A 114,261-nucleotide genomic window follows, 5' to 3' on the forward strand; every position below is an offset into this window, starting at 1 on the left:
CCAGCGTCGCGCCGGCCTCGGCCCGGCCCTATTACGGCGGTGGCTATGGCGGCGGTTATCATCGCGGTGGTGGGGACGCCACCGGCGCCGCGATCGTCGGCGGGATCGTCGGCATCGCCATCGGCGCGCTGATCGCCTCGAGCGCCAACAGCAACAAGCACGACCGCTACCGCGATCGCGGCTGGACTTGGCGCGACGGATACTACTGGGACCGTGACGGTCGTCGCTATGACCAGAACGGCCGGCCCTGCGATGACGAGGGCTATTACGCCCGCCGCGGGTACAACAACCAGGGTTACAACAACGGCTACGGCGGCGACTACCGGGACGGCTATCGCGGCGATCCGCGTGGCTATCCCTACGGCAACTGATCCGGGGGGACGGGACGGGGGCGACCCCGTCCCGTTTTGCGACGGATCGTGCCCTGATAACGCCGTGTGACGGGATTTTTCAGGCTCCGTTCAGCGCGAGCCGGGCAGATGAAAAGGCAACAGTCCGTGCCAGGGACCGACACGGCGGATGAGGAGAACAGTCGTGAACCATCTCAAGAAAGGCATCGTTGCGATGACGCTGGCGGCCACCGCGCTGGCGGCCGCGGCTCCGGCGCAGGCACGCCCCTACTACGGCGGCCCCTATTACGGCCATCGTGGTGGCGACAGCACGGGCGCGGCGATCGCGGGCGGCATCGTCGGCCTGGCGGTCGGCGCGGCCATCGCGTCGAACCACCGCGACCGCTACTATGATCGCGGCTATTATGCCGACTACCCGGCGTATCCGGCCTATCCGGCGCCGGTCTATCCCGCCTATCCGGTCTATCCGCGCAGCTACTATTACGCGCCGCCGCCCCCGCCGCCCGTGGTGGTCTATCGCGGCGGCTGGGGCTGGCACGGCGGCTGGCACCACGGATACCGCCGCGGCTGGTAAAGGCACCGCGGTTTGCCTCGGCCGCTACCTTTCGTGTACTCGCCAAGCACGAAAGGGGCGGCTAAGGGGACGCGATGGTCGACTCCACCGATACTGGGTCCTTGCCCGCCACGACCCAAGGGCTGCGCGTGGCGCTGTTCAGCGGCAACTACAACTATGTCCGCGATGGCGCCAACCAGGCGCTGAACCGGCTGGTCGGCTATCTCCAGCGCCAGGGCGCGCAAGTGCGCGTCTATGCGCCCAAGGTGGCCAACCCCGCGTTCCCGTCCAAGGGTAAGCTGGTCGGGGTGCCTTCCATCGCCATTCCCGGCCGCGCGGAATACCGCCTGCCAATCGCGCTCAGCCCGCGTGTGCGGCGCGATCTGGCCACGTTCGCGCCGCATGTGGTCCACGTTTCCTCGCCCGACATCGCCGGCCACCGCGCGGTGAGCTGGGCGCGCCGGCAGCGCCTGCCGATCCTCGCCTCGGTCCACACCCGGTTCGAGACCTACCCCCGCTATTACAACATGGCGTTCCTGGAACCGGTGCTCGAGGCCGTGCTGCGCCGTTTCTATCGCCGGTGCGATGCGCTGGTCGCGCCGTCCGAATCGATGGCGCAAGTGCTGCGCGCGCAGCGCATGAACTACGACATCGACATCTGGTCGCGCGGGGTGGACCGCGATGTCTTCCATCCCGGCCGCCGCGATACCGCCTGGCGGCAAAGCCTGGGCATCGCCGATGACGAGGTGGTGATCGGCTTCCTCGGCCGCCTGGTCATGGAAAAGGGGCTGGACGTCTTTTCGGATTCGATCGACCAGCTTGCCCGGCGCGGCGTGGCGCACCGGGTGATGGTGGTGGGAGAAGGGCCGGCGCACGACTGGTTCACCGAACGGTTGCCGCAAGCGGTGTTCACCGGCTTCCAGGGCGGCGCGGACCTTGGCCGCGCGGTCGCCAGCATGGACGTGCTGTTCAACCCGTCCATCACCGAGACATTCGGCAACGTCACGCTGGAGGCGATGGCCTGCGGCGTGCCGGTGGTCGCTGCGGCGGCCACGGGCAGCCAGAGCCTGGTCGACGACGGCGTTTCCGGCCGGCTGATCGCCCCCGGCGCGGTGCGCCAGTTCGCCGAGGCGCTGCGCGCCTATGTCGAGGACGCCGACCTGCGCGCGCGCCACGGCGCGGCGGGCGAGGCGCGCAGCCTGGAATTCAGCTGGGACCGCATCAACCAGGCGGTGGCCGACACCTACCTGCGGCTGATCCGGCAGAAGGGCAAGGCGAAGCGGCGGTAGAGGTATTGGGGGAGGGACGCGGTTCGCGAGCAATCCCCCATGTCCGCTCGTCCTGAGCCTGTCGAAGGACGCGCGCCCTGCTGACCGCGCGCGGTAAACCGCCTCAAGATCAACCGTAGCGCGGGTCCTTCGACGGGCTCAGGACGAACGGGGGTTTTGCGTGCCCAAACTCCGCAACCTCGTCGCGTCCGCACCGGCAGCCTGCCAGGCGTTTACCGGTGGCTGCCCAGCATGTTGGCGTGGGTGATTGCCACGGCGAGCGCGTCCGCCGCGTCCTCGCCGGCCAGTTTCACGCCGGGGAGCAGCACTTTCAGCATCGCCTGAACCTGCAGCTTTTCCGCGCCGCCGGTGCCGACCAGCGCTTTCTTGATGACCTTGGTGGGGTATTCCGCCACCGGAATGCCCGCGCGCGCCACCGAAAGCATGGCGACGCCGCGTGCTTGCCCCAGCTTCAGCGTCGACTGCGGGTTCACGTTGACGAAGACTTCCTCGACCGCGCCGGTATCGGGGCGGTGGGCCAGGATCACGTCGGTCAGCGCGGCGTCCAGCTCCACCAGCCGTTCGGCCATGCTGGCCTTGGCGTCGGTGCGGATCTGGCCGTTGGCGATGTGGCTCAGCCGGCTGCCCGCCTTGGCCACCACGCCCCAGCCGGTGCAGGTGAGGCCGGGATCGATGCCGAGGATGATCATTCCTGCCCCTTCCGCAGACGGGAGGCCAATGGGTGGGAAGGTCCGGCGCCGCGCCCCGCAACGCCCACCCCCGACCCCTCCCGCAGGCGGGAGGGGAGATGCATCAGGCCAGCTTTTCCATCACCCAAGCTTTTCCATTACTTCGTCGGGGATTTCGTAGTTGCCCCACACGGTCTGTACGTCGTCGTCGTCGTCCAGCACGTCGATCAGCTTCAGCAGCGTGGCGGCGTCGTCGGCGGAAACCTCGGTCTTGAGGTTGGGCCGCCATGCCAGCTTCACGCCTTCGGCTTCGCCCAGCGTCTTTTCCAGCTCGCGCGCCACTTCGTGGAGGTTTTCCACCGCCACCCAGATCGAATGCGATTCCTCGTCGCTCTCGACATCGTCGGCGCCGGCCTCGATCGCGGCTTCGAGCACCTTTTCCTCGTCACCGGCCTTGCCGGGGTATTCGATCAGGCCCAGCCGCTCGAAGCCGTGGCTGACCGCGCCGCTGGCGCCCAGGTTGCCGCCGTTCTTGGCGAAGGCGGTGCGGACGTTGGTGGCGGTGCGGTTGCGGTTGTCGGTCAGCGCCTCGACGATCAGCGCGACGCCGCCGGGGCCGTAGCCCTCATAGCGGATTTCCTCGTAGTTCTCCGCATCGCCCTTGCTGGCCTTGTCGATCGCGCGCTGGATGTTGTCCTTGGGCATCGACTGCGCCTTGGCGGCGTTGACCGCGGCGCGCAGGCGCGGGTTCATGTCCGGATCGGGCATGCCCATCTTGGCCGCGACGGTGATTTCGCGGCTGAGCTTGGAGAACTGGGCAGAGCGCTTCTTGTCCTGCGCGCCCTTGCGGTGCATGATGTTCTTGAATTTGGAATGGCCAGCCATGGGAACCTTCGGAAGTCTGCGAGTTGCGGAGCTTCCGGCATCCTCGGCGCCCCGGTTGCGCGCGCCTTACACCGCGCGGGGGGGCGATAGCAACCGCCCCCGGAATTCCCGCTGTTGTCGGTGTTTGCGCGCGCGGTGGTTCCGCGTCGGTTCGGGGTCAGCCCAGGCCCAGCGCGGTCTTGTAGGTTTCGAGAACCATTTCCATCTCGCGGCGGTCGTCGGGCTTCATCTTCCGCAGGCGGACGATCTGGCGCATGATCTTGGCGTCGTAACCCACGGCCTTGGCTTCGTTGTAGACATCCTTGATGTCGTCGCCGATGCCCTTCTTTTCTTCTTCAAGGCGTTCGATGCGCTCGATCAGGAGGCGCAGGCGATCATCGGCGGCTTCGGCCATCGGGAAACTCCGCAAGGGTTATGGTGAATCGGTCGGCCGCGCTGATAGCGGGCGCGCCGGTTCGCGCAAAGCGGCGGCTGTGGAAATCCTCTCCGCTGGCGGCGGAACTATCGGCGGATCGTCAGTGTCCGGCGTTCTTCTTCATGCTTTCCTCCATGCGCGCCAGCTGTTCGGGCGTCGCCGCGGTCTGGAAGCGGGCCTTCCATTCGGCGGCGGGCAGGCCGTGGATCGCTTCGCGCGCGGCGGTCTTGTCCAGCCCGGCGCCGGCTTCGTTGATCCAGTCGGCCAGGCAGTTGCGGCAGAAGCCCGCCAGGCCCATCAGATCGATGTTCTGCGCATCGTGGCGGTGGCGCAGATGGCGCACCAGGCGGCGGAACGCGGCGGCGGCCACCGCATCGGGCAGGGTATCGAGCGCGTCGGCGGGGGTATCGCCGGCACCGGGTGTCGCATTCGTATCCATGGCAATCATTCCCTTGGGTTTTCCCGTCGCATAGGCCATAGGCCGGGGCCGTTGAAGAGGCGCTTTCCGTAAGGGCCGCAAAAACTAGGGAGCCACGCGTGGCGAAACATGATCCCCGGGGCCGCAAGGTGAAGATTCTGGCGACGGTAGGCCCGGCCAGCCGCGCGCCCGAGATGCTCGAAAAGCTGTTCCGTGCCGGCGCCGACGCCTTCCGCGTCAACATGAGCCATGGCGATCACGCCACCCACGCCGAAACGATCGCCTCGATCCGCGCGCTGGAAAAGAAGGTCAACCGGCCGATCACGATCCTGTGCGACCTGCAGGGGCCGAAGCTGCGCGTGGGCACGTTCCGCGAAGGCCGCGCGGTGATCCGCCATTCGGGCCACTTCACGCTGGACCGCAATCCCGAACCGGGCGACGAGACGCGCGTCTGCCTGCCGCATCCCGAACTGTTCGGCATCCTCGAAAAAGGCCAGCGCCTGCTGATCGACGACGGCAAGCTGAGGTTGCGCGTGATCCGCGCGGACAAGGACGCGATCCTGTGTTCGGCCGAGGTCGGCGGGGTGATTTCCGACCGCAAGGGCGTGAACGTACCCGATGCGGTGGTGCCGGTGCCGGCGCTGACCGACAAGGACCGCCGCGATCTGGCCTTCGCGGTGGAGCATGGCGCGGACTGGATCGCGCTGTCGTTCGTGCAGCGGCCCGAGGACGTGGCCGAGGCGCGCCGCCTGATGGGCGGATACGGTTCGCTGATGGCCAAGATCGAGAAGCCGGCGGCGATTTCGCGGCTGGAGGAGATCATCGAGCTTTCCGACGGCATCATGGTGGCGCGCGGCGATCTGGGCGTGGAGCTGAACCCCGAGGAAGTGCCGCCGCTGCAGAAGCGCATCGTCGAATTCGCGCGGCGGCAGGGCAAGCCGGTGGTTGTCGCCACGCAGATGCTCGAATCGATGATCGAAACCCGACGCCGACGCGCGCCGAAGTTTCCGACGTGGCCAACGCGGTTTATGACGGCGCGGACGCGGTGATGCTCTCGGCCGAAACCGCCGCCGGCGCCTGGCCGGAGGAGGCGGTGACGATCATGCACCGCATCGCCGCGCAAGTGGAAGCCGATCGCGGCTATGCCGCGCGCGTCCATTTCATCGAGACCCTGCCCGATCCGACGACGGCAGACGCCCTGTCGCAAGCCTGCGCCAGCATTGCCGATACGCTGCCGATCTCGGGCATCATCGTGTTCACCGGATCGGGATCCACCGCGCGCCGCGTCGCGCGCGAGCGGCCGGCGGTGCCGATGCTGGTGCTGACGCCGTCGGTGAAGACCGCGCGCAAGCTGGGCCTGCTGTGGGGCGCGCACGCCGTGACCACGCGCGACATCGGCAGCTTTGAGGAGATGATCGCCAAGGGCAAGCGCATGGCGCTGCGCCACGGCTTCGGCACGGCCGGTGCCAGGCTGGTGACGCTGGCCGGCGTTCCCTTCGGCACGCCGGGCGCGACCAACCTGCTGCACGTGGTCACGCTGGCGGGCGACGAACTGACGCGGCACGGCGAGCAGCCCGACACCTGACCGGTGACGATGGGGGCTCCGCGCGGCGGGGGCGCTGTAACATTGAAACAAAAGTGTCATGTGGCGCGCCTACGGCAAGTCTGAGCAAGAATGCTCAGGGCCACAGATTCGGGTTTCATGAACGCATCGATTACCATGTCCGGCGCCGCTTCCGGCGTCGGCGGTTCCAAGCCGGCCGGGCGGCCCGATCTTGACCGCGGCCTGGGCCGGGTGGGGATGATCGCCTTCGTCGGCGCGATCGCTGCGGCCGTCGTCTATGTCGCCTGGAGCATCTATTCCGACGCCGCGGCCTCGGGCGTGCAGCCGACGACCTACCTGCCGTTCGTGCTGCTGTTCGTGGCCCTGCTGATCGCGCTGGGCTTCGAATTCGTGAACGGCTTCCACGATACCGCGAACGCGGTGGCGACGGTGATCTACACCAACGCCATGCCCGCGCACGCGGCGGTGGTGTGGTCTGGCTTCTTCAATTTCCTGGGCGTGCTGCTGTCTTCCGGCGCGGTCGCCTTCGGCATCGTTTCGCTCCTGCCGGTGGAACTGATCCTCAAGGTGGGGTCCAACGCCGGTTTCGCGATGGTGTTCGCGCTGCTGATCGCGGCGATCGTGTGGAACCTCGCGACGTGGTGGTTCGGCCTGCCTTCGTCCAGCTCGCACACGCTGATCGGTTCGATCATCGGCGTCGGCGTCGCCAATGCGCTGCTGCATGGCAAGAGCGGCACCTCGGGCGTGGATTGGGGCAAGGCGACCGAGATCGGTCAGGCGCTGCTGCTGTCTCCGCTGATCGGCTTCGGCGTGGCCGCGCTGCTGCTGCTGGCGATGAAAGTGCTGGTGCGCAACCGCGCGCTCTATGCCGAACCGAAGGACGGCGTGCCGCCGCCGTGGTGGATTCGCGGGCTGCTGATCTTCACCTGCACCGGCGTCAGTTTCGCGCACGGGTCGAACGACGGGCAGAAGGGCATGGGCCTGATCATGCTGATCCTGATCGGCACGGTGCCCACCGCCTATGCGCTGAACCGCGCCGTGCCCGATCGCTACATGGCGGAGTTCCATGCCAATACCGCGGCCGCCGCCGGCGTGCTGGGTGCGCCCGCCGCTTCCGGCACCACGCCCGCACAGGCCCGCGAGGCCATCACGCGTTACATCGCCGACCGCAAGTTCACGCCCGCCACGCTGCCGGCGCTGGGCGTGCTGATCCGCGATGTCGACACGCAGGTCAGCGAATACGGTTCGCTGGCCAAGGTGCCGGCCGCCGCCGTGGGCAACATCCGCAACGACATGTACCTCGCTTCGGAGGCGATCCGCTGGCTGGGCAAGGACAAGAAGGCCGCCCTGCCCGAAGCGAGCGCCAAGGCGCTGTCCGCCTACAAGGGCTCGCTCGACGCTGGCACCCGCTTCATCCCGACCTGGGTGAAAGTGGCTGTCGCCGTGGCGCTGGGGCTGGGCACCATGGTCGGCTGGAAGCGCATCGTGGTGACGGTGGGCGAAAAGATCGGCAAATCGCACCTGACCTATGCGCAGGGCGCTTCGGCCGAACTCGTGGCCATGGGCACGATCGCCGGCGCGGACATGCTGGGCCTGCCGGTTTCGACCACGCACGTCCTCTCCTCCGGCGTGGCGGGCACGATGGCGGCCAACCGGTCGGGCCTGCAGATGGGCACGATCCGCAACCTGCTGATGGCCTGGGTACTGACGCTGCCAGCCTCGATCCTGCTCTCGGGCGGGCTTTACCTGCTGTTCCACGCGCTCGTCGGATAGCGCGGCGGCGCGGGAGAGAAGCCCCGCGCCACCTTTGGCTTCAGAACCGCTCGCCGACCATTTCCTCGCTCTTCGCCCAGAGCGCGCGGGCATTGTCCGGATCGAGCGCGTAGGAACGCACGCCTTCGGACACCGGGCTGATGAGTCCGTCGGTCACTTCGGAAACGTGGCAGTTCTCGCAATAGCGCCCGCCGACCTCGTCCGCACTGGCGACCACGCCGGCCCAGACCGAGGTCGCCGCGCCCTGCGGAATGGTCTTCCAGGCGAACGGCGGCTTTCCTTCCGTCGCCAGATCGGCGTTGATCTGTTCCACCAGCGCATCGAGCGCGTCCTGGCCCATATGGCGGCCCAGTTCGGTGTTGATGCCGCCCGGATGCAGCGCGGTGGCGCGCACGCCGCGATCCCGGTGGCGGCGGTCGAATTCCACCGCGAACAGCACGTTCGCGGTCTTCGAGCGGCCATAGGCTTCGAAGGGCGTATACGGCGTGCGATCGAAGTTGGGATCGTCCAGATCGACGTCGGAGAAGCGGTGGCCCGACGAGGCGACGGCGACGAACCGGCCACCCGGCGCGATCAGCCCGGCGATGCGGTTGACGAAGACGAAATGGCCAAGGTGGTTGGTGCCGAACTGGGTCTCGAAGCCATCTGCCGTCTTGCCCAACGGCGTGGCCATGACGCCGGCGTTGGCGATGACGAGGTCGAACGGCCGTCCATCGGCGACGAGCGCGTCGGCCGCGGCGCGGACGCTGGCGAGCGAGGCCAGATCGAGCTCGATCAGGTCGAGCCCGCCACCGTTGGCGGCCTGTTCGCGCACCACGGCGGTCGCGGCTTCGGCCTTGGCGAGATCGCGCGCGGCGCCCACCACCTGAGCGCCATGCGCGGCCAGCGCGCGCGCGGTTTCGACGCCGAGGCCGGCGGAAACGCCGGTGACCAGCACGCGCTTGCCGGAAAGATCGATGCCGGCCAGCACGTCGTCGGTGGTGGATGTGGCTCCGAAGGTCTGGGACATGAAAGGGACTCCTGTCTGGGGCGCACCGCTCCCGCCGCCAGAAGGCCCATTGCCTGCCGCCGGTTGAGGGTATATGAAAGGGAGGGTTCCTCCGCTTTAATACGGAGGCATCCTCCGTTTATCAAGGGGCGTCGTGTGGCGACGGTCGAAAAAGTTTCCGGTGCCGAAGCCGGCCGGCGGCCGCGTGCCGATGCGGCCCGCAATCGCGCGCGGTTGCTGGATGCGGCCAAGGCGGTCTTCGCGGCGAAGGGCGCCGACGCGAGCCTGGAGGCCATCGCCCGCACGGCGGGGGTGGGAATCGGCACGCTCTATCGCCATTTCCCCACCCGCGATGCGTTGATCGAGGCGGTCTATCGCAACGAGACCGACCAGCTTGGCGAAGCGGCGCGGCGCTTGGCCGCCGAACTGCCACCGCTGCCGGCGCTGCGCGCGTGGATGCTGGCCTTCGTGGACTACATGGCGACCAAGCAAGGCATGACCGACCTGCTCAACGCGATGCCGGCCGGCCCAGGCCAGCTCTATGCGGCATCGGGCGCCGTGATGCGCGAGGCGATGTTCGCGCTGATCGGCCGGGCGGTGAACGCGGGCGAGATGCGGTTCGATGGCGATCCGTTCGATCTGCTGCGCGCGCTGGGCGGGGTCGCCAGCCTCGGCCGCGATGACGACTGCGATAATGAGGGCGATAACGGTGGCGGGGCGGCGGCACGCGCTATGGTTGATATCCTGATCGCGGGCCTGCGCGCGCCGCGCGCCTGAGGCTCAGCCGAGCGGAACGGTCTGCTCCGCCAGTGCGGCCATCGCCGGGCGGTGGCTGACGAGGATCAGGCCGCTGCCGCTCGTATCGAGCCAGTCGCGCAGGCGCACGACGAGCAGCGCCTCGGTTTCCGCATCCAGTCCCTCGCTCGGTTCGTCGAGCACCAGCCAGGGCCGGCCGGCCAGCAGCGCGCGGGCGAGCGCGATGCGGCGGCGCTGGCCGCCCGAAAGCCGCGCGCCATCGCCGCCCAGCCACTGGTCCAGCCCTTCGGGCAGCGCGCGCACCACGTCGTCGGCACAGGCGACGCGCAGCGCGTCCCACATGCGCGCTTCGTCGAGGCCCGGCGCGGCAAGGCGCAGATTGTCGGCAATGGAGCCGGCGATCAGCGGCGCGTCCTGCGCGGCGAGCGCGAACAGCGGGCGGCGGCTTTCGGGGGCGATGGCGGTCAACGGTATGCCGTCGATTGCCATGGTCTGCGGGGCATCGTCGCGCAGGCCGGCGAGCGTTTCGACCAGCCGCGTCTTGCCCGCGCCCGATCGTCCGGCGATGCGCAGCCGCGCGCCGCTCGCGCAGGCCGCACCGGCGATGGTCAGCGCTTTCCCCTTGATGTCCGGGCCGGTCGGCGCGGGTCCGTGTTGGGCCAGGCTGGCGAGGCGGTGACGCGCGAGATCGACGCGCGGGGCTTGCATGTCGGTCTGCGCCAGCGCGGTCCAGCCTTCCAGCCCGCCCAGCGCGGCGAGCGCACCCAATGCGAGCAGCGGCGCGCCGGCCGGGCTGAGCGCGATCATGGCCGCCACGGTCACGGTGGCGATCAGGGCCTGCACCGCGCCGATGCGCGCTTCGGCGCGAACGGTGGCGAGCCGCGCCGCGTCGTAACCGGCGGCGGCATCGGCGGTCAGCGTGGCGATGCGCGGGGCCAGGCCATAGATGGCGATGTCGGCGCAAGGGGTGGCGCGGTCGGCATAGTCGCGCTTCATCCGCGCGAGCGCTTCCGCGCTGGCGGCGAGCGGTTCTGCCAACAGGCGCGCGGCCATGCGCCGGGCGGCGAGCCGCATCGCCACCATGCCCAGCACCAGCGCCAGCGCGGACGGCCGCCCCATCGCCAGCGCGGCCACCAGCGCGACCGTAGCCGAAGCCAGCGCGGCGGGCAGGGTGGTGCGGCGGATCACGCTGTCTTCCAGCGCATCGACATCGTTGCCGAGCCGCGCCGCGAGATCGCCGGTGCTGGTCTCCAGCGCTTCAGCGGGGCGGGCGGCGGCGAGCCGGGCGAACAGGCGCGGGCGCAGGCCGGCAAGGGTGAGCAGCGCGGCCTTGTGGCCCAGCAGCCGCTCGCCATAGCGCGTGGCGGTGCGGGTGATCGCCAAGCCCCGAATTGCCGCGCTGGGCAGCAGGTAGTTGAACGCCTGCACCGCCGCGATGCCACCCAGCCCGGCGATCGCCGCGCCCGCCAGGAACCAGCCCGACAGCGCCAGCAGTGTTACGCCGGCAGCCGCGGCCAGCACGGCGCAAAGCATGGCCAGGCGCAGCGTGGCGCGCTGGGGCCGGGCGGCTTCGGCCAGCAAGGTGTCGATCAGGAGAGGCGGCATGTGGACCCCGCAATGGCGATGAGGTCGGCGTCGTGCGTGGCGGCGATGACAAGGCGGCGCGCGGCCTGATCGGCCAGGATCGCGCGGATCGCGCGCGCGGTGTCGGCATCGAGATCGGCGGTCGGTTCGTCCAGCAGCAGGATGGGGCGGCCGCTGAGGATGGCACGGGCGAGCCCCATGCGGCGGCGTTCCCCGCCCGAAAGCCCGCTGCCGCGATGATCGAGCGGCGCGTCCAGCCCGCCGCGCGATCCAATCATCGTGCCGAGCCCCAGCCGCCCCAGCAGGATCAGCGTGGCGGCTTCGTCGAGCGGCGTGTCGGTCATCACCAGATTGTCGCGCAGGGTGCCGGGCACGAGCGCGACGCTTTGCCCCGCCCAGCCGATGGCCGGATTGAGCGCGCCGGGCACGAAGGGCGTTCCGTCGCGCGTGAGGGTACCTTGTTCGACCGGGACATGGCCGATCAGCGCCAGCAGCAGCGAGGACTTGCCCGCGCCGGTGGGGCCGGTGATCGCGTGGAAGCCGGGGCCGCGCCAGTCCGCGTCGGGCACCGTGATGGCCGCGCCTTCGGGATGACGCAGCACCAGCCCGCGCGTGGCCAGCACGGTCCCTGCGGAGGGGATGGCCTGCGTCGCCACCGGGGCCGGCATCCGCGCGCGCTCTGCGGCGATCGCGGCCAGCGCGGCTTCGCCGGTCTGCTTGTCGTGATAGGCGGCGGCAAGGCGGCGCATCCCCAGGTAGAACTCGGGTGCGAGCGCGAGGACGAAGAAGGCGCGCGTCAGCGTGAGGTGTTCGGGCGCGGGAAAGGGCAGCAGGCCCAGCAGCGAAAAGCCGCAATAGACCGCCACCAGCGCGACCGAGAGCGCCGCGAAGAATTCCAGCACCGCGCTCGACAGGAAAGCGATGCGCAGCACGGCCAGCGTGCGCCGCGCGACATCGGCGGACGCCGTGCCCAAGTGCGCGGCCACGCGCGCCTCCGCCCCGAACGCCAGAATCGCCGGCAGCGTGCGGACGCGGTCGACGAACAGGCCCGAAAGCCGGGACAGCGCCTGGTGCTGGGCATCGGCGGCGCGGCGCGCGGCCGATCCGGCGAGCGCCATGGCCAGGCCGAACGGCGCCAGTGTTATCAGCATGATGCCGGCGGCGATCATGCTTGCAGGCGCGGCCGCAAGCGCGATAAGAAAGGGCGAAATGGCTGCCGCCAGACGCAAGGGGGAGAAGCGCGCGGTGAGACCTTCTGTCACATCGACCGCGTCCACGGCGAGGTGTAGGTCCTCGCCGGCAAGGCGTGCGCGTTGCAGCCTTGTCGGAAGGAGCGCGCGGTGGAGATCCTGTCGCACCATTCGTTTTTCCGCATTGGCGGCGATTTGCCCGCTGATGCGGGCGCGGGCGACTGCGAAGGCGCGCAACGCTCCACCCGCCAGCAGGAGCAAGACCCATACCAAAGCATGATGTCCTTCCGCCCGCCGGCCCACGATGATGGCCAGCGCAAGGGCAACGGCCACTGCGCCCGCGCTGTCCAGAAGCCACCAGGCGCCGGCGCGGCCCGCGCCGCGGCGTTTTCTTTCAGGCATTTGGGAAATTGCGCTGCTTGACATATTCGTAAAGTCTTATATTAGTAAATATTGTAATTGATCAAGGGTTTGAGTCAAACCTCCGGCGCCGGCCCAGTGGCACCAACCATGCCGCCCCGCAATCTGCCGGCCAATTAACGGGGAACATGCCAGATGGATATGGCAGTCGTAGAGCTTTCCCGCCTTCAGTTCGCGCTGACGGCCATGTACCACTTCCTTTTCGTGCCGCTTACGCTTGGCCTTTCGTTCATGCTCGTCATCATGGAGAGCATCTACGTGATGACCGGGCGGGAGATCTGGCGCGTTGTCACGCGCTTCTGGGGCAAGCTGTTCGGAATCAATTTCGTGCTGGGTGTGGCCACGGGCCTTACCATGGAATTCGAGTTCGGCACGAACTGGTCGTACTATTCCCACTACGTTGGAGACATCTTCGGCGCGCCGCTGGCGATCGAGGGGCTGATGGCCTTCTTCCTCGAAGCGACGTTCGTGGGCCTGATGTTCTTCGGCTGGGACCGGCTGTCGAAGATCGGGCACCTGCTGGTGACCTTCCTGACCGCGCTGGGCACCAACCTTTCCGCGCTGTGGATCCTGATCGCCAACGGCTGGATGCAGAACCCGGTGGGCGCGACGTTCAATCCCGACACGATGCGCATGGAAGTGACCGACTTCTATACGGTGCTGTTCAATCCGGTGGCGCAGGCCAAGTTCGTCCACACCGTCAGCGCGGGCTATGTCTGCGCCTCGGTCTTCGTGATGGGCATTTCGGCGTGGTACCTGCTCAAGGGCAAGTGGACCAACGTCGCCCGCCGGTCGATGATGGTGGCGGCCGCGTTCGGCCTTGCCTCGTCGCTGTCGGTCGTGGTGCTGGGCGACGAATCGGGTTACGCCCTTACCGACAACCAGAAGATGAAGCTCGCCGCGATCGAATCGATGTGGCACACCGAACCGGCGCCGGCCGGGCTCTCGCTGTTCGGCATCCCTGACATGCAGGCGCAGGAAACGCGGTTCGACATCAAGGTCCCCTATGTCCTCGGCCTGATCTCCACGCGCAGCCTCACGGGCGAGGTGACCGGCATCAACGAACTGGTGCTGCGCGCCGACCAGCGCATCCACAGCGGGTTGATCGCCTATGACGCGGTGGAGAAGCTGAAGGCCGACCGGAACGACATCGCCGCGCGCGCAACGTTCGAGAATCACAAGGCTGATCTCGGCTATGCCCTGCTGCTCAAGCGGCATCTGGCCGATCCGCGCCAGGCGAGTGACGCGCAGATCCTCAAGGCCGCGTGGGACACCGTGCCCAACGTGCCGGTGATGTTCTGGCTGTTCCGCTTCATGGCGGGGCTGGGCTTCTTCTTCATCGCCTTCTTCGCGGCGGCCTTCTGGTGCGCATCGGTCTGCCAGTTCAACCGCACATGGTTCCTGCGCGTGGCGGTGGCGATCATTCCGCTGCCGTGGCTGGCGATCGAGTTCGGCTGGGTGCTGGCGGAAATCGGCCGTCAGCCGTGGGCGGTGGACGGCGTGCTGCCGACCTTCCTTGGCGCATCCTCGCTGACGGTCGCGCAGGTCTGGGCGACGATCGCCGGCTTCACGCTGCTCTACGGCACGCTGGCGGTGATCGAGGTGCGGCTGATGCTGGCGTCGATCCGCAAGGGACCGGTCGAACATCACGCGCCGGCTGCGCAGCACGGCATGAACGGCGGCTTCGCGCCGCTGCCGGCGGAATAAGGAGACAGGCGCATGGGTATCCCGCTCGACTATGAAACGCTGCGCCTGATCTGGTGGGTGCTGCTGGGCACGCTGCTGATCGGCTTCGCGCTGACCGACGGTTACGACCTTGGCGTGGCGGCGCTGCTGCCGTTCGTCGGCAAGGACGACGAGGAGCGCCGGCTGGTCATCAACGCGGTGGCGCCGCACTGGGAAGGCCATCAGGTATGGCTGATCCTGGGCGGTGGCGCGATCTTCGCCGCCTGGCCGTTCGTCTACGCCGTGAGCTTCTCCGGCTTATACCTCGCCATGTTCCTGGTGCTGGCGTCGCTGATCCTGCGACCGGTGGCGTTCAAGTACCGCTCCAAGAAGCCCGATGCGGGCTGGCGCGCGCGGTGGGACTGGGCGCTGTTCATCGGCGGCTTCGTGCCCGCGCTGGTATTCGGCGTGGCCGTTGGCAACGTCCTGGCCGGCGCGCCGTTTCGGCTGGATAGCGACTTGCGCGTAACCTACGAAGGCACGTTGCTGGGCCTGTTCACGCCCTTCACGCTGCTCACCGGCCTGCTGTCGGTGACGATGGTCGTGCTCCACGGCGCGGGTTGGCTGGCGGTGAAGATCGAGGACGGCCCGGTGATGGAACGCGCGCGGCGGATCGGCACCTGGGCGGCAATCGGCTCGATCGTGTTGTTCGCGGCGGGTGGGTTGATCGTGGCCAAGGGCGGACTGGGTTTCCGCCTGGACGGGTTGATCGACGCCGCCGGGCCTTCCAATCCGCGCTTTTCCAGCGCGGCGGCGGCGCCCGGCGCATGGCTGGCCAATTACGGTGCGCATCCCTGGATGCTGGTCGCGCCGCTGCTGGGCCTTGGTGGTCCGGCGATCGCGCTGGCGGGCATCCGCGGGCGCAGTTCCGTGCTGAACCTGATCGGGTCCGCGCTGGCGACGGTGGGCATCATCGCCACCGTCGGCCTGTCGATGTTCCCGTTCATCCTGCCCAGTTCGATCGATCCGCGATCGAGCCTGACGGTGTGGAACGCCTCGTCGAGCCACCTCACGCTGTTCGTCATGCTGCTGGTGACGGTGATTCTCCTGCCGATCGTGCTGGCCTATACAAGCTGGGTCATGAGCGTGCTGTTCGGCCGCGTGACGATCGAGGATGTCCGCACCAACCCCGATTTCTACTGAGGATACGGACCGATGTGGTATTTTTCGTGGATTCTCGGCCTGGGCCTGGCGCTGGCCTTTGGCATCATCAACGGCATGTGGCACGAATTCAACTCGCCGATCGACGACGATCCCGCGATCTGACGCGATCAACCGATCCGGACCCTGCCGGGACTGTCATGGTCCTGCGCGCTGGGGGCGGGGGGCCTGTGCGGCTTCCCGCCCCTTCTTTTGACCGATCAGGCGGATTTTGGTGTGTTTGTGCCGATGGCGGGGCTTGTGTGGCGTCGCGAAACACTTACGTCACGGAAGTCATGAAGCCAGCAGACCTCTCCGACCTGAAGGCCAACGCCAACCGCATGGCCCAGCGGCTCAAGATCATGAGCCATCCCGAACGGCTGCTCATGCTGTGCCGGATGGACGAGGGCGAGGTATCGGTGAACGAGCTGGTCGCGCTGACCGGCCTGTCGCAATCGGCCGTGTCGCAGCATCTCGCCATGCTGCGCGAGGAAGGCGTGGTGGCAATCCGTGGCGAGGCGCAGACCCGGTTTTACAGCCTGAAGGACCCGGTGGTCCGCGCGATCATCCATGCCTTGTGCATCATCTGCGATCAGCAGGGCGACAGCGGGCGGGATGCGGGGCAGGCGGCGGCCTGAACCTTCAGCTTTCCAGTTCAACGTCCCAGTACAGCCAGTCGCGCCAGCTCGCGTGCAGGTAGTTGGGCGGGAACGCCCGGCCCTTTTCCTGCAATTGCCAGGTGGTGGGCCGGATCGGTTCCTCCATCAGCCGCATGTGGGCCTGCTTCGGCGTCCGCCCGCCCTTGCGCAGATTGCACGGCGCACAGGCGGTCGACACGTTTTCCCAGGTGGTGCGGCCGCCCAGGCGGCGGGGTACCACGTGATCGAACGTCAGCTGGTCCGGGCTGCCGCAATACTGGCACACGAACCGGTCGCGCAGGAACAGGTTGAAGCGGGTGAAGGCCGGAAACTCGCTGGGCCGCACGTACTGGCGCAGCGCGATCACGGAAGGGATCTTCATGTCCAGCGAAGGGCTGTGCACCTCGCGGTCATACGTGGCGATGATGTCCACCCGCTCCAGGAACACGGCCTTGATCGCGGTCTGCCATGGCCACAGGCTGAGCGGATAGTAGCTCAAGGGGGTGTAATCGGCATTGAGGACAAGCGCGGGGCAACCCGACAGGTTCCGCGCGGCATCGCCGCTATGGGGCCTGGCCGCAGCCGCCCGCTCTATCAACGCGGTATGAAGCATGCTCCGGCGCGTCTCCCGCAAACCTGCCTTGCCGGCGCCGGTTCGGCGAACCAGGGCCTGCCAGAGCGGGCAGCGGCAGCAGGAGGAATGCCCGCCTGCGTGGCTATGTGGTAAATCTGCGTGACCGCTTCGTGACGCATGCCAGCCAAGGAACACGGCAGGGCGGGATGCGTCAAGAGCCTTGTCCCCGCGCTATCCACAGCTTGTCCTGCAGGTAGGGCGCCGGGCAGCGTCGGGTCGCGCTGCCTTCAGCCGGCATAGGCCTTGATCAGATCGAACAGGAAATCGCGGCCGACGAACAGCGAGCGCACCTCGATCCTTTCGTTCAAGCCATGGGCGCCGTTGCCGTCGGGATCACCCCACATGCCGGGAACGCCATAGGTCGGGATGCCCACGGCGCCCAGGAATGTGGAATCGGTATAGCCGTTGGCCATCACCGGCACGAGCGGGACGCCGGGGAAATACTTCGCCACCAGCTTGCGCGCCGGATCGATCACCTTGGGCGATAAGGGCGGCGGGGGTGGCGAGGGGCGCAGCGGCGCCAGCGCGGTGACGGTCACGCCCGGATCGCCGATGATCGCGGCCAGTTCGCCCCGGATCGCTTCGACCGAATGGCCGGGAAAGATACGGCAGTTGATGTTGGCGCCGGCGCGCTGGGGCAGCGCGTTGCGGGCATGGCCGCCATCCAGCATCGTGGCGACGCAGGTCGTGCGCAGGTTCGAATGCAGGAACGGGTCGGTATTGACCACCGCTTCCGCCGCCTTGTCCGCCGGGTTGGCCGCGAGCGCGACCATCGCCTTGCCGATGGCATCGTTGCGCGCCGTGCCCGCCGCGCGGAAATAGGCGCGGGTGGTATCGGTGAATTCCACCGGAAATTCATGCGCTTCCACCCGGTCGAGCGCGTGGGCGAGCTGGTAGATCGCGTTGTCCGGCCGGGGCACCGAACTGTGGCCGCCGGGATTGCGCGTTTCCAGCCGGTAGTTGCCGAAGGTCTTTTCGCCGACCTGGATGGTCTGCTCCACCACCTTGCCCCCGGCGGCCACGGCGCGTCCGTCGGTGGTGCCACCGCCGCCCTCGTTCAGCGCGAATTCGGCATCGATCAGGTCCCGCCGGTTGGCGGCGAGCCATTCCGCGCCGTTGAACGCGCCGTTGGTCTCCTCGCCGCAGGTGAGCGCGATCTTGACCGTGCGGGCGGGCTTGTAGCCGCTTTCCCGGAAGCGGATCAGCGTATCGACCAGCATCGCCGCCATCGATTTCACATCGCCCGTGCCGCGCCCGTAGAAGTAGCCGTCTTCCTCGACCAGCTTGAACGGATCGCGCTCCCAGTCCTCGCGCTTGGCCTCCACCACGTCGATATGGGCGATCGCGAGCAGCGGCTTCAGCGTCTTCGACGTGCCGGGATAGACCGCGACGAGACCGCCGTCCTTGGGGTGTTCGGGCGTGCTGAACAGCGTGATCTGGCTTTCGGGCAGCCCGGCCGCGCGCAAGTGGGCGGCCATGCGCTCGGCCGCGAGCGTGCAGCTGCCCGCCGAAAGCGTGGTATTGGTTTCGATCAATTCGCGGAACAGGTCGCGGAACTGGGCCTGGTCCGGCCGCAGCGGCGCTTCCGCCGCCTGCGCGCCGGTCGATGCCATCAGCAGCCCCGCCAGGGCCAGCCCGGCCACCCTGGAGCGCCATCCGGATCGCTTCGTCATCGTTCCTCCCCCTGCTTGCCCGCTCATGTCCGCGTCGCCCTCAGCCGGCGTAGGCCTTGACCAGATCGGTCAGGAAATCGCGGCCGGTATAGACGGCCTTGGCGCGCATCCGCTCGTTGAGGCCGTGCGCGCCGTTGCCGTCGGGATCGCCATAGAGGCCCGGCGGGCCATAGGATGGAATCCCCACCGCTTCGAGGTAGATGCCGTCGGTGGCGCCGGTGGACATCACCGGGACCAGCGGTACGCCCGGATAGTACTTCGCCACCAGCTTCTCGGCCGGACCCAGGATCTGCGGAGTCAGCGGCGGCGCCTTGGGCAGCGGGCCGCGATCGTCGATCTTGGTCACCGTCATCCGCGGATCGGCGATCACGTCGGTCAGCGTCTTCTGCACGGCTTCGAACGAGACGCCGGGGAAGATGCGGCAGTTGACCGTGGCCGCCGCGCGCTGCGGCAGCGCGTTGTTGGCGTGGCCCCCTTCGAGCAGCGTGGCGACGCAGGTCGTGCGCAGCATCGAATGGAACGAGCGGTCGGTGTTGAGCGTGGCTTCGGCCTGCTTGTCGGCCGGGTTGGCCACGATCGCCAGCATGGCCTTGCCGATCGCGTCGTTCCGCGTGGCGCCCAGCTTCGCGAAATAGCCGCGCGTGGTGTCGTTCAGCATCAGCGGGAATTCGTAGTCGCGCAGCTTCACCAGTGCGTCCGACAGTTCGTAGATCGCGTTGTCGCGGATCGGGATCGAACTGTGGCCGCCGGGATTGGTCGCCTCGATCTTGAAGTTGGCGACGACCTTTTCGCCGACGTGCAGGTTCTGCTGGATCACCTTGCCTTCCGGCGATCCGTCGGTGCGGCCGCCGCCGCCTTCGTTCAGCGCGAATTCGGCGTCGATCAGGTCGCGCCGGTTCTCCGCCAGCCAGCGCACCCCGTTGAACGCCCAGCTCGTCTCCTCGCCGCAGGTCAGCGCCAGCTTGAGCGTGCGCTTGGGGCGATAGCCTTCGGACTTGAAGCGCATCAGCATGTCGACCCAGATGGCGTCCATCGCCTTCATGTCGGCCACGCCGCGGCCATAGAAATAGCCGCTTTCCTCGATGAACTGGTAGGGATCGCGGGTCCAGTCCTCGCGCTTGGCGACGACGACGTCGAGATGGCCAAGCAGGAGGATGGGCTTCAGCGTCTTCGAACTGCCCGGCAGCACCACGACCAGCCCGCCTTCCTTGGGATGATCGGGCACGGCGAAGCGGGTGATCTGCGTGTCGGCGAAGCCGGCGGCCTTGAGATGGCCTTCGATCTTGTCGGCCAACGCGGTGCAGCTGCCGGTGGTGATCGACGTGTCGGTCTCCACGAACTCCTTGTAGAGTTCGCGGAACTTCGCCTGATCGGCGCGCAGCGGTGCGGGCGCGTCGGCGGCGTGGGCGGCTGGTGTCATGAGTGTGGCGGCAAGCAGGCTGGCGGCCAGGGCGCCAAAGCGGAACGAACGCATTCCTATCCCCTGAAAAAGCGTTTCCATGGCGCCCGTTTCAGCATCATTCCCGGCCCTTGGGAAGCGGCCCGGCAATGCCTTTTTCGCGCGCGCGCGGCCGATCGCGGCAAACCGTGCGGATTTGTGACCATTCCTTGTGGAAAATCCCCCGCATCAGGGCTCTTTCGCTTGGGCTTGGGCGCGGCTCTGCCTATATGCTCGGTATGGCCAGCTCTTCAGAAAACACCCCGAACACCAATTCCTACGGCGCGGATTCGATCAAGGTCCTCAAGGGTCTTGACGCGGTCCGCAAGCGGCCGGGGATGTACATCGGCGATACCGACGACGGGTCGGGCCTGCACCACATGGTGTTCGAGGTTTCCGACAACGCGATCGACGAGGCGCTGGCCGGGCATTGCGACCTGGTGCTGATCGAGCTGAACCCGGACGGATCGGTTTCGGTCGAGGACAACGGGCGCGGCATCCCCACCGGCATTCACGCCGAAGAGGGCGTGTCGGCGGCCGAGGTCATCATGACCCAGCTGCACGCCGGCGGAAAGTTCGAGAACACCAGCGACGACAACGCCTACAAGGTTTCGGGCGGCCTCCATGGCGTCGGCGTCTCGGTGGTCAACGCGCTGTCGGAATGGCTGGAACTCACCATCTGGCGCGACGGCGAGGAACACTGGATGAAGTTCGCGCATGGCGATGCGGTCGCGCCGCTGGCGGTGCGCGGGCCGGCGCCCGAAGGCAAAAAGGGCACGCGCGTGACCTTCCTCGCCTCGGACGAGACGTTCAAGAACGTCACCGTCTATGATTTCGAAAAGCTCGAACACCGCTACCGCGAACTGGCGTTCCTCAATTCGGGCGTGCGCATCCTGCTGCGCGACAAGCGCGGCGAGGAGGTCAAGGAGCACGACCTTTTCTACGAGGGCGGCATCGCGGCCTTCGTGCGCTATCTCGATCGCAACAAGGTGGCCCTGCTTCCCGATCCGATCGCGATCTCCGCGCAGCGCGACGGCATCGGCATCGACGTCGCGCTCGAATGGAACGACAGCTACTACGAAAACGTGCTGTGCTTCACCAACAACATCCCGCAGCGCGATGGCGGCACGCACCTGGCGGCGTTCCGCGCGGCGCTGACGCGCACGCTCAACGGCTATGCCGAAAAATCGGGCATGCTGAAGAAGGAAAAGGTCAGCCTGACCGGCGACGACATGCGCGAAGGGCTGACGGCGATCGTGTCGGTCAAGCTGCCCGACCCCAAGTTTTCCTCGCAGACCAAGGACAAGCTGGTCAGCTCGGAAGTGCGCCAGCCGCTCGAAAGCCTGATGGGCGACAAGATGAGCGAGTGGCTGGAGGAAAACCCGGCCCACGCCAAGGCGGTGATCCAGAAGATCATCGACGCCGCCGCCGCGCGCGAAGCGGCCAAGCGCGCCCGCGAACTGACGCGGCGCAAGGGCGCGATGGACATCGCCAGCCTGCCCGGCAAGCTCGCCGACTGTCAGGAGCGCGATCCCAGCAAGTGCGAACTGTTCCTGGTCGAGGGTGACTCGGCAGGCGGAAGCGCCAAGCAGGGCCGCGACCGCCATTACCAGGCGATCCTGCCGCTGAAGGGCAAGATCCTGAACGTGGAGCGCGCGCGGTTCGACCGGATCATCTCGTCCAAGGAAGTCGGCACCCTGATCCAGGCGATGGGCACCGGCATCCGCGACGAGTTCAATCTCGAAAAGCTGCGCTACCACAAGATCGTCATCATGACCGACGCCGACGTCGACGGTGCCCATATCCGCACGCTATTGCTGACGTTCTTCCACCGGCAGATGCCCGACATCATCCGCGCCGGGCACCTCTTCATCGCCCAGCCGCCGCTCTACAAGGTCGCCAAGGGCCGGTCGGAAGTCTATCTCAAGGACAATGCCGCGCTCGATCGCTACCTGATCGAGGCGGGCCTTGCCGGGCGCGTGCTGGAAACGGCCGGCGGCGCGCGGGGCGGCGTGGAACTCGATGCACTGGTCGAACACGCGTTGCGGATGCGCAACCTGATGGCCTTCGTGCCGCGCCGCTACGATCCGGCGATCATCGAGGCGCTGGCGCTGGCCGGAGCGCTCGATCCCGATTTGTCTGCCGATGCTCGCGTCGAAGCGCTGGCGCGCACGGCCCGCTGGCTGGACCGGGGCGATACCGAAGCACGCTGGAGCGCGGGGCTTTCCGAAGAGGGCGGTTATCACATCCAGCGCCAGTGGCGCGGGGTGACCGACCACCACATCATCGAGCCGGGCTTCCTGACCAGCGCCGAAGCGCGCAAGCTGGCGCGGCTGACGGCCGAAACCGCCGAGGTCTATTCCGCCACCGCGCGGCTGGTGCGCGCCTCCGCCGCCGCGGTTGAACCCGAACCGGCCGTCACCGCCGACGAGAGCGAGCAGGAAGTGGCCAAGCCGCGCGCCGAGCCGAAGGACGCGATCACGCGCCCGTCCGAACTGCTCGATGCGGTGCTGGCCGGCGGCCGCAAGGGCCTGTCGATCCAGCGCTACAAGGGGCTGGGCGAAATGAACGCCGAGCAGCTCTGGGAAACCACGCTCGATCCGGACAACCGCTCGCTGCTGCAGGTCAAGGTGGAAGACGCCGACGTGACCGACGAGATATTCACCCGCCTGATGGGCGACATCGTCGAGCCGCGCCGCGATTTCATCCAGGAAAACGCGCTCAACGTCGCCAATCTGGACGTCTGATCCGATGCTGACAGCCAGCATTCCGTGGGATCAGGCGGCCACGATGATCGATCTGGAAGGGCGCGCGCCGATCATCGGCACGATCCGCGACTGCGCGATGCACTACACGCTCTACAAGCCCCATGCCCGCACCCAGGCGCGCGTGCTGCTAACCGTGCCGGTGCACCGCGAAGGCCGCGCCACGCGGACCTGGGTGCTCGATCCGGACGAGATCGCGCAGCTGGCGGACTGGCTGGCGGCGGAACAGTAATCCTGCGGCGGTCGCGCCGTCGTTTTCCCATGGCGGGCGGCCGCGCGCAGGTTCCCTGCGGCCCCTTCCTCTGCCATAGCGGCGGGCGTGACCTTGCCTGACGAACCCTATACCTATTCCTACTACGCCGAAGAGGACGAGCGGGACTTCACCGACCCCGGCCTGTTCTTTCCCGAAGCCGCGTCCGCTGCGTCAGCCCCGCCTGCCCCCGCCTGGACCGATCCGGCCGAGGCGCTGCACGCGGTGTTCGGGTTTTCGGCGTTCCGGGGCGTGCAGGAACAGGTTGTGGCGCGCGTGCTGGCGGGGCAATCGACGCTGGCGGTGATGCCCACCGGCGCGGGCAAGTCGCTGACCTACCAGTTGCCGGCCGTGATGATGGCGGGCACGTGCGTTGTCGTGTCGCCGCTGATCGCGCTGATGCACGATCAGTTGCGCTCGGCCACGGCCAACGGCATCCGCGCGGCGGCGTTGACCAGCGTCGATACCGACCGGGGGCAGACCATCGACCGCTTCCTCTCGGGCGATCTCGATCTGCTCTACGTGGCGCCTGAACGCGCCAGCCAGCCGCATTTCCGCGAATTGCTGACCCAGGGCCGCGTGGCGTTGTTCGCCATCGACGAGGCGCATTGCGTATCCGAATGGGGGCACGATTTCCGCCCCGATTATCGGCTGCTGCGGCCGATGATGGACATGTTCCCGGCAGTGCCGCGCCTGGCGCTGACCGCCACGGCCGACCGGCACACGCGCGCCGACATCCTCGAACAGCTCGGCATCGCCGAAGACGGGCTGATCGTGGCGGGGTTCGACCGGCCGAACATCCGCTATGCCATTACCCCGCGCGAAAATCCGCTGCGCCAGCTTACCCGCCTGATGGCGGAGCAGCCGGGGCCGGGCATCGTCTATGCCCCCACCCGCGCCGGGGTGGAGCGGCTGGCGGAACAGCTTTCGGGGCAGGGGCGGCCGGTGCTGCCCTATCACGCCGGCCTGCCGCCCGAAGTGCGCGCCGCCAACCAGGCCGCCTTCGTCGCCAGCGAGGACATGGTGATGGTGGCGACAGTGGCCTTCGGCATGGGCATCGACAAGCCGGACGTGCGCTTCGTGGCCCATGCCGCCCTGCCCAAGTCGATCGAGGGCTATTACCAGGAGACCGGCCGCGCCGGGCGCGATGGCGATCCGTCGGTGGCGCTGCTGCTGTGGGGCGCCGACGATTTCCTGCGCGCGCGCCAGCGCATCGGCGAGGTCGAGGAACATCGCCGCGCCAGCGAACGCCAGCGGCTGGATGCCATGGCCGGGCTGGTCGAGGCCGGCGGGTGCCGCCGCGCGGTGCTGCTGCGCCACTTCGGCGAGGACCCGCCGCCGACCTGCGGCAATTGCGACAACTGCCTGTCTCCGCCCGCGCAGACCGATGCCACCGAGCTGGCGCGCAAGTTCCTGTCCGCCGTCTATCGCACGGGGCAGAGCTTCGGCTTTGGTCATATCGAGAAAGTGCTGACCGGCCGCGCCGATGAACGCGTGACGGCGCGGGGGCACGATCAGCTGTCGGTCTTCGGCATCGTGCCGGCGGAGGACGCGCCGCTGCTGCGTGTGCTGTCGCGGGCCTTGCAGGCGCGCGGCAGCCTTGTCGCCACCGAGCATGGCGGGCTGGCGCTGGGCGGCGATGCGCGCGAAATCCTGAAGGGCGATGTGCGCGTCGACCTGATCCTGCCGCCGCGTCAGGAAGGCGGCGGCAGGCGGCGCAAGGGGGCGGCCGGTGCCGCGCTCAACCCGGTGGGCGATCCGCTGTTCGACGCGCTGCGCGCGCTGCGCCGCGATCTGGCGCAGGAACAGGGCGTGCCGCCCTATGTGATTTTCCACGATTCGGTGCTGCGCGAGATGGCGGCAACCCGCCCCGCCAACCGCGCCGAACTGGGCGGGATCGGCGGGGTGGGCGCGCGCAAGCTCGACGCCTATGGCGAGCAGTTCCTCGAGGTCATTCGGCAGCATTGAGCGCAGGTTGCGCGCTGCGCGTCTTCCAAAGCGAATAGAGGACGCCCGCCGCGATCAGGCCGAAGGTCACGCCCAGGCTGGCCAGCGGCGGAAACTTCGCGCCGCCCAGCAGGAAGTCGGACACGAAGATCTTGGCGCCGATGAACACCAGCACCGCCGCCAGCGAGACCTTGAGGTACTGGAAGCGGTCGACCATCGCCGAAAGCGCGAAATAGAGCGCGCGTAGGCCCAGCACCGCCATGATGTTCGAGGTATAGACGATGAAGGGGTCGGTGGTGATCGCGAAGATCGCCGGCACGCTGTCCACCGCGAACACCAGATCGGCGACGTTGATGACCACCAGCGCCAGGAACAGCGGCGTCGCGGCCAGCACCAGCCGGCCGGTGCGGCGATCGGGCACGCGCACGAAGAAGCGCTGGCCGTGGAGCGCGGGTGTCACGCGCATGTGGCGGCTGATCCAGCGCACGGCGGGGTTGTTGGCCACGTCGGGTTCGTGATCGCCGCCCAGCAGCATCTTCACGCCGGTGAAGATCAGGAAGGCGGCGAAAAGATAGAGCACCCAATAGGCTTCGGAGACCAGCGCCGCCCCTGCCGCGATCATCGCGCCGCGCAGCACGATCACGCCGATGATGCCCCACAGCAGCGCGCGGTACTGGTACTTCGCCGGAATCGCGAAGGTGCCGAAGATCAGGCCGATGACGAAGACATTGTCGATCGACAGCGCCTTTTCGATGAAGAACCCGGTGTACCAGGCCATGCCGGAATCGGCGCCCTTTTCGGCCCAGACCCAGGCGCCGAAGAGCAGGGCGATGGTGATGTAGAAGGCGGTCAGCCGCAGCGATTCGCCGATGCCCATGGCCCGGTCGTCCTTGTGCAGCACGCCAAGGTCGAAAGCGGTGAGCGCGACGACCAGGCCGACGAAGACCAGCCACAACCAGGCCGGAGTGCCCAGCCAGTCCGCGAACAGAATTTCCATGGTCGCTCTCCGCCTTAGCCGTGCAGGGCGATGCGGCGGCGCATCAGGCGGCCAAGGCGCTGGCGCAGCGCCAGCTTGGCGCGCGTCAGGCGCAGGATTGCCAGCGGATCGGGCCAGCGGCGGCGGCGCTCGGCGCGCAGCGCCTCGTCGATCTGCTGGTGGCGCTCCATCAGGCGGAAGGTAATGTCGGACATCGTTTGCTCCTCGATCGAAACGGTTGGTTCGATCGGGCGCACCGAAGCCCTGCGGTCCATGGGCGGGAAATGGGAAGGAACCCGGACCGGCAGGCATCGGTGTCACCCGATGCGGTCCGACATCGCAAGGCGCCTGCCCGAATGGGCCAGCGCGCCAAGCCAGAGGGGCCCGGTCCCGCGATCCCTTTGTGGACCGAATCGCTCCGAATTTCAAGTCCCCGGCCGGGCAAGGGTGAGGGCGGGGCGCCGAAACCGGCCCGCGCGCTTGCCGTTCGCGCGCCCAATCCCTACGTTGGCCGGGTGCTGAGCCGGCTTCCTTCACGGCTGGCGGCGCGGTTCTGGGCCGCGCTGCTGGTCCTGACCGTGGCGTTCCACGCAGTCACGCCTTTCGAGGCGCCGCTTGTGGTGCGCAGCGGGTCGGCGTTCAGCGCGGCCACGGCGGAAGTCGCCATCGCGCCCGCGCGCAAGACCGCGGTCGAGCGTTACGTCGTGCAGATGGCGCCGGTGCTGCCGACGGTGTCGGCCGTCGTCTTGCCGACGATGCCGCTGGTTGCGGCGATTCCCCATGCCTGGCCCGACCAGACCGGCCCGCCGCTTCCCGCGCCGCTGGCGCGCAAGATCGCGCCACGAGGTCCGCCCACCCCCTGATGTGCCACCGCGCCCCACGTTCGGGCGCAGACTTCACGCATATCAGGAATACCGACATGACCATTCAGGAAAGCAGCCCCGCTGCTCTCGCCCGTAGCGCGCATATCGAGGCGCTGCTGGCGGCCTACCCCGACGTATCCACCGAGGAGCACGGCGTGCTCGTCAATTACTTCCGGCGCGAGGCCAACGCGCTCGACATCGGCATGATCGCCAGCAATCCCGCCATCGCCAGCGGCTATGCCCGGTTCCGCGGCGATCATATCGACCGGTTCACGCTGAAGGACGTGATGAAGGGCGTTGCCGGCGCGGCCGTGCTGGTGCTGTGCGTCGGCCTGATCATGTTCCGGGCGCTGTAGAGCCGGACGGCGGCGCCTTTATTCGTCATTGCGAGGGGCGAAGCCCCGCGGCAATCCAGGGCGTGGCGCGCGGGGCTCTGGATTGCTTCGCGGGTCGCTCGCAATGACGAAGCGGGGACGAAGCGGGCGATGCACCGCCTGCCTTACCGCAGCAGGTGGCCGGTGCGGTCGCGCTTGGTGGCGAGGTAGCGTTCGTTGTGCGGGTTGGCGGGCAACTGGTGCGCCACGCGCTCCTCCACGTCCACGCCCAGTTCCTGCAGCGCGGCCACCTTGCCGGGATTGTTGGTCATCAGCCGGATCGTGGTGACGCCCAGCAGATCGAGCATCCGCGCCGCCACGGGAAAGTCGCGCGCCTCGCTGGGCAGGCCAAGCCGCTCGTTGGCGTCCACGGTGTCGAAGCCCTGGTCCTGCAGTTCGTAGGCGCGCAGCTTGTTGATCAGGCCGATGCCGCGCCCTTCCTGGCGCAGATAGAGCAGCACGCCCCAGCCGCCGGCGTTGGCTTCCTCCGCCATGCGCGCCAGCGCGGCGTCAAGCTGTGGGCCGCAATCGCACTTCAGGCTGCCCAGCACGTCGCCGGTCAGGCATTCGCTGTGCAGGCGGACCAGCGGCACGCGCTCGCCGCTCTGCGTGCCGAGAATCAGCGCGACGTGTTCGCGCAGGTCGTCGCGCGCGCGGAACGCCACGATCTCGGCGTGTTCGCAGGCGTGAACCGGCAGGCGTGCGCGCGCCTGGATGGTCAGGTTGAGCGGGTCCTTGAACGCCGCGAGGTCGGCGGCGGAGACCGTGACCGCCGGTTCCACTCCCGTCGCCACCAGAAAGGCGGGGAGGATGCCGGCCAGCCGCGCCAGTTCCATCGCGGTGACGGCGGCTTCGTGTGCCGCGATCGGCAGGGCGCGGAACGGGCCGCGCAGCGGGCGGTCCAGATCGAGCGAGGGATCGGCCAGCTCGCGCGCACTGAGCTGGGTGAACGGGTCGGCGCCGTGGATCAGCACCGGCGCCTCGGGCACGGCCGCCTCGCGCTGATTGGCGAGCTTCAGCGTGGCCGCGCGGGCGGCGGATATCAGCAGGTTCGCGGCATAGACGCCGGGCTGGGCAAAGCCGGTTTCCGCCGGAAGCAGGTCCAGCGCGCCATCATCGGCGGTGACGCGCACGGCCCAGCCATGGCGCAGCGCGTCCAGCGCGCGCGCAACCGTGCGCGTATCGCTCACAGGTCGAACCCGGTCACCAGCGGAATGTGGTCCGAAGGCTGGTCCCACTTGCGCGTTTCCTCGACGAAGCGGTGGCTCGTCGATTGCGCGGCAAGATCGGGCGAGGCCCACATATGGTCGAGCCGCCGGCCCTGGTCCTTGTTGCGCCAGTATGAGCGATAGCTCCACCAGCTGTAGTTCCGCTCTGGCGCGGGGATATGCTTGCGGCCCAGGTCGATCCAGCCGTGCGCGTCGCGGAAGCGGCCCAGCGTTTCGACCTCGATCGGCGTGTGGCTGACCACCTTGAGCAGCGCCTTGTGGCTGTAGACGTCCGATTCGAGCGGGGCGATGTTGAAATCGCCGACGATCAGCGTGGGCCGGTCCACCTTGTCCGCCCAGCGCGTCATCCGTTCGAGGAAATCGAGCTTCTGCCCGAACTTGGGGTTGAGTTCACGGTCGGGAATGTCACCGCCCGCCGGGATATAGACGTTTTCCAGCAACATCCCCTGGCCGGGGCCGAGCAGTTCCACGCCCACATGGCGCGCCTCGCCATTGTCCTGCCAATCGTGCCGGCCGATCTCGCGGAAGGGAACGCGGCTGACCGTGGCGACGCCGTGGTAGCCCTTCTGCCCATGCACCGCGCGGTGGGTATAGCCCAGCCGTTCGAACATTTCGTGCGGGAACAGTTCCTCGGCGGTCTTGATTTCCTGGAGGCACAGGACGTCGGGCGCCTGTTCGGCCAGGAAGCGCTCGACCTGATCGATGCGCAGGCGGACGGAATTGATGTTCCAGGTAGCGATAGAGACCATGGCCAAGGCTTTAGGTGCAGGCCGGTAGCCGGTGCAAGCCCGAAGCGCTGTCTCGTGATCGCTGCCTGAACGGGCAAGGAAAAACCCTCGCCCCGGGGGCATTGGGGGCGAGGGTTCCATCTGCGTTCGTCACGCTTAGACGCGGCGGCTTTTCGAAGGCCGGGCAACAGGGGGGAAACCCGCCTCGACCGCCTCGTCTGAACCCGTTCTAGGACCGCCGCGCTTGCTGGCGGATGAACGGAAACGACAAGTTTGTCGCAGCTTGTCGCGTGCCGCGCACAGGTTGTTGCCGAAGCGTCGCGTGCCGGCGACGAACGGCCGGAAGGCCCGTCCGGTAAAGAACGGGTCGCCGGGATCGCGGGCAGACCGCGTCAGTGCTTGGGCGAGTTGGGACGCGGATCGTTCCAGCGGAACGTGTTTTCTGGCACATCGATGCCGTATTGCTGGCCCGACAGGCGCACGGTGGTTCGCTTGTTCTGCGAATCGAGCGCAACCCAGCTGTCGAGTTCGAGTCCGCCCGGCGCGGAAGCCTTGCGAATGAAGATCAGCGTGATCGTGCCGTATTCGGGGTGGCGCGTGTCGCGCACCTCGATGCTGACCACGCTGGAATGGTTGGTCGGTATCAGCCGCGCAAAGCGGGCGACGTCCTTGCTGGGATCAAGCAACGCGCCCAGCGGGCTGTTGCGGATCGGCCAGCGCTGGACCTGCCGCACCTCGTAGTCGATCAGCGTCAGCGCGCGCCCGTCCGAGACGATCAGCAACGGTACGCCACGTTCATACTGGAAGCGGATCTTGCCCGGGCGCTTCATCGTCATCACGCCGGACAGCGATTGGCCGGACCGGTCGGTCTGGACGAAGTTGGCGCGCATCGTGGTGATCGCGCGCAGCGCATCCACCGCGCGGTCGACGTCGTTGGCGGGAGCCGGCGCGGGCGCGTTCTGCGCCGCGAGCGGGGCCGGGGACATCACGGCGCCAAGGCCAGCGGACGCCATCGCGGAAACCGCGACGGCGTGCATCAGGCGGGATCGGCCGGGAAGGCGGAAGAGATCAAGTATCATGTTCATCGCCGTTTGTTGCAGGACCGGCGTTGAACTCGCCGTGAACCGGGAAGGTTCCGGCGAACGGTAGGCGGAACGCCTTACTTGATCTTGGCTTCCTTGAATTCGACGTGCTTGCGCGCCACCGGATCGTACTTGCGGAAGCTGAACTTCTCGGTGCTGTTGCGGGGATTCTTCTTGGTGACATAGAAGAAGCCGGTGTCGGCGGTCGAGACCAGACGAATCTTGACGGTGGTGGGCTTTGCCATGGCTCTAACAATCCTGAACTAGCTTGCGCGCGCGTGCTGAAAACTATTGCGGCGGCGCGTTGCCACGCCGCCTTCGCAGGGCGCGGGCGTTGGGGGAGAATCACGCGAAAGTCAAGCCTTGGGATAAGGGTGCAGCGGTTCCACCAGACCGAAGCGTTCCTTGAGCGGCTTGTCCTTCAGCGGCGGCAGATCGAGCGGTGGCACATCCACGCGGGTATCGGGCATGCGGTCCAGCAGGTTGCGGATCACGGTCAGCCGGCCCCGGCGCTGGTCGTTGAAGTCCACAAGCGTCCACGGCGATTCGGGCGTGTGGGTGGCGGCCAGCATCGCCTCGCGCGCTTCGGTGTAGGCCGCGTACTTGCCGCGCGCCTCCAGATCGACCGGGGAGAGCTTCCAGCGTTTCATCGGATCGTCGCGGCGCTCGGCAAAGCGGCGTTCCTGTTCCTCCTGATCGCAGGTCAGCCAGTATTTGAACAGCAGCAGGCCGTCCGTCACCAGCAGCTTCTCGAACGTGGGCGCCTGCGCCAGGAAGGCGCGGACCTGATCCTCGCTGGCATAGCCCATCACGCGCTCCACACCGGCACGGTTATACCAGCTGCGGTCGAACAGCACGATCTCCCCGGCGGCGGGGAGGTTGGCGATATAGCGCTGGAAGTACCACTGGCCCTGTTCGCGCTCGGTTGGCTTGGGCAGCGCCACGGCGCGACACTGGCGGGGGTTGAGCCGCTGGAGGATGGCGTGGATCACGCCGGTCTTGCCCGCGGTGTCGCGCCCTTCGAAGATCACCAGCACGCGCGCGCCGGTCTTTGCTACCCAGCGCGCCATGCAGGTCAGTTCCTCCTGCATGGGTTCCAGCAGGTCTTCGTAGTCCTTCTTCTTCAGTTCACCCATGGAGCCCCGTGCCTGTGCGATTCGAACGGAGGGTGAGCGTGCACGAAAAAGGGGCATACAAGAAAGGGGCAGCCCGCGAGTGGCCGCCCCTTTCCCTCGGGATTCCAATTCGTGCGATCAGCGAACCGAACCGCGCCGCACCAGATTGACGATCGCCAGCAGGATCACCGCGCCGAGGAACGACACGATAAGGCTGCCTGCCGAAATGCCCTGGGTGATGCTGCCGCCGCCGATGAAGGGCGTGAGCAGAAACCCGCCGAGCATCGCGCCGACGATGCCGACCACGATATTGAGGAAGATACCCTGCTGTGCGTCGGTGCGCATCACGATGCTGGCCAGCCAGCCCAGAATGCCACCCACGATGAGAAGGACGATGATACCCATTTTCCGGACATCCCCATTGTTGCCTTGATGCCTTTCACAATCCGGCGGCGGGGATTTGGTTCCGGAAACCCCGCCGTTATGGCGCGATTGATCGGCGGCTGGGAGAATCGGTGGGGCGGGGACCGGTGGGGCGGTCAGGTGCGCAGTAGCCAGAACATCGCCGCCGCGCCCGCCACGATGCGGTACCAGGCGAACGGCGTGAAGCCGTGCCGGCTGACATAGGCGACGAAGAAGCGGATCACCGCCAGCGCCACCACGAACGAGACGAAGAAGCCCACCGCGATCTCCGCCCAGCCCACGCCCAGCGTGCCGGCGGCCAGTTCGTGCCGCTTGTCGAGCAGTTCCAGCGTGGTCGCCCCCAGCATCGTCGGGATGGCCAGGAAGAAGCTGAATTCGGCGGCGGTGCGGCGCTCGATGCCCATGGCCAGCGCGCCCATGATGGTCGCGCCCGAACGGCTGACGCCAGGGATCATGGCCAGGCACTGCACGAAGCCCACGCCCACGGCCTGTCGCAGCGGCAACTGGCCGATCCCGGTCGGTTCACCGCCCTTGGCGAAGCGTTCCACCACGAGAATGCCGATGCCGCCCACGATCAGCGCCCAGCACACCACCAGCGGGCTGCCGAGCAGACCCTCGATCTGGTGCTTGAGCAGCAGGCCGATGACCGCGGCGGGCATGAACGCGGCCAGCAGGTTGCGCAGGAAGCGCAGCGACAGCGGCTCCAGCCGGAGCAGGCCCATGCCGACGGCCCAGAACGTGCGCCAGTATTGCACGACCACCGCCAGGATCGCGCCCAGCTGGATGACCACGTTGAACATGGCCCATTGCGCGGCGTCATAGCCGAACAGTTCGGTGGCAAGGATGAGGTGCCCTGTCGAGGAGACCGGAAGGAACTCGGTGAGGCCCTCGACGATGCCGAGCAGTACGGCGGTAACGATCGTGCTGTCCATGCGCAGGGCGTTGCCGCAGCGCAGCACGGTGTCAAGGGCGGTCGGCGTTCGGCAACCTTAAATTTCGGCAATGCCTTGCGGCGCACACGCGATCAGGCGGCGGCGTCCTGGAATTGCAACCGCGCAAGCCGCGCGTAGAGCCCGTTGGCGGCGGTCAGGCTGGCGTGGTTGCCCTGTTCGACGATCTTGCCGCCATCCATCACGATGATCCGGTCGGCCGCGCGGATCGTCGCCAGCCGGTGCGCGATGACCAGCGTGGTGCGGTCCTTCATCAGCCGGTCGAGCGCGGCCTGCACCAGCTGTTCGCTTTCGGCGTCCAGCGCGCTGGTCGCTTCGTCAAGCAGCAGGATCGGGGCGTTGCGCAGCACCGCGCGGGCGATGGCGATGCGCTGGCGCTGACCACCGGAAAGGCGTGCGCCGTCCTCGCCCAGGAAGGTATCGAGCCCTTCGGGCAGCGCGCGCAGGAAGCTTTCGGCGTTGGCGGCGCGCGCCGCTTCCCAGATGTCCTCGTCGCTGGCGGCCCAGTTGCCATAGCGCAGATTGTCGCGCGCGCTGGCGGCGAACAGCGTGCCGTCCTGCGGCACCAGCGCCATCCTCGCGCGAATCTCGGCCGGATCGGCCGACGGCAGCGGCACGCCGTCGATGCGCACGGTGCCTGCCTGCGGATCGTAGAACCGCTGCGCCAGCAGGAACAGCGTGGACTTGCCCGCGCCGGAAGGCCCGACGATCGCCACCGTCTCGCCCGGTTCGACGGTCAGCGAGAAGTCCTCCAGCGCCGCCACTTCCGGGCGGCTGGGATAGCGGAAGCCGACGTTCTGGAACGCCAGCTGGCCGCGCGGCGGCACGGGCAGCGCGGTCGGCCGCGCGGGCGGGGCGATGTCGGGCTGTTCCAGCAGCAGTTCGTTGAGGCGGCTGGCCGCGCCGGCGCCGCGCAACAGGTCGCCATAGACTTCGGTCAGCGCACCCAGCGCGCCGGCGACGAGGCCCGCCGTCACCACGATCGCGAAGATCGTGCCACCGCTGATAGTGCCTTCGGCCACACCCACCGCGCCTTCCCACACGAGCAGGACGATGCCGCCAAACACCAGCAGAATGACGATCGCCGTCATCACCGCGCGCAGGATGATGCGGCGGCGGGCCACGTCAAACGTGCGTTCGACGCGCTCGCCGAACCGCTCCAGCTCGCGCTCTTCCTGCCCGAAGGCCTGGACGATCTTCATCGCGCCCAGCGTTTCCGACACGATCACGCCGATCGCGGCGACGCGGTCCTGGCTCGACCGCGAAACGGAGCGCACGCGCCGGCCGAACCACACGATCGGCAGGACCACGAGCGGGATGCCGATGATCACCGCGCCGGTCAGCTTCGGCGCCAGCACGAACAGGTAGATCATGCCGCCCAGCGCCATGATCGCGTTGCGCAGCGCCACCGAAACCGTGGTACCGACCACCTGTTCGATGATCGCCGTGTCGGAGGTCATGCGCGAGGAGATTTCCCGGGGGCTGTTGGTTTCGAAGAAGCTGGGCGGCAGGCGCAGCAGGTTGGCCTGCACTTTCAGGCGGATGTCGGCGACCACGCGCTCGCCCAGCCACGACACGAAATAGAACCGGCAGGCGGTGCCGACGGCCAGCACCAGCACGACCAGCAGCAGATAGCGGAACCAGCGGCCGATCTCGGTGATGTCCGCCCCTTGCGAGAAGCCCTTGTCGACGATCAGCTTGAGGCCGGAGGGGATCGCCAGCGTGGCGCTGGCGGTGACGAGCAGCGCGGCAGCGGCGGCGGCGACCCGTCCCGGATAGTCGAGCGCCTGGCGCCATACCATGCGCAAGGGGGTCAGGGTGCGCGCGGGGCGCGGGGCTTCGACAGGCTGGGTTCCCTCGTCCATTCCGCTCGCCTAGCCGAAGCGCGCCCGCGCAGGAAGGGGGCGCATGCCGGTAAGGCGTGGCAATGCTTTTTCCGCAGTCCGTCCCGCGCGATCGGGGCGAGGATTAGGGTCCGGTTTGGTCCGGTCGTAGCGCGATCTTCAATGTTGCGTTGCACAAGGCAACGAATCGCGGCAATCTGGGGGCAAGCGAGTCCCGGTGTTGCCGGGCAACAGAACAAGGACAACGGCCGTGCTCTACAAGGCCTATGAAATCCAGCGCTCCCTGCTCAGCGCCAGCAGCGCGATGGCGTCGATGACGGCGGATCTGCTGGGCGATCCCCGGCTTCCGTTCAGCGGCTTCGGCCCCAGCCAGATGATGGCATCGGCGCTGGAAGTGTTCGCCCACGCGGCGGCCCCGCGCGGCAAGCCGGCGTTCGGCATCCGCACGATCCATGTCGATGGCACGACCCACGCGGTCCGGGAATCGACGGAAATCCATCGCCCGTTCGGCGATCTCAAGAAGTTCACGCACGAAGGGCTTCCGCCCGACGCGCCGCGCCTGCTGATCGTGGCGCCGATGAGCGGCCATTACGCCACGCTGCTGCGCGGCACGGTGGAACGGATGCTGGAACGCTGCGTGGTCTACATAACGGACTGGGCCGACGCGAAATACGTGCCGCTGGCCGAAGGGCGCTTCGACCTGGACGATTACATCGACTATCTGGTCGGCTTCCTCGAATATATCGGCCCCGGCGCGCACATGATGGCGGTATGCCAGCCTTCGGTACCGGCCTTTGCCGCCACCGCGATCATGGCGGCCAAAGACCATCCGTGCCGACCTGTGACGCTGACGATGATGGGCGGGCCGATCGATACCCGCGAATCGCCCACGGCGGTGAACGATCACGCGATCACCAAGCCCTATGTGTGGTTCAAGCACAACGTCATCACCACGGTGCCGGTGAACTATCCGGGCGAGGGGCGGCAGGTCTATCCGGGCTTCGTCCAGCTCGCGAGCTTCATGTCGATGAACCTCGGCAGCCACATGATGAGCCACTATTCGCTGTTCAAGCACCTGGTGCAGGGCGATGGCGAAGGCGCCGAGGCGACCAAGACGTTCTATGACGAATACCGCGCCGTCTGCGATCTGCCGGCGGAGTTCTATCTGCAGACCGTGGATGTCGTGTTCCAGCGCCACGCGCTGCCCAAGGGCGAATTCGTCCATCGCGGGCACGCGGTCGATCTGGGCGCGATCCACGACACCGCGATCCTGTGCATCGAGGGCGAGCGGGACGACATTTCGGGCATCGGCCAGACCAAGGCCGCGCTCAAGGTGACGCCGAACGTGCCGGAGGAAATGAAGCAGTACCTCCTCGCCGCCGAGGCGGGGCACTACGGCATCTTCAACGGATCGCGCTGGCGGACCAAGATCGCGCCGGTGGTCGATGCGTGGATCGTGCGCCACGAAGGCCGGGGCAAGGGCCGCAAGCTGACGGCCGTCGCCTGAAGACAGGCGGTGCGGAAAGAAGACTTCCCGCACCGTCCCGAAACGCCGCTTCTCAGACGAAGAACTGGGTCAGCCACTCGCAGATCAGGGCGGGCTTCGACTCGCCTTCGATCTCCACCGTGATTTCCATGGACTGCTGCCACTGGCCGGGGCGCTTTTCCTCGATCTCCAGCAGCTTGAACACGCCGCGCACGCGCTTGCCCGAACGGACGGGGGTGAGGAAGCGGGTGCGGTTGCCGCCATAGTTCACGCCCATCTTGATGCCTTCGGGGCGCGGACAATCGCTGAGCTGTGTCAGCAGCGGGATCAGCGACAGCGTGAGGAAGCCGTGCGCGATCGTGCCGCCGAACGGCGTCAGCTTGGCCTTTTCCTCGTCGACGTGGATGAACTGGAAGTCACCGGTCGCTTCGGCGAACTGGTTGATTCGTTCCTGGCTGACCTCAACCCATTCCGATGTGCCCACGATCGTGCCTGCCAGCGCCTTGATTTCTGTCGCGGGAATGATCCTCGCCATACCGTTGCTCTCCTGCATTCTCTTGTTCCGCCATCATGGACGGACCCTTGCAAAGGTGCAACCGGGCGCAATCCGGTCAGGACGGACGGGCTATTCGGCGGGCGACGCGGGCAAGGGGCGGGTCCAGCCCGGCGTTCGCGCATTGAGCCAGCGCTGGGCCGGCTTTTCGATCAGGCGATAAAGCGTCCACGACGCGATCAGCAGCAGCAGGAGATAGGCAGCCAGTCCCGCCCAGCCGATTTGCAGCGAGGCATCAACGAACAGCAGCTTGAACACCAGGAACAGAAAGGCGTGCGCGAGGTAGGTGGAATAGCTCACCTCTCCCAGCCACACCGCCGCGTGGCTGGAGAGAAAGCGTGCCAGCGGTCCCTTATCATAAATCAGCGCCAGCATCGCGGTGACGATCGCGGGCGGGACGATCGCGGTTTCGGGCCAGCCGGCCACGCTCCCCAGCGCGATCCAGCCCGCCGCGAACAGCGCCCAGGGCCAGGCGCGCGGTGATCGTGCCGCTTGCCAGATCACGCAGGCCAGCGTGCCCAACATGAAGCCGATCAGGCAGCGCCACAGCCCCATGGCGGGGATGTCCGCGCCCAGCGTGCGCAGGCCCCGGTGCGTGAACAGCGCATATTCTCCCGCCAGCAGCAGCGCCGCGATCGCGATCGCCAGGCGACGGCGGCCCATGATCGGCTGGCCCGCCGCGACAATCGCGGGAAACACCAGATAGGCGGCGAATTCGGTGCTGATCGACCAGGCCGGGTGGTTCCAGGCCAGTTCGTGCGTAAAGCCCCAGTTCTGGATCAGCAGCACCTGCAGCGGCAATTCGGCCAGTGGTAGCCCCTCCACGGGGCGCCCGGAAACGGTCAGCGCCGCTCGGAACAACACGAAGCCGCCGAGTATCAACAGGTGCAACGGCCAGATTCGCGCCATCCTTCGCCACAGGAAACGGGCGGCGGCGCGTGGCCCGCCCGACGCCAGTGGAACGGCATAATTGTACCACATGACGAAGCCGGACAGGACGAAGAACAGATCCACCGCCAGATAGCCGCGCGCCAGGACCGCGATGACGCCTGGGGGCAGTATGGACACCAGCGACAAGCGGATATGATAGAGGACCACCAGCCACGCCGCTATCCCGCGCAGGCCGGTCAGCGCGTCGAGATGGCGTGGTCTGCGTTCGCTCGGTTTGTGGAGATGGGGCTCGCTCATCTGGGGGCGCTCAGCGGGGGCTGCCCCGAACTGCCCTGTGTCGCCGCGCGTGCCGGCGCGTTAACCCGTCGAAGCGGACGGAACGTCTCCCGGCTCGGGTCGATCCGCATGGCATAGGCGCGCAGGCCGATCTGCAGCCCGATCAGCATGTACATAAAGGGCTGGAAGGCGATGCCGACGAAGCTGCCGCCGACCATATAGACCAACTGCCCCTGTTGCAGCGCATTGGCCAGAGGCCCGATCCATCGCGCATCGGGCAGGCTCTCCTGCGGGCCACCCCGCTTGGTCCAGCGTGCGCGCACCCGCTCCATCTGCCACAGCCCCAGAAGGTGCAGCGTCAGCCAAAGGCCCAGTCCGGGATAGCCCTGCTCGCCCAGCATCTCGAAGTAGGCCGAATGATAGGCGCGGCCCTTTTCCACGATATCGTTGGTTTCGAGCGCGGCGTTGTTCTTGCCGGCATAGTCGGTGTTGACGGTCTTGTAGCTCACCTCGTTCTGGCGATAGGCTTCGAAGCCTCCGCCGAAGGGGTTGTGCTTGGCGAATTCCCACGTCCATTTCCACACCGCCACGCGGGTGGAGGCGGACTGATCCGATTGGTGATTTTCGATCGTGCTCATGCGATCGGTATAGCTCTTGGGCAGGAATGGCATCGCCACCACGGCCAGTACCCCCGCTGCCGCGAGATAGGTGAAGCGCCGCTTGGTGGTGCGCAGCACGAGCACGCCCAGCAACAGCACGCACAGCAGGCCGGTGCGCGTCTGCGTGCCCACCGGGATCAGCAGGCAGGCAAAGCCGAGCCCCAGGGCATACAGCGTGACCAGCTTTCCCGGTTTGAAGATAGTGCCGTACCGCGCCAGCCAGTAGATCAGCGGCATGATCGCAACCGCCACCATCGACAGCGTGCTGCCTTCGTAAAGGCCGGTGTTATCGTTCACCAGCAGCTTCAGTTCGCCATAGCCGCCGCCGGAGGACAGCGTCTTGATCCCGCCGCCGATCACGATCACGCTGATGGACAGCACCATCACCAATGCCAGCGCCTCGATGCGCAGGCGCGTGCGCAGGGTGAGCGGCAGGAACATCGCGAAGACCAGCGCCTTCCACACCCAGCCCCACTTTTCCGCCGCTTCCACCGGGAAATCGGCGGTGCGGGTGGTCAGCCCGCAATAGACCAGCAGCAGCAGGAGCAGGAACTGGCGGAACGAGAAGCGGATGCCCTGCTTGTTTTCGGCCACCATCCAGGCGCCGAACGCGCAGACGAACGCTATCAGCGAGATCGGGATGTGGGCGAGGAAACCCCAGGTGACCTTCTGCGGCGCGACGATGTCGATATAGGTATAGGCCAGCACCAGCAGGAACGGCCGGCGCATCCCGGCGCCCAGGAAAGCCAGCACGAAGGCGGTAAGGAACAGGTTAAGCACGGCGGCCCCGCTGGCGGCGCAACGTTCCGGGCAGGCGCGGCAAACGGCAGTGCGACAGGGGGGAGGGCGTCAGGGTCATGTCCGCGCGATGATCGTTGCCGGGACCGCGGGCTTAGCGGAACGGGGTTGACGGCGCGTTAAGGCTTGCGTGGCAGGAAAGGGGCATGACCCGCGTTCTGCACGTTCTCGACCACAGCCTGCCGCTGCACAGCGGCTACACCTTTCGCACGCGCGCGATCCTCAAGGCCCAGCAGGCGCAAGGGATCGAGGTGCGCGCGATCACCGGGCAGCGTCACCGCTTGCCGGATGGGCCGCTGGTGGCGGAAGACGGCGCGCCCGAACAGATCGACGGGCTGGAATTCCATCGCACGCCGGGGGAAGCCGAAGGCATCGTGGGGGTGCGCGAATGGCGCGAGGTGGTCGCTCTGGCCAGCCGCATCGAAGCGGTGGCCCGCGCGTGGCGGCCGGACGTGCTGCACGCCCATTCGCCGGCGCTGTGCGGCCTTGCCGCCGTGCGCGCCGGGCGGCGGCTCGGCATTCCGGTGGTCTATGAAATCCGCGCGTTCTGGGAAGACGCCGCCGTGGGCAATGGCACCGGCCGCGAGGGTTCGCCGCGCTACTGGCTGACCCGCCAGCTTGAGAACCGCGTGGTTGCCGGCGCCGATGCGGTGGTGACGATCTGCCGCGGCCTGCTGGAGGATCTGGCGGCGCGGGGCGTTGCGCGCGATCGCCTGTCGATCATGCCCAACGGCGTGGATCTTACCATGTTCGGGCAGGCACAGCCGCGCGATCCGGCGCTGGCCGAAGCGCTGGGGCTGGGCGACGGGCCGGTGATCGGCTTTCTCGGCAGCTTCTATCCCTATGAAGGGCTGGACGATCTGATCGCGGCCATGCCGGCGATCGTCGCGGGGGTGCCGGGAGCCAGGCTGCTGCTGGTCGGCGGCGGCCCGGCGGGCGATGCCTTGCGCGCGCAGGCGGAGGCTTCGTCGGTTGCGGACGCGATCCGCTTCGTCGGCCGCGTGCCGCACGCCGAGGTCGACCGCTATTACGCGCTGGCCGATGTGGTGTGCTATCCGCGCAAGGCGATGCGGCTGACGGACCTTGTCACGCCGCTCAAGCCGCTGGAAGCGATGGCGCAAGGCAAACTGGTTGCCGCGAGCGACGTGGGCGGGCACAGGGAACTGATCGAGGACGGGGTGACCGGCACGCTGTTTCCCGCCGATGATCCCGCCGGGCTGGCGAAGGCAATGATCGCGCAGTTGGGCGACCGGAGCGCATGGCCGGAACGGCGCGCGGTGGCGCGGCGGTTCGTCGAGCGCGAGCACGACTGGGCCGGCAATGTTCGTCGTTATCAAGCTGTTTACCAAAAGGTGATAGCCGGGAAAGGTACAATTGCGGGTGTCGCCGCCTGATGGCGTGGGGCACTTGCCAGGTTTGAACGGATCGATACGCACGTGACCATTCCGCAGGGCAAGCAGGCGAAACGCAAGCAGGCCGCATCGATTTCGGCGCACCGCCTGTTCCCGGTGGTGATGATAGTGTGGTTCGCCGCCTTGCTGGGGCTGACGAGCTTCGTCGTGCCGCCCCGGATGCTGGCGAGCCTGGTCGTGGCGAGCGGACTGCCCAAGGTCCTGCCGGCCGCCGCGCCGCCGCTGGGTTTCACCGCCCGCGTGCTGGTGGCTTTCGCGCTGGCCGTGGTCGGCGGGCTGATCGGCCTCGTCATCGCCGCGCGGTTGCGCAGGGGCAAGGCGGCCAAGCTCGACATGCCGGCGATGCCCGATCGCGACGAGGCGATGGAATCCGGAGCACCCGCCGTGGCGGTCTCCCAACGTGCCGTGAAAATCCGCGCGCGCGACGCGCACCCCGATGCCCCGCCGCGCCGGCCGCTGGTGCTGAGCGAGGAATTGGCGACGGTGCCGGCGCTCGAGGACCCGGAGCCGGGTGGCGAGCTTGAACAGCCCGTGATCGCGGAAGATCGGGGTGCGGAGGTGCCCGTCGACGGTGCGGACTTGTCCCGAACGGCGCTTGAAGCGGCGGACCCGGACGAAGCGGCCGGGCAAGACGACGTGCTTGCGGACGAAGTTGGCGCTCCCGCGCGCCTTGCCGCGCCGATGATCGACGACGGACCGTTTGCGCCGCCGCTGCTTGCGCTGCCTGCCGCGCTGGCGGACGGGCCATCGGCCGATGCGGACCTTGATCTGGCAGGGCTTGAGGCCCCGCCCTGCGAAGGTGATGCGCGGCTGCCGCTGGCCTCCGACACGCAACGTCCCTTTGCGCAGCCCTATCCGACGTTGCCCGCGCCCGGCATTTTCAACGATGCGGCGGAAGCACGCGCGGATGCGCCCGCGATGGATGCCGCGCCGCTGGAATCGCTGGGCCTCGTGCAGCTCATCGAGCGGCTGGCGATGGCGATCGCGGTCCGGCGCGATGAACTGGCCCGACACGCGGAACAGGATCCCCGGGCCGAGGCGGAAGTCGACGCCACGCTGCCGCCTGGTATAGCCACGCACGCCGCGGACGCGGCCGAACAGGGCGTGGAGGACGCGGAAGCAGGCGGGGAGGCGGATGCGCCGCCTTTCCTGGCGATCGTGCCCGGCGAGGCACCGTTGCCCGAACACCGCTATCCCTCGCTGGTCGATATGCCGTCCCCTGCGCCGCGCCGCCATGACGACGCGCCGGTGGATCCGCCGTTTGCCCGCCCCGATACGCCGTTGGCCAGCCGTGGACGGGCCATACCATCGTCTGTGATGGAACCCGCGCCGCCGGCCTTCGCGCCGCCCGCCGGGGCCGTTCCCGCGTTCAGCGATCCCGAAGAGGCCGACCGGGCCTTGCGCGCGGCCCTCGCCACGCTCCAGAGAATGACCGCCAAGGGCTAACCACGTCCGTAATCGGTCCTGAATGTAGCCATTTCGACGGAATCCTGCCCGTTTTGAAGGGTGCAACCGTATTTCCCGCGCGGATCGGCGCGGGAAATGACGCTCGCGGTTGCAAAATAACTTTCCTGCAGTCATGGGGGATATTCGCGCAACTTTCGTCGCCAAGGGGGGCGGCGCGATTCGTGCGATATTTCCAATTCTGGATGTAGGGACGACCTTCGATATGGGATTTCCGCCGGTTCAGGGCCTGTACGATCCGCGTAATGAGCATGACGCCTGTGGTGTGGGCTTTGTTGCCCATATCAAAGGGGCGAAAAGCCACGCGATTATCGAGCAGGCGCTGGAAATTCTGCGAAATCTCGACCATCGCGGCGCGGTGGGCGCCGACCCGTTGCTGGGCGATGGCGCCGGCATCCTGATCCAGTTGCCCGATCAGCTTTTCCGCAAGTGGGCGGCCGCGCAGGGCAAGGAACTGCCCGCGCCGGGCGATTACGCCGTGGCGATGTGCTTCCTGCCGCAGGACGAACCTTCGCGGAACTTCGTGACCGAGTTCTTCGAGAAGTTCATCGCCAAGGAAGGCCAGGAACTGATCGGCTGGCGCGACGTGCCCGTCACGCTCGACGGCCTCGGCAAGACCGTGATCGAATCGATGCCGGTGGTGCGCCAGTGCTTCATCAAGCGCGGCGAGGGCACGCCCGACCAGGACGCGTTCGAGCGCAAGCTGCTGGCGATCCGCAAGCAGACGCAGAACCCGCTTGCCGCCATGGCCGAAAAGCACGGGCTTCCGGGCGTGACGCAACTCTACATGCCGAGCTTTTCGACGCGCACGATCGTCTACAAGGGGCTGCTGCTGGCGAACCAGGTTGGCTCGTTCTATGACGACCTGCGCGATCCGGACTGCGTCTCCGCGCTGGGCCTTGTCCACCAGCGCTTCTCGACCAACACCTTCCCGAGCTGGAAGCTGGCGCATCCCTTCCGCTTCATCGCCCACAATGGCGAGATCAACACGGTTCGCGGCAACGTGAACTGGATGAATGCGCGCCGTCGCACGATGGAATCCGAGCTGCTGGGGCCGGATCTCGACAAGATGTGGCCGCTGATCCCGCACGGGCAGTCCGATACCGCGAGCCTCGACAACGCGCTCGAACTGCTGCTGGCGGGCGGATACAGCCTGGCGCACGCGGTGATGATGCTGGTGCCCGAGGCCTGGGCGGGCAATCCGCTGATGGATTCCAAGCGCCGCGCCTTCTACGAATACCACGCCGCGCTGATGGAGCCGTGGGACGGCCCGGCCGCCGTTGCCTTTACCGACGGCCGCCAGATCGGCGCCACGCTCGACCGCAACGGGCTGCGCCCCGCGCGGTTCTCGATCACCCGCGACGACCTGATCTGCATGGCTTCGGAAAGCGGCGTGCTGCCGTTCCGCGAGGAAGACATCGTGCGCAAGTGGCGGCTCCAGCCCGGTCGCATGTTGTTGATCGACCTGGAAAAGGGCGCGATCATCGAGGACGAGCAGATCAAGGCCGAACTCGCCGGGGCGGAGCCTTACGAGGACTGGCTGGAATCGGCGCAGTACAAGCTCAAGGAGCTTGAAGTGGTCGAACCCGAACTGGCGGCGCTGCCGGTCGAGACGACCAGCCTGCTCGATCGCCAGCAGGCGTTCGGCTACACGCAGGAGGACGTGACCAAGTTCCTCGAACCGATGGCCGTCTATGGCGACGACCCGATCGGTTCGATGGGCACGGACACGCCGATCGCCGTGCTGTCCAGCCGCTCGCGGCTGCTCTACGACTATTTCAAGCAGAACTTCGCGCAAGTCACCAACCCGCCGATCGATCCGATCCGCGAGGAACTGGTGATGAGCCTGGTTTCGATGATCGGCCCGCGCCCGAACCTGCTGGGCCGCGACGCCGGCAGCCACAAGCGGCTCGAAGTCGACCAGCCGATCCTGACCAACGACGATATCGCCAAGATCCGCTCGGTCGAGGCCGCGCTCGACGGCGCGTTCCGCACCGCCACGATCGACACCACCTGGGATGCCGCTGCCGGTGCGCAGGGGCTGGAACTGGCGATCAAGGAAATGTGCTGGGCGGCGACCGAAGCCGTGCTGGCGGACAAGAACATCCTGATCCTGTCCGATCGCGCCCAGTGCGACAGCCGCATCCCGATGCCGGCGCTGCTCGCCACGGCGGCGGTGCACCACCACCTCGTCCGGCAGGGCCTGCGTATGCAGACCGGGCTTGTCGTCGAAACCGGCGAAGCGCGCGAAGTCCACCACTTCTGCGTGCTGGCGGGTTATGGCGCGGAAGCGATCAACCCGTACCTGGCGTTCGAGACGCTGGAAGCGATCCGGGTGGACAAGGAGCTGCCGCTCACCACCAAGGACGTGCAGAAGAACTACATCAAGGCGATCGGCAAGGGCATCCTCAAGGTCATGTCCAAGATGGGCATCTCGACCTATCAGTCCTATTGCGGCGCGCAGATCTTCGACGCGGTGGGCCTCAGCTCCGCCTTCGTGGACAAGTATTTCACCGGTACCGCCACGACGATCGAGGGCGTGGGCATCGAGCAGATCGCCGAGGAAACCGTGCGGCGCCACGCGGCGGCCTATGGCGACAACCCGATCTACCGCAAGATGCTGGACGTGGGCGGCATGTACCAGCTGCGCCTGCGCGGCGAGGAACACGCTTGGACGGCCTCGAACATCGCCAATCTGCAGCACGCCGTGCGCGGCAACATTCCGGACAAGTACAAGGAATTCGCCCAGTCGATCAACGACCAGTCCGAACGGATGCTTACGATCCGCGGGCTGATGGATCTGAAGAAGGCCGATGAGGCTATCGACATTGCCGAGGTCGAGCCGGCGAGCGAGATCGTCAAGCGCTTCGCCACCGGCGCGATGAGCTATGGCTCGATCAGCTGGGAAGCGCACACCACGCTGGCCGTGGCGATGAACCGCATCGGCGGCAAGTCGAACACCGGCGAAGGCGGCGAGGACCCGGCGCGCTTCAAGCCGCTGGCCAACGGCGATTCGATGCGTTCGGCGATCAAGCAGGTCGCGTCGGGCCGCTTCGGCGTGACGGCGGAATACCTCGTCAATGCCGATGACATCCAGATCAAGATGGCGCAGGGCGCGAAGCCCGGCGAAGGCGGCCAGCTGCCCGGCGACAAGGTGGACAAGACCATCGGCAAGACGCGGCACTCCACGCCGGGCGTCGGCCTGATCTCGCCGCCGCCGCACCACGACATCTATTCGATCGAGGATCTGGCGCAGCTGATCCACGATCTCAAGAACGCCAACCAGCGCGCGCGCATTTCGGTCAAGCTCGTGTCCGAAGTGGGCGTGGGCACCGTGGCGGCGGGCGTTTCCAAGGCGCGCGCGGATCACGTGACGATCTCGGGCTACGAAGGCGGCACCGGCGCCTCGCCGCTGACCTCGCTGACCCACGCCGGGTCGCCGTGGGAAATCGGGCTGGCTGAAACGCAACAGACGCTGCTGCTCAACAACCTGCGTTCGCGCATCTGCGTGCAGGCGGACGGCGGCATCCGTACCGGACGCGACGTGGCCATTGCCGCGCTGCTCGGCGCCGACGAGTTCGGCTTCGCTACCGCCCCGCTGATCGCGGCCGGCTGCATCATGATGCGCAAGTGCCACCTCAACACCTGCCCGGTGGGCGTGGCCACGCAGGACCCGGTGCTGCGCGCGCGCTTCACCGGCCAGCCGGAACACGTCATCAACTACTTCTTCTTCGTCGCGGAAGAACTGCGCGCGATCATGGCCGAGATGGGCTTCCGCACCGTCGCGGAAATGGTCGGCCGGGTCGACCGGCTTGATACCAAGAAGGCGGTGGCGCACTGGAAGGCGCAGGGCGTCGACCTGTCGAAGCTGCTGCACCAGGTCGATCCGGTGCCCGGCACCACGCTCAACTGGAGCGGCACGCAGGATCACGGCCTCGAGGCCGCGCTCGACAACGATCTGATCGCCGCCAGCGCGCCCGCGCTGGACACGGGCGAGCCGGTCCGGCTCGAACGCAAGGTGATCAACGTCAACCGCACGGTGGGCGCGATGCTTTCGGGCGAAGTAGCGCGGAAGTATGGCCACAAGGGGCTGCCGGACAACACGATCCAGGTCAGCTTCACGGGCGTTGCCGGCCAGTCCTTCGGCGCGTTCCTGGCCCATGGCGTCACGCTCGATCTCGTGGGCGATGCCAACGACTACGTGGGCAAGGGCCTTTCGGGCGGCCGCGTGATCGTGCGTCAGCCCGCGCACGTCGATCGCGAGCCGACCGAGAACATCATCGTCGGCAACACCGTGCTCTATGGCGCGATCGCGGGCGAGGCCTACTTCAACGGCGTCGCCGGCGAACGCTTCGCCGTGCGCAATTCGGGCGCGATCGCGGTTGTCGAGGGCACCGGGGACCATGGCTGCGAATACATGACCGGTGGCGTGGTGGCCGTGCTTGGCCGGACCGGCCGGAATTTCGCGGCGGGCATGTCGGGCGGCATCGCCTATGTCTATGATCCGGATGGCCAGTTCGAAAAGCTGTGCAACCCGGCGATGGTGGACCTGATCCCCGTTTCGGCCGATCGCGACGAGGACGAGGGGGCCGGTCGTCCGCAGCAGCGCGGGCATGATGTCTATGACTACGGCATGGGCGACATGCTGCGCCACGACGCGGAACGCCTGAAGGTGCTGGTCGAACGCCACCACCTCTACACGGGCAGCAAGCGGGCGCGCGCGATTCTCGACAACTGGGCCGACGAGGTGAAGCGCTTCGTCAAGGTGATGCCGCGCGACTATGCGCGCGCGCTCCGCCAGATGGAGGCCGAGCGCCTCGCCGCCGCCAACGTCGCGGCCGAATAAGAACTAGGGATCAGGGAAACATCATGGGCAAGGCAACCGGCTTTCTCGAGGTCGACCGCAAGGACCGTACCTACGATTCCCCCGCGGAACGGCTGAAGCACTATCGCGAATTCGTGATCCCGCACGATGCGGCGGGGCTGCAGGGGCAGGCTTCGCGCTGCATGAACTGCGGCATTCCGTATTGTCACAACGGCTGTCCGGTGAACAACCAGATCCCGGACTGGAACCACCTGGTCTACGAGAATGACTGGCGCGAGGCGCTCGATAATCTCCATTCGACCAACAACTTCCCGGAATTCACCGGCCGCATCTGCCCCGCCCCGTGCGAGGCGGCCTGCACGCTGAACATCGTGGACCAGCCGGTAACGATCAAGTCGATCGAATGCGCGATCGTCGACAAGGGCTGGAAGGAAGGCTGGATCGAGCCGCAGGTGCCCGCGAAGAAGACGGGCAAGTCGGTCGCCGTCGTCGGCTCCGGCCCGGCTGGCCTCGCCTGCGCGCAGCAGCTGGCCCGCGCCGGCCATTCGGTGACGGTGTTCGAGAAGTCGGACCGCGTCGGCGGGCTGCTCCGCTACGGCATTCCGGACTTCAAGCTGGAAAAGCACGTCATCAACCGCCGCATGGTGCAGATGGAGGCCGAAGGCGTCCAGTTCCGCACCTCGGTCGAAGTGGGCGTGACCGTCTCGGTCGCCTCGCTGAAGGAAAACTTCGACGCGATCGTGATGGCGGGCGGCGCGGAAGACCCGCGCCCGCTCGACATTCCGGGCTTCGAACTGCCCGGCGTGCGCTTCGCCATGGAATTCCTGACGCAGCAGAACAAGCGCAACGCGGGCGACGATGAAATCCGCGCCGCGCCGCGCGGTTCGCTGCTCGCCACCGGCAAGCACGTGGTGGTGATCGGCGGCGGCGATACCGGTTCGGACTGCGTCGGCACGTCGAACCGCCAGGGCGCGCTGTCGGTCACGCAGCTGGAAATCATGCCCCGGCCGCCCGAAAAGGAAGAGAAGGCGCTGAGCTGGCCCAACTGGCCGCTCAAGCTGCGCACCTCGTCCAGCCACGAGGAAGGCTGCGAGCGCGAATTCGCGGTGCTGACCAAGCGGGCGGTGGGCGAAAACGACGTGACCGGGCTGGAATGCGTCCGCGTCGAATGGGTGAACGGCAAGATGCAGGAAGTGCCGGGCAGCGAATTCACGCTGAAGGCGGACCTGATCCTGCTGGCGATGGGCTTCCTCGTCCCGCGCAAGCAGGGCTTGCTGGAACAGGCCGGCGTCGAGCTGGACCCGCGCGGCAACGTCAAGGGCAACGTGGTCGACTACAAGACCAGCGTCGAGAACGTGTTCGCCTGCGGCGATATGCGGCGCGGACAGAGCCTCGTCGTCTGGGCGATTCGCGAAGGCCGCCAGTGCGCGCGTTCGGTGGACGAAGCGCTGATGGGGGTTTCCGAACTGCCGCGCTGATCGGGCCGGTTCTGCGGGACAAGACAGGAAGGGCGCTCCGTGCGGGGCGCCCTTTTCCGTTTCGGCCTCGTCATTGCGAGGGGCGAAGCCCCGCGGCAATCCAGGGGAAGGCCAGAGCAGCATGTGGGGCTCTGGATTGCTTCGCGTACCGCTCGCAATGACGATTCAAGATAACGCTGGCATGCCCCCGGGCGCGCCGCGTCAGCGGAAGGCGCAGGACAGGCCGGCCCACAGGTCGGTCACGCGCGCGCGGGCGCTGGTGCCGTTTACGATGCCGCTGATCGCGCCCACGGTGAACTCGTGGCCCAGTGTGGTGCGTTCCAGCCGGAAGCCGCGCTTTTTGCGCAGCTCGGCGAGGGTCGTGCCGATGCGGATGCCGTCGGTCGTGCCGATGGTTGTGTTCCGGCCGCTCAGCACCCAGCCGCCGAACCGGTCATGCTGGAACAGCAGGCTCACGCCATCCTGCCACTGCGCGAAATCAACAGGCCCGGCGCCGCATTCGCCGTTCGTGCTGGTCCGTGGGGCCGGGCGGAAGCGCAGCGCTTCCAGCACCCGCGCGCGGGGTATGCCGAAGGAGAGGACGATCGGCGCCGCCCCGGCGCGGCGCACCTGCAGCCCGTTCCGGGCAAGGCGCAGGCTGGCCGCCACCTGTGGCGCGGCGGCTGCCAGCCGCGTCGATTCGCTCAGGCGCATCTGGCCCGACAGCATCCGGTACACCGTCACCGCCCAGCGGCTGCCATCGGCGAGCGTCAGCTCGATGCGGTAGTTCATGCCGGCAACGACTTGCTGGCTGGCCGAATCGACGCTTCTGACCGTGCCCCCGCCCGGCAATTGCGATGCCGCGAAATCGGCGGCCTGGCGCACCTGCGGATCGTTGACGCCGGCGGGTGCCCAGCCGCCCGGGATCGCCGGTCCCGGCGGGGGCACCTGTGCGGCGGCAGGCGTCAGCACGGCCGCGCAGAGCGCCGCGTACAGCGCTCCGTACTGCACCAACGACAGTGTCTTGGTCATGATTCAGGCTCCCTCCCGCATCGCGCGGACGGGAAGAGTGACCGGCTGCCGGGGATGCGGCAACCGGATTTGCGTCTGCTTCGGAGGCGATTGCGCGCCCACGTCGGCGGCTCAGGGCTGCCAGTCGATCGCGCCCCGGCCGTGTTGTTCGAGAAAGGCGTTGGCCTGGCTGAAATGGCGGCATCCGAAGAAGCCGGCATGGGCGGACAGCGGGCTGGGGTGGGGCGCTTTGAGGACGAGGTGCGGTCCATTGGCCAGGCCTGGCACGCGCGCCGCCTTCTTCTGCGCATGGCTGCCCCACAGCAGAAACACGGTGGGCACGTCACGCTGCGCGACGGCGGCCACCGCCGCGTCGGTGAAATCCTCCCAGCCTTTGCCGGCGTGCGATCCGGCCTGCCCGGCTTCTACCGTCAGCGCGTTGTTCAGCAGCAGCACGCCCCGCCGCGCCCAGTTTTCGAGATTGCCGTGGGAAGGTCGTGGCAGGCCGAGATCGGCTTCCAGTTCCTTGTAGATGTTCACCAGCGATGGCGGCGGCTTGACGCCCTGCGGCACCGAGAACGACAGGCCGTGCGCCTGGCCGGGGCCGTGGTAGGGGTCCTGCCCCAGAATCACGACCTTCACGTCCTCCAGCTGGGTAAGTTCCAGCGCCCGCAGCCGGGATCCGCGTGGCGGAAAGATCGCCTTTCCGGCCGCCTCTTCGGCGTTGAGGAAGCCGCCCAGCGCCCGCAGCGGGCGGGTGGCGAGAACAGGGGCCAGCGCCGGCTGCCAGCTTTCGGGAAGGGGAGTTGCCATAGGAAAGGCGTTCCTACCGCAACTCGAAACGGGCGCACAAGCCTGCCGGGCGCCAAAGCCAAGGTTGCCGTTTCCCGGCATTCCCAAGGTTGCCGTTTCCCGGCATTCATCGTAGGCGGGGTCCATGGCCGTCTACCTGCATGAAGAAGATTTGCCCGAAGGCGCGCTGGCGCCGGGCATCGTCGCCGTCGATACCGAAACGATGGGGCTGATCACCCCGCGCGATCGGCTGTGCGTGGTCCAGATTTCCGACGGGCAGGGCTACGAGCACCTTGTCCGCTTCCAGGTGGACAGCGCCTACGCCGCGCCGAACCTGAAGGCGGTGCTGGCCGATCCCGCGCGGCTGAAGCTGTTTCACTTCGCCCGGTTCGATCTGGCCGCGATCGAACACTATCTGGGCATTACCGCCGCGCCGGTGTTCTGCACCAAGATCGCGTCCAAGCTGGTCCGGACTTATACCGACCGCCACGGCCTGAAGGATCTGGTGCGCGAATTGCTGGGCAAGGAGATTTCCAAGCAGCAGCAATCGAGCGACTGGGGCGGGGCGGTCCTGTCCGACGCGCAGCAGGAATATGCCGCGTCCGACGTGCGCCACCTCCACGCCATGCACACCATCCTGGCCGAGCGGCTGGCGCGGGAGAAGCGGACCGAGATGGCGCAGGCCTGTTTCGATTTCCTGCCCGCGCGGGCGCGCCTCGATCTGGCCGGCTGGGCCGAGCGGGACATCTTCAGTCACGAATGAGGCTGCGGGGATGACCGTCCAAGCCGAGAAGATTCGCTCGCGCCGCCAACATTTCGCGGCGCCGGGCGGCTTTCATGACCGTCTGGTGCGGTTCCTGGCGGTGGCGCTGCCGGCCGCGATTGGCGTGCTGGCGGCGGTGATGGTGCTGACCCCGCTTTCCCCGCGCGGCGAGATCAGCTTCCTGCTCGATCGCAACAAGGTTTCCATCCTGGAAGATCGTCTGCGTGCCGCCAGCGCGATGTATCGCGGCTTGGACGACGACGGGCGCACGTTCTCGATCACCGCCGGGTCCGCCGTCCAGCATTCGGCGCGGGTTCCCGTGGTGATGATGAACGACCTGACCGCGCGGATGCTGATGGACGACGGGCCGGCGATCCTTTCGGCCAATGCCGGCAACTATGATTTCAGCCGCGAACAGGTGGACGTGGCCGGGCCGGTCAATTTCCAGACGTCGGACGGCTATCGCATGACCGCGAACAACGTGGTGTTCGATGTGCGGGGCAAGAACCTGCACAGCAAGGGGCCGGCGGAAGGCCGCATTCCGGCTGGCACTTTCTCGGCCGACAGGATATTCGCCGACCTCTCCGCGCATACCGTCACGCTGGACGGCCATGCACGTCTTCACATGGAACCGGGCAAGATGCGCAAGCCATGACTGCACCTCGGCAAATGACGTCCCTTCGCGAAACGATCCGTTCCGCCCGGCCTTTCCGGGCGTTCCTGCTGGGCTTTGCCGGGGCCGGCGCCGTCGTCGCGGCCCTTTCCGCGCACGCGGCCTCGCGGGTGAACAGCGATGCGCCCGTCAACTTCGCGGCGGACCGCATCGAACTGCAGGACAAGCAGAACCGCGTGATCCTGACGGGGAACGTCGACATCACGCAAGACGACATGCGGATGCGCTCGGCCCGCACGGTCATGGCCTATACGAATACCGGCGGCGACACCGAGATCCAGCGGATCGACGCGACCGGCGGCGTGGTGGTGACGCAGCGCGACGAAACCGCGCGCGGCGACGTGGCGGTCTATGACGTGAACCGCCGCCTGATCACGATGGTCGGCAACGTGGCGCTGCGGCGTGGCACCGACACGCTCAACGGCGGCCGGCTGGTGATCGACCTCGACAGCGGCCTGTCCAGCGTGGATGGCCGTTCGGGCGGTTCCTCCGTTCCCGGCGTCAACGGTTCCGGCAACGGCGGCGGGCGTATTTCGGGCACGTTCAAGGTGCCCAAGCGCAACGACAGCAAGCAGTAGGGCGTCTACCCGCCGGTTATTCGGGCGGAAGCGGCATTCCCTCGAACCGCGCGATGGCGTGCCGTACGACCTTGTCGAGCGCTTCCTTTGAGAAGAAGCCGCCGGGAATCAGGCAGCGTTCGATAAGCACGCGCCGGAACGCGGCGAAGGTTTCCGGATCGGGCGGTACCGGGTTCTGCCAGAAGGCGTCCAGCCCGCCCCGCGCGGTGAGGTCCGGGATGTCATAGACCGCGTGGCCCAGCGCGACGACGGGGACGCCCATCGCCAGCGCGAAGGTTCCGCTGGTGCTGTTGATGGTCACCATGCCCCGTGCACCGCGCGTGATGGCCACGATGTCTCCGGCGGCCAGGTAATCGATCCGCGCGGCCACGCCATAGCGGTCGCCTAGGTCGTGTGCGGTCTGCTCCCAATCGCGCACTCCGTTGTCCAGCGGATGCTCCTTGATGACCAGGCGCGTATCGGCCGGCGCGTGCCGGGCGAACGAGGCGATGATCAGGTTCAGCGCCTCGGCAATGCCCGCGAAGGGCGAATGCAGCCGGATCTGCGCGTCCGAATCGAGCTGGAGCGGGAACAGGAAATAGGGCTCGGGCGACGCTTCCATGCGTGCGAACAACCGGGCGGCCTGCGCCTCGCGCAGTTTCCGCGCGCGCAGCTTGCGCAGCCAGCCCATGCCTTCCACCAGCGGCGGCCAGGGACGATGGTTGTTCCAGTTGGAATAGTGCCAGCGCGTGAACACGTCTGCGACGTTGTACAGCAAGCCTTCCAGCGCGCGGCGGCGGAACGAGGAGGGCACCTGGCTGTGCTGCGGGACCGGTGGCAGCGCGGCGGCAGTATCGCGATACCACTGCGGATCGCGCGGGAGCGAGGAATGGCCATTGACCCCGCCCAGTTCCAGCGTGACCCAGTCGGGCCGGATATAGCCTTCCTCGAAAACGTGGACCGGCACGTCCAGCGCACGACAGACCCGCGTGGCCGCCATGTGGTGATCGCGGCAATCGCCGAACAGCACCACGTCGGTGATTCGCCTGTCGCGCAGGATGGCTTCCAGCGCGGCGGGCCAGTCCTGCAGGGTGCCGCGATAGTCGATGCCGCCGGGCAGGCGCCAGAACGCGCGGTCGCCGCCGTTGAAATTGACCTTGCAAACCGTATGGCCGGCGCGAAGCAGCCCCTGGCCCAGATGGCGAAACAATGGACCCATCAGGCCTTGCAGCAACAGCACCCGGCGCCGTTCCCCGGTACGCACTATTTCATCGGGCATCGGCAAGTGTTCCGGAACCTCATCCAGACGTCCCTAGCCTGTCTTATTCACCGCGGCGGGTGAGAGGGTTGGCGGGAGTGGCGTAAGCGATTGCTTTGCAGTAGGAAAATGGGTGTCTAGACCAGTCCTTCAGCGAGGCAATTTATGCCACGGACCACACCCGCCGGGAGCGATGATAGCGCACCGGGATTTTCGTTTCCAGCGGTTGGCGGCAAGAAGGTCACAACCGCGTTCGACGGTGGCCGGCTGACCTCTGACGGCGGCGTTCTGCTGCTGGCGCAGGCCGAGCGCGCGATGGGGATCTGCCGGCAGCTTGCTGCGTGCATCGCCGATCCGCGTGACCCGACGCGGGTGATCCATCGCCTCGATGACATTCTGCGTGCCCGTGTGTTCGCGATCACGTGTGGCTATGAGGACGCCGATGATCTCGATGCCCTGCGCGACGATCCGGGCTTCCGCCTGGCGCTGGGCAAGTTGCCGGGATCGGGCGCGGGGCTGGCCAGCCAACCGACGATGAGCCGCTGGGAGAATGCACCGACCACGCGTGAACTGGCCCGGATGATGGTCGCGATGATCGGCGTTTACTGTGCCAGCTATCCGGCCCCACCGGCGGCGGTGACGCTGGATATCGATGACACGTGTGATGTCGTGCACGGCTATCAGCAGCTCTCGTTCTGGAACGGACATCACGGTGAGCGCTGCTTCCTGCCGATCCATGTGTACGATACCGCGAGCGGGCGGCCGGTGGCGATGCTGCTGCGCACTGGCAAGACGCCGTCGGGTGCCGAAGGTGCCGGCCACATCCGGCGCCTGGTGCGTCATATCCGCCAGCACTGGCCCGATACCCACATCACCATCCGCGGCGATGGGCACTACGCCCGTCCCGAGATCATGGCGTTCTGCGAGGCGGCCGGGGTCGATTACGTGTTCGGCTTGCCGACCAACGCCGCGCTGCGGGCCGATCCGGCCATCGTTGCCGTCGCCGATGCCTGCGCGGTCAAGCGGGCCCAGGCCCAACATCCGGTCCTGCGCAACTATGTCGAGACCCGCTACGGCGCCAAAAGCTGGAAGAGCCAACGCCGCGTCGTCGCCCGGATTGAGGCCAGCACGCTGGGCATGGACATCCGCTATGTCGTCACCTCGCTGACAGAAGGCTCGCCCGAGCACATTTACGACACGCTCTATTGCGCGCGCGGCCAAGCCGAAAACCTGATCAAGCGCCACAAGACCCAGTTGGCCAGCGATCGCACCTCGTGCCGCTCGGCCAATGCCAACCAGATGCGCCTCATCCTGCATACCGCCGCCTACTGGCTGATGTGGCGCGTCCAGCAGGCCATCCCCAAGGCCACCTCTCTGGCCACTGCCGAGTTCGCAACGCTGCGCCTGCGGCTGCTCAAGGTCGCCGCCCGCGTCATCGAGACCGCCTCGCGCATCCGTGTCGCCTTCGCGTCAGCATGCCCCGACGCCGGCGTGTTCAAAGCCATCGCCACCAGTCTCCGGCCAGCGCCGACATAGCCAGCGCGGCTGTGCCGCACAAAGCCCGAGCCATCGCCCATCAACCTCGAAAAGCCATCGGTTTTGCTGCGGCGAAAAACGCCGCCGAAACCGCGCGCCCGGATCACGCGGCCACCGACACATCAAACCCGGCACGCCCCAGTGCAGCGGGCTCATGAATAAGCCGGGCTAGGGCGAAGCGCACGAAGCGTCGATGAGCCATGTTCAGGTTTCCACCAATCAATTTCATCCACTTGCGCACGAGCCGCCCATGACATTGCCTTCGGGGATGGCTAAGGCATTCACGCAGCGGCCACCCTGCCCGCGCGGATGTTCTATCGAGGGGCTGTGACAGGCACGTTTCTGCTGTTTCCGGGGCTTGTCGCCGCGTCGTTGGTGCTGGACGGGCTGGTTCGCCCCCGGCGGGGCGGCGATGCGCGTTGGCCTTTGCGCAGCGCGGCCGGCATGGTGTTGCACATGCTGCTGGTCGCCAGCGGCTTCGGGCTGTTCCTTGCCGTCTGCGGCAATCCGCTGGCCTCCGCGATCCTGACGCTGGCGCTGGTGGCGCTGTTCACGGTTGTTTCCAACGCCAAGCACACCATGCTGGGCGAACCGCTGGTGTTCTCCGACCTCGTGCTTGTCGGCGCGGTGTTGCGCCATCCGCAGTTCTATCTGTCGGCGTTGAGCCCGGTGCAAAAGGGTGTGCTGATCGCCAGCGGACCGGTGCTGCTGGCGCTGTTCGCGTGGCTATTCGTCGGCGACATCGGTGCCCATCTGGCCGGCGCGGTGCTGCTGGCGGGCAGTCTGGTGCTGTTGCGATGGGTCATGGCGATTCCGCCATGGCGCGATCTTGCATCGGCGCCTGATCTGGACGGGGACGTGCGCCGCCATGGCTTGCTGGCAACTCTGCTGCTTTATTGGCTGCGCTGGCGCGCGACGGCCAATCCCGCGCCGCGTGCTCACCCCGAGGTGGCGATTGGAAGGACGGCAGCCGAACCTCCGCTGGCGGTGATCGTGCAATGCGAATCCTTCGCCGATCCCGTGGAGCTGTTCGGCGATCCGGCGCTGGAATTGCCGGGCCTGGCCCGCGCTCGTTCGGTCGCCTGGCAATGGGGAGATCTCAACGTCAGCGGGTTCGGCGCCTATACCATGCGCACCGAATATGGCCTGATCTTCGGTCGCGATGAAGAGGAACTGGGCTTCCGCCGGTACGATCCGTTCCTGACCGCGGTGGGCGAAGCCTCGCACGCCTTGCCGGCCCGCCTGGCCGGGCGCGGCTGGCGGAGTCTGTTCCTCCACCCGCATGACCTGCGCTTCTACAACCGGCACCGCATCATGCCCGCCGCCGGGTTCGCGGAGATGGTGGGCGAAGAGCATTTTACGCAACCTTTGGCAGGAGAGGGGCGCTACGTAACCGACGCGGCCATGGCTGGAACGATTGGCGATCTGGCACGAAAGGCCACGGAAGCAACGGTGCTTTACGCCGTGACGATCGAGAATCATGGCCCCTGGGCACCCGAGGATGGATCGGGGCCGCGCGATCTCGTTTCCTCCTATCTGCGCCTTGTGCGCAACAGCGATGCGATGCTGACGGCGTTGCTCGATTCGCTCGGCGGGCTTGGCCGGCCGGCGGTCCTCGTGTTCTTCGGCGATCACCGCCCGAGCATTCCTGGCGTTACCACACCCGGGCCAGTGCGCCACACGCCTTACGTGATCGTCCGTCTCGATGCCTCCGGCGCGGTGGTGGAGGGGGAGCGGCGGCGCGTGGATCTGACCCCGGCGCAGCTCCATCACGCGGTCCACGATCTTCTGGCTACACTCCCGGCGGCGTAAGCGCGCGCAGTAACCGATCGCGCAGGAAACGCGGCAGGATCGCCGAGATGAGCCGGAGCAGCCCAAACGGCCAGGGCAGTATAAGGTGGGCCTTTCCGCGCGCCGCTGCCTTCGCGATCAGGGCGGCGGCTCTGTCAGGTTGCAGAATCAGCGGCTTGGGGCCGGGAACCCGCCGAGCCGCTGCCGTATCGATGAAGCCGGGGGATACGAGCGTCACGGATACGCCGTAAGGCTGCACACCGATGCGCAGCGCGTCGGTGAAGCGGGCCAGACCCGCCTTCGATCCGGCATAGGCTGCCGCGAAAGGCAGTGCGTGATCGGCGGCGGCCGAACCGATCACGACGATCGCGCCGTGCCCGCGAGCGGCCATCGCTTGGGCGCAACGGGCGGCCATGGCCGCTTGCGCCACGAAATTGACCTGCCCCAGACGGGCGACCTGCGCGGCGTCTTCCACCATGGCGCCCTCGGCGCGGACATCGCCACAGCCAGCCGCGAACAGGGCGAGGCTGAACGGCTCCTCGGCCTCTTCGCGCGCCAGAGCGTCCAGCGCGGCATCGGTGTCGGTCAGATCAAGCGATTGGGTACCCAAGGCGCCCGCGCCGAGCTCCAGGCAAGCTGCGGCGACGGCATCGAGCCGGCCACTGTTGCGCCCCCACAGCGAGAGCCGGGCGCCCGCGCGGGCATAATGCCTCGCGAGGGCGCCACCCAGTTCGCCCGATGCGCCCACGACAAGAACCCGGCCTGTCTGGGGGGCAGGAACAAAACTGACATCAAACCGTATAGGGCTGGCCATATAGGGGTGTAATCCTGAGTCCTAACCAAGGGCGAACCCGTGGATTTATGCAATTTCTACTGCACTGCACACGCGCCAATACCGCATTTTCAGTGGGATGGCGGTTTGGGCATCCTGTCGTCCGGAGGGGTGCATTCGCCTATTTTGGGGACTTTAGACTCTTGACACTTGGAGGCCTGTCCTGTCCAGAGTCAAGGTTATGACAGCCCGGAGTTCGCATCTGCAACCGATCAGATTGTTTCGGAACGCGTGGCTTGAAAAGCTGACCGTGGTTTCCCCCGTCGCTTTCGGCGTGATCTGGGGGATGTTTCTCCCCTTCCTGGTTTGGATGGGCTGGGGCACCGTCAGCGTGGCTGCCGCGTTCAGCCTGGTCGTGGGCGGGCTGTGGCTGTGGACGCTGTTCGAATATGCCATGCATCGCTTCCTGTTCCACCTGCAGCTGAAGTGGAAGCCGCTGCAGGCTTTCACCTTCATCATGCACGGCAATCATCACGCGAGCCCCAATGACCGGTTGCGCAACATGATGCCACCGATCGTGAGCGTGCCGATCGCCGCGGCGGTGTGGTATGCCTGCGTCTCGATGGTCGGACCGGGTGGGGACTGGCTGTTCCTGGGCTTCATCTCGGGCTACGTGGTTTACGATTTCACCCATTTCGCGTGCCATCAGTGGCCGATGCGCGGGCGCATGGCACGGGCGATCAAGCAGCACCACATGCGCCACCACCACATCAGCGAACATGGCAACTACGCGATCACGACACCGCTGTGGGATCGTCTGTTCGGAACCGCGATCACCTCGACCAAGACGGGGAATTGACGCTCAGGCGGTCGGCTGGCGGAGGCTGGCGATCGCCTGTTCGACAATATCCATATGCTCGCTCCACAGCGGCTTGTGCCATTGCCCAAGCCGTGCCTTCTGCGCGGCGTGGGCCGGGCCGGAGCGGGTGTGGTCAAGGATCATCGCCTTCCAGCCGGAGCCATCGAGCGGATCGAGGTAGTCGGGCGTGTTGCCGCCCACCTCGCGCAAGGCGGGAAGATCGCTGCAGATCGCCGGCACGCCCAGCGACAGCGCTTCGGCAACGGGCATCCCGAATCCTTCGGCGAACGAGGGCATGAGCAGCGCGCGGGCGCTTGCCAGCAGCGCGGCCATCCGCTGGTCGGAACAGCCGTTGATTTCCTCGACATGGCCCTTCAGCGCTGGGCAGCGCTCCAGCAGGTCCACCACCTGTTCGTTTTCCCAGCCGCGGCGGCCGATGATCACCAGGCGCGGCACGTCCGGCGCCGGCATCGTTTCCGCCAGGTGGCGCCACAGGTGCAGCAGCAGCAGGTGATTCTTGCGCGGCTCGATCGTGCCGAGGCACACAAACGCGGGCCGCTCCGCCGAGGTCGCTGGAGTGGCTGGGGCGGTGAGGTCTTCGGTGCCCAGCAAGGCGACATGCGTGGCGATCGCCCGGCCGCTCCGTTCGATCCACGGGCGCAGCGACCGGCCGGTGGCAGCCGAATTTACGATTACCGCATCGGCACAGGCGACCACCGTTTCCATGCGCTGCCGATGCAGCGCCGCGCCCGAAGGACGCGCATATTCGGGAAATTCGATCGGGATCAGATCGTGCACCATGCACAGGAAGCGCGCCCGTTCCCGCCGTAGAATGCGGCGCACCTGCGTCTGGCGGGTGAGGTGATGGGGTGAGACCTGGATATAGACAGGCGGCACCGGGCCGGACGGGGCCGGCGGGCGATGCGGCCACAGCGCCGCCATCTGCGGCAGGACAGAGGGCAGGGAGCGCTGGTGCGGATCGTCGGCTTCCTGCGTCCAGCGACGTTCCAGTTCGTCGAGATAGGCGATGGCCTGTGCCCGCCGCAGCCGGCCGTAGAGGCCGGAGGGATGGACGGCGGCGAAGGCCAGCCTATCACCATAGCGCTGCAACAGGCCGCGCGCGTAGGCGATCTCCACCCGGTCCACGCCCGACGGCGTATTGTGGCGTACGCGCGAGATCAGGCGCGAGATGTCGAGAATGACGGCGGTCATCGCCACATCGCCATGAACCGCCCCTGCCAGCGGCGCAAGGGCGCCACCCAGCCCAGCCGGTTGGGCGCGTGGTTTTCCGCCATGCGCCGCACCAGCACTTCGGGCGGACAGGGGAGGCTAGTGACGGGATCGAGATAGCGGGGGTAGAGGATCAGCACCCCGGCGACGAGTTCGTCGAGCGTCAGCGCGCGCCCGCGCCGGTCCGGCACCGTGCCCAGATCGCGGGTCAGCCCCCAACCGGCGTAGAACGGCGTGCCATGGCATGTCACCGCGCGCCCGCGCATCAGCGCCTCGAACCCAGTCAGCGAGGTCAGCACATGCACGGCATCGACCACGTCGAGCAGCGGGGCCATGCCGCCTTCGCGCACGATACGGTCGGCCAGTTGCAGCACCTCCCCATCGGGCACCGCGCCCTTGCGGTGCCCGGCATCGACATCGGGATGTGGCCGGAACCAGATTTCCGCATCCGGCTCCAGCGCGCGGACGCGGCGCAGCAGCTCCAGATTGGAATGCAGCCCGCCGCCGCCGGCCAGCACCGACATGTCGTCCTCGACTTGCGCAGGCACCAGCACAAGCCGCCGCCCTGGCTGGCGGGGCGGCGCGGATGAGGCGCCGCCGGTGGAATACTTGCTGATCCCGGCGGCCACGATCGTCTCGCGCAAGCCGCGCGCGCGTTCGATCAGGTCGGGCGCGAAGCGGGTGGTGGCGAGAATCGTTTCAAGGTCGCTGGGGCTCGAAGGATCGAAATGAATGCCCTGGCGGTCCACCACGATCGAGGAGGGGGGCACCAGATTGCTGCCGAGGCCCACCGAGCGGACGAACCCGTCCTCCACGCGCACGAGCGGCACGCCCTTGTCTGCGGCTGCGGCCAGCAGCGCAGGCGATACACGCGATGGCCAGATGGCTACCTGACCGTCCTGCCGTTGCGCCAGACCCAGCGCGCGGGCGGGGCGCGAGACGATCCGCAACGGTTGGCCGGGGCACCAAAGGAAGCGACGGATTTCCTCCCGCTTCCACCACGCCATGCCGCAGGCCGCGACGATGCCCCGGTTGCCGTCGATGATCCGGCGCCATTCGGCCAGGGTCATGATCGTCGCGAAGAGGGTCGTGGCATCGCCGGTAAACGGATCGCGAAAGCAAGGTGTGGTCAGCGCGCGCAGGGCGGCCGTTTCCAGCTCGGCCTGCCCGTCGCCCGGTGCGCCGAAGGGGCCGGGCGACAGAACGCGCACGGGTACGCCGGCGATGCACGCCAGGGCGACCCATTCGTCATCGCCGTGCGCGACGAGCAAGCCCGCGCCGTCGAGTGCGGACCACGGATCGGTTGCATCCGCGCGAGCGGGTGTGATCCACAGCGCCTCTGCCGCTTCCTGCTGGTTAAGACCGCTGGCCAGCGTTGCGGCTTCACCGGGCGAGCGGGGGCGCAGGACGACCGTGGCAGGGCGCGAAAGCGCGGCGGGCCTTTCCCAGAACGCGCCGCCGACTCGCGCCGCGCGGATACGGGCGAACAGAGCCGCCGGATCGCTGTTTTCCGGCGACGCGGAGGCAATGCCGGCGATCGTGACTCCTGCATCAAGGCCCGGAAACGGCGGCGCGCGCAGCAAGGGCTGGGGGGCGGTCGCGCTCAAGGGCGCTGGCCCCACACGGGAACTTCAAGCCTACCGTCCGAACTGCGGCGGATCATGCCATAGCCGCCAGTGGGCAGCTTCAGCGAAGGCAGCGCTGCGGCAGCCTCGCGCAAGGCCGGATCGGCGAGCAGCGCAAAGCGGGCGGCGCCGTTGCTGGTCACCAGCAGCACCGGGGTATCAGGATCGGCGGGTGGGCGCGCAAACAGATCCGCCCAGGCCGCGATGCGCGCGGGCGCATTCACGATCCATCCGGACGGCGGTTCGGCGGCGTGGTCCCATGCGTGCAGTGCAGCGTGGCCGATTCGCGCCAGCACGGCGTCCTCGGTCTTGTTCTCGTCCGGTCCGTGGTCGATCTCGGCAAGGAAATCGGCGGGCTCGGGCGTGATGGCCGTGCCTTGCGCCGCCAGGACGGGCGCTGCAGTCTGATGGGCGCGGAGCAGCGGAGAAACCAGCGCGCGGCCGAAACGCCAGCCCAGTTCGGCGAAGTGGTCGCCCAGCCGGCGGGCCTCCTGTTCGCCTTCGTCAGTCAGCGGAAGATCGGTGCGCGCGCCGATGCGGCGCGGCGCTTCCCCGGCGGCAAAGGTTTTGCCGTGGCGGACGATGACGAACACGGGGCGTTTACGCGGGATAGGGATCGCCGAACCGGGCGATGGCCTCTTCGGCCAGCGTCAGGTCTGCGGGCGTGTCGATTCCGGAAAGGACATGCGGAGGGACGTCCACGGCGATCGTGTCGATCGCCCATCCATGTTCGAGGAAGCGCAACTGTTCCAGACCTTCCAGTTTTTCGTACTGGCTGGCCCGCGCCGATGCGAACCATTCCAGGGCCGGGAAGCTATATCCGTAAAGGCCAAGATGTTGCCAGACCGGAGAAAGCGGTTGTGCCCGCAAACCGTCTTCGCCGCGCAGGGCCGGCAGGATCGTCTTGGAAAACCACAGCGCCCGGCCATCGGGCGCTCTCACACAGGTCGTGCCGCTGAAAGGCGCCGTCTGCTTGTGCGCGCGCAGGCGGTCGAGCCGGGGCCAGTCGAGCTGGAATACCGGGGTGACGACCGCGGCCGTCCGCTGGCGCAGGACGTCCAGCAGCCCGGCCACGATCGCGGCGGGGGTGAACGGGGCATCTCCTTGAAGATTGACGACGAATGCGGGCGGCGACTGGCGCGCACGTGCCGCCGCGAAGGCGCGGACGGAGCCGGAATCGAGATCGGTCGGGGTCATGGCGACATCGACGCCAAGGTCGCGGCCATGCGCGGCGATCCGTTCGTCATCGGTCGCCACCACGACCTCGCAATCGCCGGCCTGTGCCGCCGCCGTCCGCGCGATGGCCACGACCCGGTCCAGCAGCGTTCGGCCGGCGATGGGCAGCAAAGGCTTGCCGGGCAGGCGGGTGGACCCGAAACGGGCAGGGATGACGATGATGTCCGGACCGAAATCCTTTCCGGAAACGGCTCCTAAGTCAGGCAATGCCGGCCCTGACGATATCGTGCATGTGCACCACGCCCACCAGCCGTTCGCCTTCGATCACGAACAGCACGGACACCGCGTTTTCGTTGAGGATGCGCAGGGCGTCGGAGCAGAGCATGTCGGGCGATACCGTTACCGGATCGGGCGACATGTGCAGGCCGATCGCATCGTTCAGGTCATGCACCGCGATGCAGCGGCGCAGGTCCCCATCGGTGAAGACGCCGATCAGCCGCTCGGCATCGTCGACGACCGCCGTCGCGCCATAGCGCTTGCGGCTCATTTCCAGCGTGGCGCCCGACAGCGTCGCGTGCCGGGTGACCTTAGGGATCGCGCTGCCGGTGCCCATGACGTGTGCCACGGTGGAAAGCTGCGCACCCAGCCGGCCGCCCGGGTGGAACACCCGGAAGTCGGAAGGGGTGAAGCCGCGCGCTTCGATCAGCGCCACCGCCAGCACATCGCCCAGCACAAGCTGCAGCGTGGTGGACGATGTGGGTGCCAGATCGTTGGGGCAGGCTTCGCGCACCTGGGGCAGTTCCAGACAGATGTCTGCGGCCCGCGCCGCCGAACTGTCGGGATGCGCCGTCGCCACGATCAGCTTGGAGCCGAGGCGGTGGCAATAATCGAAGATGTCGCGCAGTTCGGCGGTTTCGCCCGACCAGGTGATGGCCAGCACGACATCGCCTTGCGTGATGACACCCAGATCGCCGTGGCTGGCTTCGCCCGGGTGGAGAAACACCGACGAGGTGCCGGTCGACCGCAGAGTCGCGGCGATCTTGCGGCCGATATGTCCGCTCTTGCCCATGCCGCTGACGATGACACGGCCCTTGGTCTGCACCATGGCATCGATCGCCATGTCGAGCGAGTGCCCGAATCGCTGCGTCTGCAGCACGCCTTTCAGGGTCTTCAGCGCCTGAAGCTCGATCTCCAGCGTTTTCAATGCGGAAGCCGTGTAAACCGGCCGGAAATTCTCGATCTTCATTTCCACCTTGGTTCTCTACACTTTTCCCGAAGGCATTTGCCAAGTGCCGTGTGTAGCGGGCGTTTTGCATGTATTTCAGGTATTTGTAACAAGAGAAATTGCCAAAATGTTCCCGCTTATCCATGAGGGCAAGAACGCTGAAATCAAGTTAATTTATGTCTGAAACGGGCGGCTCTGTCCCGGCTTTCGAAAGGTGGCGGAATTCCTCATGCGGCTTTGTGAACGCGACATCGGTGCTGATTCGAAGCTTTTCGCAATCGCCGGCCCCTGTGTGATCGAGAACGAACATCTTACCCTGAGCGTGGCCGAGCGCCTGGCCGCCATCGCCGACAAGCTGGACCTGTTCCTGATTTTCAAGAGTTCCTTCGACAAGGCGAACCGCACTTCGGACCAGTCGTTTCGCGGGCTCGGCATAGACGAAGGCTTGCGCATCCTGGAAAAGGTCCGCGAACGGACCGGGTTGCCCGTGCTGACCGACGTGCACGAAGCAGGCCAGGTCGCCGCGGTGGCGCAGGCGGTGGACGTGCTCCAGACGCCGGCGTTCCTGGCGCGGCAAACCGATTTCATCGCCGCCGTTGCCGCATCGGGCAAGCCGGTCAACATCAAGAAGGCCCAGTTCATGGCGCCCGGCGACATGCGCCAGGTGGTGGCCAAGGCCCGCAACGCGGCGCGCGCGGCGGGGCACGAGACCGATGCCTTCCTGCTATGCGATCGTGGCACCTCGTTCGGCTACAACACGCTGGTGTCCGACATGCGCGGCCTCGCCATCATGGCGGAAACCGGCTGCCCGGTGGTGTTCGACGCCACCCATTCGGTCCAGCAGCCCGGCGGCCTCGGCGAACGATCGGGCGGGCAGCGCGAATTCGTCCCCCTGCTCGCCCGCGCGGCCGTGGCGGCGGGAATCGCCGGCCTGTTCATGGAAACGCACCCCGATCCGGACCAGGCCCTGTCGGACGGTCCCAACGCCCTGCCGCTCGACGCGTTCGAGCCGCTGATGCGGCAGCTGCTGGCGATTGATGAGGTGGTGAAGGGGTGAGTGCTGCAGCGCTATTTGGCTGGTGCGCTGGTGACTGGCCGACTCGCTACGCCGCTGTGTCGAAGCACACGGATTAACCGCTCTGCAGTGCATCCAGTATGGTCTGCGTTGCGTCCTGCCAGCTGGAAGAAGGCGCGGTGACCGCAATACCGCCGGCCCGGATATCTTCGATCCATGAAGCAATTGCAGCCGCAACTGCCGTCGGCCCTCCGTTGGCGGGAAAGTATCGGACACCGAGCTTTTCGTGCTGGCGAAAGATTGGTAAGTCCCGCGCCAGAACAGGCTTCCGGTATCCCAGCGCTTCGATCAGCGGTAGGCCGAAACCCTCCGCGAGCGATGCGATGATCACGCCTTGGCTGCCTTGGTAGATCAACTCGAGTTCGTCATCGTCTACGTCATCCAGCCACAGCAGCTTTTTGCCGAATTCCGGATGCGACAGGATCTGTTCGCGCAGGTCGCCCACGCGCCAACCCATGCGGCCGACTAGCACGAGTCGATCACTCGCCCCCTTTCGCCACAATTCGCTGTAAGCTGCCAGGATATCGGCATGACCTTTCCTTGGCTCCAGCGTCCCGACGATCAGCGTGAAGGGGGCGTTGAGTTCTGGTCTGCCATGCAGGTCTCGGTGCTCGATACGACCGGATGGCACGGATTGCATGATGTCGTGCCCCATAGGGATAACGACCGAATGATAGCCCGATGATAAACCGAACCGATCTTTCATGACGGTTGCAAGCTCCGCCTGCGTCTGCGGGGAAATGCAGAAAAAGCCGTCCGCTATTCCGGCAATAACCTCCAACCATGCCTTGTAGCGGATAACATTGTTAGGAGAAAACCATTCTGGCCGCTGTACTGGCAGCAGGTCACAGACCAGAAACCACAGGGCGCCTCCGTCCTGCTTGAATTGCGCCAATTGTTGGCGGTGCCTGCGAACGGCGTCGAGCGAAAAATCGAGCCCCAAGAAAACATCGCCAGGACGCCCCCGGATTTCAGCCTTCTTCAGCATGGCACCGTTGGGCCACGAGATCAGGTGATAGGCGCTGCGGCGGAATGCCGAGACGAAGCGGACGTCCCATTGCGAACCGGTCTCGTTCAACAAGGCAAGAGCCAGTCCCCGCACCACGCGCTGTATGCCTGTGCCGGCGTCGTCGCGACTTATTACGGCAAGGTCAATATATAGGTGGCGAGCGCCGGAACCGTTGCCGCGCGGGGCCGCGTGCCCGCTCAGTTTCGAACGACGCCGTCGCACCCGCCAACCGCGAAGCCCTTGCCCAATCAGGGCTTGATCAATCCGGTACGGCAGCAGATCGATAAACGGGCGCAAGGCAATCCGGGCCATGCGACCTGCGCCTAGTTCCGGGATATGACCGCAGCAGTGGTTGCTGCCGGTAATACCGTGGAGAAGATCACGTTCAGGAATTTCTGGATATCCGCCAACGGCGCATTGGACACGTACAGGACATCCTTGTCGCGGATGGGAAAACTCTGTGCCGTGAAGAACGTTGCCGGATCCTTCAGGTTGACCCGGTAAATGACCGGCACCTTTCCATCGGGCGTGGTCTTGGCTGACGCGCGCTCTTCTGGCGAAAGCGCAGCTGGATCTTCCATTCGAAAGATAAATAACCCCTTCACATCAGCCCGCGCGTCCTGGAGACCGGCGATGCGTCCCAAGGCTTGGGCCAAAGTAAGCCCTGTCGCTTCGAACGGCACTTCTTCATTGCGCCCAACCGCACCCAGCGCGGTAAAGCTATAGGGCTGGTATCTTACGGTAAGAACGTCTTCCGGACGAAGCCGTACGTTTTGTCGCGGATCGCTGATCACGGTGTCCAGGGGCAACGAAGATACTTTGGCGTCGCGCGATATCTGAATAGTGATCTTGCTGACCGGCTGCTTGACGCCTCCCGCGACCGCCAGCACATCAAGCACGCGTTCGCCCCTTGCCGTCAGGGGGACTCGGGTGCTGCCAACGCCATCGCCGATGACCGTAACATTCGCTGCTGCATTGCGCACCAGGCGCACGATCGCCTGCGGTTCGTGGGCCTTGCCAATCAGCCGACGTGTTATCTCGCGTGCAATCTCCTGAGGCGTGCGCCCGTCCGCGGCCACTCGTCCCACGAAGGGGATAGTGATCTGACCATCACTATCCACCATCTGTTCAGGCAGCGACGTTCCGCGCGCGGTCGAGCCCGATGAGGTCAGTTGTGCGTTCCCCCCTGCAGCACCAAAAAGCGCGGCAGGCGGTGCTTCCCATATGCCAATATCCAGCACGTCTCCCTTGCCCACTACGGCGCCGATCGGCTGCCCCTCGCCAAGCGTCTCGGAAAACAGCGCTTCACGCTTTTGGGCGAGGATATTGCGCGTTACAGCGTCCGTTACATCGACAATTTTGATTCCGGCGCCTGCAGCCGAAGGCGCTCCTGCTGCGCGGCTCACACCTCGGCTCGACGGCCCGGCAGCGGGCAGTGTCGCGCAACCAGAAAGGGCAAGCGAAAGAGTTGCCGCCACTACGGTACGAGATGAAAGCTTGGAAAGCGCGATCATGAAACAGCCCGAAATATGAGATTATGCGATGACAGGAATTTGGAGAGCCCTATGGCGCAAGCGGATGGCTTGATCAAGGAAGGCGATCCGTACCCCCGTTTGCGCCAGGTGCCGCTGCTCTCCAGACTGGACGTGCATTGCACCAAAGGCTAGTAGCAGGCTTCCAAGCGCCGGGGCATCCGGAGCGTTCGTTTAACGTGTGATCGTTTCGTGAAGTTTGGTGGAATCGCGATAAGTTGATTGCGTGCAGTCAGGATGCTCTGGAGCCATTTTCCAGAACTGAATCATAATCGGCGGAATGAAATTATTTATTTATGAGAAATTTCAAGATTAGACCACTGTTTTTAATCACAGTTGTCGTGCCAACATTTCTGGCAACTCTATATTTTGGAATTTTTGCATCAGACGTTTTTATATCTGAATCAAAGTTTCTGGTCCGCAGTCCCGATAAGCCAGCCCAGACCGGGTTAGGCGTGCTCCTAAAGAGCACAGGTTTTGCAAATGCGGGTGACGAGATCTATGCGGCGCATGATTATGTCCTGTCGCGCGACGCTCTTGAAGCGCTGAATCATAACAAGGCCTATGTGAACGCTTACAGTGCCCCATCGATTTCCGTCTTCGATCGGTTTTATTCGTTCGGAAATTCGACTTTTGAGGATTTGTACAAATATTACCAGAAGAAGGTGGACGTAAAGCAGGATACTACGTCTTCGATCGTCACGCTGACGGTTCGAGCCTACACCGCGAAGGATGCGCAGCGCTTCAACGAGCAGTTGCTCGAAATGGCTGAAGCGACGGTCAACAAGCTCAACGAGCGCGGCCGGAGCGATCTGGTTCGGTTCGCTGAGCGGGAAGTTTCCGAAGCGAAGGAAAAATCGCAAGCCGCGGCTCTCGCGCTTTCAGCCTATCGCAACCAGGCTGGGGTAATTGATCCTGAAAAGCAGGCAACCGTCCAGATACAGATGGTCAGCAAACTTCAGGATGAGTTGATCGCCACACGCACCCAGTTACGTGAACTGCGGACGATCGCGCCGAAAAATCCCCAGATTGAAGTTCTTCAAGCGCGCGCTAGCGAAATATCTTCGGAAATTGACGAGCAACTCGGCGTGATAACCGGGAGCAGCAAATCGCTTTCGTCACGCGCGGCGCGCTATCAGCGCCTCCTGCTGGAAAGTCAGTTCGCCGATAAGCAGTTGGCTGGCGCGATGGCTTCTCTGGAAGAGGCGCGGAATGAGGCTCGCCGCAAGCAGGCCTATGTGGAGCGCATCGTCCAGCCCAATACGCCCGATGATCCGCTGGAGCCGCGCCGGCTGCGCGGTATATTTTCGACTTTCATCCTCGGCCTGGCCGCTTGGGGCATCATCAGCATGCTACTCGCAGGGATGCGGGAACATCAGGACTGAGGTCTTCGTGAGATGAATTCTTTGCCAACGTCCTCGCTAGCCAACAGCGCCGCAATCCAGGGGCGCGTTATTTATGCGTTGTTGATGCGCGAGATTCTGACGCGTTATGGTCGGCATAACATCGGATTTCTCTGGCTGTTCGTGGAGCCGATGATCTTCACCACGGGCGTCACGATCCTGTGGACGCTTTCCAAGGCAGTTCATGGCTCGACGTTGCCGATCGTGGCGTTCGCGCTTACCGGCTATTCCAGCGTGCTTCTGTGGCGCAACATGCCTTCCAGGTGCATAGGCTCGGTGGAGCCCAACCTTGCCTTGATGTACCATCGTAACGTGCGTGTTATCGACATTTTCCTCGCGCGCCTGCTTCTGGAAGCGGGGGGCGCGACGATCTCGTTCGTCACGCTTAGCATATTCTACATCTATATCGGTTGGCTTGATCCGCCGATCGACGTTCTGGCAGTGATCAGAGGCTGGCTTATGATTGCCTGGTTCGGGGCGAGCCTGGCAATGTTGCTCGGCGCGCTTGCTGAGAAGACAGAGCTTGTCGAGCGCCTCTGGCATCCGGTTTCCTACATTGCCTTCCCCCTTTCCGGAGCGGCTTTCATGGTCGATGCACTACCGCAAGCCGCGCAGAAGTATATTCTCTACGTTCCCATGGTGAACGGCGTGGAAATGGTGCGCGAAGGCTATTTTGGAAACGCGATCAAAGTGCACTATGATTTTCCCTACATGATGGCGTGCTGCCTGGTACTGACTCTCCTCGCGCTGTCCCAAATCGCCGTGATCAACAGGGAGATCACGCCGGAATGATTTCGGTCGAACACGTACACAAGGTTTACCCCACCCGAGCGGGTGACAGGGTTGTGCTGAAGGATGTCTCTTTCACGCTGGATCGCGGAGAGAAGCTAGGTATTCTGGGCCGTAATGGCGCCGGCAAATCTACACTGATCCGTCTTGTTAGCGGCGCTGAGCGTCCGACTTCCGGCACCGTTACGCAGACGATGTCGGTGTCATGGCCGCTTGCCTTCGGCGGTGCGTTTCAAGGTTCGCTGACCGGGCTAGACAATATTCGCTTTATCAGCCGGATTTACCGGCAGGACTATCGTAAGAACATCGATTTTGTCGCCGATTTTACCGACTTGGGCATCTATCTACGCGAACCAGTACGCTCCTACTCGCAGGGCATGCGCGCCAGACTCGCATTCGCAATCTCGATGATCATTGAATTTGATTGCTACTTGATCGACGAAATCACAGCAGTGGGCGACGCCAGTTTCCACGAACGATGTGAAACCGAGCTGTTCCAAAAACGAAACGACCGCGCCATGTTGATCATCTCGCATGATGTCAACTATGTTCAACACCATTGCCAGCGCTTCGCCGTGCTGAACGACGGCGACTTGATATTTTATGACGAGTTTGAGCACGCGTATGAAGCGCACAGTCGAAACCTTCATCTGCACGGTCGTGAAGAAGCTTGAATCGCTTGATTTCCTTGGAGTGTTTTAATGAAAAAAACTGCCCTAATCACCGGGGTAACCGGGCAGGATGGTAGCTATCTCGCTGAACTCCTTCTCGAGAAGGGCTATCAGGTTCATGGCATGATCCGTCGATCTAGTACGGTCAATACGTGGCGCATTGATCACTTGCTCGAAGAACAGAGCGAAGACCGCTTCTCGCTGCACTATGGCGACTTGTCGGATGCCAATTCGCTACGGCGGTTGATCGACCTGACGCAGCCGGATGAGATTTACAATCTCGCTGCCCAAAGCCATGTGCGCGTGAGTTTCGATCAACCCGAATACACCTGTGATGCCACCGGCACCGGTGTGCTTCGGCTCTTGGAAGCAATTCGTGCGTCAACGCAGTACGCTCCGCAAACTATTCGCTTCTACCAGGCGGGTTCGAGCGAGATGTTTGGCTCAGCCAAGCCCCCGCAAAGCGAAGATACCCGTTTCGAACCGCGTAGCCCTTATGCGTGCGCCAAGGTTTATGGCCACTATCAAACCGTGAACTACCGTGAAAGCTACGGAATGTTCGCCAGCAACGGTATTCTGTTCAACCACGAGAGCCCGCGCCGCGGCGAAATGTTCGTCACGCGCAAGATCACGCTCGCGGCCGCTCGCATCAAGCTGGGCCTGCAAAAGAAGCTGTCGTTGGGCAATCTCGATGCCAAACGAGACTGGGGCTTTGCGGGCGATTACGTCGAGGCGATGTGGCGCATGCTCCAGCACGATCGGCCCGGCGACTATGTGGTTGCGACGAACAAAGCCATTTCGATCCGCGAATTTTTGGCCCTGTCTTTCGAACCGCTAGATCTGGACTGGCAGGATTTCGTCGAGATCGACGAGCGCTTTTATCGTCCAGCCGAAGTTGACTACCTGCTCGGCGACTATAGCAAGACAGAGCGTGACCTCGGTTGGAAGCCGACACACGATGTGGCGTCGCTGGCGCGGATGATGGTGGAAAGCGATCTGCAACTCGCCAAGCGCGAAAAACATCACCGCAACTTCGATGAGCTTGAGGCGACGATTGGCCAGTAAGCCCGGCCTTCTGGTCACGGGGGCGTCCGGCTTCGTCGGACGCCACGTCATTGCGCAAGGTCGTACACGGTTCTCTGTTGTCGCAACAGGGCGCGGTGGCCGGCCTGATTGGCTGCCCTCCGAAGTTGATTGGTGTTCGGCCGATCTGCTCGATCGCGCCTCCGTGGCACGGCTTCCCGGCGATCTGCCTTATGTGCTCCATCTGGCGAGCGAGACAGTACCGTCGCAGTTCTCCAGCTACGCCCCGTTGCTGGACTCGGTCGAGATGACGCTGAATCTCTGTCGGCATTTGCGCTCCGGCCGAATACTTTTCGCCAGTTCCTGCCTTGTTTACGCGGCCAGCCGCGAGCCAATGACCGAGTTTAGCCCAGTCGATCCGCGCGGCGGATATGGTATGGCGAAGGCGCTATGTGAGGAGATTGTCGTTCGTTCCGCCCGCTCCCACGGTCGGGGCGGCGCGGTGGAAACGCTTATCGCGCGGCCCTTCAATCACATCGGTGCCGGGATGAGACCCGACCTTGTTATCCCCGCGATCGTGCGCCGCGTTCGCGAGGCACCGCGTGGTGGCACGATCGCAATGGCCGGGCTGGACAGTGTACGAGACTTTCTTGACGTAGAGGACATTGTTGAGGCTTACTTCTCACTGCTCGGCCTGCCTGCGCCAGCGGAGCGCACCTTCAACGTGGCAAGCGGACGGGCAACTTCCATCGGCGATGTGGTGCGGGCCGTCGCTCGGGTGTTGGACAAGCCGATCGGCGGCGTAAGCTTTGCTGCGAGCACCAACTCGGCGGACGACACGATTGCGGTGGTGGGCAATGCTGATCGCCTTCGCAAGTTAACCGGCTGGGCGCCTCTTAGCAGCCTTGATGACAGCTTGCGCAAGGTGGTTGCCGCGATGGCTGAGAGCTGATCGACGACTTTGGCCAACCGCAAACAGTTAGACGCTGCAACAAGGGCAACAGAGAGGACGTGTACCGTGCCCGCTGACAATATCTCTTCGGTTCTCGACCTGCTTGCCCTACCGTTGCCCGATTTCGTCGACGCCGCCTACCAACTCATGCTCGACCGCGCGCCCGACTCCTCCGAAAAGAAGTCGCAGTGCGGATCGCTTCGCGCCGGGTTGGGAAGGACGCGGTTCCTGGGCGACCTCGCGCTTTCCGCCGAATTCCGGCAGCGGCGCGATGGTGAGCTGCGGGGGCAAAGCGACAGTGCGTTTCTTGAACAGGTCTATCTTCGATACCTTGGCCGGCAGATCGATCCGCAGGGGATGGACGCGTATCTACGCTTTCTCGCCCGTGGGAAAAGCCGCAAGCGCGTCATTCGGCAGGTTGCACGCTCGCGAGAGGCGCAAACACGGCGCACGACATGGTTCGAACTGGAGCAACTGTTGGCCGACGAACTGGCGCAACGACATTGGCTGCGCCGTTGGATAGGCCAGTATCGCCGCGCGGAGCGGTTGCGCAACCGCATGGTCGAAGTCGCACTACTCCAGGGTTCGCTGAAGACGGTGCCTAATGATGGGGCCGCGCGCTCCGGCATCACATCGCCGGTCGACGTGCCCCTGGACACTTTCGCCACGCTTGGCTTGGGCGCGCGACGCGTGATCGGCCGCGCACGCCAGATATCCCGGATGGCATGATGCGTATCGTCATCGATCTTCAGGCCGCGCAGGGCCCTAGTCGCCAACGCGGGATAGGGCGTTATGCCATGGCGCTCACCCGGGCGCTCGCACGGCAACGGGGCGAACACGAGGTATTTGTCGCGCTGGGAGACCTGCTTCCCGAAACCATCGCGCCGGTTCGCGCGGTGCTTGCTGATCTCGTGCCAGCGGAGAACATCGTCGTATGGTCCGCGCCGGGCCCCGTCAACGCTGCCGACCCGCTCAACCAGGCGCGTCGCGAAAACGCCGAACTCCTGCGCGAAAGCGCGCTGGCACGCGTTGATCCCGATTTCGTGATCGCGAGCTCGCTGTTTGAAGGGTTCAGCGAAGACATCGTTACCAGCATCGGCCGGCTGAGCACCGCCATACCGACAGCCGCCATCCTCTATGACCTAATTCCGTTGATCCATCGGCAGGTCTATCTTGCCAACCCGCTGATCGAACGCTGGTACGAGAACAAGCTGGCGCACTTGCGCAACGCGGACCTGCTTCTTGCGATCTCGGAATCCTCTCGACAGGAGGCGATTGCCTGGCTTGCCTCCGGGGCTGACGAGGTGGTGAACATCTCGACTGCGGCCGACGATCATTTCACGCCGGCCCCTGTAAGCGCGGATATTCGCGCAAGTCTGGCCAGCACCTACGGCCTCGATCGGGCCTTCGTGATGTACACGGGCGGGATCGATCATCGCAAGAATATCGAACGGTTGATTCAGGCCTTTGCGCTCCTGCCGGAAGGCGTTCGAACGGAACACCAATTGGCGATCGTATGCGCGGTGCAGGAAAGCGAACGTGTCCGACTGTTGAAACTGGCCCGGGACGAGGGCCTCGCAGACGGCGATGTCATCCTTACCGGCTTCATCCCCGAAGAGGACTTGCTGGCCTGCTATCGCAGCTGCCAGCTGTTCGTGTTCCCTTCATGGCATGAAGGTTTCGGCCTGCCTGCCTTGGAGGCGATGAAGTGCGGCCGGGCGGTAATTGCTGCTGATCGGTCGGGACTGCCGGAAGTCGTGGGTTTGGAAAGCGCCCTGTTCGACCCGTTTGATGTTGGCGCTATAAGCGCTAAGATGCTTCAGGTGCTGACAGACACCGACTTGAGAGAGAATCTGGAACGTCATGGGCTGAAGCAAGCGCGGAAGTTTAGCTGGGATCGAACTGCCCTCCGCGCTTGGGACGCGCTTGAGCGGGCCCATGCACAGCGCACACAAGCACAAGCTTACCGTGCCGTGATCAACCGCCCTCGCTTGGCCTTCGTGTCGCCGGTAGCACCGCAAGCCAGCGGCATAAGCGACTACAGCGCTGAACTTCTACCTGAACTGGCCCGTCATTACAGGATCGACGTCGTCACGCCCCAGGGGATGTCCGACAACGCATGGATCCGGGGAAACTGTGGCATTCTCGATATCGAACAGTTCCGCCGCCGTGCGAACGAATTCGATCGCGTGCTGTACCACTTTGGCAACTCGCAGTTCCATGCGCACATGTTCGACCTTCTGCACGACATACCTGGCGTGGTTGTGCTGCATGACTTCTTCCTTTCCGGCATCATCGCCCATCTCGATAATGCCGGTGATCTGCCGGGTGTTTGGCCTCGCGCGCTGCTGGCATCCCATGGCTGGCCGGCGGTGGTGGAGCGTTTCAAGGCTGCGGATCCCGATCAGGTCATCTGGAACTATCCGTGCAACCTGCAGGTGCTGCAGGATGCGCTGGGCGTCATCGTTCATGCCGATTATTCCAGGCAACTAGCCCGCGCATGGTACGGTGATCGCGCAGCGAAAGACTGGCGCCTGATCCCGCACCTGCGCCAGCCGATCGCCGTGGACCGCACCGCCGCGCGCCAAGACCTCGGGATCGCTCCCGACGATTTCGTCGTGTGCAGCTTTGGTCACATAGCCCAAACCAAAATGAATCACGTTCTGCTGGAGGCATGGCTGGCCAGCCCCCTGGCGCGCGACCCACACTGCCGCCTTGTCTTCGTCGGGCAAAGCGACGGAAACCGCTACACAGCCGATCTCGAACGGCTTGCCCGATCGCCAGCGGCGGGCGGCCGCGTCGAGATCACAGGCTGGGCCGACCAGAGCAAGTTCCGGCGCTGGCTGCATGCCACTGACCTTGCGGTGCAACTCCGCACTTTATCTCGCGGAGAAACCTCCGGTACTGTGCTCGATTGCATGAACGCCGGTGTGGCCACGATCGTCAACGCCCACGGCGCAATGACGGAACTGCCCCGTGATACGGTCTGCATGCTGGATGATGGCTTTACCGCAATAGATCTTTCCGTCGCGCTGGAAGCCTTGTGGCGGGACGTTGATCAGCGGGCCGCCATCGCCCGGCAGGGCAAGGCGTATATCGCGGAAAATCACCAGCCACGCGCGTGCGCGCGCCGCTACCACGAGGCTATCGAGCATTTCTATGCGCGCGCCGGCGCCGGCGAGCACGGATTGCTACGCGAACTGGCAAAAAAATGCTGCTGCCGATTCACAGCGCGATTGGGCTGCGCTGGGAGCAGCGATCGCGCGAAACTTGCCCGCTCACCCGCGGCCCCGACGGCTGTTCGTAGACGTGACGTCCCTGCGGGACGCCGAGAAAGACAGCGAAAGTGATCTCGTCTCGCTTAGGCAGCTATTGCTGGAACCGCCTGCAGGATGGATGGTGGAGCCGATCCATCTGGACGACTCCGTCCGGCGCTTCCGCCACTCGCGAAAGTTCGCATGCGGGCTGGCGGGGGTGCCGTCGGGCTGGTGCGAGGACGACGTTGTGGAGCCAGCGGCTGGCGATGCTTACGTGAGCATGGATGCGCTGGAGGAATGCGATGAACGGTTGGCTGTCGCGCAGAGTTGGTATCAGCGTGGGGTTATGGAAACTTCTTGCGCAGCAACTCAGTTCTCGGCTGCGATAGAACATTTCTAGAGCATCTTCCGGTGTGGGGAAATTTAATTGAGGAACCACCTAAAGCAGAGGTGTAATTATTTCGGAGGATATTTTAATTTTCATATAATGCCGAATTCATAATATTTTCATTTGAGTATTCTTAATATCCAAGTTGCGCCGCCACTCTAAGCGCCCTTTCCTGAGATCTGTATAATTTTTTTAGTATGTCACGACGATTCATGGCGCCTTGATCGAGCCAGCTAACTTCCAGGCTTAAAAACGGTTCCTGAGGCGCTCTACCTAGCCCGGCCTATTCATGAGACTGAGGTTCCGGGCTTGTTGGGTGGCGATGCGTTTTCGGTGATGTGATCCGGACGAGCGCCTCTGGCGGTGTTTTTCACCGCGGTGGGATCGATGGGCTTTTCGGGGTTAATGGAGGGGGGCTTGCGGTTCGGCGGCACGGCCGCGCGGGCTATGTAGGAGCAGGCCGAAGGTTGGTGGCGACGGCCTTGAACGTGGCGGCATCGGGGCATGCTGACGCGAAGGCGATGCGGATGCGCGTTGCGGATTCAATGACGCGGGCGGCGACCTTGAGCAACCGGAGGCGGATCGTTGCGAACTCGGCGACGGCAAGCGCGGCAGATTTTGGGATTTCTTGCTGGATCCGCCACAGGAGCCAGTAGGCGGCGGTGTGCAGAATGAGGCGCATCTGGTTGGCATTGGCCGAGCGGCACGAGGTGCGATCGCTGGCGAGCTGGGTCTTGTGCCGCTTGATCAGGTTTTCGGCCTGGCCGCGGGCACAGTAGAGCGTGTCGTAGATGTGCTCGGCCGAGCCTTGGGTCAGCGAAGTGACGACATAGCGGATGTCCATGCCCAGCGTGCTGGCCTCGATCCGGGCGACGACGCGGCGCTGGCCCTTCCAGCTTTTGGCGCCGTAGCGGGTCTCGGCATAGTTTCGCAGGATCACACGCTGCTCCTCGGCCCGCTTGACCGCGCAGGTATCGGCGACGGCGACGATGGCGGGATCGGCCCGCAGCGCAGCGTTGGTTGGCAGGCCGAACACGTAATCGATGCCGTACGCCTCGCAGAACGCCATGACCTCGGGGCGGCCATAGTGCCCGTCACCGCGGATGGTGAGGTGGGTATCGGGCCAGTGCCGGCGGATGTGACGCACCAGACGCCGGATGTGGCCAGCAGCTTCGGCGCCAGATGGCGTCTTGCCGGTGCGAAGCAGCATCGCCACCGGCCGGCCACTGGCGGTGTCGTAGACGTGGATCGGCAGGAAGCAGCGCTCGCCATGGTGCCCGTTCCAGAACGAGAGCTGCTGATAGCCGTGGACGACATCGCAGGTGTCATCGATATCCAACGTCACCGCCGCCGGCGAAGTGGGATAGCTGGCGCAGTAGATATCGATCATGGCGGCCATCAACTTCGCCAGTTCGCGCGTGGTCGGCGCGTTCTCCCAGCGGCTCATCGTGGGTTGGCTCGCAAGCCCGGCACCGGAGCCCGGCAGCTTGCCCAGCGCCAGGCGGAAGCCGGGATCGTCGCGAAGGGCGTCGAGATCGTCGGCATCCTCGTATCCGCAAGCGATCGCGAACACCCGGGCGCGCAGGATGTCGGGCAGCGCATGGATCACCCGGCCAGGGTCACGCGGGTCGGCTATGCAAGCGGCAAGCCGACGGCAGATGCCCATCGCGCGCTCAGCCTGTGCCAGTAGCAGGACGCCGCCGTCCGAGGTCAGCCGACCACCATCAAAGGCGGCTGTGACTTTCCGGCTGCGCACTGCTGGGAATCGGAATGGGTTTGCAGTATCGTCGGTCATGGCGGGGTGGCCTGTGGCATCTTCTGCCCTGCGGCAGGTTCGGCTTAGACACCCAGTTCCTAATTCAGATCAGAGGCTTATGCCACTCCCGCCAACCCTCTCGGCCCAACGCGGTGAATAAGCCGGGCTAGGGCCTGTTCATATGCTGCTACAACAAAATCGTGATCGGAAATATCCGACGACTGATCCGCTAGCGCACTCCAATCCTCAACCTTTCTGCCGTGCACGAGAATGATCCAGTCAAGATGATGAATCAATTCGTCAACCTGAAATCCGGCTGCGGCTAAATATGTACGCAAAGTTACTTCAGTGAAGCCAGTGTGATGATAGTCGCCATCGTGAGCTTGATTGCCATACATGAATATCGAGCATTTCCAATGGTTTAAAAAACTTTGATCTTCGCGCATCAAATCAACGATAGCCAATACGTTGGACGTTTCGACCTCAATATGCGCTCCTATGGTCATAAGATCCGACCACTCAAGCAGCGCATTTACAGTCTCGCTTCGGTGAATATGTTCCAGAACATCATAGGCAATGAGGTGATTGAAAAACTTTCTCGGAAGTTGGCTGAAATTATTATCTGTTATTAGGAGGTCAGGTTTACAATTCGGATCCATGTCGACATTTAAAAAGCCAGGTCTCTTATCAAAGCCGCATCCAATGTTTATTTTCTTCGGAAGGTCATTGATCACAGCAGAAAATCCTTTAGCGAACGATAATTCTACAATTTCATCGAATTACGCCAGTACTGCCCACCATCGCGCGTAGTCCAGCCTACCGCGTCAGGGCGCTCTCGCACATAACTGAACTTAGTGGGTCGCTCTCTCTCTAATATCCATCCATGGGCGTGAAGCAGGTCAATCAACTGACCTTCTATTTTTCGGGAGTGCGTTCCTATGAAAATAGCTCTAACATTGCGGTTCAACGTGTCAATCCCCGCAGAAAGCACATCGTACTCAACGCCTTGCACATCAATGAGCACAAGATCCCAGATGTCATCCCCCAGAATATCGATCAATGGGTGAGAGATTACTTCCTCATGCTCAATCTCACGCCCCAGATAGTCCACCGTCAAGTTTGCATCGGCAGCCTGTCCGCCATTTTCCATAGGATTTCTAACCTTTGGAAAATATAAAACGCCTTTTTGAGTCCCCACGGCGCCCTTTATAAGCTGCACATTGGCACTCGCTACATCCACAGCGTTTTCAGCCAGATGCAGCGGTATCAATTCATAAAGATAGCTGCTGGCTTCCACGGCCACGAATCGCGTATTGGTTCGACCGGATCGTCTGGCTAGCACGGCGCCAAGGCAGGTCCAGGGAGCGTAGGACGCGCCCAGTTCGGCCATCTTGAACGTATCCGCAGCGGCCAGTTCGAGGCTATGCAGCGTTGCGTAGTATTCTATGGCCTCCGCCCGCAATGAATCGTCAGGGAGGGGAATCTGGCCAAGCACGACATTGTCGTAGTGCTGCGCCCAGGGATGCAAAAACGAACTTGTCCTTATACCCAGAAAGTCCGTGATTTTCCCAGGTGCTGGTGATGAATGCTGCACATAGCGTTCGAAAAGCCCGATATCGGAAGGCTCCCACCCTCCAAAAAAATCTTCACCTAGAACACTTCGAGCTTCAACTGCAGCATTTGCCCGAGCCGATACAGTCGTATTCATCATCGTTACCTTATGAAATGCGATAAAATTCAAGCATATTGACGATCGCTGGAGGAAATGCCCTGAGCCTTATCCTCCAACTCAACCACGCGGATCGCATTGATGGATACCAGTAATCCCTCGGTAATTTCCGTAACGATCTCAAAATCCTTCAATCTCTCTTTTATATTGATCGACAGGCTGATTGCGCCATCAAAAAGCTCACCCCGGTCAAAACTCAGCCGCGAAGCCGCTATCTCCTTGGTGCCTTGCTGATGACAGACTCTCACGGACAAATCGCCCGCAGCGCCACCAATCTTTACGACATCGATTTCAATGTCATACTTTCCTGGAGATAACGGCCAATAGGGGCCGAACGTCAAGACTCCCTTTTGCCCGAGCGACCGCATGGCGCCAGCGCACGGCGCGCCAACCAGCGTCCGCATGTCATAGCCGGGAAGAAGATCTAGCGAACACCGTGGCGCTGGGCCAAGAGCATCTACCGCAGCCATCACTGCTTTCGCGGTATCAGCCCACACTCTCGGTTTGTACCCGGACGATATGGCATTCTCCAGGGCCTCCAACTGTTCGGGATGCTCTACCAGCCGCAGGATTTCATCCGCCCATGCCTGCGCATTCCACGGATCCACATAGACAACAAGATCGCCACCCACTTCAGGTATTGAGCCCCGCGCCGACGCTACAACGGCTTTGCCGCATGCTAGCGCCTCGCCCACAGGCAAGCCCCATCCTTCGTAAAGCGAAGGATAAACCATGAATTTTGCATTGCGATAAAGGAAACTCAGCTCTGCATCGGTTACGTGGTTCAGTTGTACGATACGACCTTCTATCAAAGGGTCGAGTTCAATGTCTTTCAGCAAATCGCCCACGCCCCACCCAGGCATGCCGACAAAGACTAGCTTCGGCAGATTTTTCCCGTGCCCGTCCTTGGCAAGAAGATGGTATGCACGATACAGAACTTCGTGATTTTTACGCCGCTCGATAGTGGATACGAATAGGATATAAGGCTTTTCCTTTAAGCGCTGGATTTCCGGCCCAACAATGCCTTTTGCATCTGGAACGTTGTCTCCCAATGGTATGACCACGCTTGGGATCTCGGGCGCACCAATTTGCCTTACAAGTTTGCGGTAATCGCTACGACTTTGCTGCGATATACATAACATTGTCGAAGATGACCACGATAATTTTCCAAAATATTCCTTAAATCCTGCGGCAACATGTCCGACACAATACTGTGGATACAAAATTGGTATAAGGTCATAGCAGCAAGATATGACCCTTATACCTAGTGATTTTTTTAATTCGTAAAACTTATCTAAATATGGATAATCCCAATCAAGACCCAAAGAAATGAGAACGTCGCCATGTTTCATAAAATCGTGACTGACTGCATCTTTTTGTTCTGAAGCAATCAAAATATTGCTAGCGCGAGAGTCAGAACCTGAAGAGGAAAATCGTTTCCGGTTTCCGAAAACAGTATCAAAGGATGATGTGCGAGGAAAAATTCGGGACGAATCCGGCCAAACTAGCCCCTTCGGGGCGCTGAAGGAATCTGAACTGCCGTGAGGAACGAACTCACCGTTTTCAAAGATGCATTTCTGAAATCGGGAACCGTAAAACCTTTCCAGTTCGCGGCAAATTTCCTGTTCCACGCGCACGATCCCAACCGCCGGACGGGTCCAGGTTGCGCTGGTTGTTACATTCATCCAAATAGTAGGGAGACGCCCGACGTTTGTTTCAATCATACCGGCTCCCCCCCCCCCCGATGCTGCCCACAAGGCTTGCCAACGCCTTCTCCCACAACACCCCACGTCGCGCATCTCGCTCCTCGGTCGACAGGTGCATTCTAGGCCGCAAAAAATTCTCCCTTATTGCGGCGCAAAACCCTTCCGGGCTGTCCGAGATCACCATGCCCCGCACGTTTGAGAACTCTTCAAACCCCTGCATGGCCTTTGTTGTTGCAACGACATGACACCCTGCCCATATCGCCTCTGCCGCTTTCAAATTTGTCCCACCTCCATAGGTGATCGGCAGAACTATTTGATGGGCGGTTGCCAGTAAGCCGCGCAAAACACTTTCGCTTACACGTCCAGCATCGGCGTAGACTTTATGCATGCCGCCAACATGCGCAAATTTGGGGTCATGAAGAATGTTTTGCCCGGCACCGCCAGCTACCACCATAAGGGAGTTCGGCGGAAAGCAACCTACGCCGTAGCCAAACATCTCAAAGAAGCCGTCCATATTCGGCGGATGTGCGCTGGCGCAGTACAAAGCAAATTGGCGCCCTTGCGTGATGGTGTTTGCGGCCATAATATCAGTCATACCGGCAATGCGATCTATCACACCATTTGGTGCCAATATTGGTTCTCTCTTAGAAAACTCAGATAGCCAAATTATATCGCTTTTAGATACGGAAAATACCAAATCGGCATTTTTTGATGCATACACTTCACAATTTCTAACCATCTCAGAGCAATAAATTGCTCTATCTTCCCCAAAATAGGAATTTATTATTCCGTATTTCAGATTATGCTCTATATTTGCAGATCCATAAATTAAGGAAGGTGGGGTATGTGAAAATTTTTGAGCATATTTCTTTGCAAAGGAAAACAACCATGGTTGCTCACAATAAATTACGTCAGGAGTTTTGGGGATTAAATTTGCAAGTCTTTTAAAAAAGGTATCATTCTTAGAAAATAATTCGCTTATGGCGAAATCTTCCATCAAATCTAAATACTCTACCATAGATGATAAAGTCTCTCGCCCAGGATATTCCAAAAAATAAGGCGAAGATGGATAAGTAGGGCTGCCAAGAACGCCCACCGAATAAACTTCGTGCCCAACTTCAGCCAGCAAGTCGATGATGTTGCGTAAACGGTGCTGTCCACCGTGCATGGGCTCTTCAACCGGGTACGTGCTCAGGCACAATATCTTCACGATTTCCTCATCAAAATTTAATTTTTGAATAAAGGCCTTATAGACCTGACTTTTTTGAGACACGGTAGACATGGTTTTCAAGCGCACGCAGATCCCGCAACATATCTTGCGCATTCCAGAACAGCATGAAGCCCGCCGTCAATCGCCCGATAATTGGGATTCTGCTAATCTTGCGCATCCGGCGATAGGACTTCATGCCAAAAACCCGGACGCCTTTCTCGCCCGCTTCGGGCGAACGCGAAATGGCCTCGATCACGCGATAGCGCGTCTCGCCAGAGCGGATCATTGGCAAATACGTCGCCAAACCAGATGGATCGGGCTGTCGGCCAAGAAGCTTGGCGTAAACTTCGTTCAGGAATTCCTCGTCGTGGAAATCAAAGAAATGCGAAACATGAATGCAATCCGCGTTGGCAGATTGCGTTGCAACGCGGCCCTGTTCACTCACCATTCGCTTGGAATTCCCACTTGATGACCCCAGGTTGGAATTTTCCTACTACGTACATGCGGCAATCGCAAACGTCATGGGCAATTGGCCGTCGGATGGATGAGATCCCAATCGAGAAGGGGGCGCGATCGACCGCGACGAAGATCGCAACGCGTTGGTTGGAAGGGGATTAAAGCGCAGAATTTCAGAGAAGCAACTGATTAAAAACTAGTTTCTTGTCGCGTCGGGCATTTCATGCCTTTTGCCCCTACCGCCCCGCCGCTCGGGCGATCTCCGCCAGGCCCTGGGCCAGCGCCAGTTCGCTGTTCTGGCTGTCGCCCAGCAGGGTGCGGTGCAGGGCGATCAGGCGGGCGAGGAGGCGTTCGAGCTTGCGGCCGCGCCAGCGGCGGAGCTGGTTGGCGAGGTCCTGGCGGTCGCGGAAGAACACGCGGCGCGAGGTCACTTCGTCTTCCATGAAGGCGCTCATGTCGCTGCGGGGACCGAGCCTGCCGGCGAGGTCTGCCAGTTGCACCGCGCGCCGTTCGAAGGCGAGCAGCAGGCCGACCGGATTGAGCGCCAGTTCGCGCATCCGCGCCAGTTCGCCCGGCAGGCGCGCGGCATCGCCGCCCAGCACGGCGTTGACCAGCGGCATGAAGCCATCGTCCTCGTTCACCGCGCCGATCGCGTCGAACGCGGCGGCGTCGGAGGTGCGCGGGGCCTGGGGGCTGGCGTCGAGGTAGAGCGCGAGCTTTTCGATCTCGCTGCGCGCCATGCGCGTGTCGAGCCCCGTGCCACGCGCGATGCGTTCGGCCAGTTCCCCGGTCAGGCGCACGCCGGCGGCGTCGGCCATGACGCGGACGGCCTCGGTCACCGATTTGACGTCGGGCGGATGGAACATCGCCACCAGCGCATCGGGCCGGTCGCCCAGCAGCTTGGCCACGCGCGACTTGTCGGTGGCGGAGCTGGCGACGATCAGCACCGGCCAGCCGTCCACCGGGCTGGCGAGGAGCGTTTCCACCGCGTCGAACGCCTCGTCTCCGGCGGTCCGCACATGAATCTGCCGCTTGTCGCCGAACAGCGAGACCGAACGCGCCTCGTCAGCCAGTTTCACCGGATCGCGCTTCAGCTCCGATCCGGAAATTTCCACGCGCTCGGCCTCGCCCAGCAATCCGGCGATCTTCTGCGCGGCATCGCCCGCGCCGGCTTCGTCGGGGCCGCAGAAATAGAATACGCGGCATTCGCGCGCGGCGCGGGCGGCGGTGCCGGCGAAGTTCTTCTGCGTGGCTTTCACGGCCGGCAGCCCGGTCCGGCGGCCTGCGCGGCGCGGATCATTGCGGCTTACGCAGCTTGACCGCGACGCGGGTGACGATCTGGTCGGCCACCTCGCGCGAAAGGTTTTCGAGCGCGGTCTGTTCCGCCGCGATCACCGCGTATTCGCTGGAGACCACGTCCAGCCCAGCATCGGCGCCGGCGGTCGCGTCCAGCACGACATCGCCGCTGGCGAGATCGACCAGCTGGAAGCGCGCGCGCAGCGTGCGGCGTTCGCGGGTGACGGTGTCGTCGGAAAGGATGCCGAGGCCCTGCAGGCGCTCGTCCAGCCTTACGTCGAGCCGGTAGCGCGCGCCGTCCTTGCCGCCGCCCGCGCCCAGCCGGTCGACCAGCGCGTTGCGCACCAGCCAGCCGGACTGGCCCTGGATCGAGGGCACTTCCACCCCGCTCAGCGCGCGCGCCACGGTGCCGTTGCCGCCCCCGGCGTACATCGGGCTGAGCCCGCCGCACCCGGCCAGCATCGCCGTCAGCAGCACGCTGGCCAGCAGCCGGGGGAGGGGAGGCATGTTACGCGACAAGGTTCACCAGCCGATCGGGCACCACGATCACCTTCTTCACTTCCGCCCCGTCCAGCGCACGCTGCACCTTGTCGCTGGCCAGGGCAAGGCGTTCCAGCTCCTCGCGCGCGGTGCCCTTGGCCACGGTCAGCGTATCGCGCAGCTTGCCCTTGACCTGCACCGCCACGGTCACCTCGTCATCGACCAGCAGCGCCGGATCGACGGCGGGCCAGGCTGCATCGGCCACCAGCCCTTCGCCGAAGCGCGCGAAGGCTTCCTCGGCCAGGTGGGGCATCATCGGCGCCACCAGCAGCAGCAGCGCGCGGATCGCGGCGGAGCGGCTGGCGGAAGGCGCGGCCTTCTCGATCGCGCCGGTCAGTTCGTAGATGCGCGCCACGGCCTTGTTGAAGCCCAGCGCCTCGATGTCTTGCGCCACGGCCTGCACGGTCTGGTGCGCCTTGCGGTCGACGGCCTTGTCCTCGCCGGTGGCCGAAGTGTCGTATTGCGCGAACAGGCGCCACAGCCGCTGGACGAAGCGCGCGCAGCCCTCGATGCCGGCTTCGGACCACGGCAGGTCACGCTCGGGCGGGCTGTCGGACAGCATGAACCAGCGAATCGCGTCGGCGCCGTACTGGCTGACGATCTCATCGGGATCGACGACGTTCTTCTTCGACTTCGACATTTTTTCAACACGGCCAATCTCTACGCGAACGTCCATTCCCTTTAGATAAAGGCCATCTTCCCGTCGTTCTACTTCCTGTGGGGACAACCAGATCTTTCGATCCTCAGAGTGCCATGATGGAAAAATGTAATAGGTCTCGTGCGTCACCATGCCCTGCGTGAACAGGCTGGCGAAGGGCTCCTTCACGTCCAGCTTGCCGATCCGCGCCAGCGCGCGCGTCCAGAAGCGGGCGTAGAGCAGGTGCAGGATCGCGTGCTCGATCCCGCCGATATACTGTTCCACCGGCATCCACTGGCGGATCTGTTCGGGATCGAACGGACGATCGGCCGGCTGGCTGGCGAAGCGCAGGAAGTACCACGACGAATCGACGAAGGTATCGAGCGTATCGGTCTCGCGCCGGGCGGGCTTGCCGCATTGCGGGCAATCGACGTGCTTCCAGGTGGGATGGCGGACCAGCGGGTTGCCCGGCGTCTGGAAATCGACGTCCTCGGGCAGCGTGACGGGCAGGTGCTTCTTGGGCACCGGCACCACGCCGCAGACCTCGCAGTGGATGAATGGGATCGGCGTGCCCCAGTAGCGCTGGCGGCTGACGCCCCAGTCGCGCAGGCGCCACACTGTCTTGCCTTCCCCCCACCCTTCGCTTTCGGCGCGGGCGATCACGGCGGCCTTGGCGTCGGCCACGGCCATGCCATCGAGGAAGCCGGAGTTCACCAGCACGCCGTCGCCGGCTTCGGCCTCGCCCGCGAAGGGCTTGCCGGCATCGGCCGCGTCCGCCGCGACGACGCGCAGGATCGGCAGGCCATACTTGGTGGCGAAATCGAAGTCGCGCTGGTCATGCCCCGGCACGGCCATGATCGCACCGGTGCCGTAGTCCATCAGCACGAAGTTGGCGATGAAGACCGGCAGGTCCGCGCCGGTGAACGGGTGCTTCGCGGTGATGCCGGTGTCGAAGCCCAGCTTCTCCGCCGTTTCCAGTTCGGCGGCGGTGGTGCCGCCCTGCTTGCACAGCGCGATGAAGTCCTGCGCGGCGGTGTTGCCGGCGGCGATGAACTGCGCCACGGGGTGATCGGCGGCGACCGCGACGAAGCTCGCGCCGAAGATCGTGTCCGGGCGCGTGGTATAGACGTCCAGCTTTTCGCCGGTGGAAAGCGTGAAGGCGAATTGCAGGCCCTGGCTCTTGCCGATCCAGTTTTCCTGCATCAGCCGGACCTTTTCCGGCCAGTTTTCCAGCGTGCCCAAGCCTTCCAGCAGTTCCTCGGCGAAATCGGTGATCTTGAGGAACCACTGGTTCAGCTTGCGCTTTTCCACCAGCGCGCCCGAACGCCAGCCGCGCCCGTCGATTACCTGTTCGTTGGCCAGCACGGTCTGGTCGACCGGGTCCCAGTTGACCGCCGATTCCTTGCGATAGACCAGCCCGCCTTCGTATAGGTCGAGGAACAGGGCCTGTTCGTGGCCGTAATATTCCGGCTCGCAGGTCGCGATCTCGCGGCTCCAGTCGAGCGCGAAGCCCAGGCGCTTCAGCTGCGCCTTCATGTTGGCGATGTTGTCGCGCGTCCAGCCGCCGGGGTGGACGCCCTTTTCCATGGCGGCGTTTTCGGCCGGCATCCCGAAGGCGTCCCAGCCCATCGGGTGCAGCACCTCGAAGCCCTTCATCCGCTTGTAGCGGGCCAGCACGTCGCCCATCGTGTAATTGCGGACGTGGCCGATATGGATGCGCCCCGAAGGATAGGGGAACATTTCCAGCACGTAGCTGCGCGGCTTGGCGCTCGCGTCGTCGGCGCGGAAGCTCTCGCGCTCGTCCCAGACGCGCTGCCAGCGGATATCGGCGGAAGAAGGATCGAAACGGTCTGCAGTCATGCCCGCTCCTCTAGGGAGCGCGGCGCGCGCGTGCAAGGCGGTCTCTGCCTGCGGGAGGGCTCCGCCGGCCCTCTATTCGCCGGTTCAGCCCTTGATCGTCTGGCGGCGCAGGTCGCGCGCCTTGGTCAGGATCACGTCTTCTAGCTTCTGCACGGTGGCGGCCTGCACCGGCGCATCGACCCACTGGCCGTTCTGCGAGACCTGGCGGCTGGCGGCGACGCGCAGCGCATCGGCGCGCAGGTCCTGATCGAGGATCGACACGGTGACTTTGACGCGCTCACCCGGGTTCTTCGGATTGGCGTACCAGTCGGTGACGATCACACCGCCGTTGCTGTCGGTCTGCAGCAGCGGCATGAACGAGAGCGTTTCAAGGCTGGCGCGCCACAGATAGGCGTTGACGCCGATCGTCGTCACCTTGCTGGCGGCCAGGTCCAGCCGGGGGCGCTGCTTCTTGTGACCGCAGGCGGACAGCCCCAGCGCCAGCGTGCCGAGCACGGCGCATGTGACAAGGACGCGACCGGACGCGAGGTGTTTGGCACGGCGGAATCCAGAGGCGCTGACGGTCACTACACTTCGTCCTTGCTGGCGGGAAGGAGGCGGCTGGCGCATCCTTCCGGTCCTGATATGAAGCGCGCTTGCGGCACGCCGGTCCGGGGCCTCTATCACCCCGGCGCCGCGGGCCGCAAGCGCGATGAAACAAGAGTCCACATAGCAGGCGCGCGGCGTGAACCGGTCCTGAATGCCATGGGGGTTGTGGACATCGTGCAACAGCTTGCCAACAAGCGGTGCCGCACCCACATGGAGACTCGCCTTCCGGCCATAATGGTTATAAGGACAAACAAAGAGATCGCCTTTGTCACGAGAATCACATATTCCGCGTGAAAGGGGGCTCTACAACAGGGCTGAGGGACCGTTTCGAGATGACTGGCAGGGTTGATGGCAAAGGCAGAAATGGCGGCTTGCGCCGTATTTTGCGTGCGCCCCTGCTGATCGGCGCAGCGGCTTCCGCTGGCCTTCTGATCGCTCCCACTGTCAGCAGCGCTTTCGCGAGCCATTTCGATGCCTCGCCGGTCAGCCTTGCCGCGCGCGGCGGGATTGGTTCCTTCACGCCGGCTTCGATCGATCCGCGCCTTGCCGCGCAGATCACCGTGCGGGCGTTGTCGAATGGCAAGCTGTTCCGCTTCACGCCCGCCGGCACCGAAACGCGGCCGGACCGCGCGGTGACCGTGGCGGTTCGCGTGAACGACGATACGTCGCGTGTCGTGTCCGTCCGCCAGGCCTTTGCCGCCGCTGCGACCGCGCCGGGTGCCGCTACCGTGCGGATCGCGCCCACGGCCTACAATCTCGGTCTTGCGCGCGGATACCAGAGCTTCGCGATCGATGGATCGCAGCCCCGCGAAGTCGCGCGGCTGGAAATGCCCGATTTCCAGGCATTCAAGCTGTCCGGTCCTGCGCCGACGGCGCCGGGCCGCCTTTCGCCGCGGCTGGAGCTTGACCAGAAGGAACGCGCCGGGCGCGCGCCGCGCACGCTTGAGAACCAGGGCGACTACCAGGTCGATCTGGGCGGCAGCTATCGCCTGACCGGCAATCTCAACGTAATGGCCGGCATCCGCTATTCGTCGGAGCGTGACCGTCTGCGTCCGCTGACGGATGGCAAGCAGGACAGCCAGGCCGTTTACGTCGGAACGCAGTTCCACTTCTGATTCCCCTACATCGCAGGTTTCCCGGGGTGCCGCGTTATTTGCGCGTTTCTTCGCGCGTGCAGTATTAAAGGCAGTATTATACTGCGATGCAGCAATATATCGCGCTGCAATAATTGGATTTTGATCCGTAAAGCGCTTGTAGCTCCGCGCCCATATCCTTACGCTTGATGCCGATAGGGGTGAATACTGGAGTTTTGACATGGCGCGTGTTGCAATTGTTACCGGCGGTACTCGGGGTATTGGCGAAGCGATCAGTCTTGCACTCCGGGACCTCGGTTTTACGGTCGCCGCCAACTATGCCGGCAATGCCGAGAAGGCCAAGGCCTTCACCGACGCCACCGGCATCAAGGCCTATCGCTGGGACGTCGGCGATCATCAGGCCTGCCTTGACGGGTGCGCGCAGGTGGCGGCGGATTTCGGCTCTGTCGATGTCGTGGTGAACAACGCCGGCGTGACGCGGGACGGTGTGCTGCACAAGATGACGTTCGATGACTGGAACGAGGTCATGCGCATCAACCTGGGCGGGTGCTTCAATATGGCCAAGGCGACCTTCCCGGGCATGCGCGAACGGGGCTGGGGGCGCATCGTCAACATCGGCTCGATCAACGGGCAGGCCGGCCAATATGGCCAGGTCAACTATGCCGCGGCCAAGTCCGGCATCCACGGCTTCACCAAGGCGCTGGCGCAGGAAGGCGCGAAGTATGGCGTGACCGTCAACGCGATCGCGCCGGGCTACATCGATACCGACATGGTCGCAGCCGTGCCGCCCGCCGTGCTGGAAAAGATCGTCGCCAAGATCCCGGTCGGCCGGCTGGGCCAAGCCTGCGAAATCGCGCGCGGCGTGGCGTTCCTCTGTTCGGAAGAAGCGGGCTTCGTTACCGGATCGACGCTGTCGATCAATGGCGGCCAGCATATGTACTGATCGCCGCGCGGGCGGCTTTGCGGCCGCCCGTGGCGCTGGTAGAGCGGGGGCGTGACCTCGCTCTACCATCCTCCCGTCAAGCGCTCGGTGGAGATCGCCGGGCACAAGACCTCGATCAGCCTGGAACCGCTGTTCTGGGAGATGCTCCGCGCTGCCGCCGAGGCGGAAGCGCTGCCGATCAACGCGCTGGTGGCGCGCATCGATGCCCAACGCATCGCCAGCCCCACGCCCCCCGGCCTCGCCAGCGCGATCCGGCTGTGGCTGGTGGCGAGAGTGGGGATCGGCCTTGCGCATGACGGATAGACGCGATCCCCTGGTGAGCCTCGATTTTGAAGCGCTTCTGATCGAATGGCGCGGCCCGGCGCCCTTTGTGTTCGCGCCGATCCCCGATCACCATTGTGGCGAGATCGCCCATGCGGCCCGCCAAGCCAGTTACGGCTGGGGCGTTGTGCCGGTGGCGGCGATCATCGGGAAAACGCGCTTCACCACGTCGCTTTTCCCGCGAAACGGCGGTTATCTGCTGCCGGTCAAAGTTGCTGTGCAACGGGCGGAGAGCATCGGCCCGGGCGCGCGCGTATCCGCGCATATCGAGATCGGCTGAGGCGCCGCGCTCAATCCCCGCCGACGCGTTCCACATCGGCGCCGAGCAGCGCGAACTTTTCTTCCAGCCGCTCGTAGCCGCGATCGAGGTGGTACAGCCGGTGCACCTGCGTCTCGCCTTCGGCGGCGAGGCCGGCAATAACGAGGCTCATCGATGCGCGCAGGTCGGTCGCCATCACTTCGGCGCCGGTCAGCTTGTCGACGCCGTGGACGATCGCGGTGCGGCCCTTGGTCTCGATCCGCGCGCCCATGCGGTTCAGTTCGGGAACGTGCATGTAGCGGTTTTCGAAGATCGTCTCGGTCAGCACGCTGGAGCCCTGCGCCAGGCACAGCATGGCCATGAGCTGCGCCTGCATGTCGGTGGCGAAGCCGGGGTAGGGGGCGGTGGAGATGGTGACGGGGCGCAGCGGGCCGTCGGCGGCGACGTGGATGCCGCCCTTGACCGGCTCCACGCGCACGCCCGCGTCGCGCAGCACCTGCACGGTCGCTTCCATGTCCTCGATCCGCGCGCCGGCCAGCGTCACTTCGCCGCCGGTGATCGCCGCCGCGCAGGCATAGCTGCCCGCCTCGATCCGGTCCGGCATGACCATGTAGGTCGCGCCGTGCAGGCGATCGACGCCGTGGATCGTGAGGTCGGACGTGCCGATGCCTTCGATCTGCGCGCCCATGGCGACGAGCAGGTTGCACAGGTCCACGATTTCCGGTTCGCGCGCGGCGTTGTGCAGCGTGCTTTTGCCCTTGGCGAGCACGGCGGCCATGACCGCGTTCTCGGTCGCGCCGACGGAGACCACGGGGAAGCTGTAGCGCCCGCCGGGCAGGCCGCCATCGGGCGCGATGGCGCGGACGTAGCCGGCGGCGAGTTCGATCTGTGCGCCGAACGCTTCGAGCGCCTTCAGGTGCAGGTCGATCGGGCGGTTGCCGATGGCACAGCCGCCGGGCAGCGAAACGGTGGCTTCGCCGGCGCGGGCAAGCAGCGGGCCGAGCACGAGGATCGACGCGCGCATCTTGCGCACGAGATCGTAAGGGGCGACGGTGGACGTCAGCCGCGTGGCCTGCAGCGTCATCACCCGGCCGAAATCCTCGGGCCGCGCCCCCGCGATCGACGTCGACGTCCCGAACTGGTTCATCAGGTGCTGGAAGCCGTCGATGTCGGCCAGGCGCGGCAGGTTGCGCAGGGTGACCGGCTCATCCGTCAGCAGCGCGCAAGGCAGCAGCGTCAGCGCCGCGTTCTTCGCGCCGGAGACCGGAACCGTACCCGAAAGGCGCTTGCCGCCGCGAATGATGATCTTGTCCATCGCGGTCGTTTAGCCGGTTTGCCATGGCACGCAAGAGGACGCCCGCGCGATGCCGTGCGTCAGCCTGCGAACCGGTGCCGTTGTGGCGGTTTCGACGGGTTCAGGCGGCCTTCCAGCGCAGCGGCAGCGCCTTCAGTCCGCCCACGAAGGTGGAACTTGCGCGGCGCGGTTCGCCGGCCAGTTCGATGCTGTCGAGTCGGTCCAGCAGCGCTTCGAACAGGATGCGCATTTCCAGCCGGGCAAGGTGCAGGCCCAGGCACTGGTGCGCGCCCGCGCCAAAGGCGATGTGGCGGTTGGCCTGGCGCGAGGCGTCGAACCGGCGCGGGTCCTCGAACCGTTCGGGATCGTGGTTCGCCGCGACGTAGTTGACCATCAGCCAGTCGCCCTTGGCGATGGCCTGCCCGCCGACTTCGGTGTCTTCCGCCGCCGTGCGCATGAAGTGCTGGACCGGCGAGGTCCAGCGGATCGCCTCCTCGACGATGCCCGCCAGCAGGCCGCGATCGGCCTTCACCCGCGCGAACTGTTCCGGATCGCGCGCCAGCGCCAGCATCGCGCCCGCCGTGGAGGCCGATGTCGTATCGTGCCCCGCGCTGGCGGTGATGATATAGTAACCGGCGGTGTCCCGGTCGCTCATCGGTTCGCCATCGATCACCGCATTGGCGATCACGGTGGCGAGATCGTCGGTGGGATTCGCCCGGCGATGGCGGGCCAACCCCGCGAAATAGGCCTCGAAATCCTTAACCGCGCCGGCCACGATCTGGGAAATCTGTTCGGGCGTCAGGTTCTTGAGGCCGGACTGGCTGAGGTCCTCGTCCTGCCCGCCGAACATCTGCTGGGTCAGCACCAGCATCCGCCCCTCGTCCTCCTCGGGCACGCCGAGAATCTGCATGACGACGTGCAGCGGATAGGGCGAGGAGACCAGCTTGGTGAAGTCCCCCTCGTTGCCGTGCGCCAGCAGGCGGTCGACCGTCGCGTTGGCGATCTTGCGGATCTCGCCCTCCAGCTTGACCAGGTTCTTGGGCATGAACCAGTCCTGCGTCAGCCGGCGCAGCTTGGGATGCTTGGGAGCATCGATCTGCACCAGCGATTCGACAAGGTGCGGGCTGCCGCCGGTGATCTCCTTGACCAGGGCTTCGCTGGACCGGAGCGCGAACACGCTGGCGCGCGGATGGTTGAGGAAGGTCGCGTTGGCCTTGCTCACTTTCATCGCATCGTCGAAGCGGGTCAGCAGCCAGAACGGATCGTGCGAATCGTCCGGTGCCTCGATGCGCGCCACCGGCATGTTCGTGCGCAGCCAGTCGAACTTGTCGAGCAGCGGGTCCCACGCGGCATAGGCGTGCGGATCGATCACGGCGCGCGCATAGTCGGCGGGGGCTACGGGCGTTGCGGTGGAAGCCATGAGACGTGTTCCTCGCTTCGTGTCGGTCTGCGGGCGATCAGGCGCCGGTGTTCAGGCGCCAGTGTTCAGGCGGCCGGCGATTTCGCGGCTTCGGCGGCGGCGCGGTATTCGTCGCGCAGCAGCCGCTTGAACAGCTTGCCCGTGGGCTCGCGCGGAAGCTCCTCGCGGAAATCGATCGTGCGCGGCATCTTCACCCGCGAAAGCTGCGGGGCGAGCCATTCGGTCAGCTCGGCGGCAAGCTCCGGCCCCGCATCGGCCATGTTCGCGGGCTGGACCACGGCGATCACGCGTTCGCCCATGTCGGGATCGGGCGCGCCGATCACGGCGGCATCGGCAACCTTGGGGTGATGCACCAGCAGGTTCTCGATCTCCTGCGGATAGATGTTCACGCCGCCGGAGATGATCATGAAGCTCTTGCGGTCAGTGAGGAACAGATAGCCTTCCTCGTCCTGCACGCCCACATCGCCCAGGCTGGTCCAGCCATGCTTGTTGGTGGCATCGCGCGTCTTGTCAGGATCGTTGTGATAGCTGAACACGCTGCCGCCTTCGAAGAAAACCTGTCCTTCGGTGCCGCGCGGCACCTCGTCGCCGTTCTCGTCGCATACGCGGATCGTGCCCAGCAGCGCGCGTCCGACCGAGCCCGGCCGTTGCAACCATTCCTCGCTGGAAATGAACGTGAAGCCGTTGCCTTCGGTGCCGGCATAGTATTCGCGCAGCACCGGGCCCCACCATTCGATCATCGCCTTCTTTACCGGCACGGGGCACGGCGCTGCGGCGTGGATCGCGTTCTTCAGCGAGGACACATCGTAGCGGGCGCGGACGTCTTCCGGCAGCTTGAGCATCCGGACGAAATGGGTCGGCACCCACTGGCTGTCGGTCACCTTGAGCGTCTGGATCAGTTCCAGCGCCTTTTCCGGATCGAATTTCTCCATGACGACGACGGTGCCGCCAAGGCGATGCACCGTCATCGACCAACGCAACGGCGCGGCATGATAGAGCGGGGCAGGGGAGAGATAGACGGCGTCCGGCCGGATGCCGAACGCCTGCGAGGCGAGCGCCAGCAGCGAATTCGGCGCGCCGATTGCCGGGTCTTCCGGCAGTGGCACGCGCACGCCCTTGGGCTTGCCCGTGGTGCCGGAGGAATAGAGCATGTCACAGCCCGCGCGCTCGTCGGCGATGGGCGTGGCGGGCATGGCCGCGAACGCCGCTTCGGCGCTGCGATCGCCTTCTCCGCCGAACCGCAATTGGGACAGGCCCGGATCAAGCGCGGCGACTTCATCGAGAACGGGGGCGAGATAGTCCGAACCGATCAGCAGCTTCGCCCCGCTGTCCTTGGCAATATAGGCGATCTCCGGCGCGGTAAGGCGGCTGGAGACCGCGACATAGACCAGCCCGGCCCGCTGGGCGCCCCAGGCGACGGAGAAGAAATCGGGATGGTTCTCCAGGCAGATCGCGATCGTATCGCCGATCTTCAGTCCGCGCGACCGGAACAGTTGCGCTGCCCGGTTGCTGGCTTCGTCCAGCTCGCGATAGGTGATGGTCCGTCCGCTTCCGCCCATGATCACCGCCGGTCGATCGGGATTGGTCCGGGCATGGAACGTCGGATGGTATTGCATCGTATCGGCATCCTTCTTCGCGCGGAGTCTTCGGGGACTCCTTTGCGAAACACTTTAACCGATCGATTAAATTGCGCAATGGCTGACGATCAGAATCCGAACGCGGAAAGGCTCTCATAATCGTCGGGCCGCCGTCCTTGCGGCCAGTGGAAGCGCCTGTCGGCTTCGGCAATCGGCGCGTCGTTGATGCTGGCGATGCGCCGCCGCATCAGCCCATGTTCGTCGAACTCCCAGTTCTCGTTTCCATAGGACCGGAACCATTGCCCCGCCTGGTCGCGCCATTCGTAAGCGAAGCGCACGGCGATCCGGTTTTCCCGAAAGGCCCATAGTTCCTTGATAAGCCGATAATCCTGCTCGCGCTGCCACTTGGCGGTCAGGAACGCCACAATGGCCGGGCGCCCTTGCAGGAAGGTGTCGCGGTTGCGCCAGAGACTGTCCGGCGTATAGGCCAGCGCCACCCGTGCGGGATCGCGGCTGTTCCAGGCGTCCTCCGCGAGCCGTACCTTGGTGATGGCGGTCTCTTCGGAGAACGGGGGCAGCGGAGGGCGGTGTTCAGTCATCGTGGTGTCCTTCCTGGGTGGCAATGCGGGCGCGGAGTGCCGCGTTTTCCGCTTCGAGCGTGGCAAGCTGATCGCGCAGCGGCTGGATGGCCAGTGCCACTTCGTGGTCGGTGTAGCGTGGCGTGATATGCTGCGGGCAGTTCCAGTCGAAGGCGCGCAGCCGCAGAACGAAAATCCGTTCCGGCTTCACCTTGTCGCGCGGTTCGATCACTTTGGCTGTCAGTTCCGGATCGGCGTCGAGCGCCACCACCTCTGCGTGGGCATAGATTTTCATGCGCCGCCGACGGGGATAGTCCATGAGGATCAGGGCAACCCGGTCATCGGCCGACAGATTGCCCAGGCTGATGTACTGCCGATTGCCGCGATAGTCCGCGAAGGCAAGCGTGCGATCGTCGATCATCCGCAGGAAGCCGGGTGCTCCGCCCCGGTGCTGAACATAGGGCCAGCCGGCTTCCGAGGTGCTGGCCATGTAGAAGCTGTCGCGCGCGGCGATGAAGGCGGCTTCCGCTTCGGTGAAGCGATCGAAACTGCGATCCGTGCGGATATCGGTCCACATGTCGGCGCTGCCCATGGCGCGCTGCGCCGCGCGCACACTGGGCGTGATCGCGATGTCGAGAAAGCCGTAAGCCATGGGAACCCCCGTTCGCCGGCCCTGTCGCCGGCGTCGGGAGTCGTTGTACGCTCCGAAGACCTCTTTGATAATCAGCCGGGAAAGGAATGTATTCTTCCGATTTATGGAAGAATATCTCGGTGACCTCGGGTGTAGCGCCGGTGGATGGCTGTCAGAAGGAACAGGTTCAAGGCAAGTACATACAAACGCCAAAGAAAAAGGCGACGTCACCGCCGCCTTTTTCCGCACCCTCTCCAAGATGCTTCTTTAAAACCGGGACGGCTTGTTATTCGGGTCCGCCGCGTCCTTCGGCTGGGTCGTTGGTGACAAGCAGGCCGCTCGCGGGCGTCTGCATGTAAGGCAGCGGGTTCACGGCTTCGCCGGCAACCCGGACTTCATAGTGCAGGTGCGGGCCGGTGGAACGGCCGGTCGAACCGACATAGCCGATCACGTCGCCCTTGTGGACGATCTGGCCTTCGGCAACGGCAATGCGCGACATGTGGCCATAGCGCGTTTCCATGTTGCCGCCATGTTCGAGCTGAACATAGAGGCCGTAGCCGCTGAACCAGTCGGCGCGGCCGACGACGCCATCGGCGGTCGCATGGATCGGCGTGCCAGTGGGCGCGGGAAGATCGATGCCCTTGTGGGCGCGCAGACCGCCGAGAACCGGATGGACGCGCAGGCCAAAGCCGCTGCTCATCGAGCGGCTGCTGGTGACCGGGATCAGCGAGGGGATGGAAACCGGGCCGGAGCGGCGCACGGGCGCTGCGGTCGACGAACCGGTATCGAGAGCCTGCCAGCTGGCGAAAAGCTGGTGAAATTCCTCGTCGCCGTTGTCCGAAGCGCCGGTCTTGGCGGCTTCCGCGGCGCGGAGTGGAGCGGCGATATCGGCGGCAGCGGCGCTGTTGGCAAGAGCCGGAGCGGCCGAGAAAGCGAAGGTTACGGCAGCGAGAGCACCGAAGACCGACTGGAAGGTTTTGTTTTGCGACATTACGACCCGAACAACCCTTTTATCCGATCCGCAGGAAGGCGTAGCGCCTCTGTCCGGATCACGATTTTCCCCAGTACAATTCTGCCCTCAGGCCGCAGACAGGCATTGCCCGCTGCCATCGGTTCTTGTGTCAGAGTTGGTCGGAAGCCCCCCCGCCATCTCGTGGACCAAGGGGTAGAGGGGGGTGTTGCGGTTAGGCAACCCCTTCCAGGAAATCATACGATAAACCGGCTAATCGACGCGCCGAGTCGTTGAACGGTGGCTTAACAGTGCCGCGGAAATGCCGCGCAACCAGCGTTCGCCAAAGGTCTGGCGGCGATTCAGCCCGTTCTTCGCAGACTTGCGCGAAATGCGATGTGCCGAAGCGCACATGGCGAATTTCATCGGCCAGGATGCGGGACAGGATGCGCGCGCTGCGTTCATCGCCCGCGGCGGTGAAGCGTTCGATCGTCGTCGGCGTCACATCCAGCCCGCGCGCTTCCAGCACCATGGGCACCACGGCCAGGCGCGCGGCGATATCGTGCGCCGTCTCGCGCGCGGCGTCCCACAGGCCGTCGTGGGCGGGCATCGCGCCATAGAAGCTGCCCAGCGTGCGCAGCCGCCGGGCGAGCAGGGCGTGGTGCATCGCTTCGTCGGCGGCCACCGACAGCCAATCCGCGACAAACTGCGGACCCCGCTCCGCGCCGAACCGCCCGGCGGCGTCCAGCGCCAGATCGATCGCGACGAATTCGATATGCGCCAGCGCGTGGAGCAGGGCGATGCGGCCGCGCTCCGATCCGCCGCGTCCGCGCTTGGGCATGGCGTTGGGCAGCAGCAGGACGGGTGCGGCGGGCCGGGCCGGCATATCGGGCATCGCGGCCTCGAAGCGGAACGCCAGCCGCCCCGCCGCCCAGTCGCGGGCCACGGCCCGGGTGGCCATGACCTTGGCGTCGGGCGCGGCGGTCAGCATGGCCGCGCGGATCGCGGCGGAAACGCTCGGGCGATCGGCCATCAGAGCGCCTTGGCGGCGGCGAGCACCTCCTCGGCGTGTCCCTTGACCTTCACCTTGTTCCAGACCCGCGCGATCCGGCCGTCCGCACCGACCAGGTAGGTCGTGCGCTCCATGCCCATGTAGGTGCGGCCGTACATCGACTTTTCGGTCCAGATTCCCAGGGCATCGGAGAGGCCGCCTTCCTCGGCATCGGAGGCGAGCCGCGCGGCGAGGCCGTGCTTCTCGATAAACTTCGCGTGCTTCTTGGGCGGGTCCTTGCTCACGCCCAGCAGCGCCACGCCGGCGGCTTCGAATTCGCCGGCCAACGCGGAGAAATCCTTGTTCTCGGTGGTGCAGCCGGGGGTATCGTCCTTGGGGTAGAAGAACAGCACCAGCTTGCGGCCCGTGAAATCGGACGTGCGCACCGTGCCGCCATCGGGCGTGGTCAGGGCCATGTCGGGCAGGGCATCGCCCGGGCCGGGTCTCTCGCTCATTCCTCGATCTCCAGTTCTTCGTCGAACATCTGCTGCCACGCGGCGGCGATGCGCTGCCGCGCCTGCCGCACCGCGTCAAGCAGCGCGTTCCAGTCACCGCCGCCACTTTCCAGGCAGCAAGCATTGGCGACGATACAGCGGCTCGCCTCGGGCGGGAACATGCCATCGGGGGCAACCAGCCGCACCACGATCAGCAGGCGCACCAGCAGATCGTAGGCCGCGCGCAGATCGGGTGGCAGCAGGCCGGCGGCGGAAAGCGCCTCGATCGCGCGGCCCAGATCCGGGTCCAGCCCCGCGTGCTCGCGCAGTTGCAGGTAGTGGACGATGAACTCCAGGTCGACCAGACCGCCACGCGCCAGCTTGACGTCGAGCGGCCCCTTGGGCGGCTTGTGCTTCGCCATCTCGCCCCGCATGTGCAGCACGTCCTCGCGCAGCTTTGCGGCATCGCGCGGGGCGTGCAGCACCGTGTCGATGATCGCGTGCAGTTCCGCCCGGTCGTCCGCGGTGCCGAACAGCGGGCGGGCGCGGCACAGGGCCATGTGTTCCCACGTCCAGGCGTCTTCGCGCTGGTAGCGTTCGAAGCTGTCGAGGCTGACCGCGATCGGCCCTTGCGCGCCCGACGGCCGCAGCCGCGTATCGACTTCGTAGAGCGCGCCCGCCGCCGTCGGCACGGACAGCGCGGCGATCACGCGCTGCGCCAGCCGGTTGTAGTACAACGTGCCGCCCAGCGGCCGCCGTCCGTCGCTTTCGCGCATGTGATCGCCGCTGAACAGGAACACCAGGTCCAGATCCGAGGCGTGCGTCAGCGCGGCGCCGCCGAGCCGGCCAAGGCCGAGGATCACCAGCCGGCTGTCCGGAACCACGCCGTGATTCGTCGTGAATTCGCTGACGGCGGCCGCGCCCAGCACTTCGATCGCGGCTTCGGCCACGCGCGAAAGCGCGGCGGCCACCTCCAGCGGATCGTGCTGCCCCTCGATCAGTTGCACGCCCAGCGCGAAGCGCAGCTCGCTGACCTTCACGCGCACCGCGTCGAGCAGGCGCTGGTAATCGTCGCCCGCCTCGCCGCGCGCCAGCTCGGCCATGATCTCCTCCACGCTGCCGGGCAGGTCGAAGGCGGAGCGGTCGATCAGCGTATCGAGCAAGTCGCTGCGGCGGGCGAGTTCGTCGGCCAGCGTCGGCGCGTGGGCCAGGATGCGCATGACCACGGCCAGCAGGCCGGGGCGCGCTTCGAGCAGGCGGAACACGTTGATCGCCGAAGGCAGGCCGCCCAGCAACTGTTCCCAGCGCAGCAGCGCGCGTTCCGGATCGGGCGCTTCGGCCAGCGCGCGCAGCAGCTGCGGGCGCAGCCGGGCATAGGCGTTGCGCGCTTCGGCGCCGCGCAGGGCGCGGAACTGGCCGCCTTCCCACCCTTCGATGCGGGTGGCCAGCGCTTCGGCATCGGCAAAGCCCAGTTGTTCCAGCTCGCCCACCAGCGGCCGGGCTTCGACCGCGACCGCGCCGGTCGGGGCATAGATGCGGATCAGCGCGTCGAACCGGGTGCCGACCGCTTCCGAAATCGTGGCCAGTTCATCGACCAGCGTCTTGCCGTCCGGCAGCCCGTCGAGGCGGGCCACGCTGTCGAGCGCGGCGGCATCGGTCGGCAGGCTGTGGGTCTGCTGATCGGCCACCATCTGCAGGCGATGCTCCAGCACGCGCAGGCGGTCATAGCTGTCGCCGAGCACGCGGGCATCGCGGGCATCGATGATGCCGGCCTGCGCCAGCGCGTCGAGCGAGGCGCGGGTGCCGCGCAGGCGCAAGGACGGATTGCGCCCGCCATGGATCAACTGATGCGTCTGGGCGAAGAATTCCACCTCGCGAATGCCCCCGCGCCCGCGCTTCAGGTCATAACCGGGGCCGATCGCCTGCCCGCCGGCGTAGTGATCGCGGATGCGGGTGGTCAGGCGGCCGATCTCGGCGATCGCGCCGAAATCGAGGCTGCGACGCCAGACGAAGGGGCGGATCGTGTCGAGGAAGGCCTGCCCCGCGGCGACATCGCCGGCGGCGGCGCGCGCGCGGATGAAGGCGGCGCGTTCCCACGCCAGCGCGCTCGATTCGTAATGCGTGATCGCGGCTTCGAAGGGCAGGGCGAGCGGGCTGACTTCCGACGCCGGGCGCAGGCGCAAGTCGATCCGGAACACATAGCCATCGGCGTTCACGGTGGAGAGGATTTCGACGATCGCCCGCGCCACGCGTTGCGCGGCTTCGCCCGGCTCGTCGCGATCGCGGCGGGGCAGGGTGAGCGGATCGTAGAGCAGGATGGGATCGATGTCGGACGAATAGTTGAGTTCGCCCGCGCCGTGCTTGCCCAGCGCGATCGCGGAAAAGCCGCGCGGCTCGGCATCGGGCGCACGGCGCCGGATCGAGGCCGCGATGGCGGCGTCCAGCGCGCGGTCGGCAAACGAGGAAAGCTCGCCCACCACCCGCTCCAGCGGCAGGGCGCCGGCAAGATCGCCGATCGCCAGCGCCAGCGCCAGCGCTAGCCGCTCGCGCCGGAGCGCGACCCCGGTATCGTCGATGCCCTCGCCCATGGCCGTGGCGGCGGCTATGGCATCCTCGATCCGGCCGGCGGCGAGCAGGGCTTCGATGTCCGGCAAGCGGTCCAGCGCGCGGCACAGGAACGGGGCATGATCGCGTGCGCGCCCGATCGCATCTTGCCAGTCCGTCATCGTCTCTGCGCCCCCTCGTCGCGGTGTCTCCCCGCGATGCCCCGTGATGGCGACGCGATCAAGCGAGCGCGTGCCTTGCGCGCCTTTCCGCGCTCTGCCAAGGTCCGCGCATTACGCGCCGGAGGGGCTCTGGCGCAGGATCGATTTTCGAAAGGTTGCTCAATGACATATCGCAAGGTTCGCGGTTCGTCCGCGCGATTTGCGGCGCGCTTCGCCGGCTGTGTGATGGCCTCCGTTCTGGTTGCTTCCGCCGCGATGGCCGCCCCCGCGCCCAAGGTGCCGCCGGTCGACCAGGCGCTGATGCGCGACATGGTGAAGACGCTGGCGTCCGACGCGCTGGAAGGGCGCGGCCCCAGCACCGCCGTCGAGCCCAAGGTGCTCGATGCGATCATCGCGCGCTTCAAGCAAGCGGGCCTGCAACCCGGCAACAAGGGCGGCTGGCTGCAGGACGTGCCCACCGTGGAAGTCACCGCAAGCAACGTCAGCCCGCTGGTGGTGACGGGGGCCGCGCAGCCGCTGACGTTCACGCGCGGCAAGGATTTCGTCGCCGGCAGCTACCGCATCACCCCGAAGACCGACGTGCGCGACAGCGAACTGGTGTTCGTGGGCTATGGCGTCAACGCGCCGGAGCTGGGCTGGAACGATTATGCTGGCGTTGACGTGAAGGGAAAGACGGTGGTCATCCTCGTCAACGATCCCGACTATGAAACCGCGACCGAGGAGGGGCCGTTCAAGGGGCGCCGGATGACCTATTATGGCCGCTGGACCTACAAGTTCGAGGAAGCGGCCCGGCAGGGCGCGAAAGCGGCGCTGATCGTCCACGACACCTTCCCCGCCGCCTACGGCTGGAACGTGGTGGAATCGAGCTGGGCCGGCGCGCAGTATTTCGTCCAGACGCCGAACGACGGCATGGACCAGACCGAAGCCAACGGCTGGGTGCAGAAGCCGGTGGCCGAAGCGATCTTCGCGGCGGCCGGCCAGAACCTTACGCAGCTCACCGCCGCGGCCAAGCAGAAGGGCTTCAAGGCGGTTCCGCTGGGGCTCAAGGTCAGCTTCGCGTTCGACAACGCGATCCGGCGTTCGGTTTCGCACAACGTGATTGGCATCCTGCCCGGCAAGACGCGCCCGGACGAATACGTGCTCTATACCGCGCACTGGGATCACCTTGGCCATTGCCAGGCCGATGCCAAGGGGGACGACATCTGCAACGGCGCGGTCGACAACGCCACTGGCGTGGCTGCCTTGGCGGCGCTCGCCAAGATGAACCGGGCGGCGGGGCCGGCGCAGCGCAGCGAAGTGTTCCTGGCGGTGACGCTGGAGGAATCCGGCCTGCTTGGATCGGAATACTACGCGCGCAACCCGATCTATCCGCTGGCAAAGACGGTGGGCGGCGTGAACATGGATGCGCTGTCCCCCTATGGCCCGACGCGCGACGTGCAGGTGACGGGTGGCGACAAGTCCGAACTGACCGCGATCCTCCAGCGCGTGGAACGCGAGATGGGTCTGGTCGAAACGCCAGAGGATCACGCCGAGCGCGGCCACTATTACCGTTCGGACCACTTCAGCATGGCCAAGCGCGGCGTGCCGATGTTCGCGGTGGGCCGGGGCACCGACCTTGTCGTCGGCGGCAAGGCCGCGGGCGATGCCGCGTCGGAGGACTACACCAACAACCGTTATCACCAGCCCCGCGACGAATATTCGGATAGCTGGGACTTTTCCGGCATGGCGCAGGAAGTGGAACTCTACTACCGGCTCGGCCGCGCGCTGGCCGACAGCACGGTCTGGCCGAACTGGCATCCGGGCGATGAATTCCGGGCCATTCGGGATCGGAGCCTGGCCGAAGCGGGCGTGAAGACGAAGTAACGGGACAAGACGGACGATGAGCGGGAATGAAATGCGGATGCCGCCGGAATGGCATCCGCAGGACTGGCTGTGGATCGGCTTTCCGCATCTGGCGGAAGAATGGTCCGGCGTGATCGATACGGCGCAGGCGCAGATCGCCGCCTTCGCCAGCGCGGTCGCGGAAAGCGGCCAGGAAGTGCGCCTCATCGTCCGCGACGAAGCCAACGCCGCGCGCGCGCGGCAGCTCGTCAGCGGCTCTGTGCGGCTGGAACAGCGCGTCTATGGCGATGTCTGGCTGCGCGATACCGGGCCGCTGGTGGTGCGCGATGCGGCGGGGAACCGCCGGGCGCGGCTGTTCGGCTTCAACGGCTGGGGCGGCAAGTACCTGATGGACGGAGACACGCTGATCGGCGCGGATCTGGCCGAAAGCGCGGGGCTGGCCGCCGATCGTTGCGACTGGATTCTCGAAGGCGGTGCGCTGGATGGGGACGGCACCGGGCTGGTCGCCACCACGGGGCAATGCCTGCTCAATCCCAATCGCAATCCGCATCTCTCACAGGCCGATCTCGAAATGCGGCTGGCGCGCGATCTCGGGTTCGACAGGGTGCTGTGGCTGGGCGATGGCCTGATCAACGATCATACCGACGGGCACGTCGACAATCTCGGCCGTTTCGTCGCGCCCAACCGTATCGCCCTGCCGTGCGCGACCGGGGCGGACGATCCCAATGCCGCGATCTATGCCGATGCCGCGGCGCGTGCGCGGGCGATGGGCGTGGAGGTGGCCGAAGTGCCGTCTCCCGGCCGGATCGAATGGGACGGCATGGTCCAGCCGGCAAGCTACATGAACTTCGTCGTCACGACGAAGCTGGTGGCGGTTCCGGTCTTCGGTTCGCCCCATGACGACGAAGGCGTGGCCGCCATCGCGGCGCTGTTCCCGGGGCGCGACACCGTGGGGCTGATGGCCGACGCGGTGCTGGCGGGTGGCGGCGGCTTCCACTGCTCCAGCCAGCAGATGCCGTCCGCCTGAAGCGTTCTCCTACCCTTCGCCCTGGTGCTGGCGGTTCAGCGCGCGCCACGCGATGAACAGCGCGGCGAAGGCGATCGGAACCACGGCCAGCACCCCCACCAGCCCGACCTTGAGGCTGCCGAAATCGGTCGACAGGCGGCCGGCGGCGTAGGGGCCGAGCGCCAGCCCCAGCATCGTCGCGCCGAGCAGGAACGCCGCCGTCGCCGTGGCGCGTACCTGTGGCGGCACGATGTTGACGATCGTCCCCGAAGCCCCGCCCAGCGCGGCGCTCAAGAGGAACCAGGTCGGGAAGACCATGGCATAGAACACCGCCTTGCTGTCGGTGGTCAGCATCACGGCATAGGGCAGCAGACCGGCCGCCAGCCCGCCGATGACCACCAGCACGCGCCGCGCGTTGTCATGGCCCCGGCTCAGGCGGTCCGCCATCGCGCCACCGGCGATCACGCCCGCCGCGCCGCCTGCCGCCGCCAGCCCGCCGACCATGATCGCCACTTCGTCGGTGCTGGCGTGGAAGGTGCGGATCGCATAAAGCGGGCCGAACGCCGAATTGGCATAGGATACGAAGCTGATCAGGCCGTACCCGATGGTGACGCCCAGCACCGAAGGCGATTTCCAGATCGCGGCGAAAGCGGCCGGGTCCTGCGCGCGCAGGCTCGCCGCCCACGAGAAGATGGCATAGCTGCCCACGCCTAGCGCGATCCACTGCACCGGATCGCCCAGCACCGCGGTGATGCCGGCCGCCAGCGCCGCGATGATCGCCGCGGCCGCGATATTGGCCGTCAGCGCCCCGCCGCCCCGCCGCGCGGCGGCGATCAGGGTGAAGGGCGGCACGATCGTGCCCAGGTCCGCCAGGAATGCCTTGAACGGCGAGCCTTCCGGCGGCGCGCGGCGGTGCGCCGGCGGATCGTAGCGACCACGCGCCGGCTCGCGCAGGCTGTTGACCCATCCCGCCAGCAACAGGCCGGGAAGGCCCACCGCCAGAAACGCGACCTGCCAGCCGGCCAGCCCGAACGGATGCGCGCCCGGCGCGAAGCCGCTGTTCCAGGCATTGGCGATGGAACTGCCGATGAACAGCGAAACGCCGCCACCCAGGTAGATGCCGGCGGAATAGATCGCGATCGCGGTGGCGCGGCGCCGCGGCGGGAAATAGTCGGACAGCAGCGAATAGGCCGACGGGCCGGCCGAGGCTTCGCCCACGCCCACGCCGATCCGGGCAAGGCCCAGTTGCGTGAAGTTGCGGGAAAGGCCGGAAAGCGCGGTCATCGCCGACCACACCGCCAGGCCAATCGCCAGCAGCCGGGTGCGCGTCCAGCGGTCCGCCAGCTTGCCCAGCGGAATGCCGAACAGCGCATAGAACACGCCGAACGCGGTGCCATAGAGGAAGCCGAATTCGCTGTCGGAAATGCCCAGATCGCGCTTCAGGTCCACCGCAAGGATGGTCAGCAACTGGCGATCGATGAAGTTGAGTATGTAAACGATGACCAGTACGCCCAGCGCGTACCAGCTATAGGGTTCGATCCGGGGGGCTTTTTCGCCTCTCGCCGGGGTTTCAGGATCCTCCATACCGCGTGCCGTCCTCCAGTCCCGCTTCGGCAAATCCAGCCTGCCGCAAGCGACAGCTGTCGCACAGGCCGCAGGCGGTTCCATCGGGCAGGGGATCGTAGCAGGACCAGCTTTCGCTCGTATCCAGCCCGAGCCGCACGGCTTCGCGCGCGATCCCCGCCTTGGTCAGGTACTGGAGTGGCGCGTGGACGCGCACGGTGCCCCCTTCCGATCCGAACTTGGTGGCGATGCGCGCCAGTCCCTCGAACCCCGCCACGAATTCCGGGCGGCAATCCGGATAGCCGGAATAATCGAGCGCGTTGACGCCGATGAACAGATCCTTCGATCCCGCCGCTTCCGCCCAGGCGAGCGCGAGGGAGAGAAAAACAAGGTTGCGCGCGGGCACGTAAGTGACCGGAATGTCCGGCCCCACGCCGTCCTTGGGCACGTCGATGGCGTCGGTCAGCGCCGAGCCGCCGAACTGGCGCAGATCGAGCGGCAGCACGACGTGGCGATCCACCCGGAGCCTGGCAGCGATCTTGCGCGCGGCGTCGAGTTCGATGCGGTGGCGCTGGTTGTAGTCGATCGTCAGCGCCAGCACGCGGAAGCCCTGTTCCAGCGCCAGCCCCGCGCAGACCATCGAATCCAGCCCGCCGGACAGCAGCACCACGGCCAGGGGAGCCGCGTCGGTATTCTTCACTTGCACGTCAACGTGTTCGACCATCCCCTTGGGCTAGCGGGGCATCGCCGCGCTGGCAATGGCAAGGACGCACAGGATCGGGATGGGGGATAGAGTCAGCGTGGCGTGCAGCTGCCCACGCGGCGCGCCTCTGCCGAGTAGTCGAAAGGCAGCCCCTGCGCGATGCCCTGCGTTTCGATCTGCGCCAGCCGCGCGTTCTCCATGCGGATGCGCGTGCGGCCATAGCCGTTGCCGGGGCAGGTGTATTGAATGGTGACGGCACTGGGCGTGTCCTCGACCACCACGCTGCGGCAGGCGGCGCCGGCGTGGCGCAACTGGACCAGATCGCGCCCGTTGTCGATGCACAGCGAGCTGCGCGCCATCGTGGTATCGCGCACGCGGACATCCCATTGGCCGGCTTCGAAGCGATCGAGCATCATCAGGCCCGAACGCTGCGCGAGCAGCGACGGCGCGGCGAAAGCCAGCGTCGCGATTCCCGCAAGGACCGCACCGCGCCCGAGGCGCGCAATGATTCGCTCGTTCCAGATCATGGCCATTAACAATGACATCCCCACGTCCGTTGTCAGTGCGGGATTTCACAATATTTCATGACAAAAATAGGGCGGACCGGACCAGATTCAATGGCCGATGTGAGCGCGGCATGATCTCAATCCAGGTCGATTGCGAAATCGCGCGAACAGAACGCGCAATCGACCACGATCACGCCATCTTCGTTGCGCATTTCGGCGCGCTCACTTTCGGGGAAGCGCGACAGTATCGATCGGTAGTGCTCGACGGTGCAGCGACAACCGCGTTCCAGCGCCGGTCCGCGTTCGACGCGCACTTCCCGCTCCTCGTGAAACAGGCGCCACGCGATGCTTTCCATGCTCAACGCGGGATCGAGCAGCTCTTCGGCCTTCACGCTGCCGCCCATGGTTGCGATATGCTCCCATTGCGGATGGTCCAGCCGCGCGTGCAGCCGCTCGCGGCCTTCCTCGCCTTCGGGCAGATGCTGCAGCAGCAGGCCGCCGCCGACGCAGCCCGAGGCATCGTGGCGCACGGCGGACCGGATCAGCGTGGGCACCTGCTCCGACTGGAGGAAATAGGCTTCGCAGGCTTCGGCCAGGCACGAACCTTCCAGCGGCACGATGCCCTGATAGCGCTGATCGGTGGAGGGAAGGTCAAAGGTCACCGCCAGATAGCCATCGCCGAACAGGGCGTGCAGCGTGGGGGCCGGCCCCAGCTCGTCGAGCCGGGCCTTGTCGAACCGCGCATAGCCGCGCAGTTCGCCACCCCGGTAATCGCAGACCAGCAGGTCGATCACGCCCTCCCGCGTCTGCGCCTGCATGGTCAGCTGGCCTTGCTCGTCCTTGAGCAGCGAGCCAAGCAGCGCGGTCAGCACCAGCGCTTCGGCCAGCAGATGCTTTACCGGTGCGGGATAGGCGTGCGCCGAAAGGATGCGATCCAGCACCGGGCCAAGCCGCACGACCCGGCCGCGCGCGTCGCGATCGGGCACGGTGAACAGCAGCGTCCGGTCGAAGCCGGTTTCGCCATCGTGAATGTCAGGAGCGCTCATCAGCCGTGTTCACCGTTGCCTTCAGATCTGGCCGAAAACCCAGCGCAGCACCGATTTCTGGGCATGGATGCGGTTTTCCGCTTCATCCCATACCACCGATCGCGCGCCGTCGATCACCGAATCGGTAACCTCTTCGCCGCGGTGCGCGGGCAGGCAGTGCAGGAACAGCGCGTCCGCTTTCGCCTGCGCCATCAGCGCATCGTTGACCTGGTAGGGCGCCATGGCCTGCAGCTTGGCTTCGGCGTGCTCCTGCCCCATCGAAATCCAGGTGTCGGTCACCACCACGTCCGCACCGCGCGCGGCTTCGGCCGCGTCGCGGTGAAGCGAGACGCGCGCGCCACCGGCCTGCGCGCGGGCTATGAACCCAGCATCGGATTCATAGCCTGCGGGCACGCCGATGCGAACGTTGAACTTCATCAGCCCCGCCGCTTCGACGATCGAGTTGAGCACGTTGTTGCCATCGCCCAGCCAGGCGACTTCCAGGCCCGGCAGGGCCTTGCCATGCTCGATCACGGTCAGCAGGTCGGCCATGATCTGGCAGGGGTGGGACAGGTCGGTCAGCCCGTTGATCACCGGCACGGTGGCATGGTGGGCCAGTTCCTCGACCTTGGCGTGATCGTCGGTGCGCAGCATGATCGCGTCGGCCATGCGGCTCAGCACGCGCGCGGTATCGGCGATCGTCTCGCCCCGGCCAAGCTGGGTGGTGCCGGCGTCGAGAACCAGCGCGCTGCCGCCAAGCTGGCGCATCGCCACGTCGAACGAAACACGTGTGCGGGTGGAGTTCTTCTCGAACACCATGGCCAGGACATGCCCGGCGAGCGGGGCGTCGCCATCGGCACGCCCCTTGGCGAAGCCCTTGCGCGCCGCCTTCCGGTCGATCGCGTCGTTGAGCATCGCGGCGAGGGCATCGCCGCCCGCGTCGGTCAGGTTCAGGAAATGCCGGGTCATGATGGCGTGGCCTCGACCTTGTAGCTCGCGGCGCCGGCCGAGAGCTTGTCCATGAATTCATCGATGTGCGAATCGTCGATCACCAGCGGTGGCAGCACGCGCAGGGTGTTGTCGCCGGCCGAAACCGTCAGCAGTTGGTGGTTGTCGCGCAGATGCGCCACGAACGCGCGCGGCTCGATCTTCATCTTGACGCCCAGCATCAGCCCGCGTCCGCGCACCAGTTCGAACAGATCCGGATAGTTGCCGATGAACTGTTCCAGGCGGCCGCGCAGGCGTTCGCCGGTGGCGCGCACATTGGACAGAAATTCGGGGGTGGCGACGATGTCCAGCACCGCTTCGCCGGCGGCCATGGCCAGCGGATTGCCGCCATAGGTGCTGCCGTGCGTGCCGAAGACCATGCCGCGCGCGGCCTTTTCGGTCGCGAGGCAGGCGCCCATCGGAAACCCGCCGCCGATGCCCTTGGCCGTCGCCATGATATCCGGTAGCACGCCATACTGTTCATAGGCATAGAGCGTGCCGGTGCGGGCGACGCCGCACTGCACCTCGTCGAACACAAGCATCAGGTCGTGTTCGTCCGACAGGGCGCGCAGGCCCTTGATGAACGCGTCCGAACCATCGCGGATGCCGCCTTCGCCCTGGATCGGCTCGACCAGGAAGCCGGCCGTGTTGGGGCCGATCGCGGCTTTCGCGCCTTCCAGATCGTCGAACTCGACGTACTTGAAGCCGGGCAGCAGGGGCAGGAAGCCCTTGTGCATCTTGTCCTGATTCGACGCGCTGATCGTGGCCATCGTGCGGCCGTGGAATGCGTTCTTGAACGTGATCAGCTCGAACTTGTGATCGTCGCCGGCATGCTGGTGATAGGCACGCGCGGTCTTGATCGCGCATTCCACCGCCTCGGCGCCCGAATTGGTGAAGAACACGGTATCGGCGAACGTCAGATCGACCAGCCGCTGCGCAAGATGCTCGCCCTGCGGGCTGCCGTAGAGGTTCGACACGTGCATCAGCGTCGCCGCCTGCTGCTGGATCGCGCCAATCAGGTGCGCGTTCGAATGGCCGAGCAGGTTGACGGCGATGCCGCTGGCGAAATCGAGATAACGGGTGCCGTTCTCGTCAATGAGATGGCAGTGCTCGCCTCGCACAGGTCGCACGCCGCACCGGGGATAGACGGGCATGAGCGGTGTGATCGACATGGGCAGCTCCTGTTTCATTCACGCAAATCGGAAGACGGGAATCGCAAACGACAAATGGCGGCCGACTGGCCGCCATTTGCGCGCGTTTATTGTGTTGCAGGCCCCCGGTCAAATGCCGGGGGCGGTGCGGACCGGATCAATCCTGACGCGGCACCAGGTTGACCGCCGAGTACTTGCCTCGTCGATCGACCTCGAGATCGAATTCCAGCTTGTCGCCTTCATTCAGCTCGCGCATGCCCGAACGCTCCACAGCGCTGATGTGCACGAACGCATCCGGCTGGCCGTCATCACGCGTGATGAAGCCGAAGCCCTTCATCGCGTTGAAGAACTTGACCGTGCCGGTCGCCTTTTCGCCCGTCAGTTCGCGCTGCGGCGCGGCCGGCTTGGAGGCAACCTCGATCACGTCGCCGACGACCTGAAGGTCCGCCGCCGAAATCTTGCCGCCGCGATCGACCAGGTTGAATTCGAGTTCCTGACCTTCGGCCAGGCCTTCCAGCCCGGCGCGTTCAACCGCGCTGATGTGCACGAAAACGTCTTCGCCGCCTTCGTCGCGCTGGATGAAGCCAAAGCCCTTCTGGGCATTGAAGAACTTCACCTTGCCCTTGCCGGTGCCGACGACCTGCGCGGGCATGCCGCCGCCACGGGGGCCGCCGAAGCCGCCACCACCGCCGCCGCCGCCGAAGCCGCCGCCACGGTTGCCACCGCCGCCGAAGCCACCGCGATCACCGCCGCCGAAGCCGCCGCCACGGTTGCCGCCGCCGAATCCGCCGCGGTCACCACCGCCGAATCCGCCACGATCGTAACCGCCGCCGAAGCCGCCGCCACCGCCGCTGTAGGGATCGAAATTGTCTTCGCCGAATCCGTCGCGCTTATCCCGTCCGCGACCCCGCCGCCCTCTGTCAAAACCCATAAACTTCAATAGACCTTCGTTCCGCCCCTGCTTTCCCCGGCGCCGCGGGCCGGATGCGGAGACCGGCGGCACGACAAGGAATCCGCGCCGGACAAAAGGCCGACCTTCTTCATTGCACTCATCTCTATAGCGAAGAAAAAGCCATAGCGCGAATGGAATCGGCAAAAGAGACCGGATTTCCGGGAACTTTCGTTGATCCGCCGTTTCGGAGGCAATTTTTCCGATCCCGGAGGCGGCTGCGAATGCTTGCTCTTGGCCAGTGGTTTGGGCAGAAGCACTGTCAATTGCGTGCCGTTTCGGAGGGCGAGCCGGCGCGATCACCTGCACGAGTCCTGCCACGACCGGCATTCGCCGTCGTCAGCCTCAATCCGGGAGTAGGCACCGTTGTTCCGCAAGATCGATGATCGCACTTATGCCAGTCCGCAGATCACGGTGGCGGACGTGGCCGAGGCGAAAGCGCTGGGAATCGCCGTGATCATCAACAACCGTCCCGAGGACGAATCCGACGATCAGACGCCGGGTGCCGCGATCGAGGCAGCGGCGCGCGAGGCCGGGATCGCCTATCACGCGATCCCCGTGACGCACGCGGGCTTCGCCGCCTGGCAGGTGGAAGCGATGCGCAAGGCGCTGGACGAGGCGGGCGACCAGCCAGTGCTCGCCTACTGCCGATCCGGTACGCGCTCCACGCTGCTCTGGGCGCTGGCCGAGGCGGCGGCTGGCCGCAATCCGTCGCGGATCGCGGCGGGTGCGGCCGGCGCGGGGTATGACATCACGCCGGTTCGCGCGCAGGTCGATATGCTCGCGGCGCAGGCCGGCTGAGCCGGGACAGCGATCGTGAAAGTGGTGCAGGCGTTTCTTGCCCAGCCCGGCGTGCTTCTCGTGCTCAAGACGCTGGCTTCCCTGGTCGGGGTGCTGTTCGTGGTGCAACTCGCGCGCTGGATGAATCTGGGCGGCGACGTGCGGATTCGCGACGAGGATCACGCGGGCGCGCTGGCCGACGAGGCGATGTGCGGCTTCGTGCCGGTGGCGGTCGGGCTCGACAAGGCGCGGATTGGCGCGCTGGTGCGCGATGCGCAGGGCAGGGTCATGCTGATTCGCCGCCATGGCAGCCACTTCGCCGCGCGCCTTCTGGAAAGCCACGCCGGCGTCCGGCTCGACCAGCAGTTCCTGACCGTTTCGACCGGGGACAACCGCTTCGGCACGATCACGCTCAACCTTGGTCCCGATGCGCAGGCCTGGGCGGCAAGCCTCCGCCGGCTGGAAGGATAGGGCCATGACGCCGGACATCCATCCTTTCGATATCGTGACTTACGCGGTGCCGTTCTTCATCCTGGCGATGATCGCGGAAATGGCGTGGGCGCGCCGCCGCGCGCCGGAAGCCTATGAACCGCGCGATACCTGGACCTCGCTGGCGCTGGGGCTGGGCAGCACGGTTGCCGGCGCGCTGACCGCCGGGGTGGTCTATGCCGCCGCGATGGCGTTTTACCAGCACCGCGTGGCAACGGTGCCGTTCGCCTGGTGGGCCTGGATCGCGTGCTTCGTGCTCGACGATTTCAACTATTACTGGGCGCATCGCACCGGGCATCGCATCCGCTGGTTCTGGGCCAGCCACGTCAACCACCATTCGAGCCAGCATTACAACCTGTCCACCGCGCTGCGGCAGACCTGGACCGGCTTTTTCGCGCTCTCGTTCGTGTTCCGCATCTGGCCGGCGCTGCTCGGCTTTCACCCGGCGATGCTGGTGACGGTCGGGGCCGTGAACCTGGTTTACCAGTTCTGGATTCACACCGAGGCGATCGGCCGGATGCCGCGCTGGTTCGAGGCAGTGTGCAACACGCCGTCGCATCACCGGGTCCACCATGCGACCAACCCGGTCTATCTCGATCGCAACTATGCCGGGGCGCTGATCGTTTGGGATCGCCTGTTCCGGACGTTCCAGCCCGAACTGGAGGACGAACGCATCCGCTACGGCATCGTCCGCCAGCTCGGCACGTTCGGCGTGATGTGGTCGGTGTTCCACGAATGGGCGGGCATGTTGAAGGACTTCGCGGTCGCGCCGCTGCGCTACAAGCTGGCCTACCTCGTGCGCGAGCCGGGATGGAGCCATGATGGCAGCCGGGACACGTCCGACCGCATCCGGGAGCGCTGGCGTGAACGGCAGGACGGGGCGGTCTAGGGTTGTGCGCTTGGATTGAGGCCCCATGCGGCGTGGACAAATGCGGGGCGAGTGGGGCGGCCGAGAATGGGCGACAACCGTCAAGACCCCTTCAAGCCTCTCCATCTTCCCCCGTCATGCCAGCGTAGGCTGGCATCTCTGGCCTCAGGCAATCCGGCATGAGATCCCGGCCTTCGCCGGGATGACGGGATTTGAATTTGGGCGAAGGGCTCTAGATTGAAAGCCCGTCGCGCAGCAGGTCCGCGGCCACCCCGGCGATGTCCTCCACTGGGCGGCTGGCGTCCCACACGCCGAAGCGCAGGCCCAGGAATACGTTCATGCCCATCAGCGCCCAGGCCCGCACTTCCTGATCGCCTGCGCGCAGCGTGCCCTGGGCGACGCCATCGTCCAGGCGCGCGGCGATGCGCTGTGCGGTGCCTTCGTAGTGCGCGCGGTAGCTTTGCGGATCGGCGAACTCCGCCTCGTCGATGATGCGGTAGATTTCCTTGTGCTCGCGCGCGAAGCGCAGGAAGCCTTCCAGCGCCTCCCGCTCGCGCACCAGCCCTGTTGCTCCCGCGCTGACGGCCGCGGCCGCGGTGGTGGCGACACGGGCGGACATGTCGCGCACCAGCGCGGTGAAGATCGCGTCCTTCGAATCGAAATAGGTATAGAAGCTGCCGAGCGCCGTTCCCGCGCGGCGGGTGATCCCGCTGATCGAGGCTTCGTGGAAGCCGCGTTCGCCGAACTCGGCCGCCGCGGCATCGAGCAGGCGCCGCAGCGTTTCCCGTCCGCGCGCGGTACGCGGAGCCTTGCCGGGGCTCGCCTTTTCCGGATCTACCGACACCCTGCTCTCCCATCCGTGGCCGATCGCCCGAGCCCGGTCCTTAGTGCCGGGGCTGTTGCGCTTTCGCCACGTCCTATCGATGGATTCGATCCGCCTCAAATGAAAAGTTGAAACATGGTTCAACTTTCAATATCGGTTCGGGCAGACGGGCCTTTCATCGGTCCGTGAGAGGGAGCCTGATCCATGAACCGTTTTCGCGTGCGCGCCCTTGCGGCCGCTACCACCGCGCTTGTTGCGCTGCCCGCCATGCCCGCTTTCGCGCAGGAAGCCGCTGCATCCGAAGCTTCGGCGAATGATTCGGGCGAAATCGTCGTCGTTGCCCGCAAGCGCGAGGAACGCCTGGTCGACGTGCCCATCGCCATCACCGCCCTGTCCACCGAAGGGCTGGAAAAGGCCGGCGCCAAGGATCTTTCCGGCGTGCAGGGCGCGATCCCCAACGTGAACATCGTGCAGGGGCGCGGCTCGGCCTCGTCCGCCAATTTCTACATCCGCGGCATCGGCCAGCCCGATGCGCTGCAGACCTTCGACCCTGCCGTCGGCGTCTATGTCGATGGCGTCTATCTCAGCCGCATCCAGGGCGCGCTGCTCAACCTGTTCGACGTGCAGCGCGTGGAAGTGCTGCGCGGGCCGCAGGGCTCGCTTTACGGCAAGAACACCA

The 114,261-nt window shown here is 65.5% G+C and carries 104 protein-coding genes and 1 pseudogene (2 of these 105 cut by a window edge); 44 read left to right on the forward strand and 61 right to left on the reverse strand.

The window, feature by feature from the left end:
* The 3 genes from F1640_RS12475 to F1640_RS12485 form a co-directional block, all read left to right on the forward strand.
* On the forward strand, positions 1–371 hold the 3' portion of the coding sequence (locus tag F1640_RS12475) for a hypothetical protein (protein ID WP_194919460.1). The gene continues 58 nt to the left of window position 1, outside the view; 371 of the gene's 429 nt are visible here — the last part of the coding sequence; its start codon lies beyond the left edge, outside the window; it ends in the stop codon at positions 369–371.
* Between the two features lie 163 nt (positions 372–534).
* On the forward strand, positions 535–924 hold the full coding sequence (locus tag F1640_RS12480; RefSeq protein ID WP_233497485.1) for a hypothetical protein: 390 nt from the start codon (positions 535–537) through the stop codon (positions 922–924).
* A 74-nt stretch (positions 925–998) separates the two neighbouring features.
* The gene (locus tag F1640_RS12485) at positions 999–2,192 is read left to right on the forward strand and encodes a glycosyltransferase family 1 protein (protein ID WP_194919462.1); all 1,194 of its coding nucleotides are present in this window, start codon (positions 999–1,001) and stop codon (positions 2,190–2,192) included.
* Positions 2,193–2,404: 212 nt separating this feature from the next.
* Here the strand turns inward: F1640_RS12485 and ruvC are convergent, their stop codons facing one another.
* The 4 genes from ruvC to F1640_RS12505 form a co-directional block, all read right to left on the reverse strand.
* Positions 2,405–2,881, reverse strand: coding sequence for a crossover junction endodeoxyribonuclease RuvC (gene ruvC / locus F1640_RS12490; protein ID WP_124809968.1), 477 nt, complete (start codon positions 2,879–2,881; stop codon positions 2,405–2,407).
* Between the two features lie 120 nt (positions 2,882–3,001).
* The gene (locus tag F1640_RS12495) at positions 3,002–3,745 is read right to left on the reverse strand and encodes a YebC/PmpR family DNA-binding transcriptional regulator (RefSeq protein WP_124809967.1); all 744 of its coding nucleotides are present in this window, start codon (positions 3,743–3,745) and stop codon (positions 3,002–3,004) included.
* A 157-nt stretch (positions 3,746–3,902) separates the two neighbouring features.
* On the reverse strand, positions 3,903–4,139 hold the full coding sequence (locus F1640_RS12500) for a DUF2312 domain-containing protein (protein WP_124809966.1): 237 nt from the start codon (positions 4,137–4,139) through the stop codon (positions 3,903–3,905).
* Positions 4,140–4,260: 121 nt separating this feature from the next.
* On the reverse strand, positions 4,261–4,599 hold the full coding sequence (locus F1640_RS12505) for a DUF1244 domain-containing protein (RefSeq protein ID WP_194919463.1): 339 nt from the start codon (positions 4,597–4,599) through the stop codon (positions 4,261–4,263).
* 98 nt (positions 4,600–4,697) lie between these two features.
* On the opposite strand from F1640_RS12505, the pseudogene pyk reads away from it, so the two are divergent.
* Together pyk and F1640_RS12515 are read left to right on the forward strand one after the other, a co-directional pair.
* Positions 4,698–6,163, forward strand: a pseudogene (gene pyk / locus F1640_RS12510) (pyruvate kinase).
* Between the two features lie 135 nt (positions 6,164–6,298).
* A complete protein-coding gene (locus F1640_RS12515) occupies positions 6,299–7,915 on the forward strand; it encodes an inorganic phosphate transporter (RefSeq protein WP_194921418.1) in 1,617 nt (538 codons plus the stop codon).
* Positions 7,916–7,955: 40 nt separating this feature from the next.
* On the opposite strand, the gene F1640_RS12520 is transcribed toward F1640_RS12515, so the two are convergent.
* Positions 7,956–8,924 (reverse strand): SDR family NAD(P)-dependent oxidoreductase, encoded by a 969-nt coding sequence (locus F1640_RS12520; protein ID WP_124809963.1) that lies wholly within the window; start codon positions 8,922–8,924, stop codon positions 7,956–7,958.
* 135 nt (positions 8,925–9,059) lie between these two features.
* On the opposite strand from F1640_RS12520, the gene F1640_RS12525 reads away from it, so the two are divergent.
* Positions 9,060–9,680 (forward strand): TetR/AcrR family transcriptional regulator, encoded by a 621-nt coding sequence (locus tag F1640_RS12525; protein ID WP_194919465.1) that lies wholly within the window; start codon positions 9,060–9,062, stop codon positions 9,678–9,680.
* A gap of 3 nt (positions 9,681–9,683) precedes the next feature.
* Here F1640_RS12525 and F1640_RS12530 read toward each other — a convergent pair whose 3' ends face one another.
* Together F1640_RS12530 and F1640_RS25720 are read right to left on the reverse strand one after the other, a co-directional pair.
* Positions 9,684–11,264: an ATP-binding cassette domain-containing protein gene (locus tag F1640_RS12530; RefSeq protein ID WP_194919467.1), complete on the reverse strand. Its 1,581-nt coding sequence runs from the start codon at positions 11,262–11,264 to the stop codon at positions 9,684–9,686.
* Positions 11,249–12,835 (reverse strand): ATP-binding cassette domain-containing protein, encoded by a 1,587-nt coding sequence (locus F1640_RS25720; RefSeq protein ID WP_305082349.1) that lies wholly within the window; start codon positions 12,833–12,835, stop codon positions 11,249–11,251. The genes F1640_RS12530 and F1640_RS25720 overlap by 16 nt, the downstream gene beginning before the upstream one ends.
* Positions 12,836–12,988: 153 nt before the next feature.
* On the opposite strand from F1640_RS25720, the gene F1640_RS12540 reads away from it, so the two are divergent.
* The 4 genes from F1640_RS12540 to F1640_RS12555 all read left to right on the forward strand — a co-directional run bounded on the left by F1640_RS12540 (position 12,989) and on the right by F1640_RS12555 (position 16,356).
* Positions 12,989–14,560, forward strand: coding sequence for a cytochrome ubiquinol oxidase subunit I (locus F1640_RS12540; protein WP_194919470.1), 1,572 nt, complete (start codon positions 12,989–12,991; stop codon positions 14,558–14,560).
* Between the two features lie 12 nt (positions 14,561–14,572).
* Positions 14,573–15,721: a cytochrome d ubiquinol oxidase subunit II gene (gene cydB, locus F1640_RS12545; protein WP_194919472.1), complete on the forward strand. Its 1,149-nt coding sequence runs from the start codon at positions 14,573–14,575 to the stop codon at positions 15,719–15,721.
* A 12-nt stretch (positions 15,722–15,733) separates the two neighbouring features.
* The gene (gene cydX / locus F1640_RS12550) at positions 15,734–15,844 is read left to right on the forward strand and encodes a cytochrome bd-I oxidase subunit CydX (RefSeq protein WP_124809957.1); all 111 of its coding nucleotides are present in this window, start codon (positions 15,734–15,736) and stop codon (positions 15,842–15,844) included.
* A 170-nt stretch (positions 15,845–16,014) separates the two neighbouring features.
* Entirely contained in the window at positions 16,015–16,356 is a 342-nt protein-coding gene (locus tag F1640_RS12555; protein WP_124809956.1) for a helix-turn-helix transcriptional regulator, read from the forward strand.
* A gap of 4 nt (positions 16,357–16,360) precedes the next feature.
* Here F1640_RS12555 and F1640_RS12560 read toward each other — a convergent pair whose 3' ends face one another.
* From F1640_RS12560 to F1640_RS12570, 3 genes are all read right to left on the reverse strand, one after another.
* Positions 16,361–16,969 carry an HNH endonuclease gene (locus tag F1640_RS12560; protein ID WP_124809955.1) on the reverse strand — a complete coding sequence of 203 codons (609 nt, stop codon included), beginning with the start codon at positions 16,967–16,969 and terminating at the stop codon, positions 16,361–16,363.
* A gap of 248 nt (positions 16,970–17,217) precedes the next feature.
* On the reverse strand, positions 17,218–18,663 hold the full coding sequence (locus F1640_RS12565; RefSeq protein ID WP_194919474.1) for a M20/M25/M40 family metallo-hydrolase: 1,446 nt from the start codon (positions 18,661–18,663) through the stop codon (positions 17,218–17,220).
* Positions 18,664–18,703: 40 nt separating this feature from the next.
* On the reverse strand, positions 18,704–20,137 hold the full coding sequence (locus tag F1640_RS12570; RefSeq protein ID WP_194919476.1) for a M20/M25/M40 family metallo-hydrolase: 1,434 nt from the start codon (positions 20,135–20,137) through the stop codon (positions 18,704–18,706).
* Between the two features lie 203 nt (positions 20,138–20,340).
* Here F1640_RS12570 and gyrB point away from each other — a divergent pair, with 203 nt between their 5' ends.
* The 3 genes from gyrB to recQ all read left to right on the forward strand — a co-directional run bounded on the left by gyrB (position 20,341) and on the right by recQ (position 25,084).
* A complete protein-coding gene (gene gyrB / locus F1640_RS12575; RefSeq protein WP_194919478.1) occupies positions 20,341–22,848 on the forward strand; it encodes a DNA topoisomerase (ATP-hydrolyzing) subunit B in 2,508 nt (835 codons plus the stop codon).
* Positions 22,849–22,852: 4 nt separating this feature from the next.
* Complete coding sequence (locus tag F1640_RS12580) at positions 22,853–23,098, forward strand: hypothetical protein (protein WP_124809951.1); 246 nt, start codon at positions 22,853–22,855, stop codon at positions 23,096–23,098.
* 234 nt (positions 23,099–23,332) lie between these two features.
* On the forward strand, positions 23,333–25,084 hold the full coding sequence (recQ, locus tag F1640_RS12585) for a DNA helicase RecQ (protein ID WP_255530536.1): 1,752 nt from the start codon (positions 23,333–23,335) through the stop codon (positions 25,082–25,084).
* On the opposite strand, the gene F1640_RS12590 is transcribed toward recQ, so the two are convergent.
* Both F1640_RS12590 and F1640_RS12595 read right to left on the reverse strand, forming a co-directional pair.
* Positions 25,068–26,060, reverse strand: coding sequence for a TerC family protein (locus F1640_RS12590; RefSeq protein WP_194919480.1), 993 nt, complete (start codon positions 26,058–26,060; stop codon positions 25,068–25,070). The genes recQ and F1640_RS12590 overlap by 17 nt on opposite strands.
* 14 nt (positions 26,061–26,074) lie before the next feature.
* Entirely contained in the window at positions 26,075–26,254 is a 180-nt protein-coding gene (locus F1640_RS12595; RefSeq protein WP_124809949.1) for a DUF465 domain-containing protein, read from the reverse strand.
* 300 nt (positions 26,255–26,554) lie between these two features.
* Here F1640_RS12595 and F1640_RS12600 point away from each other — a divergent pair, with 300 nt between their 5' ends.
* Together F1640_RS12600 and F1640_RS12605 are read left to right on the forward strand one after the other, a co-directional pair.
* Positions 26,555–26,902 carry a hypothetical protein gene (locus tag F1640_RS12600; protein ID WP_194919482.1) on the forward strand — a complete coding sequence of 116 codons (348 nt, stop codon included), beginning with the start codon at positions 26,555–26,557 and terminating at the stop codon, positions 26,900–26,902.
* Positions 26,903–26,958: 56 nt separating this feature from the next.
* Positions 26,959–27,258 carry a hypothetical protein gene (locus F1640_RS12605; protein ID WP_194919484.1) on the forward strand — a complete coding sequence of 100 codons (300 nt, stop codon included), beginning with the start codon at positions 26,959–26,961 and terminating at the stop codon, positions 27,256–27,258.
* Between the two features lie 143 nt (positions 27,259–27,401).
* Here the strand turns inward: F1640_RS12605 and ribA are convergent, their stop codons facing one another.
* The 8 genes from ribA to F1640_RS12645 form a co-directional block, all read right to left on the reverse strand.
* A complete protein-coding gene (gene ribA / locus F1640_RS12610) occupies positions 27,402–28,466 on the reverse strand; it encodes a GTP cyclohydrolase II (RefSeq protein WP_309229255.1) in 1,065 nt (354 codons plus the stop codon).
* Positions 28,463–29,254 (reverse strand): exodeoxyribonuclease III, encoded by a 792-nt coding sequence (locus F1640_RS12615; RefSeq protein ID WP_194919488.1) that lies wholly within the window; start codon positions 29,252–29,254, stop codon positions 28,463–28,465. Before F1640_RS12615 ends, ribA begins: the two co-directional genes overlap by 4 nt.
* A 371-nt stretch (positions 29,255–29,625) precedes the next feature.
* A complete protein-coding gene (locus tag F1640_RS12620; protein ID WP_255530358.1) occupies positions 29,626–30,312 on the reverse strand; it encodes an outer membrane lipoprotein carrier protein LolA in 687 nt (228 codons plus the stop codon).
* Between the two features lie 80 nt (positions 30,313–30,392).
* Positions 30,393–30,560, reverse strand: a complete 168-nt coding sequence (gene rpmG, locus F1640_RS12625) for a 50S ribosomal protein L33 (protein ID WP_124809944.1) — start codon at positions 30,558–30,560, stop codon at positions 30,393–30,395.
* 111 nt (positions 30,561–30,671) lie between these two features.
* Positions 30,672–31,451, reverse strand: a complete 780-nt coding sequence (gene ppk2, locus F1640_RS12630) for a polyphosphate kinase 2 (protein ID WP_194919490.1) — start codon at positions 31,449–31,451, stop codon at positions 30,672–30,674.
* A 117-nt stretch (positions 31,452–31,568) separates the two neighbouring features.
* Positions 31,569–31,835: a GlsB/YeaQ/YmgE family stress response membrane protein gene (locus F1640_RS12635; protein ID WP_124809942.1), complete on the reverse strand. Its 267-nt coding sequence runs from the start codon at positions 31,833–31,835 to the stop codon at positions 31,569–31,571.
* 134 nt (positions 31,836–31,969) lie between these two features.
* On the reverse strand, positions 31,970–32,785 hold the full coding sequence (locus F1640_RS12640) for an undecaprenyl-diphosphate phosphatase (protein ID WP_124809941.1): 816 nt from the start codon (positions 32,783–32,785) through the stop codon (positions 31,970–31,972).
* Between the two features lie 92 nt (positions 32,786–32,877).
* Positions 32,878–34,668 (reverse strand): ABC transporter transmembrane domain-containing protein, encoded by a 1,791-nt coding sequence (locus F1640_RS12645; RefSeq protein WP_194919492.1) that lies wholly within the window; start codon positions 34,666–34,668, stop codon positions 32,878–32,880.
* A gap of 229 nt (positions 34,669–34,897) precedes the next feature.
* Here F1640_RS12645 and F1640_RS12650 point away from each other — a divergent pair, with 229 nt between their 5' ends.
* On the forward strand, positions 34,898–36,154 hold the full coding sequence (locus F1640_RS12650) for a polyhydroxyalkanoate depolymerase (protein WP_124809939.1): 1,257 nt from the start codon (positions 34,898–34,900) through the stop codon (positions 36,152–36,154).
* A 52-nt stretch (positions 36,155–36,206) separates the two neighbouring features.
* Here the strand turns inward: F1640_RS12650 and F1640_RS12655 are convergent, their stop codons facing one another.
* The 3 genes from F1640_RS12655 to F1640_RS12665 form a co-directional block, all read right to left on the reverse strand.
* Positions 36,207–36,668, reverse strand: coding sequence for a MaoC family dehydratase (locus tag F1640_RS12655; protein WP_125954609.1), 462 nt, complete (start codon positions 36,666–36,668; stop codon positions 36,207–36,209).
* 90 nt (positions 36,669–36,758) lie between these two features.
* Complete coding sequence (locus F1640_RS12660) at positions 36,759–37,874, reverse strand: acyltransferase (RefSeq protein WP_194919494.1); 1,116 nt, start codon at positions 37,872–37,874, stop codon at positions 36,759–36,761.
* The gene (locus F1640_RS12665; protein ID WP_124809936.1) at positions 37,871–39,292 is read right to left on the reverse strand and encodes a putative O-glycosylation ligase, exosortase A system-associated; all 1,422 of its coding nucleotides are present in this window, start codon (positions 39,290–39,292) and stop codon (positions 37,871–37,873) included. Before F1640_RS12665 ends, F1640_RS12660 begins: the two co-directional genes overlap by 4 nt.
* A gap of 164 nt (positions 39,293–39,456) precedes the next feature.
* Here F1640_RS12665 and F1640_RS12670 point away from each other — a divergent pair, with 164 nt between their 5' ends.
* From F1640_RS12670 to F1640_RS12685, 4 genes are all read left to right on the forward strand, one after another.
* On the forward strand, positions 39,457–40,704 hold the full coding sequence (locus F1640_RS12670; protein WP_194919496.1) for a TIGR04063 family PEP-CTERM/XrtA system glycosyltransferase: 1,248 nt from the start codon (positions 39,457–39,459) through the stop codon (positions 40,702–40,704).
* 42 nt (positions 40,705–40,746) lie between these two features.
* Positions 40,747–42,168: a hypothetical protein gene (locus F1640_RS12675; RefSeq protein ID WP_194919497.1), complete on the forward strand. Its 1,422-nt coding sequence runs from the start codon at positions 40,747–40,749 to the stop codon at positions 42,166–42,168.
* A gap of 223 nt (positions 42,169–42,391) precedes the next feature.
* Positions 42,392–47,032 carry a glutamate synthase large subunit gene (gene gltB, locus F1640_RS12680; RefSeq protein ID WP_194919499.1) on the forward strand — a complete coding sequence of 1,547 codons (4,641 nt, stop codon included), beginning with the start codon at positions 42,392–42,394 and terminating at the stop codon, positions 47,030–47,032.
* A 23-nt stretch (positions 47,033–47,055) separates the two neighbouring features.
* Positions 47,056–48,489, forward strand: a complete 1,434-nt coding sequence (locus F1640_RS12685) for a glutamate synthase subunit beta (RefSeq protein WP_194919501.1) — start codon at positions 47,056–47,058, stop codon at positions 48,487–48,489.
* Between the two features lie 201 nt (positions 48,490–48,690).
* Here the strand turns inward: F1640_RS12685 and F1640_RS12690 are convergent, their stop codons facing one another.
* Together F1640_RS12690 and F1640_RS12695 are read right to left on the reverse strand one after the other, a co-directional pair.
* Positions 48,691–49,500, reverse strand: a complete 810-nt coding sequence (locus F1640_RS12690; protein WP_194919503.1) for a cystatin domain-containing protein — start codon at positions 49,498–49,500, stop codon at positions 48,691–48,693.
* Between the two features lie 111 nt (positions 49,501–49,611).
* Positions 49,612–50,292: a uracil-DNA glycosylase gene (locus F1640_RS12695; RefSeq protein WP_194919505.1), complete on the reverse strand. Its 681-nt coding sequence runs from the start codon at positions 50,290–50,292 to the stop codon at positions 49,612–49,614.
* 124 nt (positions 50,293–50,416) lie between these two features.
* On the opposite strand from F1640_RS12695, the gene F1640_RS12700 reads away from it, so the two are divergent.
* Genes F1640_RS12700 through F1640_RS12710 form a run of 3 tightly spaced genes read left to right on the forward strand, consistent with a single transcriptional unit; the run spans position 50,417 to position 52,285 of the window.
* A complete protein-coding gene (locus F1640_RS12700; RefSeq protein ID WP_194919506.1) occupies positions 50,417–51,034 on the forward strand; it encodes a ribonuclease D in 618 nt (205 codons plus the stop codon).
* Positions 51,035–51,044: 10 nt separating this feature from the next.
* The gene (locus tag F1640_RS12705) at positions 51,045–51,689 is read left to right on the forward strand and encodes an LPS export ABC transporter periplasmic protein LptC (protein ID WP_124809928.1); all 645 of its coding nucleotides are present in this window, start codon (positions 51,045–51,047) and stop codon (positions 51,687–51,689) included.
* A gap of 14 nt (positions 51,690–51,703) precedes the next feature.
* A complete protein-coding gene (locus F1640_RS12710) occupies positions 51,704–52,285 on the forward strand; it encodes an LptA/OstA family protein (RefSeq protein ID WP_194919508.1) in 582 nt (193 codons plus the stop codon).
* Positions 52,286–52,301: 16 nt separating this feature from the next.
* Here F1640_RS12710 and F1640_RS12715 read toward each other — a convergent pair whose 3' ends face one another.
* Positions 52,302–53,543, reverse strand: a complete 1,242-nt coding sequence (locus tag F1640_RS12715; protein ID WP_194919510.1) for a capsule biosynthesis protein — start codon at positions 53,541–53,543, stop codon at positions 52,302–52,304.
* 144 nt (positions 53,544–53,687) lie between these two features.
* Here F1640_RS12715 and F1640_RS12720 point away from each other — a divergent pair, with 144 nt between their 5' ends.
* Both F1640_RS12720 and F1640_RS12725 read left to right on the forward strand, forming a co-directional pair.
* Positions 53,688–55,058 carry an IS1380 family transposase gene (locus F1640_RS12720; RefSeq protein ID WP_066763960.1) on the forward strand — a complete coding sequence of 457 codons (1,371 nt, stop codon included), beginning with the start codon at positions 53,688–53,690 and terminating at the stop codon, positions 55,056–55,058.
* A 327-nt stretch (positions 55,059–55,385) separates the two neighbouring features.
* A complete protein-coding gene (locus F1640_RS12725) occupies positions 55,386–56,870 on the forward strand; it encodes an LTA synthase family protein (RefSeq protein WP_309229256.1) in 1,485 nt (494 codons plus the stop codon).
* Here the strand turns inward: F1640_RS12725 and F1640_RS12730 are convergent.
* Positions 56,851–57,663 carry an SDR family oxidoreductase gene (locus F1640_RS12730; protein WP_194919514.1) on the reverse strand — a complete coding sequence of 271 codons (813 nt, stop codon included), beginning with the start codon at positions 57,661–57,663 and terminating at the stop codon, positions 56,851–56,853. The two genes, F1640_RS12725 and F1640_RS12730, sit on opposite strands and share 20 nt — an antisense overlap.
* Before the next feature lie 268 nt (positions 57,664–57,931).
* Between F1640_RS12730 and F1640_RS12735 the strand changes: the two genes are divergently transcribed.
* Positions 57,932–58,480, forward strand: coding sequence for a sterol desaturase family protein (locus tag F1640_RS12735; protein ID WP_223806679.1), 549 nt, complete (start codon positions 57,932–57,934; stop codon positions 58,478–58,480).
* A gap of 3 nt (positions 58,481–58,483) precedes the next feature.
* Here F1640_RS12735 and F1640_RS12740 read toward each other — a convergent pair whose 3' ends face one another.
* Genes F1640_RS12740 through F1640_RS12760 form a run of 5 tightly spaced genes read right to left on the reverse strand, consistent with a single transcriptional unit; the run spans position 58,484 to position 63,757 of the window.
* Positions 58,484–59,692 (reverse strand): glycosyltransferase, encoded by a 1,209-nt coding sequence (locus F1640_RS12740; protein ID WP_194919516.1) that lies wholly within the window; start codon positions 59,690–59,692, stop codon positions 58,484–58,486.
* Entirely contained in the window at positions 59,689–61,317 is a 1,629-nt protein-coding gene (locus F1640_RS12745; RefSeq protein ID WP_206694682.1) for a beta-3-deoxy-D-manno-oct-2-ulosonic acid transferase, read from the reverse strand. The genes F1640_RS12740 and F1640_RS12745 overlap by 4 nt, the downstream gene beginning before the upstream one ends.
* Positions 61,314–61,928 carry a histidine phosphatase family protein gene (locus F1640_RS12750; protein ID WP_194919520.1) on the reverse strand — a complete coding sequence of 205 codons (615 nt, stop codon included), beginning with the start codon at positions 61,926–61,928 and terminating at the stop codon, positions 61,314–61,316. Before F1640_RS12750 ends, F1640_RS12745 begins: the two co-directional genes overlap by 4 nt.
* A 7-nt stretch (positions 61,929–61,935) precedes the next feature.
* Entirely contained in the window at positions 61,936–62,778 is an 843-nt protein-coding gene (gene kdsB, locus F1640_RS12755; protein WP_194919544.1) for a 3-deoxy-manno-octulosonate cytidylyltransferase, read from the reverse strand.
* A complete protein-coding gene (locus tag F1640_RS12760; RefSeq protein WP_124809919.1) occupies positions 62,771–63,757 on the reverse strand; it encodes an SIS domain-containing protein in 987 nt (328 codons plus the stop codon). Before F1640_RS12760 ends, kdsB begins: the two co-directional genes overlap by 8 nt.
* 208 nt (positions 63,758–63,965) lie before the next feature.
* Here F1640_RS12760 and kdsA point away from each other — a divergent pair, with 208 nt between their 5' ends.
* Positions 63,966–64,793, forward strand: a complete 828-nt coding sequence (kdsA, locus tag F1640_RS12765; RefSeq protein WP_194919546.1) for a 3-deoxy-8-phosphooctulonate synthase — start codon at positions 63,966–63,968, stop codon at positions 64,791–64,793.
* Positions 64,794–64,866: 73 nt separating this feature from the next.
* Here kdsA and F1640_RS12770 read toward each other — a convergent pair whose 3' ends face one another.
* Both F1640_RS12770 and F1640_RS12775 read right to left on the reverse strand, forming a co-directional pair.
* Positions 64,867–66,132, reverse strand: coding sequence for a glycosyltransferase (locus F1640_RS12770; protein WP_194919547.1), 1,266 nt, complete (start codon positions 66,130–66,132; stop codon positions 64,867–64,869).
* Between the two features lie 11 nt (positions 66,133–66,143).
* Positions 66,144–67,334 (reverse strand): polysaccharide biosynthesis/export family protein, encoded by a 1,191-nt coding sequence (locus F1640_RS12775; protein ID WP_194919548.1) that lies wholly within the window; start codon positions 67,332–67,334, stop codon positions 66,144–66,146.
* A gap of 314 nt (positions 67,335–67,648) precedes the next feature.
* Between F1640_RS12775 and F1640_RS12780 the strand changes: the two genes are divergently transcribed.
* The 7 genes from F1640_RS12780 (at position 67,649) to F1640_RS12810 (ending at position 75,540) form a co-directional block, all read left to right on the forward strand.
* The gene (locus F1640_RS12780) at positions 67,649–68,737 is read left to right on the forward strand and encodes a hypothetical protein (protein WP_194919549.1); all 1,089 of its coding nucleotides are present in this window, start codon (positions 67,649–67,651) and stop codon (positions 68,735–68,737) included.
* A gap of 12 nt (positions 68,738–68,749) precedes the next feature.
* A complete protein-coding gene (locus F1640_RS12785) occupies positions 68,750–69,547 on the forward strand; it encodes an ABC transporter permease (RefSeq protein ID WP_194919550.1) in 798 nt (265 codons plus the stop codon).
* Positions 69,544–70,218 carry an ABC transporter ATP-binding protein gene (locus F1640_RS12790; protein WP_194919551.1) on the forward strand — a complete coding sequence of 225 codons (675 nt, stop codon included), beginning with the start codon at positions 69,544–69,546 and terminating at the stop codon, positions 70,216–70,218. The genes F1640_RS12785 and F1640_RS12790 overlap by 4 nt, the downstream gene beginning before the upstream one ends.
* Positions 70,219–70,245: 27 nt before the next feature.
* Entirely contained in the window at positions 70,246–71,280 is a 1,035-nt protein-coding gene (gene gmd, locus F1640_RS12795) for a GDP-mannose 4,6-dehydratase (protein WP_194919552.1), read from the forward strand.
* Positions 71,270–72,190, forward strand: coding sequence for an NAD(P)-dependent oxidoreductase (locus F1640_RS12800; RefSeq protein WP_194919553.1), 921 nt, complete (start codon positions 71,270–71,272; stop codon positions 72,188–72,190). The genes gmd and F1640_RS12800 overlap by 11 nt, the downstream gene beginning before the upstream one ends.
* 114 nt (positions 72,191–72,304) lie before the next feature.
* On the forward strand, positions 72,305–72,919 hold the full coding sequence (locus F1640_RS12805) for a DUF4214 domain-containing protein (RefSeq protein ID WP_194919554.1): 615 nt from the start codon (positions 72,305–72,307) through the stop codon (positions 72,917–72,919).
* Positions 72,916–75,540, forward strand: coding sequence for a glycosyltransferase (locus F1640_RS12810; RefSeq protein ID WP_194919555.1), 2,625 nt, complete (start codon positions 72,916–72,918; stop codon positions 75,538–75,540). The genes F1640_RS12805 and F1640_RS12810 overlap by 4 nt, the downstream gene beginning before the upstream one ends.
* A gap of 740 nt (positions 75,541–76,280) precedes the next feature.
* Here the strand turns inward: F1640_RS12810 and F1640_RS12815 are convergent.
* From F1640_RS12815 to F1640_RS12860, 10 genes are all read right to left on the reverse strand, one after another.
* Entirely contained in the window at positions 76,281–77,630 is a 1,350-nt protein-coding gene (locus F1640_RS12815) for an IS1380 family transposase (RefSeq protein ID WP_194917264.1), read from the reverse strand.
* 77 nt (positions 77,631–77,707) lie between these two features.
* The gene (locus F1640_RS12820; protein ID WP_194919556.1) at positions 77,708–78,325 is read right to left on the reverse strand and encodes a methyltransferase; all 618 of its coding nucleotides are present in this window, start codon (positions 78,323–78,325) and stop codon (positions 77,708–77,710) included.
* 29 nt (positions 78,326–78,354) lie between these two features.
* Positions 78,355–79,302, reverse strand: coding sequence for an FkbM family methyltransferase (locus F1640_RS12825; RefSeq protein ID WP_194919557.1), 948 nt, complete (start codon positions 79,300–79,302; stop codon positions 78,355–78,357).
* A 26-nt stretch (positions 79,303–79,328) separates the two neighbouring features.
* Positions 79,329–80,951: a glycosyltransferase family 1 protein gene (locus F1640_RS12830; RefSeq protein ID WP_194919558.1), complete on the reverse strand. Its 1,623-nt coding sequence runs from the start codon at positions 80,949–80,951 to the stop codon at positions 79,329–79,331.
* An 85-nt stretch (positions 80,952–81,036) separates the two neighbouring features.
* Positions 81,037–82,317, reverse strand: a complete 1,281-nt coding sequence (locus F1640_RS12835; protein WP_194919559.1) for a glycosyltransferase — start codon at positions 82,315–82,317, stop codon at positions 81,037–81,039.
* Positions 82,274–82,684 (reverse strand): DUF4214 domain-containing protein, encoded by a 411-nt coding sequence (locus F1640_RS12840; protein WP_194919560.1) that lies wholly within the window; start codon positions 82,682–82,684, stop codon positions 82,274–82,276. The genes F1640_RS12835 and F1640_RS12840 overlap by 44 nt, the downstream gene beginning before the upstream one ends.
* Before the next feature lie 244 nt (positions 82,685–82,928).
* On the reverse strand, positions 82,929–83,951 hold the full coding sequence (gene holA / locus F1640_RS12845) for a DNA polymerase III subunit delta (protein WP_194919561.1): 1,023 nt from the start codon (positions 83,949–83,951) through the stop codon (positions 82,929–82,931).
* 37 nt (positions 83,952–83,988) lie between these two features.
* Positions 83,989–84,495 (reverse strand): LPS assembly lipoprotein LptE, encoded by a 507-nt coding sequence (lptE, locus tag F1640_RS12850; protein ID WP_255530359.1) that lies wholly within the window; start codon positions 84,493–84,495, stop codon positions 83,989–83,991.
* Position 84,496: 1 nt separating this feature from the next.
* On the reverse strand, positions 84,497–87,025 hold the full coding sequence (gene leuS, locus F1640_RS12855; RefSeq protein ID WP_194919562.1) for a leucine--tRNA ligase: 2,529 nt from the start codon (positions 87,023–87,025) through the stop codon (positions 84,497–84,499).
* 84 nt (positions 87,026–87,109) lie between these two features.
* On the reverse strand, positions 87,110–87,520 hold the full coding sequence (locus tag F1640_RS12860) for a DUF3576 domain-containing protein (protein ID WP_309229318.1): 411 nt from the start codon (positions 87,518–87,520) through the stop codon (positions 87,110–87,112).
* 464 nt (positions 87,521–87,984) lie between these two features.
* Here F1640_RS12860 and F1640_RS12865 point away from each other — a divergent pair, with 464 nt between their 5' ends.
* The 4 genes from F1640_RS12865 (at position 87,985) to F1640_RS12880 (ending at position 90,251) form a co-directional block, all read left to right on the forward strand.
* Positions 87,985–88,728 (forward strand): hypothetical protein, encoded by a 744-nt coding sequence (locus tag F1640_RS12865; RefSeq protein WP_194919564.1) that lies wholly within the window; start codon positions 87,985–87,987, stop codon positions 88,726–88,728.
* Positions 88,729–88,927: 199 nt separating this feature from the next.
* Positions 88,928–89,650, forward strand: a complete 723-nt coding sequence (phbB, locus tag F1640_RS12870) for an acetoacetyl-CoA reductase (RefSeq protein ID WP_194919565.1) — start codon at positions 88,928–88,930, stop codon at positions 89,648–89,650.
* Positions 89,651–89,701: 51 nt separating this feature from the next.
* Complete coding sequence (locus F1640_RS12875; protein WP_194919566.1) at positions 89,702–89,953, forward strand: ribbon-helix-helix domain-containing protein; 252 nt, start codon at positions 89,702–89,704, stop codon at positions 89,951–89,953.
* Entirely contained in the window at positions 89,943–90,251 is a 309-nt protein-coding gene (locus F1640_RS12880) for a DUF1905 domain-containing protein (protein WP_194919567.1), read from the forward strand. Before F1640_RS12875 ends, F1640_RS12880 begins: the two co-directional genes overlap by 11 nt.
* A gap of 10 nt (positions 90,252–90,261) precedes the next feature.
* Here F1640_RS12880 and murA read toward each other — a convergent pair whose 3' ends face one another.
* From murA to F1640_RS12925, 9 genes are all read right to left on the reverse strand, one after another.
* On the reverse strand, positions 90,262–91,545 hold the full coding sequence (gene murA / locus F1640_RS12885) for a UDP-N-acetylglucosamine 1-carboxyvinyltransferase (protein WP_194919568.1): 1,284 nt from the start codon (positions 91,543–91,545) through the stop codon (positions 90,262–90,264).
* Between the two features lie 100 nt (positions 91,546–91,645).
* Positions 91,646–92,944, reverse strand: coding sequence for a cytochrome P450 (locus F1640_RS12890; RefSeq protein WP_194919569.1), 1,299 nt, complete (start codon positions 92,942–92,944; stop codon positions 91,646–91,648).
* A 65-nt stretch (positions 92,945–93,009) separates the two neighbouring features.
* The gene (locus F1640_RS12895; RefSeq protein ID WP_194919570.1) at positions 93,010–94,560 is read right to left on the reverse strand and encodes an acyl-CoA synthetase; all 1,551 of its coding nucleotides are present in this window, start codon (positions 94,558–94,560) and stop codon (positions 93,010–93,012) included.
* Between the two features lie 89 nt (positions 94,561–94,649).
* Positions 94,650–95,120, reverse strand: coding sequence for a nuclear transport factor 2 family protein (locus tag F1640_RS12900; RefSeq protein WP_194919571.1), 471 nt, complete (start codon positions 95,118–95,120; stop codon positions 94,650–94,652).
* Complete coding sequence (locus F1640_RS12905) at positions 95,113–95,751, reverse strand: pyridoxamine 5'-phosphate oxidase family protein (protein WP_194919573.1); 639 nt, start codon at positions 95,749–95,751, stop codon at positions 95,113–95,115. The genes F1640_RS12900 and F1640_RS12905 overlap by 8 nt, the downstream gene beginning before the upstream one ends.
* Positions 95,752–96,016: 265 nt before the next feature.
* Complete coding sequence (locus F1640_RS12910; RefSeq protein WP_125954654.1) at positions 96,017–96,721, reverse strand: M23 family metallopeptidase; 705 nt, start codon at positions 96,719–96,721, stop codon at positions 96,017–96,019.
* 193 nt (positions 96,722–96,914) lie between these two features.
* On the reverse strand, positions 96,915–97,712 hold the full coding sequence (locus F1640_RS12915) for a ferritin-like domain-containing protein (RefSeq protein ID WP_194919575.1): 798 nt from the start codon (positions 97,710–97,712) through the stop codon (positions 96,915–96,917).
* Positions 97,712–98,185: a peroxiredoxin gene (locus tag F1640_RS12920; RefSeq protein ID WP_194919578.1), complete on the reverse strand. Its 474-nt coding sequence runs from the start codon at positions 98,183–98,185 to the stop codon at positions 97,712–97,714. The genes F1640_RS12915 and F1640_RS12920 overlap by 1 nt, the downstream gene beginning before the upstream one ends.
* Entirely contained in the window at positions 98,182–100,890 is a 2,709-nt protein-coding gene (locus tag F1640_RS12925; RefSeq protein WP_194919579.1) for a bifunctional [glutamine synthetase] adenylyltransferase/[glutamine synthetase]-adenylyl-L-tyrosine phosphorylase, read from the reverse strand. The genes F1640_RS12920 and F1640_RS12925 overlap by 4 nt, the downstream gene beginning before the upstream one ends.
* A gap of 225 nt (positions 100,891–101,115) precedes the next feature.
* On the opposite strand from F1640_RS12925, the gene F1640_RS12930 reads away from it, so the two are divergent.
* Both F1640_RS12930 and F1640_RS12935 read left to right on the forward strand, forming a co-directional pair.
* Positions 101,116–102,753, forward strand: a complete 1,638-nt coding sequence (locus tag F1640_RS12930) for a M28 family metallopeptidase (RefSeq protein ID WP_194919580.1) — start codon at positions 101,116–101,118, stop codon at positions 102,751–102,753.
* Between the two features lie 16 nt (positions 102,754–102,769).
* Positions 102,770–103,759, forward strand: a complete 990-nt coding sequence (locus tag F1640_RS12935) for an agmatine deiminase family protein (protein ID WP_255530361.1) — start codon at positions 102,770–102,772, stop codon at positions 103,757–103,759.
* 9 nt (positions 103,760–103,768) lie between these two features.
* Here F1640_RS12935 and F1640_RS12940 read toward each other — a convergent pair whose 3' ends face one another.
* From F1640_RS12940 to F1640_RS25725, 7 genes are all read right to left on the reverse strand, one after another.
* Positions 103,769–105,322: an MFS transporter gene (locus F1640_RS12940; protein ID WP_194919581.1), complete on the reverse strand. Its 1,554-nt coding sequence runs from the start codon at positions 105,320–105,322 to the stop codon at positions 103,769–103,771.
* Positions 105,309–106,025 (reverse strand): 7-cyano-7-deazaguanine synthase QueC, encoded by a 717-nt coding sequence (gene queC / locus F1640_RS12945; protein ID WP_124810649.1) that lies wholly within the window; start codon positions 106,023–106,025, stop codon positions 105,309–105,311. The genes F1640_RS12940 and queC overlap by 14 nt, the downstream gene beginning before the upstream one ends.
* A gap of 71 nt (positions 106,026–106,096) precedes the next feature.
* The gene (locus F1640_RS12950; RefSeq protein WP_223806756.1) at positions 106,097–106,537 is read right to left on the reverse strand and encodes a hypothetical protein; all 441 of its coding nucleotides are present in this window, start codon (positions 106,535–106,537) and stop codon (positions 106,097–106,099) included.
* 110 nt (positions 106,538–106,647) lie between these two features.
* On the reverse strand, positions 106,648–107,556 hold the full coding sequence (locus tag F1640_RS12955; RefSeq protein WP_194919582.1) for an Hsp33 family molecular chaperone HslO: 909 nt from the start codon (positions 107,554–107,556) through the stop codon (positions 106,648–106,650).
* Between the two features lie 21 nt (positions 107,557–107,577).
* Positions 107,578–108,504 (reverse strand): ornithine carbamoyltransferase, encoded by a 927-nt coding sequence (gene argF / locus F1640_RS12960; protein ID WP_194919583.1) that lies wholly within the window; start codon positions 108,502–108,504, stop codon positions 107,578–107,580.
* Positions 108,501–109,694, reverse strand: a complete 1,194-nt coding sequence (locus F1640_RS12965) for an aspartate aminotransferase family protein (RefSeq protein ID WP_194919584.1) — start codon at positions 109,692–109,694, stop codon at positions 108,501–108,503. Before F1640_RS12965 ends, argF begins: the two co-directional genes overlap by 4 nt.
* 136 nt (positions 109,695–109,830) lie before the next feature.
* On the reverse strand, positions 109,831–110,604 hold the full coding sequence (locus F1640_RS25725; protein WP_125954776.1) for a cold-shock protein: 774 nt from the start codon (positions 110,602–110,604) through the stop codon (positions 109,831–109,833).
* Positions 110,605–110,988: 384 nt separating this feature from the next.
* On the opposite strand from F1640_RS25725, the gene F1640_RS12975 reads away from it, so the two are divergent.
* From F1640_RS12975 to F1640_RS12985, 3 genes are read left to right on the forward strand one after another with little or no spacing between them, the layout of a single operon-like run.
* The gene (locus F1640_RS12975; RefSeq protein ID WP_124810645.1) at positions 110,989–111,423 is read left to right on the forward strand and encodes a TIGR01244 family sulfur transferase; all 435 of its coding nucleotides are present in this window, start codon (positions 110,989–110,991) and stop codon (positions 111,421–111,423) included.
* Positions 111,424–111,438: 15 nt separating this feature from the next.
* On the forward strand, positions 111,439–111,873 hold the full coding sequence (locus F1640_RS12980) for a hypothetical protein (RefSeq protein WP_309229257.1): 435 nt from the start codon (positions 111,439–111,441) through the stop codon (positions 111,871–111,873).
* A 4-nt stretch (positions 111,874–111,877) separates the two neighbouring features.
* A complete protein-coding gene (locus F1640_RS12985; RefSeq protein WP_194919585.1) occupies positions 111,878–112,780 on the forward strand; it encodes a sterol desaturase family protein in 903 nt (300 codons plus the stop codon).
* Between the two features lie 211 nt (positions 112,781–112,991).
* Here the strand turns inward: F1640_RS12985 and F1640_RS12990 are convergent, their stop codons facing one another.
* On the reverse strand, positions 112,992–113,603 hold the full coding sequence (locus tag F1640_RS12990) for a TetR/AcrR family transcriptional regulator (protein WP_124810642.1): 612 nt from the start codon (positions 113,601–113,603) through the stop codon (positions 112,992–112,994).
* Positions 113,604–113,786: 183 nt separating this feature from the next.
* On the opposite strand from F1640_RS12990, the gene F1640_RS12995 reads away from it, so the two are divergent.
* Positions 113,787–114,261, forward strand: partial view of a TonB-dependent receptor gene (locus F1640_RS12995; protein WP_124810641.1) — the start only. Its footprint extends 1,859 nt past the window's final position; 475 of the gene's 2,334 nt are visible here — the first part of the coding sequence; the start codon lies at positions 113,787–113,789; its stop codon lies off the right edge, out of view.

The organism is Novosphingobium sp. NBM11 (genome assembly GCF_015390225.1).
GTDB lineage: Bacteria > Pseudomonadota > Alphaproteobacteria > Sphingomonadales > Sphingomonadaceae > Novosphingobium.

What these genes read in the sequence shown, in the direction of transcription:
- F1640_RS12720 (WP_066763960.1), top strand. Translation starts at nt 53,688, where the DNA reads ATGCCACGGACCACACCCGCCGGGAGCGATGATAGCGCACCGGGATTT.
- F1640_RS12740 (WP_194919516.1), bottom strand. Translation starts at nt 59,692, where the DNA reads ATGACCGCCGTCATTCTCGACATCTCGCGCCTGATCTCGCGCGTACGC.
- F1640_RS12770 (WP_194919547.1), bottom strand. Translation starts at nt 66,132, where the DNA reads ATGGCCCGGATTGCCTTGCGCCCGTTTATCGATCTGCTGCCGTACCGG.
- F1640_RS12815 (WP_194917264.1), bottom strand. Translation starts at nt 77,630, where the DNA reads ATGACCGACGATACTGCAAACCCATTCCGATTCCCAGCAGTGCGCAGC.
- F1640_RS12915 (WP_194919575.1), bottom strand. Translation starts at nt 97,712, where the DNA reads ATGGCCGATCGCCCGAGCGTTTCCGCCGCGATCCGCGCGGCCATGCTG.
- F1640_RS12775 (WP_194919548.1), bottom strand. Translation starts at nt 67,334, where the DNA reads ATGATCGCGCTTTCCAAGCTTTCATCTCGTACCGTAGTGGCGGCAACT.
- F1640_RS12695 (WP_194919505.1), bottom strand. Translation starts at nt 50,292, where the DNA reads ATGGCAACTCCCCTTCCCGAAAGCTGGCAGCCGGCGCTGGCCCCTGTT.
- F1640_RS12620 (WP_255530358.1), bottom strand. Translation starts at nt 30,312, where the DNA reads ATGATACTTGATCTCTTCCGCCTTCCCGGCCGATCCCGCCTGATGCAC.
- F1640_RS12580 (WP_124809951.1), top strand. Translation starts at nt 22,853, where the DNA reads ATGCTGACAGCCAGCATTCCGTGGGATCAGGCGGCCACGATGATCGAT.
- F1640_RS12505 (WP_194919463.1), bottom strand. Translation starts at nt 4,599, where the DNA reads ATGGATACGAATGCGACACCCGGTGCCGGCGATACCCCCGCCGACGCG.
- F1640_RS12540 (WP_194919470.1), top strand. Translation starts at nt 12,989, where the DNA reads ATGGATATGGCAGTCGTAGAGCTTTCCCGCCTTCAGTTCGCGCTGACG.
- F1640_RS12640 (WP_124809941.1), bottom strand. Translation starts at nt 32,785, where the DNA reads ATGGACAGCACGATCGTTACCGCCGTACTGCTCGGCATCGTCGAGGGC.
- F1640_RS12660 (WP_194919494.1), bottom strand. Translation starts at nt 37,874, where the DNA reads ATGAGCGAGCCCCATCTCCACAAACCGAGCGAACGCAGACCACGCCAT.
- F1640_RS12485 (WP_194919462.1), top strand. Translation starts at nt 999, where the DNA reads ATGGTCGACTCCACCGATACTGGGTCCTTGCCCGCCACGACCCAAGGG.
- F1640_RS12500 (WP_124809966.1), bottom strand. Translation starts at nt 4,139, where the DNA reads ATGGCCGAAGCCGCCGATGATCGCCTGCGCCTCCTGATCGAGCGCATC.
- F1640_RS12555 (WP_124809956.1), top strand. Translation starts at nt 16,015, where the DNA reads ATGAAGCCAGCAGACCTCTCCGACCTGAAGGCCAACGCCAACCGCATG.
- F1640_RS12785 (WP_194919550.1), top strand. Translation starts at nt 68,750, where the DNA reads ATGAATTCTTTGCCAACGTCCTCGCTAGCCAACAGCGCCGCAATCCAG.
- F1640_RS12950 (WP_223806756.1), bottom strand. Translation starts at nt 106,537, where the DNA reads ATGGCCATGATCTGGAACGAGCGAATCATTGCGCGCCTCGGGCGCGGT.
- leuS (WP_194919562.1), bottom strand. Translation starts at nt 87,025, where the DNA reads ATGACTGCAGACCGTTTCGATCCTTCTTCCGCCGATATCCGCTGGCAG.
- gmd (WP_194919552.1), top strand. Translation starts at nt 70,246, where the DNA reads ATGAAAAAAACTGCCCTAATCACCGGGGTAACCGGGCAGGATGGTAGC.
- queC (WP_124810649.1), bottom strand. Translation starts at nt 106,025, where the DNA reads ATGGTCGAACACGTTGACGTGCAAGTGAAGAATACCGACGCGGCTCCC.
- F1640_RS12955 (WP_194919582.1), bottom strand. Translation starts at nt 107,556, where the DNA reads ATGAGCGCTCCTGACATTCACGATGGCGAAACCGGCTTCGACCGGACG.
- F1640_RS12595 (WP_124809949.1), bottom strand. Translation starts at nt 26,254, where the DNA reads ATGTCCGACATTACCTTCCGCCTGATGGAGCGCCACCAGCAGATCGAC.
- F1640_RS12615 (WP_194919488.1), bottom strand. Translation starts at nt 29,254, where the DNA reads ATGGTCTCTATCGCTACCTGGAACATCAATTCCGTCCGCCTGCGCATC.
- F1640_RS12495 (WP_124809967.1), bottom strand. Translation starts at nt 3,745, where the DNA reads ATGGCTGGCCATTCCAAATTCAAGAACATCATGCACCGCAAGGGCGCG.
- F1640_RS12840 (WP_194919560.1), bottom strand. Translation starts at nt 82,684, where the DNA reads ATGGTGAGTGAACAGGGCCGCGTTGCAACGCAATCTGCCAACGCGGAT.
- F1640_RS12730 (WP_194919514.1), bottom strand. Translation starts at nt 57,663, where the DNA reads ATGGCCAGCCCTATACGGTTTGATGTCAGTTTTGTTCCTGCCCCCCAG.
- F1640_RS12590 (WP_194919480.1), bottom strand. Translation starts at nt 26,060, where the DNA reads ATGGAAATTCTGTTCGCGGACTGGCTGGGCACTCCGGCCTGGTTGTGG.
- ruvC (WP_124809968.1), bottom strand. Translation starts at nt 2,881, where the DNA reads ATGATCATCCTCGGCATCGATCCCGGCCTCACCTGCACCGGCTGGGGC.
- F1640_RS12965 (WP_194919584.1), bottom strand. Translation starts at nt 109,694, where the DNA reads ATGTCGATCACACCGCTCATGCCCGTCTATCCCCGGTGCGGCGTGCGA.
- kdsA (WP_194919546.1), top strand. Translation starts at nt 63,966, where the DNA reads ATGCGGCTTTGTGAACGCGACATCGGTGCTGATTCGAAGCTTTTCGCA.
- F1640_RS12780 (WP_194919549.1), top strand. Translation starts at nt 67,649, where the DNA reads ATGAGAAATTTCAAGATTAGACCACTGTTTTTAATCACAGTTGTCGTG.
- F1640_RS12700 (WP_194919506.1), top strand. Translation starts at nt 50,417, where the DNA reads ATGGCCGTCTACCTGCATGAAGAAGATTTGCCCGAAGGCGCGCTGGCG.
- rpmG (WP_124809944.1), bottom strand. Translation starts at nt 30,560, where the DNA reads ATGGCAAAGCCCACCACCGTCAAGATTCGTCTGGTCTCGACCGCCGAC.
- F1640_RS12685 (WP_194919501.1), top strand. Translation starts at nt 47,056, where the DNA reads ATGGGCAAGGCAACCGGCTTTCTCGAGGTCGACCGCAAGGACCGTACC.
- F1640_RS12905 (WP_194919573.1), bottom strand. Translation starts at nt 95,751, where the DNA reads ATGGCTTACGGCTTTCTCGACATCGCGATCACGCCCAGTGTGCGCGCG.
- F1640_RS12790 (WP_194919551.1), top strand. Translation starts at nt 69,544, where the DNA reads ATGATTTCGGTCGAACACGTACACAAGGTTTACCCCACCCGAGCGGGT.
- F1640_RS12605 (WP_194919484.1), top strand. Translation starts at nt 26,959, where the DNA reads ATGACCATTCAGGAAAGCAGCCCCGCTGCTCTCGCCCGTAGCGCGCAT.
- murA (WP_194919568.1), bottom strand. Translation starts at nt 91,545, where the DNA reads ATGGACAAGATCATCATTCGCGGCGGCAAGCGCCTTTCGGGTACGGTT.
- F1640_RS12760 (WP_124809919.1), bottom strand. Translation starts at nt 63,757, where the DNA reads ATGAAGATCGAGAATTTCCGGCCGGTTTACACGGCTTCCGCATTGAAA.
- F1640_RS12635 (WP_124809942.1), bottom strand. Translation starts at nt 31,835, where the DNA reads ATGGGTATCATCGTCCTTCTCATCGTGGGTGGCATTCTGGGCTGGCTG.
- gltB (WP_194919499.1), top strand. Translation starts at nt 42,392, where the DNA reads ATGGGATTTCCGCCGGTTCAGGGCCTGTACGATCCGCGTAATGAGCAT.
- F1640_RS12670 (WP_194919496.1), top strand. Translation starts at nt 39,457, where the DNA reads ATGACCCGCGTTCTGCACGTTCTCGACCACAGCCTGCCGCTGCACAGC.
- F1640_RS12930 (WP_194919580.1), top strand. Translation starts at nt 101,116, where the DNA reads ATGGCCTCCGTTCTGGTTGCTTCCGCCGCGATGGCCGCCCCCGCGCCC.
- gyrB (WP_194919478.1), top strand. Translation starts at nt 20,341, where the DNA reads ATGGCCAGCTCTTCAGAAAACACCCCGAACACCAATTCCTACGGCGCG.
- cydB (WP_194919472.1), top strand. Translation starts at nt 14,573, where the DNA reads ATGGGTATCCCGCTCGACTATGAAACGCTGCGCCTGATCTGGTGGGTG.
- F1640_RS12565 (WP_194919474.1), bottom strand. Translation starts at nt 18,663, where the DNA reads ATGACGAAGCGATCCGGATGGCGCTCCAGGGTGGCCGGGCTGGCCCTG.
- F1640_RS12515 (WP_194921418.1), top strand. Translation starts at nt 6,299, where the DNA reads ATGTCCGGCGCCGCTTCCGGCGTCGGCGGTTCCAAGCCGGCCGGGCGG.
- F1640_RS12910 (WP_125954654.1), bottom strand. Translation starts at nt 96,721, where the DNA reads ATGTCGCAAAACAAAACCTTCCAGTCGGTCTTCGGTGCTCTCGCTGCC.
- F1640_RS12940 (WP_194919581.1), bottom strand. Translation starts at nt 105,322, where the DNA reads ATGGAGGATCCTGAAACCCCGGCGAGAGGCGAAAAAGCCCCCCGGATC.
- argF (WP_194919583.1), bottom strand. Translation starts at nt 108,504, where the DNA reads ATGACCCGGCATTTCCTGAACCTGACCGACGCGGGCGGCGATGCCCTC.
- F1640_RS12935 (WP_255530361.1), top strand. Translation starts at nt 102,770, where the DNA reads ATGAGCGGGAATGAAATGCGGATGCCGCCGGAATGGCATCCGCAGGAC.
- F1640_RS12920 (WP_194919578.1), bottom strand. Translation starts at nt 98,185, where the DNA reads ATGAGCGAGAGACCCGGCCCGGGCGATGCCCTGCCCGACATGGCCCTG.
- F1640_RS12655 (WP_125954609.1), bottom strand. Translation starts at nt 36,668, where the DNA reads ATGGCGAGGATCATTCCCGCGACAGAAATCAAGGCGCTGGCAGGCACG.
- F1640_RS12690 (WP_194919503.1), bottom strand. Translation starts at nt 49,500, where the DNA reads ATGACCAAGACACTGTCGTTGGTGCAGTACGGAGCGCTGTACGCGGCG.
- lptE (WP_255530359.1), bottom strand. Translation starts at nt 84,495, where the DNA reads ATGCCTCCCCTCCCCCGGCTGCTGGCCAGCGTGCTGCTGACGGCGATG.
- F1640_RS12895 (WP_194919570.1), bottom strand. Translation starts at nt 94,560, where the DNA reads ATGCAATACCATCCGACGTTCCATGCCCGGACCAATCCCGATCGACCG.
- ppk2 (WP_194919490.1), bottom strand. Translation starts at nt 31,451, where the DNA reads ATGGGTGAACTGAAGAAGAAGGACTACGAAGACCTGCTGGAACCCATG.
- F1640_RS12900 (WP_194919571.1), bottom strand. Translation starts at nt 95,120, where the DNA reads ATGACTGAACACCGCCCTCCGCTGCCCCCGTTCTCCGAAGAGACCGCC.
- F1640_RS12715 (WP_194919510.1), bottom strand. Translation starts at nt 53,543, where the DNA reads ATGCCCGATGAAATAGTGCGTACCGGGGAACGGCGCCGGGTGCTGTTG.
- F1640_RS12925 (WP_194919579.1), bottom strand. Translation starts at nt 100,890, where the DNA reads ATGACGGACTGGCAAGATGCGATCGGGCGCGCACGCGATCATGCCCCG.
- F1640_RS12710 (WP_194919508.1), top strand. Translation starts at nt 51,704, where the DNA reads ATGACGTCCCTTCGCGAAACGATCCGTTCCGCCCGGCCTTTCCGGGCG.
- F1640_RS12705 (WP_124809928.1), top strand. Translation starts at nt 51,045, where the DNA reads ATGACCGTCCAAGCCGAGAAGATTCGCTCGCGCCGCCAACATTTCGCG.
- cydX (WP_124809957.1), top strand. Translation starts at nt 15,734, where the DNA reads ATGTGGTATTTTTCGTGGATTCTCGGCCTGGGCCTGGCGCTGGCCTTT.
- F1640_RS25720 (WP_305082349.1), bottom strand. Translation starts at nt 12,835, where the DNA reads ATGCCTGAAAGAAAACGCCGCGGCGCGGGCCGCGCCGGCGCCTGGTGG.
- F1640_RS12560 (WP_124809955.1), bottom strand. Translation starts at nt 16,969, where the DNA reads ATGCTTCATACCGCGTTGATAGAGCGGGCGGCTGCGGCCAGGCCCCAT.
- phbB (WP_194919565.1), top strand. Translation starts at nt 88,928, where the DNA reads ATGGCGCGTGTTGCAATTGTTACCGGCGGTACTCGGGGTATTGGCGAA.
- F1640_RS12890 (WP_194919569.1), bottom strand. Translation starts at nt 92,944, where the DNA reads ATGGCTTCCACCGCAACGCCCGTAGCCCCCGCCGACTATGCGCGCGCC.
- F1640_RS12985 (WP_194919585.1), top strand. Translation starts at nt 111,878, where the DNA reads ATGACGCCGGACATCCATCCTTTCGATATCGTGACTTACGCGGTGCCG.
- F1640_RS25725 (WP_125954776.1), bottom strand. Translation starts at nt 110,604, where the DNA reads ATGGGTTTTGACAGAGGGCGGCGGGGTCGCGGACGGGATAAGCGCGAC.
- F1640_RS12880 (WP_194919567.1), top strand. Translation starts at nt 89,943, where the DNA reads ATGACGGATAGACGCGATCCCCTGGTGAGCCTCGATTTTGAAGCGCTT.
- F1640_RS12810 (WP_194919555.1), top strand. Translation starts at nt 72,916, where the DNA reads ATGATGCGTATCGTCATCGATCTTCAGGCCGCGCAGGGCCCTAGTCGC.
- F1640_RS12570 (WP_194919476.1), bottom strand. Translation starts at nt 20,137, where the DNA reads ATGCGTTCGTTCCGCTTTGGCGCCCTGGCCGCCAGCCTGCTTGCCGCC.
- F1640_RS12825 (WP_194919557.1), bottom strand. Translation starts at nt 79,302, where the DNA reads ATGATGAATACGACTGTATCGGCTCGGGCAAATGCTGCAGTTGAAGCT.
- F1640_RS12645 (WP_194919492.1), bottom strand. Translation starts at nt 34,668, where the DNA reads ATGGACGAGGGAACCCAGCCTGTCGAAGCCCCGCGCCCCGCGCGCACC.
- F1640_RS12530 (WP_194919467.1), bottom strand. Translation starts at nt 11,264, where the DNA reads ATGCCGCCTCTCCTGATCGACACCTTGCTGGCCGAAGCCGCCCGGCCC.
- F1640_RS12520 (WP_124809963.1), bottom strand. Translation starts at nt 8,924, where the DNA reads ATGTCCCAGACCTTCGGAGCCACATCCACCACCGACGACGTGCTGGCC.